This window comes from Psychrobacter sp. 219-2-C (assembly GCF_049560815.1).
GTDB lineage: Bacteria > Pseudomonadota > Gammaproteobacteria > Pseudomonadales > Moraxellaceae > Psychrobacter > Psychrobacter faecalis.
This window is the reverse complement of sequence record NZ_CP186933.1, coordinates 115,343-230,685: the sequence shown is the minus strand read 5'-3', so window position 1 is coordinate 230,685 and position 115,343 is coordinate 115,343. Positions and strand designations below refer to the sequence as shown.

General features: G+C 43.9%; 94 protein-coding genes, 3 tRNA genes and 1 other RNA gene (2 of these 98 running past the window's edge). 51 read left to right on the top strand and 47 right to left on the bottom strand.

What is annotated here, in order from left to right; translation table 11 throughout:
• Nucleotides 1–530: the 5' portion of an alpha/beta fold hydrolase gene (locus ACPEGP_RS00975; protein WP_423813655.1), read on the bottom strand. It extends 283 nt beyond the left edge of the window; 530 of the gene's 813 nt are visible here — the first part of the coding sequence; it begins with the start codon at nucleotides 528–530; its stop codon lies off the left edge, out of view.
• Nucleotides 531–858: 328 nt separating this feature from the next.
• Here ACPEGP_RS00975 and ACPEGP_RS00970 point away from each other — a divergent pair, with 328 nt between their 5' ends.
• Complete coding sequence (locus ACPEGP_RS00970) at nucleotides 859–1,656, top strand: enoyl-CoA hydratase/isomerase family protein (RefSeq protein ID WP_144297149.1); 798 nt, start codon at nucleotides 859–861, stop codon at nucleotides 1,654–1,656.
• A gap of 97 nt (nucleotides 1,657–1,753) precedes the next feature.
• Here the strand turns inward: ACPEGP_RS00970 and ACPEGP_RS00965 are convergent, their stop codons facing one another.
• The 3 genes from ACPEGP_RS00965 to acnB all read right to left on the bottom strand — a co-directional run bounded on the left by ACPEGP_RS00965 (nucleotide 1,754) and on the right by acnB (nucleotide 5,590).
• Nucleotides 1,754–2,200 carry a PACE efflux transporter gene (locus ACPEGP_RS00965; RefSeq protein WP_423813654.1) on the bottom strand — a complete coding sequence of 149 codons (447 nt, stop codon included), beginning with the start codon at nucleotides 2,198–2,200 and terminating at the stop codon, nucleotides 1,754–1,756.
• Between the two features lie 155 nt (nucleotides 2,201–2,355).
• Entirely contained in the window at nucleotides 2,356–2,799 is a 444-nt protein-coding gene (locus tag ACPEGP_RS00960) for a DUF805 domain-containing protein (protein WP_242465397.1), read from the bottom strand.
• Between the two features lie 187 nt (nucleotides 2,800–2,986).
• A complete protein-coding gene (gene acnB / locus ACPEGP_RS00955) occupies nucleotides 2,987–5,590 on the bottom strand; it encodes a bifunctional aconitate hydratase 2/2-methylisocitrate dehydratase (RefSeq protein ID WP_289047456.1) in 2,604 nt (867 codons plus the stop codon).
• 335 nt (nucleotides 5,591–5,925) lie between these two features.
• Between acnB and ACPEGP_RS00950 the strand changes: the two genes are divergently transcribed.
• Together ACPEGP_RS00950 and lipA are read left to right on the top strand one after the other, a co-directional pair.
• Nucleotides 5,926–6,321, top strand: a complete 396-nt coding sequence (locus ACPEGP_RS00950; RefSeq protein WP_201588869.1) for a carboxymuconolactone decarboxylase family protein — start codon at nucleotides 5,926–5,928, stop codon at nucleotides 6,319–6,321.
• A 196-nt stretch (nucleotides 6,322–6,517) separates the two neighbouring features.
• The gene (lipA, locus tag ACPEGP_RS00945) at nucleotides 6,518–7,561 is read left to right on the top strand and encodes a lipoyl synthase (protein WP_144297152.1); all 1,044 of its coding nucleotides are present in this window, start codon (nucleotides 6,518–6,520) and stop codon (nucleotides 7,559–7,561) included.
• A gap of 118 nt (nucleotides 7,562–7,679) precedes the next feature.
• Here the strand turns inward: lipA and ACPEGP_RS00940 are convergent, their stop codons facing one another.
• The 3 genes from ACPEGP_RS00940 to ACPEGP_RS00930 are packed head-to-tail and all read right to left on the bottom strand — an operon-like array spanning nucleotide 7,680 to nucleotide 11,272.
• Nucleotides 7,680–9,761, bottom strand: coding sequence for a TRAP transporter permease (locus ACPEGP_RS00940; RefSeq protein WP_225211592.1), 2,082 nt, complete (start codon nucleotides 9,759–9,761; stop codon nucleotides 7,680–7,682).
• Nucleotides 9,733–10,278: a DUF1850 domain-containing protein gene (locus tag ACPEGP_RS00935; protein WP_144297153.1), complete on the bottom strand. Its 546-nt coding sequence runs from the start codon at nucleotides 10,276–10,278 to the stop codon at nucleotides 9,733–9,735. Before ACPEGP_RS00935 ends, ACPEGP_RS00940 begins: the two co-directional genes overlap by 29 nt.
• Nucleotides 10,256–11,272: a TAXI family TRAP transporter solute-binding subunit gene (locus tag ACPEGP_RS00930; RefSeq protein ID WP_373681942.1), complete on the bottom strand. Its 1,017-nt coding sequence runs from the start codon at nucleotides 11,270–11,272 to the stop codon at nucleotides 10,256–10,258. The genes ACPEGP_RS00935 and ACPEGP_RS00930 overlap by 23 nt, the downstream gene beginning before the upstream one ends.
• Nucleotides 11,273–11,845: 573 nt before the next feature.
• Here ACPEGP_RS00930 and ACPEGP_RS00925 point away from each other — a divergent pair.
• A complete protein-coding gene (locus ACPEGP_RS00925) occupies nucleotides 11,846–12,232 on the top strand; it encodes a hypothetical protein (protein ID WP_200662881.1) in 387 nt (128 codons plus the stop codon).
• 318 nt (nucleotides 12,233–12,550) lie between these two features.
• Entirely contained in the window at nucleotides 12,551–14,074 is a 1,524-nt protein-coding gene (locus ACPEGP_RS00920; protein ID WP_423813653.1) for an alkaline phosphatase D family protein, read from the top strand.
• Between the two features lie 146 nt (nucleotides 14,075–14,220).
• Here the strand turns inward: ACPEGP_RS00920 and ACPEGP_RS00915 are convergent, their stop codons facing one another.
• The 3 genes from ACPEGP_RS00915 to uvrB all read right to left on the bottom strand — a co-directional run bounded on the left by ACPEGP_RS00915 (nucleotide 14,221) and on the right by uvrB (nucleotide 18,244).
• A complete protein-coding gene (locus ACPEGP_RS00915) occupies nucleotides 14,221–14,598 on the bottom strand; it encodes a hypothetical protein (RefSeq protein WP_102077848.1) in 378 nt (125 codons plus the stop codon).
• A gap of 238 nt (nucleotides 14,599–14,836) precedes the next feature.
• Nucleotides 14,837–15,907, bottom strand: a complete 1,071-nt coding sequence (locus tag ACPEGP_RS00910) for a pyridoxal phosphate-dependent aminotransferase (protein ID WP_423813652.1) — start codon at nucleotides 15,905–15,907, stop codon at nucleotides 14,837–14,839.
• Nucleotides 15,908–16,132: 225 nt separating this feature from the next.
• The gene (uvrB, locus tag ACPEGP_RS00905; protein WP_423813650.1) at nucleotides 16,133–18,244 is read right to left on the bottom strand and encodes an excinuclease ABC subunit UvrB; all 2,112 of its coding nucleotides are present in this window, start codon (nucleotides 18,242–18,244) and stop codon (nucleotides 16,133–16,135) included.
• 424 nt (nucleotides 18,245–18,668) lie between these two features.
• Here uvrB and dps point away from each other — a divergent pair, with 424 nt between their 5' ends.
• On the top strand, nucleotides 18,669–19,154 hold the full coding sequence (gene dps, locus ACPEGP_RS00900; RefSeq protein ID WP_068406213.1) for a DNA starvation/stationary phase protection protein Dps: 486 nt from the start codon (nucleotides 18,669–18,671) through the stop codon (nucleotides 19,152–19,154).
• A gap of 255 nt (nucleotides 19,155–19,409) precedes the next feature.
• Here dps and ACPEGP_RS00895 read toward each other — a convergent pair whose 3' ends face one another.
• From ACPEGP_RS00895 to ACPEGP_RS00885, 3 genes are all read right to left on the bottom strand, one after another.
• Nucleotides 19,410–20,099, bottom strand: a complete 690-nt coding sequence (locus tag ACPEGP_RS00895; RefSeq protein ID WP_423813649.1) for a DUF2059 domain-containing protein — start codon at nucleotides 20,097–20,099, stop codon at nucleotides 19,410–19,412.
• A 52-nt stretch (nucleotides 20,100–20,151) separates the two neighbouring features.
• Nucleotides 20,152–21,306: a cation diffusion facilitator family transporter gene (locus ACPEGP_RS00890; protein WP_423813648.1), complete on the bottom strand. Its 1,155-nt coding sequence runs from the start codon at nucleotides 21,304–21,306 to the stop codon at nucleotides 20,152–20,154.
• 184 nt (nucleotides 21,307–21,490) lie between these two features.
• Nucleotides 21,491–22,099, bottom strand: a complete 609-nt coding sequence (locus ACPEGP_RS00885; protein ID WP_144297161.1) for an acyl-CoA thioesterase — start codon at nucleotides 22,097–22,099, stop codon at nucleotides 21,491–21,493.
• Nucleotides 22,100–22,428: 329 nt separating this feature from the next.
• Here ACPEGP_RS00885 and ACPEGP_RS00880 point away from each other — a divergent pair.
• The 9 genes from ACPEGP_RS00880 to ACPEGP_RS00840 all read left to right on the top strand — a co-directional run bounded on the left by ACPEGP_RS00880 (nucleotide 22,429) and on the right by ACPEGP_RS00840 (nucleotide 30,355).
• A tRNA-Asn gene (locus ACPEGP_RS00880) sits at nucleotides 22,429–22,504 on the top strand.
• Nucleotides 22,505–22,884: 380 nt separating this feature from the next.
• Nucleotides 22,885–23,055, top strand: coding sequence for a hypothetical protein (locus ACPEGP_RS00875; protein WP_227671114.1), 171 nt, complete (start codon nucleotides 22,885–22,887; stop codon nucleotides 23,053–23,055).
• Nucleotides 23,056–24,636: an amidohydrolase gene (locus tag ACPEGP_RS00870; protein ID WP_423813647.1), complete on the top strand. Its 1,581-nt coding sequence runs from the start codon at nucleotides 23,056–23,058 to the stop codon at nucleotides 24,634–24,636.
• Nucleotides 24,637–24,747: 111 nt separating this feature from the next.
• Nucleotides 24,748–25,686, top strand: coding sequence for a lysophospholipase (locus ACPEGP_RS00865; protein WP_423813646.1), 939 nt, complete (start codon nucleotides 24,748–24,750; stop codon nucleotides 25,684–25,686).
• A 74-nt stretch (nucleotides 25,687–25,760) separates the two neighbouring features.
• Nucleotides 25,761–26,582: a 2,3,4,5-tetrahydropyridine-2,6-dicarboxylate N-succinyltransferase gene (gene dapD, locus ACPEGP_RS00860; RefSeq protein WP_198327893.1), complete on the top strand. Its 822-nt coding sequence runs from the start codon at nucleotides 25,761–25,763 to the stop codon at nucleotides 26,580–26,582.
• Between the two features lie 231 nt (nucleotides 26,583–26,813).
• Entirely contained in the window at nucleotides 26,814–27,554 is a 741-nt protein-coding gene (gene queE / locus ACPEGP_RS00855) for a 7-carboxy-7-deazaguanine synthase QueE (protein ID WP_423813645.1), read from the top strand.
• Between the two features lie 219 nt (nucleotides 27,555–27,773).
• The gene (locus tag ACPEGP_RS00850) at nucleotides 27,774–28,952 is read left to right on the top strand and encodes a multidrug resistance efflux transporter family protein (protein WP_423813644.1); all 1,179 of its coding nucleotides are present in this window, start codon (nucleotides 27,774–27,776) and stop codon (nucleotides 28,950–28,952) included.
• Between the two features lie 14 nt (nucleotides 28,953–28,966).
• Nucleotides 28,967–29,602, top strand: a complete 636-nt coding sequence (locus ACPEGP_RS00845) for a trimeric intracellular cation channel family protein (protein ID WP_144297166.1) — start codon at nucleotides 28,967–28,969, stop codon at nucleotides 29,600–29,602.
• Nucleotides 29,603–29,692: 90 nt separating this feature from the next.
• Nucleotides 29,693–30,355 carry a trimeric intracellular cation channel family protein gene (locus ACPEGP_RS00840; RefSeq protein WP_423813643.1) on the top strand — a complete coding sequence of 221 codons (663 nt, stop codon included), beginning with the start codon at nucleotides 29,693–29,695 and terminating at the stop codon, nucleotides 30,353–30,355.
• Nucleotides 30,356–30,373: 18 nt separating this feature from the next.
• Here ACPEGP_RS00840 and recJ read toward each other — a convergent pair whose 3' ends face one another.
• On the bottom strand, nucleotides 30,374–32,197 hold the full coding sequence (gene recJ, locus ACPEGP_RS00835; RefSeq protein WP_423813642.1) for a single-stranded-DNA-specific exonuclease RecJ: 1,824 nt from the start codon (nucleotides 32,195–32,197) through the stop codon (nucleotides 30,374–30,376).
• A 389-nt stretch (nucleotides 32,198–32,586) separates the two neighbouring features.
• Between recJ and ACPEGP_RS00830 the strand changes: the two genes are divergently transcribed.
• Nucleotides 32,587–33,102 carry a hypothetical protein gene (locus tag ACPEGP_RS00830; RefSeq protein ID WP_068408032.1) on the top strand — a complete coding sequence of 172 codons (516 nt, stop codon included), beginning with the start codon at nucleotides 32,587–32,589 and terminating at the stop codon, nucleotides 33,100–33,102.
• A 134-nt stretch (nucleotides 33,103–33,236) separates the two neighbouring features.
• Here ACPEGP_RS00830 and copM read toward each other — a convergent pair whose 3' ends face one another.
• Both copM and ACPEGP_RS00820 read right to left on the bottom strand, forming a co-directional pair.
• The gene (gene copM / locus ACPEGP_RS00825) at nucleotides 33,237–33,992 is read right to left on the bottom strand and encodes a CopM family metallochaperone (RefSeq protein WP_423813641.1); all 756 of its coding nucleotides are present in this window, start codon (nucleotides 33,990–33,992) and stop codon (nucleotides 33,237–33,239) included.
• A gap of 240 nt (nucleotides 33,993–34,232) precedes the next feature.
• Complete coding sequence (locus ACPEGP_RS00820; protein ID WP_423813640.1) at nucleotides 34,233–34,700, bottom strand: DUF305 domain-containing protein; 468 nt, start codon at nucleotides 34,698–34,700, stop codon at nucleotides 34,233–34,235.
• Nucleotides 34,701–35,085: 385 nt separating this feature from the next.
• Here ACPEGP_RS00820 and ACPEGP_RS00815 point away from each other — a divergent pair, with 385 nt between their 5' ends.
• Both ACPEGP_RS00815 and ACPEGP_RS00810 read left to right on the top strand, forming a co-directional pair.
• Entirely contained in the window at nucleotides 35,086–35,805 is a 720-nt protein-coding gene (locus ACPEGP_RS00815) for a heavy metal response regulator transcription factor (RefSeq protein ID WP_423813639.1), read from the top strand.
• Nucleotides 35,771–37,273: an ATP-binding protein gene (locus tag ACPEGP_RS00810; RefSeq protein WP_423813638.1), complete on the top strand. Its 1,503-nt coding sequence runs from the start codon at nucleotides 35,771–35,773 to the stop codon at nucleotides 37,271–37,273. Before ACPEGP_RS00815 ends, ACPEGP_RS00810 begins: the two co-directional genes overlap by 35 nt.
• Nucleotides 37,274–37,338: 65 nt before the next feature.
• On the opposite strand, the gene ACPEGP_RS00805 is transcribed toward ACPEGP_RS00810, so the two are convergent.
• The 3 genes from ACPEGP_RS00805 to ACPEGP_RS00795 all read right to left on the bottom strand — a co-directional run bounded on the left by ACPEGP_RS00805 (nucleotide 37,339) and on the right by ACPEGP_RS00795 (nucleotide 41,615).
• Complete coding sequence (locus ACPEGP_RS00805; RefSeq protein ID WP_423813637.1) at nucleotides 37,339–39,645, bottom strand: nitric-oxide reductase large subunit; 2,307 nt, start codon at nucleotides 39,643–39,645, stop codon at nucleotides 37,339–37,341.
• A 529-nt stretch (nucleotides 39,646–40,174) separates the two neighbouring features.
• The gene (locus ACPEGP_RS00800; RefSeq protein WP_423813636.1) at nucleotides 40,175–41,098 is read right to left on the bottom strand and encodes an HpcH/HpaI aldolase/citrate lyase family protein; all 924 of its coding nucleotides are present in this window, start codon (nucleotides 41,096–41,098) and stop codon (nucleotides 40,175–40,177) included.
• 109 nt (nucleotides 41,099–41,207) lie between these two features.
• Nucleotides 41,208–41,615: a DUF1971 domain-containing protein gene (locus ACPEGP_RS00795; RefSeq protein ID WP_144297173.1), complete on the bottom strand. Its 408-nt coding sequence runs from the start codon at nucleotides 41,613–41,615 to the stop codon at nucleotides 41,208–41,210.
• Nucleotides 41,616–41,936: 321 nt separating this feature from the next.
• Here ACPEGP_RS00795 and ACPEGP_RS00790 point away from each other — a divergent pair, with 321 nt between their 5' ends.
• Nucleotides 41,937–43,415, top strand: a complete 1,479-nt coding sequence (locus ACPEGP_RS00790) for an MFS transporter (RefSeq protein WP_191690535.1) — start codon at nucleotides 41,937–41,939, stop codon at nucleotides 43,413–43,415.
• Nucleotides 43,416–43,536: 121 nt separating this feature from the next.
• On the opposite strand, the gene ACPEGP_RS00785 is transcribed toward ACPEGP_RS00790, so the two are convergent.
• From ACPEGP_RS00785 to ACPEGP_RS00775, 3 genes are all read right to left on the bottom strand, one after another.
• Entirely contained in the window at nucleotides 43,537–44,796 is a 1,260-nt protein-coding gene (locus ACPEGP_RS00785; RefSeq protein ID WP_423813635.1) for a cytochrome P450, read from the bottom strand.
• Nucleotides 44,797–44,961: 165 nt separating this feature from the next.
• Nucleotides 44,962–45,621 (bottom strand): two-component system response regulator NarL, encoded by a 660-nt coding sequence (narL, locus tag ACPEGP_RS00780; protein ID WP_201588796.1) that lies wholly within the window; start codon nucleotides 45,619–45,621, stop codon nucleotides 44,962–44,964.
• A gap of 133 nt (nucleotides 45,622–45,754) precedes the next feature.
• Nucleotides 45,755–47,806, bottom strand: a complete 2,052-nt coding sequence (locus tag ACPEGP_RS00775) for a histidine kinase (RefSeq protein WP_423813634.1) — start codon at nucleotides 47,804–47,806, stop codon at nucleotides 45,755–45,757.
• Between the two features lie 288 nt (nucleotides 47,807–48,094).
• On the opposite strand from ACPEGP_RS00775, the gene ACPEGP_RS00770 reads away from it, so the two are divergent.
• The 16 genes from ACPEGP_RS00770 to modB all read left to right on the top strand — a co-directional run bounded on the left by ACPEGP_RS00770 (nucleotide 48,095) and on the right by modB (nucleotide 67,591).
• Nucleotides 48,095–49,474, top strand: coding sequence for a NarK family nitrate/nitrite MFS transporter (locus ACPEGP_RS00770; protein WP_200663285.1), 1,380 nt, complete (start codon nucleotides 48,095–48,097; stop codon nucleotides 49,472–49,474).
• A gap of 385 nt (nucleotides 49,475–49,859) precedes the next feature.
• The gene (locus ACPEGP_RS00765) at nucleotides 49,860–53,618 is read left to right on the top strand and encodes a nitrate reductase subunit alpha (RefSeq protein WP_289049750.1); all 3,759 of its coding nucleotides are present in this window, start codon (nucleotides 49,860–49,862) and stop codon (nucleotides 53,616–53,618) included.
• Between the two features lie 73 nt (nucleotides 53,619–53,691).
• A complete protein-coding gene (gene narH / locus ACPEGP_RS00760) occupies nucleotides 53,692–55,230 on the top strand; it encodes a nitrate reductase subunit beta (RefSeq protein ID WP_423813633.1) in 1,539 nt (512 codons plus the stop codon).
• A gap of 46 nt (nucleotides 55,231–55,276) precedes the next feature.
• Nucleotides 55,277–56,086 (top strand): nitrate reductase molybdenum cofactor assembly chaperone, encoded by an 810-nt coding sequence (narJ, locus tag ACPEGP_RS00755; RefSeq protein WP_068405004.1) that lies wholly within the window; start codon nucleotides 55,277–55,279, stop codon nucleotides 56,084–56,086.
• Nucleotides 56,087–56,100: 14 nt separating this feature from the next.
• Nucleotides 56,101–56,826: a respiratory nitrate reductase subunit gamma gene (narI, locus tag ACPEGP_RS00750; RefSeq protein WP_068404985.1), complete on the top strand. Its 726-nt coding sequence runs from the start codon at nucleotides 56,101–56,103 to the stop codon at nucleotides 56,824–56,826.
• A 230-nt stretch (nucleotides 56,827–57,056) separates the two neighbouring features.
• On the top strand, nucleotides 57,057–58,238 hold the full coding sequence (locus ACPEGP_RS00745; RefSeq protein WP_191690520.1) for a globin domain-containing protein: 1,182 nt from the start codon (nucleotides 57,057–57,059) through the stop codon (nucleotides 58,236–58,238).
• 422 nt (nucleotides 58,239–58,660) lie between these two features.
• A complete protein-coding gene (locus tag ACPEGP_RS00740) occupies nucleotides 58,661–59,560 on the top strand; it encodes a peptidylprolyl isomerase (protein WP_373681943.1) in 900 nt (299 codons plus the stop codon).
• 388 nt (nucleotides 59,561–59,948) lie between these two features.
• Entirely contained in the window at nucleotides 59,949–61,244 is a 1,296-nt protein-coding gene (glp, locus tag ACPEGP_RS00735) for a gephyrin-like molybdotransferase Glp (RefSeq protein WP_423813632.1), read from the top strand.
• A 272-nt stretch (nucleotides 61,245–61,516) separates the two neighbouring features.
• The gene (moaA, locus tag ACPEGP_RS00730) at nucleotides 61,517–62,620 is read left to right on the top strand and encodes a GTP 3',8-cyclase MoaA (RefSeq protein WP_423813631.1); all 1,104 of its coding nucleotides are present in this window, start codon (nucleotides 61,517–61,519) and stop codon (nucleotides 62,618–62,620) included.
• A 67-nt stretch (nucleotides 62,621–62,687) separates the two neighbouring features.
• Nucleotides 62,688–63,218 (top strand): molybdenum cofactor biosynthesis protein B, encoded by a 531-nt coding sequence (moaB, locus tag ACPEGP_RS00725; RefSeq protein ID WP_089555991.1) that lies wholly within the window; start codon nucleotides 62,688–62,690, stop codon nucleotides 63,216–63,218.
• Nucleotides 63,219–63,221: 3 nt separating this feature from the next.
• On the top strand, nucleotides 63,222–63,992 hold the full coding sequence (gene mobA, locus ACPEGP_RS00720) for a molybdenum cofactor guanylyltransferase (RefSeq protein ID WP_423813630.1): 771 nt from the start codon (nucleotides 63,222–63,224) through the stop codon (nucleotides 63,990–63,992).
• Nucleotides 63,993–64,069: 77 nt separating this feature from the next.
• Nucleotides 64,070–64,591 (top strand): cyclic pyranopterin monophosphate synthase MoaC, encoded by a 522-nt coding sequence (gene moaC / locus ACPEGP_RS00715; protein ID WP_102077824.1) that lies wholly within the window; start codon nucleotides 64,070–64,072, stop codon nucleotides 64,589–64,591.
• A 79-nt stretch (nucleotides 64,592–64,670) separates the two neighbouring features.
• Nucleotides 64,671–64,961: a MoaD/ThiS family protein gene (locus ACPEGP_RS00710; protein WP_201588773.1), complete on the top strand. Its 291-nt coding sequence runs from the start codon at nucleotides 64,671–64,673 to the stop codon at nucleotides 64,959–64,961.
• 135 nt (nucleotides 64,962–65,096) lie between these two features.
• On the top strand, nucleotides 65,097–65,588 hold the full coding sequence (locus ACPEGP_RS00705) for a molybdenum cofactor biosynthesis protein MoaE (RefSeq protein ID WP_102077822.1): 492 nt from the start codon (nucleotides 65,097–65,099) through the stop codon (nucleotides 65,586–65,588).
• A 185-nt stretch (nucleotides 65,589–65,773) separates the two neighbouring features.
• Complete coding sequence (gene modA / locus ACPEGP_RS00700; protein ID WP_423813629.1) at nucleotides 65,774–66,679, top strand: molybdate ABC transporter substrate-binding protein; 906 nt, start codon at nucleotides 65,774–65,776, stop codon at nucleotides 66,677–66,679.
• A gap of 210 nt (nucleotides 66,680–66,889) precedes the next feature.
• A complete protein-coding gene (modB, locus tag ACPEGP_RS00695; protein ID WP_423813628.1) occupies nucleotides 66,890–67,591 on the top strand; it encodes a molybdate ABC transporter permease subunit in 702 nt (233 codons plus the stop codon).
• Between the two features lie 49 nt (nucleotides 67,592–67,640).
• Here modB and ACPEGP_RS00690 read toward each other — a convergent pair whose 3' ends face one another.
• The 5 genes from ACPEGP_RS00690 to msrB form a co-directional block, all read right to left on the bottom strand.
• Nucleotides 67,641–68,657 (bottom strand): D-cysteine desulfhydrase family protein, encoded by a 1,017-nt coding sequence (locus tag ACPEGP_RS00690; RefSeq protein WP_423813627.1) that lies wholly within the window; start codon nucleotides 68,655–68,657, stop codon nucleotides 67,641–67,643.
• A 189-nt stretch (nucleotides 68,658–68,846) separates the two neighbouring features.
• Nucleotides 68,847–68,923, bottom strand: a tRNA-Asp gene (locus tag ACPEGP_RS00685).
• A gap of 51 nt (nucleotides 68,924–68,974) precedes the next feature.
• Nucleotides 68,975–69,050, bottom strand: a tRNA-Val gene (locus tag ACPEGP_RS00680).
• 296 nt (nucleotides 69,051–69,346) lie between these two features.
• Nucleotides 69,347–69,832, bottom strand: a complete 486-nt coding sequence (locus ACPEGP_RS00675; RefSeq protein ID WP_201588765.1) for a glutathione peroxidase — start codon at nucleotides 69,830–69,832, stop codon at nucleotides 69,347–69,349.
• A 131-nt stretch (nucleotides 69,833–69,963) separates the two neighbouring features.
• Nucleotides 69,964–70,386, bottom strand: a complete 423-nt coding sequence (gene msrB / locus ACPEGP_RS00670) for a peptide-methionine (R)-S-oxide reductase MsrB (RefSeq protein ID WP_144297195.1) — start codon at nucleotides 70,384–70,386, stop codon at nucleotides 69,964–69,966.
• A 424-nt stretch (nucleotides 70,387–70,810) separates the two neighbouring features.
• Here msrB and ACPEGP_RS00665 point away from each other — a divergent pair, with 424 nt between their 5' ends.
• A complete protein-coding gene (locus ACPEGP_RS00665; protein ID WP_423813626.1) occupies nucleotides 70,811–72,442 on the top strand; it encodes an aminotransferase class I/II-fold pyridoxal phosphate-dependent enzyme in 1,632 nt (543 codons plus the stop codon).
• Nucleotides 72,443–72,541: 99 nt separating this feature from the next.
• Here ACPEGP_RS00665 and ACPEGP_RS00660 read toward each other — a convergent pair whose 3' ends face one another.
• Both ACPEGP_RS00660 and ACPEGP_RS00655 read right to left on the bottom strand, forming a co-directional pair.
• A complete protein-coding gene (locus ACPEGP_RS00660; protein WP_144297197.1) occupies nucleotides 72,542–74,149 on the bottom strand; it encodes an inorganic phosphate transporter in 1,608 nt (535 codons plus the stop codon).
• Between the two features lie 652 nt (nucleotides 74,150–74,801).
• A complete protein-coding gene (locus ACPEGP_RS00655) occupies nucleotides 74,802–76,454 on the bottom strand; it encodes an ATPase (RefSeq protein WP_423813625.1) in 1,653 nt (550 codons plus the stop codon).
• A 282-nt stretch (nucleotides 76,455–76,736) separates the two neighbouring features.
• Here ACPEGP_RS00655 and ACPEGP_RS00650 point away from each other — a divergent pair, with 282 nt between their 5' ends.
• From ACPEGP_RS00650 to ACPEGP_RS00630, 5 genes are all read left to right on the top strand, one after another.
• Complete coding sequence (locus tag ACPEGP_RS00650) at nucleotides 76,737–77,447, top strand: FFLEELY motif protein (protein WP_289049769.1); 711 nt, start codon at nucleotides 76,737–76,739, stop codon at nucleotides 77,445–77,447.
• 412 nt (nucleotides 77,448–77,859) lie between these two features.
• Entirely contained in the window at nucleotides 77,860–78,708 is an 849-nt protein-coding gene (gene ubiE, locus ACPEGP_RS00645; RefSeq protein WP_373681944.1) for a bifunctional demethylmenaquinone methyltransferase/2-methoxy-6-polyprenyl-1,4-benzoquinol methylase UbiE, read from the top strand.
• 181 nt (nucleotides 78,709–78,889) lie between these two features.
• Nucleotides 78,890–79,585, top strand: coding sequence for a ubiquinone biosynthesis accessory factor UbiJ (locus tag ACPEGP_RS00640; RefSeq protein WP_286798014.1), 696 nt, complete (start codon nucleotides 78,890–78,892; stop codon nucleotides 79,583–79,585).
• A gap of 90 nt (nucleotides 79,586–79,675) precedes the next feature.
• Entirely contained in the window at nucleotides 79,676–81,334 is a 1,659-nt protein-coding gene (locus ACPEGP_RS00635) for an ABC1 kinase family protein (RefSeq protein WP_423813624.1), read from the top strand.
• A 180-nt stretch (nucleotides 81,335–81,514) separates the two neighbouring features.
• Nucleotides 81,515–82,951, top strand: coding sequence for an FAD-binding oxidoreductase (locus tag ACPEGP_RS00630; RefSeq protein WP_423813623.1), 1,437 nt, complete (start codon nucleotides 81,515–81,517; stop codon nucleotides 82,949–82,951).
• Between the two features lie 223 nt (nucleotides 82,952–83,174).
• Here the strand turns inward: ACPEGP_RS00630 and ruvB are convergent, their stop codons facing one another.
• The 5 genes from ruvB to ACPEGP_RS00605 form a co-directional block, all read right to left on the bottom strand.
• Nucleotides 83,175–84,155 carry a Holliday junction branch migration DNA helicase RuvB gene (gene ruvB, locus ACPEGP_RS00625; protein ID WP_423814223.1) on the bottom strand — a complete coding sequence of 327 codons (981 nt, stop codon included), beginning with the start codon at nucleotides 84,153–84,155 and terminating at the stop codon, nucleotides 83,175–83,177.
• Between the two features lie 197 nt (nucleotides 84,156–84,352).
• On the bottom strand, nucleotides 84,353–84,973 hold the full coding sequence (ruvA, locus tag ACPEGP_RS00620; protein WP_068404947.1) for a Holliday junction branch migration protein RuvA: 621 nt from the start codon (nucleotides 84,971–84,973) through the stop codon (nucleotides 84,353–84,355).
• A gap of 104 nt (nucleotides 84,974–85,077) precedes the next feature.
• Nucleotides 85,078–86,115 carry a class II fructose-bisphosphate aldolase gene (gene fba / locus ACPEGP_RS00615; protein ID WP_144297718.1) on the bottom strand — a complete coding sequence of 346 codons (1,038 nt, stop codon included), beginning with the start codon at nucleotides 86,113–86,115 and terminating at the stop codon, nucleotides 85,078–85,080.
• Between the two features lie 467 nt (nucleotides 86,116–86,582).
• A complete protein-coding gene (locus tag ACPEGP_RS00610; RefSeq protein WP_423813622.1) occupies nucleotides 86,583–86,990 on the bottom strand; it encodes a hypothetical protein in 408 nt (135 codons plus the stop codon).
• A gap of 287 nt (nucleotides 86,991–87,277) precedes the next feature.
• Complete coding sequence (locus tag ACPEGP_RS00605; protein WP_423813621.1) at nucleotides 87,278–88,480, bottom strand: phosphoglycerate kinase; 1,203 nt, start codon at nucleotides 88,478–88,480, stop codon at nucleotides 87,278–87,280.
• A 422-nt stretch (nucleotides 88,481–88,902) separates the two neighbouring features.
• Between ACPEGP_RS00605 and ACPEGP_RS00600 the strand changes: the two genes are divergently transcribed.
• Nucleotides 88,903–89,232, top strand: coding sequence for a TraR/DksA family transcriptional regulator (locus ACPEGP_RS00600; RefSeq protein WP_423813620.1), 330 nt, complete (start codon nucleotides 88,903–88,905; stop codon nucleotides 89,230–89,232).
• Between the two features lie 95 nt (nucleotides 89,233–89,327).
• Here the strand turns inward: ACPEGP_RS00600 and ACPEGP_RS00595 are convergent, their stop codons facing one another.
• Both ACPEGP_RS00595 and ACPEGP_RS00590 read right to left on the bottom strand, forming a co-directional pair.
• Nucleotides 89,328–89,978 (bottom strand): thiamine phosphate synthase, encoded by a 651-nt coding sequence (locus ACPEGP_RS00595; protein WP_423813619.1) that lies wholly within the window; start codon nucleotides 89,976–89,978, stop codon nucleotides 89,328–89,330.
• 110 nt (nucleotides 89,979–90,088) lie between these two features.
• On the bottom strand, nucleotides 90,089–91,180 hold the full coding sequence (locus ACPEGP_RS00590; RefSeq protein ID WP_200663230.1) for a serine hydrolase: 1,092 nt from the start codon (nucleotides 91,178–91,180) through the stop codon (nucleotides 90,089–90,091).
• A gap of 449 nt (nucleotides 91,181–91,629) precedes the next feature.
• On the opposite strand from ACPEGP_RS00590, the gene ACPEGP_RS00585 reads away from it, so the two are divergent.
• The 3 genes from ACPEGP_RS00585 to ACPEGP_RS00575 all read left to right on the top strand — a co-directional run bounded on the left by ACPEGP_RS00585 (nucleotide 91,630) and on the right by ACPEGP_RS00575 (nucleotide 95,983).
• Entirely contained in the window at nucleotides 91,630–92,265 is a 636-nt protein-coding gene (locus ACPEGP_RS00585; protein ID WP_102076814.1) for a response regulator, read from the top strand.
• A 120-nt stretch (nucleotides 92,266–92,385) separates the two neighbouring features.
• A complete protein-coding gene (locus ACPEGP_RS00580) occupies nucleotides 92,386–94,221 on the top strand; it encodes a sensor histidine kinase (protein ID WP_423813618.1) in 1,836 nt (611 codons plus the stop codon).
• Nucleotides 94,222–94,255: 34 nt separating this feature from the next.
• Nucleotides 94,256–95,983 carry a sigma 54-interacting transcriptional regulator gene (locus tag ACPEGP_RS00575; RefSeq protein WP_423813617.1) on the top strand — a complete coding sequence of 576 codons (1,728 nt, stop codon included), beginning with the start codon at nucleotides 94,256–94,258 and terminating at the stop codon, nucleotides 95,981–95,983.
• 69 nt (nucleotides 95,984–96,052) lie between these two features.
• On the opposite strand, the gene ACPEGP_RS00570 is transcribed toward ACPEGP_RS00575, so the two are convergent.
• Both ACPEGP_RS00570 and gpmI read right to left on the bottom strand, forming a co-directional pair.
• The gene (locus ACPEGP_RS00570) at nucleotides 96,053–97,528 is read right to left on the bottom strand and encodes a S41 family peptidase (protein WP_423813616.1); all 1,476 of its coding nucleotides are present in this window, start codon (nucleotides 97,526–97,528) and stop codon (nucleotides 96,053–96,055) included.
• Between the two features lie 486 nt (nucleotides 97,529–98,014).
• Complete coding sequence (gene gpmI, locus ACPEGP_RS00565; RefSeq protein WP_191692209.1) at nucleotides 98,015–99,673, bottom strand: 2,3-bisphosphoglycerate-independent phosphoglycerate mutase; 1,659 nt, start codon at nucleotides 99,671–99,673, stop codon at nucleotides 98,015–98,017.
• A 246-nt stretch (nucleotides 99,674–99,919) separates the two neighbouring features.
• On the opposite strand from gpmI, the gene ssrS reads away from it, so the two are divergent.
• Nucleotides 99,920–100,115, top strand: a non-coding RNA gene (gene ssrS, locus ACPEGP_RS00560) — 6S RNA.
• 135 nt (nucleotides 100,116–100,250) lie between these two features.
• On the opposite strand, the gene ACPEGP_RS00555 is transcribed toward ssrS, so the two are convergent.
• On the bottom strand, nucleotides 100,251–100,868 hold the full coding sequence (locus ACPEGP_RS00555) for an FxsA family protein (protein ID WP_068406667.1): 618 nt from the start codon (nucleotides 100,866–100,868) through the stop codon (nucleotides 100,251–100,253).
• Nucleotides 100,869–101,020: 152 nt separating this feature from the next.
• Here ACPEGP_RS00555 and ruvC point away from each other — a divergent pair, with 152 nt between their 5' ends.
• On the top strand, nucleotides 101,021–101,605 hold the full coding sequence (gene ruvC, locus ACPEGP_RS00550; RefSeq protein ID WP_201588736.1) for a crossover junction endodeoxyribonuclease RuvC: 585 nt from the start codon (nucleotides 101,021–101,023) through the stop codon (nucleotides 101,603–101,605).
• 148 nt (nucleotides 101,606–101,753) lie between these two features.
• Here the strand turns inward: ruvC and ACPEGP_RS00545 are convergent, their stop codons facing one another.
• From ACPEGP_RS00545 to ACPEGP_RS00530, 4 genes are all read right to left on the bottom strand, one after another.
• On the bottom strand, nucleotides 101,754–102,722 hold the full coding sequence (locus tag ACPEGP_RS00545; RefSeq protein WP_423813615.1) for an META domain-containing protein: 969 nt from the start codon (nucleotides 102,720–102,722) through the stop codon (nucleotides 101,754–101,756).
• Nucleotides 102,723–103,012: 290 nt separating this feature from the next.
• Entirely contained in the window at nucleotides 103,013–103,672 is a 660-nt protein-coding gene (locus ACPEGP_RS00540; protein ID WP_423813614.1) for a glutathione S-transferase family protein, read from the bottom strand.
• A 242-nt stretch (nucleotides 103,673–103,914) separates the two neighbouring features.
• Nucleotides 103,915–104,553 (bottom strand): peroxiredoxin, encoded by a 639-nt coding sequence (locus ACPEGP_RS00535; protein WP_102076822.1) that lies wholly within the window; start codon nucleotides 104,551–104,553, stop codon nucleotides 103,915–103,917.
• 468 nt (nucleotides 104,554–105,021) lie between these two features.
• The gene (locus tag ACPEGP_RS00530) at nucleotides 105,022–106,761 is read right to left on the bottom strand and encodes a glutamine--tRNA ligase/YqeY domain fusion protein (RefSeq protein WP_423813613.1); all 1,740 of its coding nucleotides are present in this window, start codon (nucleotides 106,759–106,761) and stop codon (nucleotides 105,022–105,024) included.
• A gap of 283 nt (nucleotides 106,762–107,044) precedes the next feature.
• On the opposite strand from ACPEGP_RS00530, the gene ACPEGP_RS00525 reads away from it, so the two are divergent.
• Together ACPEGP_RS00525 and ACPEGP_RS00520 are read left to right on the top strand one after the other, a co-directional pair.
• The gene (locus tag ACPEGP_RS00525; RefSeq protein ID WP_228706546.1) at nucleotides 107,045–107,551 is read left to right on the top strand and encodes a peptidylprolyl isomerase; all 507 of its coding nucleotides are present in this window, start codon (nucleotides 107,045–107,047) and stop codon (nucleotides 107,549–107,551) included.
• Between the two features lie 77 nt (nucleotides 107,552–107,628).
• Nucleotides 107,629–108,471 carry a UDP-2,3-diacylglucosamine diphosphatase gene (locus ACPEGP_RS00520; protein ID WP_423813612.1) on the top strand — a complete coding sequence of 281 codons (843 nt, stop codon included), beginning with the start codon at nucleotides 107,629–107,631 and terminating at the stop codon, nucleotides 108,469–108,471.
• A 150-nt stretch (nucleotides 108,472–108,621) separates the two neighbouring features.
• Here ACPEGP_RS00520 and ACPEGP_RS00515 read toward each other — a convergent pair whose 3' ends face one another.
• The 3 genes from ACPEGP_RS00515 to surE all read right to left on the bottom strand — a co-directional run bounded on the left by ACPEGP_RS00515 (nucleotide 108,622) and on the right by surE (nucleotide 111,923).
• On the bottom strand, nucleotides 108,622–109,926 hold the full coding sequence (locus tag ACPEGP_RS00515; RefSeq protein ID WP_313493705.1) for a lytic murein transglycosylase: 1,305 nt from the start codon (nucleotides 109,924–109,926) through the stop codon (nucleotides 108,622–108,624).
• A gap of 130 nt (nucleotides 109,927–110,056) precedes the next feature.
• Entirely contained in the window at nucleotides 110,057–110,860 is an 804-nt protein-coding gene (locus tag ACPEGP_RS00510; RefSeq protein WP_423813611.1) for a peptidoglycan DD-metalloendopeptidase family protein, read from the bottom strand.
• A 262-nt stretch (nucleotides 110,861–111,122) separates the two neighbouring features.
• A complete protein-coding gene (gene surE, locus ACPEGP_RS00505) occupies nucleotides 111,123–111,923 on the bottom strand; it encodes a 5'/3'-nucleotidase SurE (RefSeq protein ID WP_423813610.1) in 801 nt (266 codons plus the stop codon).
• A gap of 466 nt (nucleotides 111,924–112,389) precedes the next feature.
• Here surE and ACPEGP_RS00500 point away from each other — a divergent pair, with 466 nt between their 5' ends.
• Together ACPEGP_RS00500 and ACPEGP_RS00495 are read left to right on the top strand one after the other, a co-directional pair.
• Nucleotides 112,390–112,827 (top strand): MCR_0457 family protein, encoded by a 438-nt coding sequence (locus ACPEGP_RS00500; RefSeq protein WP_068406636.1) that lies wholly within the window; start codon nucleotides 112,390–112,392, stop codon nucleotides 112,825–112,827.
• A 538-nt stretch (nucleotides 112,828–113,365) separates the two neighbouring features.
• Nucleotides 113,366–114,532: a D-alanyl-D-alanine carboxypeptidase family protein gene (locus ACPEGP_RS00495; protein WP_423813609.1), complete on the top strand. Its 1,167-nt coding sequence runs from the start codon at nucleotides 113,366–113,368 to the stop codon at nucleotides 114,530–114,532.
• 167 nt (nucleotides 114,533–114,699) lie between these two features.
• Here the strand turns inward: ACPEGP_RS00495 and ACPEGP_RS00490 are convergent, their stop codons facing one another.
• A protein-coding gene (locus tag ACPEGP_RS00490; RefSeq protein ID WP_423813608.1) for a sensor histidine kinase crosses the window boundary here: on the bottom strand, nucleotides 114,700–115,343 show its final stretch. Its footprint extends 1,330 nt past the window's final position; the window shows 644 of its 1,974 coding nt (coding positions 1,331–1,974); its start codon lies off the right edge, out of view — the gene reads right to left on this strand; it ends in the stop codon at nucleotides 114,700–114,702.

Genomic DNA, 115,343 nt, shown 5'->3' with positions numbered 1-115,343 from the left:
AGCCACTCTCTACGGTCAGCCTTACGCGACTTATCGTTCAAAAAGCTACTGCCAAACATAATAGGCATGACTTTTTGACTGACGCGCTTCATACCCAACCAGCGAATAGCCTTCATCAATTTGCGATACTGCGGGACGTTTTTTGGGTCTTCAGGGTCTGCTGACGTTTCAAGTAAGGTCAGCGATAACAGTAGCTCCGGACGTTTGAGAGCGATACGCTGCGCGACAAAACCACCCATCGATAACCCTAAAAAATGGCATTTATCAATATCTAGCGCATCCAATAACGCTAGCGTATCTTCGGTCAGCGTCTCCATATCATAGCCTGATTTGCTAATCTCAGACTGACCTTGTCCACGAAAATCAAATGTAATACAGCGGCAGCCAGATTTAAAGTATTCCACCTGCTTATCATACATCCGCGTATTCCACAGCAGCCCATGGGCAAAGACCATCACTGGTTTTTGCTTATCATCCGGCGCGCTGTCTTCATAATAAATATCAACGTTATTCACATTTATCACTGGCATAATTACTTCCTTGTTTGTTGCTTATTGATTGCTTGTTTGGTTAACGAAATCCTTAACACTACTGATGTTTAGCATAATGCACCAAGCAAATACTTCATAGCGTTATTTTTGTACGGCAGATCGTATATATTTATTAAAACAAATATATAACAAAATAAAAAAAACTCACATATTTTTGTCCGTGCCTTTAGCGCCCACAAAACTCGCTTTTATAATCATAACAAGCTGCTATAGTAATTAGCTTGCATGACTTGTTACACCTTGTCCATTATAACGTCCATTGTTATCCGCAATGCTTATCTAGAACTTCTTACTAAGGAAACCAACCATGTCACAACCTTTGGTCGAATATCACAGCGAAAACCATATTGCCACCATTACCATGAATGACCCTAAGACGCTAAATGCCTTTAGCACACCATTAAAAGGCGCGGTTATGGATGCGCTTGACAAAGCTGATCAAGATGCCGACGTACGCGTGATCGTGCTGCAAGGATCAAACAATAATTTCTCTAGTGGCGGTCATATCGGTGAGATGTTAGAGAATGGTATGGAGTCTGAAGCACTCGTGGCAAAGCTTGATTTTATGCTCAGAGAAGTGGCAGAAGTGAGCCTAAAACTGCGTAATATTCATAAACCCATTATAGCCAAATTAGAAGGTGCCGTCGCGGGTGCTGGGATGAACTTGGCATTAACCTGTGATTTCCGTATCGCCGCTGACAATGCCAAATTCGTGCAAGCGTTTGTTAATATCGGTTTGATTCCTGATGCGGGCGGCATTTACTTACTCAATCAATTGATTGGCGCGGCGAAAACGACTGAGCTTGTGATGCTGGGTGAAAAACTCACTAGCGAAGATGTCGCGCGTCTAAACTTAGTCAATAGTGTCGTGAGCATAGATGAGCTTGACGCCAGCGTACTAGCATTGGCAACGCGCCTAAGTAATTTACCAGGCAAGGCACTGGCTTCGATGAAGCATATGATTAACGTACATGCTTTTTCAGGTTTAAATGAAGCGCTCGATATGGAAGTTGACCAACAAACTATGATGGCAAAAACCGCTGACTTTGCCGAAGGCATCACCGCCTTTATGGAAAAACGTCAGCCCGTTTATCAAGGTAAATAAAAATTTCAAACGCTATCTTCTGGACTATCAACAAAAAGGCTGTCTAATCTAATAGCAGCCTTTTTGTTGGGTCATTTAATACGATTCATCTCTGTATTTATGAAGAAGCAGAAGCGCTCTTATCGTAATGCGGTAAGGTGAATATCTTGTCAAAACCTAAGGTAAATACAAAGGTATAAACCAAGAAAAATAGCAGTAACGCCGCCTCCATCATGAAGGCTTTGATTAAACCCACGTCATACCAAATCATATAAAGTGGTAGGCAAATCAATACTAGACCGCCTTCAAATCCTATCGCATGAGCGCTTCGGATTAATAAGGTACGCTTTTTAACCTGCTTGCGCCGCTCCCACGCTTCAAAAGCAGTATTGTATAAAAAGTTCCAGATAACCGCAGCTAATGAGACCATCACCGCAACGGGTAACGACTCTGCCGCATCGCCGCCGCTAAGTTTCATCAGCACAAAGGTAGAAGCAATAATAGCGATAATCTCAAAGATGGTCACATAGACAATACGACGTTTGAGTGGGGATAAAGTAATCAACCAAGACTCCAAAACACTTAGCACTTAAGTATAAACAAAAAGTTGCTTAGTAAAGTATCGGTCCGTCCCGAGATAGAAATGAGAAAAATTGCAGAGCCACGGATTCCGCCTGCCCCTATATTATACATAAGATAATGAGAGAAACTAGTCGCAGCTTATTTTGCTGGCGGACCCCATTGATTGGTTTCGAACTTGGTATCGCTCGCTAAAAATACCAGTAAGATAATAGAGCCTATCAATGGCAAAATAGATATCAAAAACCACCATCCTGAACGGCTAGTATCATGCAATCTGCGAATAGTCACTGCTAAGCCCGGCAAGAACAAACCAAGCGCTACAACAATATAAAATAACCCTATTTCTGAATTGAAGATAATCGCATCTAAAATCATCGCTATGATGACCAATCCCATTTGCACCAATACGAAATACCAATACTCTTTACGCCGAGCACGTCCAGAGAAATTGGCATAATTCCTTAGACCTTTTTTAAACCAGTCCATAATGCCATAGTTTGCCTCAGCACTATGATTATTAACCATCCCAGAATTTGGTAAAGGTGGCGGCGTTACTTTATCAAGCATATTTTTATTTTCCATAGGATTTATTATCACTCACCTTTAACGGTAGAGTCGCCAACTAAAACATTTAATCAACGACTTTGATTATAAGCACTCAATAAAAGTTTGCAAACCATTATTCATATTTTTCAAACATGTAAAAAACCCCGTATCATCACGATACGGGGTTTGTTTTCAAAACATTAAGTAGCTTTCGAATGAAAAACTAGGTCAACTGAGCCACGTTAATTTTGTCCGCTTCTTCAGTGTAATCTTCCATACGGTCGAAGTTCATGTATTTATAAACTTCATCACCCATGCTGTTTAGCATGCCAGCGTATTGCTGGTATTCGTCGTTGGTTGGCAATTTACCAAGCACCGCCGCTACCGCTGCAAGCTCTGCAGACGCGAGATAGACGTTTGCGCCTTGACCTAAACGGTTCGGGAAGTTACGCGTAGATGTTGATACCGCCGTAGATTTCGGTGCGATACGTGCTTGGTTACCCATACATAGTGAACAACCTGGCATTTCAGTACGAGCGCCGGCTTGAGCATAGATGTTGTAATAACCTTCTTCCATCAACTGACGCGCATCCATCTTAGTCGGTGGCGCAATCCATAGACGAGTCTTGAGGCTTCCTGCTGGTACGTCTTGTAGCAGTTTACCTGCAGCACGGAAGTGACCAATGTTGGTCATGCATGAACCAATGAATACTTCATCAATGGTATCACCAGCGACGTCAGCCAATGTCTTAGCATCGTCTGGATCGTTCGGGCAGCAAAGAATTGGCTCTTTGATCTCGCTCATATCGATAGTCATATCGATGGCGTATTCTGCATCTTCGTCAGCACGCATGAGGCTTGGGTTCGCTAGCCATTCTTGCATTTGCTCAACGCGGCGGCTGATGGTACGCGCGTCACCATAACCTTCTGAAATCATCCACTTAAGCAAGGTAATGTTTGAGTTTAGATACTCAGTTACTGATTCTTCAGACAAAGTAATGGTACAACCAGCAGCACTACGCTCAGCTGACGCATCAGACAATTCAAACGCTTGCTCAGCGGTCAAGTCTTCTAGACCTTCGATCTCTAAAATACGACCGTTAAACTCGTTAATTTTACCTTTCTTATCAACGGTCAAATAACCTTCTTTGATGGCTTGATAAGGAATCGCATGGACCAAGTCACGTAGCGTGATACCAGGTTGACGCTCGCCAACGAAGCGCACACGCACAGATTCAGGCATATCAAGTGGCATCACACCAGTTGCCGCTGCGAATGCAACCAAGCCAGAACCGGCTGGGAACGAGATACCCATTGGGAAACGCGTGTGCGAGTCACCACCAGTACCAACGGTATCTGGAAGTAGCATACGGTTCAACCACGAGTGAATGATACCATCGCCCGGACGTAAGCTGACGCCGCCACGGTTCATAATAAAGTCAGGTAGTGTATGCTGAGTCTCAACGTCAACTGGCTTTGGATAAGCAGCGGTATGACAGAATGACTGCATCACTAGGTCTGCTTGGAAACCTAGGCAAGCCAAATCTTTTAGCTCATCACGAGTCATCGGACCAGTAGTATCCTGACTACCAACTGTGGTCATTTTTGGCTCACAGTACATGCCTGGACGCACGCCTTCTAGACCACACGCTTTACCAACCATTTTTTGTGCTAGAGTAAAGCCTTTACCGGTATCCGCTGGCTCTTCTGGCTTAGCAAAGACGTCTGAATGACCAAGACCCATATATTCACGAGCACGATTGGTCAAACCACGACCAACGATTAATGGAATACGGCCGCCTGCGCGCACTTCGTCAAGCAAGGTTGGCGAGTTTAGCGTAAAGGTTGACAATACTTCGTCAGAGTCGTGCTTAGTGATTTTACCTTCATACGGATAGATGTCAAATACATCGCCCATGTTTAGGTTATCAACGGCAACTTTTTCGATTGGCAAGGCGCCAGAATCTTCCATGGTGTTAAAGAAGATAGGAGCGATATTGTTACCAAGCACCAAACCGCCACCACGCTTGTTTGGTACGTTCGGAATGTCTTCGCCCATTAGCCAAAGTACCGAGTTGGTTGCAGACTTACGGCTAGAACCGGTACCGACCACGTCGCCAACATATGCAAGTGGATGACCTTTTTCTTTTAACGCTTTGATTTGCTTCATTGGACCAACAACGCCCTCTTCGTCAGCAAAGATGCCGTCGCGAGAGTTTTTGTGCATGGCTAATGAATGCAATGGAATGTCGGGGCGGCTCCACGCGTCTTGGGCTGGTGACAAGTCATCGGTGTTGGTTTCGCCAGTGACTTTAAAGGTGGTATAAGTGGTTTTCTCTGGCACTTCAGGACGGCTTAAGAACCACTCCGCGTCAGCCCAAGATTGCACCACTTCTTTAGCAATAGCATTGCCAGCTTCGGCTTTTTCGGTCACGTCATTGAACGCGTCAAATACGAGTAATGTTTTCTTTAACGCATCAGCAGCTTCTTGTGCGACTTCCGCGTCGTCTAATGCTGCAACCAATGGCTGAACGTTGTAACCACCTTGCATAGTACCTAAGATTTCAACGGCTTTTTTCTTGCTGATAAGTGGTGAAGTCGCTTCGCCTTTAACAATAGCAGCTAAAAATGCAGCTTTAACATAAGCGGCTTGGTCAACACCGGCAGGAATACGGTTTTCTAACAAGTCCATCAAGAACGCATCTTCACCCGCTGGTGGGTTTTTAAGTAGCTCTACCAATTCTGCTACCTGCTTCTCATTTAGTGGAAGTGGCACAGTCCCTAGCTCAGCACGTTCTGCGACATGTTTACGATAAGCTTCTAACACAATAGTCGTCCTCGTCGGTTGGTGACCAGTACATCACGTGAGTAGTCAGGATGACAGCCTACATCGATGTACTGCATTGAATAATTATCCGTGCAATCATAGCTCAAAACGCTCAAAATGTTAATGGCTGAGCCGTGAAAAGGCGCAGAATAACGCCATATTGGACATTTATTATAAAAATAGTGCCATAACCAATATGATTGACGCGGTTAAATAAAAACCGTGTGCCTGCTATACTCTGACAACCTCAAAACCGATCAGATATTTTTTATCAGCGAATTTTTAGATGCGACTTGATAAAACACACTTTACCAATAAATATTAAGGATAATAAGATGGACGATAATGCCAATTATCATAAGGGTCTAAAAGTTCGTACCGAAGTGATGGGCGAGCAACATGTCAAACGCTCGCTCGATTCGGCGTCCCCATTTACCCAGCCGCTGCAAGACTGGATTATCGAACATGCTTGGGGCAGCACGTGGCAAGACGACACCATATTACCGCGTAAATATCGCTCATTAATTACCATGGCTTTCTTAATTGCGCAAAAAAGCCCAAATGAGCTCAAGGGACACATCCGAGGAGCGATTAATAATGGCGCCAGTGTCGCTGAAATTCGAGAAGTACTGATGCACAGCTTGCCTTATTGCGGCGCGCCTGCCACCCAAGAAGCGTTTCGCGCAGCCATAGATGTGCTAAATGACATGGACATTGATATCAATAAATAAAACTAGGGTAAAGGTGCGCTTCATAGTAGTCTTATTAGTGATAAAACCTTATTTAGCCCTAGTAGATTTTTTGATTGTCTTAACAAGATTGCCCAAAAAACCTTGAGCCATTATCTGCTATAATAGCTGCATTCATAAAACATTCTAATAATACCAAAAACCCTTATCCTATCAAGGGTTAAGAGAACATTTGATTATGACAAACGCCGTACAAACCCACGTCCCCGCTGCCCGTGCAAAACCAAAAAAAGCCATCCAAGGCGAAAAGCTACGTGGCTACGATAAGGTCGCGCGTATCCCAATTAAAGTGATTCCGACCGTCGAGGCCAAGAAAAAGCCTGATTGGATTCGGGTTAAAATGTCGTCACCTGCGGAAGTAGCGCGTATCAAAGCCACTCTGCGTGAGCAAAAGCTTTATACCGTCTGTGAAGAAGCAGCTTGCCCGAATCTGCCGCAGTGCTTCGCTGATGGTACGGCAACCTTTATGATTATGGGTGATATCTGTACCCGTCGTTGCCCGTTTTGTGATGTCGGTCATGGTCGTCCAAATGAATTGGACAAAGACGAGCCACGCCATACCGCTGAGACCATTCAAGGTCTAGGTCTGAAATACGCAGTGATTACTTCAGTTGACCGCGATGATTTAAAAGACGGCGGTGCTGGACATTTCGTTGAAGTTCTCAATGAATCGCGCGCGCTAAGCCCAAATTGCTTGATTGAAATACTAGTGCCAGATTTCCGTGGGCGTATGGAGATTGCCTTAGATTTATTGACTGAAACCGCGCCAGATGTGTTTAACCACAATATCGAAACCGTGCCGCGTCTGTATAAAGCCTTCCGTCCAGGCTCTGACTATCAGCATTCATTAGACTTGCTCAAGCTCTATAAAGAGCGCCGTCCTGATATCGCCACTAAATGCGGTTTTATGGTTGGACTTGGTGAGACCGAAGAAGAAATTTATGCGCTGCTTGATGATTTAAAAGCCCATGACGTCGATATGATTACCATCGGTCAGTACCTGCAACCCAGTAAAGACCATGCGCCAGTTGATCGTTACGTACATCCAGACGAATTCCAGCGTTATATGGACTATGGTAAAAAGATTGGTTTCTTTAGCATTTGGGCCGGCCCAATGGTACGCTCAAGCTACTTTGCCGATCGTCAATACTATGGTGAAGATTGCCCAGCACCAATTCGTAGCAAAAAAGCGCTTGAAGCAGAAGGTAAGCTTGGCTGCTAAGTAATATTCGTCACGATACCAAAGTAGGATGACGAATCTTAAAACATATAAAGGGCGAATAGTAGATAGTTACTATTCGCCCTTTTTTTATGCTTATACACTTAATCCCTAAATAACGTCAAACATTTAGAGGTTGGACTGCTGTTTTACTGTTTTTCATATTTAACAACGCGATACCAAGGATGATGACACCGCCTATCAAACCTGTGATAAGACCCGGATAAATCAGCAGTAAAGCACCAATTGCCAAAATGATGCGCGTGATTGTATTCATACTGCCTTTAAAATACCCTTCTAACGCCGCACTAAGGCCAATCACACCAATCACAGACGTCACAACGGCCATAACAATATCGATGATTGGGGGCAATGGGAATTCTTTTGCCGTAACCGCAAGACCTGTCGGGTCAATCATCAACATTGCAGGATTATAAATAAACATAAATGGAACGATAAATCCAGCCAGTGCCAACTTTAACGACAGAAACCCTGTTTTCATAGGATCGCCACCAGAGATACCAGCGCCAGCAAAGGCTGCCAAACAGACCGGCGGAGTAATATTGGCAAATACGCCAAAATAGAACACAAACATATGCGCCGCCAAAATAGGAATATTGAATCCTGCTAATGCGGGCGCCGCCATCGTTGCCGTAATAATATATGCAGGAATCGATGGTAATCCCATTCCTAAAACCATCGACGCCAGCATGGTTAAAATCAAGGTGAGCAATAATGAGCCTGCTCCTAAAGTGACAATCGAAGAGGTCATCACCGTACCAAAGCTCGTTAAGCTGACTACCCCAATAATAATCCCTACGACCGCACAGGCCGCCATGACCGCTAACGACTGGCGCGCACCGTCTTCTAGCGCGCCCAAAATGTCCTTAAAACTCATGCGCGTCTCAGCTCGCAGCATACTGATGACAACAGTAAAGCCAATGGTATAGGCAGCGGCATACCCTACCGGTACATTCTTAATCAATAAAAAAATCAAAAACACAATGGGTAGCAGCATATGTCCGCGCGCTTTTAATACTTCTTTTACTTGCGGCAAACTCTCTTTTGCCATACCTTTTAAGTCTCGGCGGCCTGCGCGAAAATGCACCTGCGCGATGACGCCTAAATAATACAAGATAGCAGGTAACAATGCTGCCAAAGCAATAGTGCTATACGGTAGACCTGTGGTCTCGGCCATGATAAAAGCACTAGCACCCATAATTGGCGGCAATATTTGACCACCGACTGATGCACTTGCCTCTACAGCACCCGCAAAATCTTTATGATAACCAACCTTTTTCATCAATGGGATAGTAAACGCGCCGGTACTGACTACGTTTGATAAGGCAGAACCATTGATACTGCCCATAAAGCCACTTGAGATGACAGCCACTTTAGCAGGGCCGCCTTTTTTATCGCCTGCCAGCGCTAATGCCAAATCATTAAATAGCTGACCCATGCCTGAACGCGCTAAAAATGCGCCAAAGAGGATGAATAAAAAGATAAACGTAACTGAGGCACCGATGGCAACCGAATATAGGCCTTCGGTTTTGAGGAATAACTGACCAAAAATATCGCCAAAATCATAAGGACGAGTGAGTAGCCGGTCAGGCATAAAATTCATATGGCTGATAAATGGATATAACAAAAATATTGACGCCAATATCGGTAATATCCAACCAGTAATACGTCTACTGCCCTCGAGTACACAAATCACCGTGATAATAGAGAACAATACATCCGTTTGATTGGCGATGCCACCACGTGAGGTCACAATATCTTGATACTCATAGATAAGATATGCCATTCCAGATAAAGATAACACGAACCAAACCCAGTCATACCAAGCCACCCGCTTGCGGCTACTCTTCTTACTGGCTGGAAAAATCAGAAAAATCAATGCAAAACCAATACCTACATGCACAGAACGCTGTAACAATGATGGCATAGGATTAAAAGTAATATATAGATGAAAAAGTGAATATAAAATACAAATCGCAGCGATAATATATTTTACTGGCCCTTGAGTGATATGACGCGTAATTGACTCTCGGTCGTACTTTTCTAGTATTGCTTGTGTGAGGTTAGGATCAACGTCGTCATCGATATCAGTGCTATCATGAAGGCCAGGTTGCTTAGACAACTTAGCCTCATCGCTAGAGACAGTAGTCCCGCTATTGTGATCCATCACTTGAGAGTTCATGACAAAAATCCTTATTAAATCTATCTATTAGACTATACGATTTGGGCGTAATAGTTACTGCAGAATAATCAGGCACCCATTGATGAATTAAAATACGATGACCTGCATAATCAATCTCACCTTCAGTGCGCCTTGAAACAACCCAGTTAAGACTGGGGAGTCTTTCGTTGATTTGATAGCCAACATAGCCTGGTTTTCTTATTGGAGCGACATTTTCAGTAGATGGGGTTCCCGCCCCAAAAGCTTGTAGATAAGTAGTGGTTAGCAATAAACCTTGATTCTCACGAACATATTGCTCCTCCCACCATTGCTTTTCTACAGAATGAATCCAGCGCAATTGAAAATTAGGCTCAACGAAATAACATACTTTTTTATCAGATTCAGCAACATCATCGACGCGCACCTCGATGACAGACTGGCGGGTAAAAATTACCCAGAATATTAAAACCGCTAGCGCAGCAGTCACTGCTGCGCCGATTGTTAAACTTAAGCGTTTACTTAGCTGATTGCTCTTCATAGTATTTCTTAGCGCCTGGATGGATAGGAGCTACCATTCCTTCTTGAGCAGTCTCTAAGCTAATATCATTAGCTGCTTGGTGGGCATTTTTTAGGCCATCCAAGTTTTCAAACAGCGCTTTGGTCAGTTTATAGCCATCCTCTTCAGAGATGTCAGAACGAATCAACAACGCATTCATCACGGCAGTCGTTGGAATGGCGGCATCGTTACCATATGTTCCAGCAGGAATCTCGAACGTCTTAAAGTAAGGCTTGTTTTCGATAATTTGTTTAAGCTTATCTTGATTGATGGTGACCAGCTGCAATTTGATACCCTGCTCTAGCTCTAACAGTGAAGAGTTTGGTAAGCCGCTACTAAAAAACGCCGCTTCAATCTTACCCGCTTTCATCGCATCGGCTGCATCGGCAAACCCTAGATAGTCAACTTTGACATCATCATAAGTGATACCAAAACCTTCTAACAACGTCCGAGCATTGACTTCCGTTCCAGAACCTTGATCACCAACCGCAATACGCTTACCTTTTAAATCTTCGATATTTTTGATACCAGATTTTTCTGAAGCGACTATCTGAATCACATTTGGATATAGAACGGCAACTTGTTGAATATTTGTTATCGGTTCTTTAAAGTCTTCAGTACCTTCAACCGCATTAGTGACGACATCACTAAGTGCTAGCACCATGTCGACTTTACCTTGCGTGAGTAGATTGACGTTTTCTACTGACGCCCCCGTGGTTTGGGTCTTAGCATTAACGCCAAAGGTTTTGGCGTAGATTTCTGCTAAAGAGGTGCCAATAATATTATAAGGACCTGATGCGCCCCCTGTTGCGATAGTGACAAACTTGGTTTCAAGCTTATCACTCGCCGCTGAAGCAGCAGTATTGTCCGTGGTAGCGCTATCATTGGTATCAGTCGCCGTGTTGTCTGAACAGGCAACCATCGTCATACTTAAGGCAACAATTGCAGCTAGGAGAGGAGTTTTACTAAAAAACATCATTATTTTCATCCTTGATAAAATAAAGCGAATTGGATTTATAAAATATTACTTAACCATGTCACTGTAATAGTAACTAATCCGTGTTGAATTGTGAGCTTTATATACTATATTAATTTTTGAAAAGTGTAGCGTCCCATTGATACAATCAAAAGTATCCATGTAATTAAAGCATGAGGTGTCATACATTGCTATCTTGTTTTATGCGATAGCAAACATTGGCACGCATGAATCGTAGTTTATCTCTTCAAATTTGCTAAACCAAAATAATTAGACTAGCTATTGTTTCGCTACGCGGTACTAAGTTCCATATTCTTATCATCATTTAAACAGACTTTATGCACCTTGTAAACTTCTATTAACATTTCCCTTAATTGTTAAAATAACTTTGATTCTTGCCATGCGCAGCCGACGCGTGATTACTGCTTGAATAGTTAAAAGAACACTTACTGCCAATGATTATCTTTTTTACTAATACGCAGATATCTATAATTTTTCACTACTATAATTGGTCTCTATTACATATAATCGCTAATAACATCAATAGAATCGATAAACCTTAAAGGAAAACTTATGAAAAAACTATTTGCTTCGAGCATCGTTTTTGCCACATTTGTCCTAGCTGGCTGTGCCACTTCTGATATGAATACCAATGCTGGCACAGCCATCGGTTCGGCAAACGAGATTGGGATGAATATTTTTAAAGCCGCTATTGATAACCAATGCCGCAGTCAGATTGAAAAACAAAATGCTTGGCGCATTGCTAGTGTGGCGATGACGGACGCCCAAGAGGAAGAGATAAAAGGTCGAGTTTGCGGCTGCGTCAGCGAGCAAGCGCCGCAGCAAGTGACCCTCGTTGAACTTGGCAATGCGGCAATTGATGCCAACTATCGCACCCAACTGGTCACTAAAGTGGTAGCAAAAACGCTGCAAAGCTGTTATGGCAGTATCGTTAAATAAGTAGCTGAAAAATAGATGCTGGATCAGCGACTTGACTAAAGGGCTTATTTCACGAAATAAGTTGGGTTATTGATTGCACAACCCAACTTATTCATATAGATTATTTACTATTGTGAATGACAAATGGAATTTATCTTTAACCCATGTCAAGGGTGACTGATGAAAAGACGTGCATTTATAAAACTTGGTGGTCAGCTAACGGTAGCCGGCACTGTGTTGACTCAGCTCAGTGCTTGATCATCAGATGATGATGACGTCAGGCCACCAAATAACCTCGATGGTTTAGATGGTTTAGGCTATCAAGGCGCAGCACCTTTTGTGCATGGTATTGCCAGTGGTGACCCGCTCCAAGATCGGGTCATACTATGGACACGAATTACCAATGACGGTAGTATCCAAGCCGCCAGTATTCCTGTTGCTTATAGGATAGCAACAGACACAGCGCTGAAAAACATCGTTACTCAAGGTCGCGCAATAGCGACAGCGCAATCCGACTTCACCGTAAAAGTCGACCCTAAAAACCTACAACCCAATACCACTTATTATTATGCTTTTGAAGCACTAGGCTATCACTCTCCTATTGGTCGCACACGTACCATACCACAAGCAGACTTGCCAGCAAGCGAAGTTGATCGTGTGCGCTTAGCCGTGGTTTCCTGCTCAAACTATGGCTTTGGCTACTTTAATGGTTATGCCAATATCGCCAAGCAAGCCGATATCTCTGCCGTCATACATTTGGGTGATTATATCTATGAGTATCCAGAAGGCTTTTATCGTGATAACGATTTAAAAGAAGAGCGACCGCTAGAGCCAAAAAACGAGATTATCAGCTTAGAGGATTATCGTCGCCGCTACGCTTGCTACCGTACCGATGTCGATTTGCAAGAATGTCACCGTCAGCATCCGTTTATCGCTGTTTGGGACGATCACGAAATCGCAGACAATTCATGGAAAGGTGGTGCAGGTTTTCATACTGAGAGTAAAGGCAGCTATATAGAACGCAAAATGTCGGCCGTGCGCGCTTATCATGAGTGGATGCCTATCCGCGATGACAGTAGCAACGAGCTAGACAGTCAATTACGCATCTATCGACGTTTTGAGTTTGGTAAATTATTCGATTTAAACATGCTAGATACGCGCATATTTGGTCGCGAAAAGCTTGATGCCAAAGCCAGCAACGAGCCTGAACGTCAATTATTAGGTCTTGAACAAGAAAACTGGCTCTATTTAAAGATGCTCGAAGGCAAACGCCGACAAGCAACATGGCAAATACTCGGGCAACAAGTTATTTTAGCGCCATTTAAAGGCACTTTTGCCACCAATTCTGGCGATATTTGGAATGGGTATGCCAGTGCACGCACACGTTTGCTCAACTTTATCGAAGAAAATAATACCTCCAATACGGTTGTTTTAACTGGGGATTATCATGCTTCCTTTGCATTTGATATTGCAAAAAACCCTTTTGAAGCAAGTAGCTATCATCCTCTAACCGGCAAAGGTTCTTTAGCTGTAGAGTTCGTCTGTCCGGCATTGACGTCTTCGCCCTTTCCTGAAACCGCAGGTGTTGAGCTAAACCCGCATCAGAAATTTAACAATCAGACCGAACGTGGTTATATGCTCCTCGATATCACTGAGCAGGCGTTTCAATGTGAATGGTATTATACGGACACCTTAAAAAAACGAGATGATAGCGTAAAATTTGCAAAAAGCTTGCTTACTAAAACACAGACTAACCACTTGATTGACGGCAGTCAATCGCGCCCGCTTACTAACGTCGCTGCCCTATCTGATGCTAACAAATCTATGGCAGTGAAAAAGTCTGCCGTTTTAAGTGGCGCTTAGCACAATATGCTCCGCACAGTATTTTGCATACTTAAGGTAAAAAAATAGTAGCCAAAAAAAAGGGTGAATCATATGATTTACCCTTTTTTATTACTCATTTAGCTAATGGGATTTATGAAATACTGACGTACTTATGATTAGTCAATTTATAACTCATTGCTAGGCGTTGGACGAACGGGTAAAGATGCGGTCGATGGCAATATTTTACTGCGATGAAAATACTTGGACGAGCCATCAATTATCTTATTCACTTCTTTGACCAAAGCATGGATGACATCATCATAAACGCCATGATATAACTCGGTCTCAAACGCTGTAAAAGGATGCTTACGCGATGCCGAACTGACTTCTGTCACGCCCTGCTTACTATAAAAAATATCGACGCGGCCATCGCTATTTAACACACAATTCAACTCTCCGCCTTCAAGCGCCATCTCGATACGCTCAGGCATAAAAATATAATCATCCACATCCATGAGCTTTTTTTCTACTTCTCTCTTAAAAAAAGATTTGATATCAAACATACATACACCCTTTGTCTTAAAATTTTAAAAACCTTTAGCACGTCTATTCTTATGGTCTTTATGGTATGCGTCTCGCATATCTGCTTATGATAGATCATGCTTTATTAACTTATCCTATAAGGTGTACGGATACTTTTTAAGACAGAATATGTAAAACTGCGTTTGATGTTGGTAAAAAAAAGACGCCGTCTAAGCGTCCCTTCTTTTTTGGTAAATCCAATCATACGATTGTGCGTAATTACACCCAGCCTTTTTCACGAAATAACTGTAACGTCTTAATAACGACTGTCATCTCTTCGGGTGTGCCAAGTGTGATGCGGTTAAAACCTGGTATCGAAGGGAACTCGCGACCAACGGCAATACCATGTTCGAGCATACGATCGATATAGGTTTGCACGTCACCCTTGACTTCATAAAAAATAAAATTGGTTTGCGAGGGCAAATAACGCAGCCCCAGCTCATCGAGCGCTGTCTGCATCATTTTTCTTGCTTGATTGGTGGTTTGTAAGCTATGCGCCAAAAACGCCTCGTCTTCTAGCGTTGCTATTGCTGCAACCGCACCTAACATGTTGATATTATCCGTAGACATCAAAGACCCGATTTCTGCAATCATCGGTGGATTGGCAATCGCATAACCGACGCGCAAGCCTGCTAGCCCAAATAATTTTGAGAAAGTGCGCACGACAATCAAGTTATCTGATAGCCCCTCTTTTATCCATTCAACGCCGCTCACAAAACTTGGATCGGTGATATAGCCAAAGTAGGCTTCATCCACTAAGAAATAGTGGTTTTTTGGCGCATTTTTTATCCACGCTTTGAGCGTATCCGTTTCGGTAATGATAGCCGTTGGATTATTAGGGTTGCACAAATAAAAAAGACTGATACCGTCAAATTGAGCAGCCGCTTTTTGTAGGTTATCAAAGTCTAAATCATAGTCATCGCGCGTTAATGGCACTTTGACTACTGGAATACCTAAGGAGCGTGCATATAGCTCTGCACAACCGAAAGTTGGGTCTGGAATGATTAGCTGAAACCTTGTATCTGTTTTTAATGCTTTGTCATGCAGCATTTGCACCACTGCTCTGATACTCTCGATTGAGCCATTGCCCAATAAAACCTGATTTTCAGGTACGCCGTTGAGAGCCGCTACTTTGCTTAGCAGCGTAGCGCGATGTTTATCAGGATAGCGAGCAGCGCCAGATAAAGCATTAGTGATGGCTTCTTTGGCAACGTCCGACATGCCTAAAGAGTTTTCATTGAAGTCTAACTTGAGTAATTTATGACTGTTGTTATCGATATTATTATGCATGATAGGTAATCCGCCTACGTCGTCCATGAGTGATATAGCGCATGCCGCTGCTTCATATCATCTTAAGTGGCATTTGGTATAATTACAAGTTATCTAATAGCAAATTATTAGTTATTAATATACCTAGATAGAAGTACGTTTAACTTTAAATATCCCATAAAAAAAGGTGAGCTGCAGCCTATGCAACTCACCTTTCTACGTCTACATTCAGTCGGAATTAAACCATTAAATCAAATGCGCTTTTAATTCCAATACTTTATCACGCGTTTTTGCCGCTTCTTCAAATTTCAAATCTCGTGACATTTGCTGCATTTGTTTCTCAAGGCGTTTGATTTCTTTGGCCAGTAAATCAGGACTGCGCAAAATGCTGATATCGACATCAGGCAGATTGCTTTTTACAGGGATTACTTGATTGTCATTGACATCAAGGTTTTCACCCGTGTCAATTTTATCGGTAATACTACGGCGCGCACCTTTTGGCGTAATATTGTGCTCAAGGTTAAAGGCGACTTGTTTTTCGCGGCGACGGTCAGTCTCCTCTATCGCTTTTTCCATACTCGGCGTAATGCGGTCGGCGTACAAAATCGCTTTACCGTTTAAGTGACGGGCAGCACGGCCAATGGTCTGAATCAACGAGCGCTCAGAACGCAAAAAGCCCTCTTTATCAGCATCAAATATTGCCACCAATGACACCTCTGGCATGTCCAAACCTTCACGCAACAGGTTAATGCCGACCAACACATCATGGACGCCTGTCCGCAACTCATGAATGATCTGCATGCGCTCAACCGTATCGATATCTGAATGCAGATAAGCGACTTTGACATCGTATTCTTTAAGGTAACTGGTCAAATCTTCTGCCATTCGCTTAGTTAATGTGGTGATAAGCACGCGCTCATCAAGCTCACGGCGTTTGGTAATCTCCGATAGCACATCATCAACCTGCGTCAATACAGGACGAATCTCAATCTCAGGGTCAATCAGACCGGTTGGACGCACCACTTGCTCGACCACCTGCTCGCTGTGTTCAAGCTCATACTGTGCTGGCGTGGCGCTAACATAGATGGTTTTAGGCTTAATACGCTCCCATTCTTCAAACTTCATCGGGCGATTATTCATGGCACTTGGCAGACGAAAACCATAATTGACGAGGTTTTCTTTACGCGACCTATCGCCTTTATACATCGCCCCAATTTGCGAAACCGTCACGTGCGATTCATCGATAAATAGCAGCGCATCTTCTGGAATATAATCAAACAAAGTCGGCGGCGCTTCCCCTGACGGACGACCAGACAGATGCTGCGAGTAGTTTTCGATACCATTACAGTAGCCGAGCTGCTGAATCATCTCAAGATCATACTGGGTACGCTCTTTTAGACGCTGCGCTTCAACCAATTTATTATTGTCGCGAAAATACTCGAGACGCGGCTCAAGCTCGGCGCGAATGGTATGACTTGCTGCTTCCAGTTTATTGCGCGGGGTCACGTAGTGCGATTTTGGATAAATGGTAATACGCGGCACACTTCGGACGGTTTTGCCGGTTAACGGGTCAAACCAAGTGATTTTTTCCACTTCATCATCAAATAAATGCACGCGCACCGCTAGCTGCTCAGATTCCGCAGGATAAATATCTAACAGCTCACCGCGCAAGCGATAGGTACCACGGCCAAAATCTAACTCATTACGGTTATATTGCATTTCAACCAAACGTTTAATAGTAGCAGTACGATCGATTTTGTCGCCGACGACGACATGCAAGAGCATTTTTAGATAACTTTCTGGATCGCCCAAACCATAAATGCAGGAGACCGAAGCCACAATAATCGCATCACGGCGCTCAAGCAGCGCCCGCGTCGCTGATAGGCGCATTTGGTCAATATGGTCGTTGATGGCACTGTCTTTTTCGATAAAGGTATCACTCGCCGCAACATAGGCTTCCGGCTGATAATAATCGTAATAACTGACAAAATACTCAACCGCATTATTTGGAAAGAACGCTTTAAATTCGCCATAGAGCTGGGCGGCAAGGGTTTTATTGTGCGCCATAATAATTGTTGGACGTTGGCATTCAGCGATAACCTTTGCCATGGTATAAGTCTTACCAGAACCGGTCACACCGAGTAACAGCTGCTCATCCATCCCAGCATTTATACCATTAACAAGCTTGGCAATCGCTTGCGGTTGATCGCCTGCCGGCTCAAAGTCGGTGACCATCTCAAAGGCGCGGCTTGATATTTGCGTACCAGACGCATTGACACCACTGATTTCAGCTTCACCTTGCAGCTGAGTGGCCAATTGGTTTAACTGACGCGACGAGCGCGGTTCAGGCATTCGCATAATGGCTTTCTTCCTGACATTTATAAAAGGTTATAAGAGTTTAAACTTATAACAATATGGGGTCTAAATTCCAGTTTTTAAAGGATAATTACAGGTTTCATTTCCTATTTACACATATAATTAATAGTACAAATTTGCGCTACATTAATGGTAAATTTAAAATGAATACTATTTATTTAACGTCTATTATTTATAGGAAAGGCACAGAATGGCAGCTAAATTTACAAAGCTTTTCACGATTAACAAAGTCATTACACGACCACTTAATAAAGCCTAAAACCTAGGGGTTCAATCGCGCTCATAAATTGCTACTATGGGCACTGAATTAATGAACAAGCAGTATTAAGAAGCGATAAATACAAGCAACAACACGCTTAAAAATTAATCCAATAACTAATAAAAACTTAAAATAATGGAGTAAATTATGAGAGAACGTTACGCAAGTGGTATTGATGATAAAACCGCTGAAAAAATGGTTGAATTGTTAAACGCTAACTTAGCCAATCTGATTGACCTAAGTATGGACAGCAAGCAGTGCCATTGGAACTTGCAAGGTACTGGCTTTATCGGTGTGCATCAATTGTTAGATGAGACTTATGAGCGTTTGACTGAAGCGTTTGATACAGTTGCCGAACGTATCGTTATCCTTGGCGGTAAAGCCAATGGCATCTCTAAACGTGTGGTTGAAGACTCTATCCTAGAGACTTATCCAACTGATATCACAGAAGTTGATGAGCACGTACGCGAGCTGACCAATCGTTATAAAACCATTGCCGCTTCACTGCGTGAAGGTATTGATACCGCGGGCGACGCAGGCGATGAAGATACGGCAGATTTATTGACCGAAGTAAGCCGTATTGTCGATAAAGATGCTTGGTTCATCGGTGCTAATGCCCCCAAGAAAAAATAACAATGACTGAATAAATCTATAAATGGTATTCAGATAAGTATAAAAAAAGGTCACTTTTATAGTGACCTTTTTTTATCTCTAAAACCTTATATTTATAAATTGCTGTTATAGTCAAAACATCCTAAAAACGCGACGGTATGGCTGATATAAATTTTTTATAGACTCTGTCTGCGCAGGCACAGCAAGCAAGCAAGAAAAATTGATTTTAAAGACGGGTATTAAAACGGGTTAGAATTAGACTAAAAAATAATGACTTTAAAATACGCCTTTAATAATCTGCTTCATTTGCGGCAATAGCTCGCTTAATTGCGCTTCAGTCTCGCTGGTATCTTCAGGCAAGGATTGCTGTAAAAAAGCCGCGGTAATTTGTGGCTGCTTGGCAAGGATACTTTGCCCTACCGCCGTATCGTAGAATTTAATCTGGGCATCGACTTCAGCCTGCGTATAGTAAGTCTTAGCGGCACTGATATAAGCTTGCGTCAAAGTTTTTGCGTCGGCTGCATTGCCGATACCCTCAGTCATAATCTTGGCATATTGACCTAACACGCTCTGAATTTGCTCTTGTAGCTCGCGTTGGCGCTTATTTAACTGTTGGTCACTGGCGCGCTGATTACTACTTTGATTCTGGTTTTTGGTTTGCGTATTAATGGCATCGATGGCCGCTTGTTGGCCATTGACGATAGACTGAATCTGCGCGTCGATATGCATCACTTGCATCAGTTTAATGATAGACACATCAGTTGGTGCTTGATTGTTCATTTGCTGCTTGGCAATATTATTGGTGCCCTTACTAACCCTATTTGGCTCACTATGGACAATCAATTCTGCATTAGCATTGACGATAGGTGCTGATAGCAGCGTTGTCACCACCAAAGTAAGTAATGGATTGATGCTAGTAGGACGCCGACTGGTATTTTTTTTGGAAGATTTTAGGTAATTTTTCATATAAGACTCTTATTATTATAGGTGACGATTATTTATTATTTGGCAAGATTTATTAAGCACACTGCTCATCCGGTAAACGTAAAACCTCAGCATCGGGAACAGATAATGTCAAAATCGCTTCTTGAAATAATGGATTGGCACGGAATTGGTTTTCAATATCTTCAAATTTTTGCGCGATTTGCTGTTCTTGTTGATTACCGGCGATATCGACCGCTGCCACCATAAAGATTTTTTTGGGTCCGACCCACTCTAAGTGTAAATAAGAGACGCTGTCGATATCAGGATGATTTAATAGTTCTGTTAAGATATAGCAATGGGTTTTTTCTGAGACTTTATAGCCAACCAAAAAATCACGATTGCGATTGATTAAAAAGATGGCAACCATACCCAATAATATGCCAACGATAATAGAACCAAGGGCATCCCAGAACGGCTCACCCGTATAGGCATGCATGCCCATCGCTGCTGCTGCGACCACTAAACCGATAACCGCTGCCAAATCCTCAAAAAATACCCCGCGCAACGTTGGGTTTGAAGTATTCACCACATAACCTAACGCACTGACATTGATAGCCTGACCATGCTTTTTACTTTGTAAATACGCCTGTACTAACGAGAAACCTTCAAGCACAAAGGCCACTGCCAAAATAATAAAGCCAATGGTGTAATTGGTTTCTGTTTCAGGCGCATTCCACTCGGTGATACCGGTATAGATAGAAACAATCGAGCCTGCCATAAAAACGCCAAAAGCGGCAATCATCGACCATACGTATGACTCTTTACCATAGCCTAACGGGTGACTGTTATCGGCAGGTTTGACCGCTTTTTTCTCCGCCACGATGAGTAGAGTGCCATTACCTGCATCTGCCCACGAATGCGCTGATTCAGCAATCATAGAAGCAGAGCCAGTCATAAATGCCGCAACGGTTTTGGCAATGGCAATAATAACATTCGCTCCTACGGCAATGAGCACAGTAACCAGCGACGAGGATTTCTCGTCTTCCTGCTTCTTGTCCTCCTGAATGTTTTCGGGGCTTGTGACGTTAGTGAAATTGAGGTTAGGATTGATACCGTCTTTAGAATTACTAGTATCTTTGGTCAAATTGGCAATAGAACGCGCACTGCCAGCACCGCGGGTACGAACGGCTTGCGGTGCTGGCTGATCTTTGGAAGGAATGTTTGATGATTCAGTGTTTTTTGAACTCATATGAGGCTCAATAAATGGTTAATATAATGAAGTAAAACAGCCATCAAAAAAGTTAAGCCATGAGCGCTAACTATTTTTAGCTGCCTTACTTATCATTAAATTTAACCAAATAGCCGCTACTGGTCAGTAAGGTTTTCGTGAGACTTTGTTTAAGTATTGATGATTTTGCTAGGTAAAATGCGCCTTATTTGGCATTGCTATGCTGAGCAAGCTCGCCAATCATATCATTGTCGTTGCCGCTTTTATCCGTCATCTTATCAGCGCCTAGACTTTCGCCAATCATTTGATTGATGTCGCAGCTCGGGCGATGCGAGCTTTGCATGCGTAGCTCTTTACGCGCCAAGCCTGCGTCAAAACGGCACTGCTGCATGGCATTTTTAATCTCAAGGGCAGGCACAGGCGTCGGTTTACCGTTATCATCAATCGCTACCATGGTAAAATAGCAGCTATTGGTATGGCGAATCGTACGGGCGCGAACGTCCTCCGCTTCAACCCGTATGCCCACTTCCATAGACGTTCTGCCGACATAGTTGATACTAGCGGCAAAAGTAACCAATTCGCCCACATAGATAGGCTCGCGGAACATCACTTGATCGACCGATAGCGTCACCACATAGCTACCACTGTAGCGACTGGCGCAAGCATAAGCGACTTGGTCAAGCATCTTAAGCAAATCTCCACCGTGGACGTTGCCGATGAAATTGGCCATATCTGGCGTCATCAGCACCGACATGTATAACTCATGATTTAAAGGGGCGCTTTTGGCAGTAGAGCTGGTATTGTATTGCGACATAATATTCCTTGCTGTTATCGTAAAACCTGTCTATTTTAAATATCCGTTATACAGCAGGTGTTGTTAAATCGCAAATAAAGACGGTTAGAGTGAGTGTAGGAGATATTTTTTATTTATATGGCTAGGGCTATTTATGCTTACTTTAACCCTGTCTTTGCGCTAAAAACCTTGTAAATGCTTTTATCTACCACGTAAAAACGCAATCTTTCTAAAATCTGCAAAAAAAAGCTTGACGTATTTTTTATCTTTGCTAGAATACGCCCCACTTAGCAAGAACTCATTAGAGACTTTCTAAGCTCGCCGTAAGTCATAAAACCCTTACCGCTTATTCTCCAATAGCTCAGTTGGTAGAGCAACGGACTGTTAATCCGTGTGTCCCTGGTTCGAGCCCAGGTTGGAGAGCCATATTTTAGTTGTAAATCTTTTGAATCATTTTTGATTCGATTATGGCATTTGCCAAGACCCTCATCACTTTGATGGGGGTTTTTTTATGGCTGGTGTTTTATTTCATAAGCCTATAAACAGTAAAAACCTTTCTCTTTTCTTCTTCTATTACCAGTCTTGCAGTGCTTGGTTAATCCACAAAATAAAATCTACAAATAAAGTCAGCTTAGCTTTTATCATCGCCCTCAGTTATTGACTTATCGACCTTATATTAAACCTGCTATATTGTTGGCCAACGATAAAATCATAAATAGCATTGACCCTTTAAAGCTTTATCGCTACTTTGGATAAAGCTCTTAGTTATGTGAAAAAAAGTATAAAAAACTATTAGGGATAGCGCCATGACTATAGGTATTATTAGGCCGACGTTACTGAGTATTGGACTGATGAGTATGATTGGTTGTACTGCCCTGCAAACCACCGCAAAACAGCCAAATACAGAAAAAACAAGCGATTCAGCAACGGTTTATTACAATGGTAATATCATTACCATGGAAGGTGAGCAACCGTAGATGGTCGAAGCTTTAGTCACGCAGGCTGGCAAGATTGCTTATGTTGGCAATTTAAATACGGCGCAATCAAAATATAAAAATGCCGCTCAAGTGAATTTAAACAGCAAAACCTTGCTACCGGGTTTTATCGATCCGCACAGTCACTTTGATATGGTGTCAAATACCATGGGTCAGGCAAATTTAAACCCGCCGCCAGTTGGCAAGATAGATAGTATGGATAAATTACTACAAGCCTTAAAAGACTATAAAAAGGACAATAACATCGCCGATGGTGAATGGATCTATGGTTGGGGTTATGATGAGAGTCAATTAAAAGAAGGTCGTCATCCAACCAAAGCAGATATCGATAAAGTATTGCCTAATAACCCTGTATATCTGCAACATACCAGCGGTCATATGGGTGTCGCCAATAGCAAAGCCTTGGCAGCCCTGAACATTACCGCCGATACTAAAAACCCAGAAGGTGGTAATATTGCACGGGTTAAAGGTTCGAGCGAACCAAATGGTCTTGTCCAAGAAACCGCTATGTACCCATTTATGCGGCGAATGCTAGAGGTATTAGAGCCCAATCAAGCTAAGTTTTTTGAGCAAACCCAAGATTATTATGCCAAAAATGGTCTGACTACCGCCCACAACGGTTCAACAGCTCGTAATACTATTCAGTTTTTCCAAAAACAAGCCGATGCTGGCAAGCTGAAAATTGACTTAGTTGCATTAGCAGGTAGCAGTGATTTGGATGAAAACTTAGCGGACAAAGACTTTGTTTGGAAGACCTATCAAAACGGTTTTAAAGTTCAAGGAACTAAAATCATAGCCGATGGCTCGCCGCAAGGTAAAACAGCTTATTTCAGTCAACCTTATTTGACGCCAGTGCCAGACTGCAAAAAAGACTGCCGCGGTTTGCCGAGTATCAGCCAAGATGCGCTCAATGAGATGTTTGCCAAGGCTTATAAGCACGATAACCAGTTGTTTATCCATAATAATGGCGATGGCGCGACAGATATGATTATTAAAGCCCACGAATATGCGGTTAAAAAGACAGGACAAGCCGCTGATAAAGATCGCCGTACGGTGCCTATCCATGCTCAGTTTGTGCGCTCCGATCAGCTAGAAGCCTTTAAAAAATATAAGATGCTACCGTCATTTTTCACCAATCATGCCTACTTTTGGGGTGATGTGCATGTGCAAAATTTAGGCAAAAAACGCGCTGATTTTTTAAGTCCGATAGCGACAGCGGATAAAATGGGGTTAAAATACACCAACCATTCTGACGATACCGTGACGCCTGTCGACCCGTTATTTACCGTTTGGTCAGCGGTTAATCGCACCTCGCGCTCAGGCAAGATTATCGGCGCCAATGAACGCGCAACCCCTTATCAAGCGCTCAAAGCCATCACGACCAATGCCGCTTATGAGTATTATGAGGAAAATAGTAAGGGTACCTTAACTAAAGGTAAGCTCGCTGATTTGGTTATATTAGATGCCAATCTGTTAACGGTAAATGCAGATAAACTTAAAGATATTCATGTGGTCACTACCATTAAAGAAGGTAAAATAATCTATCAGCGCCCGACAAAGTAAAACTATAATGACAGCATACTAAGAAAAAATTTAATGCTTTATAGTCAAATTCATATAAGCTTGACTATAAAGTTTTTTCTGTCTCTTTTATATCAATATTAGGATTCGTTTATGAGTAACACCGAGCAAATCACCTCCTCTGACAACACCCATTATCTACACCATACTTTTTTTGACCCAAGCGATAATACCACACCGATTACTGCTACCCTATTGATTGTGCATGGGATGGCCGAGCACAGCGGTCGTTATGCAGAGCTTGCGCAGTTTTTAGCAGATAACGGTATTGCGGTCGCCACTTACGATCAGCTGGGTCATGGGCAGACGGTCAAATCAGCCAATGATTTGGGTTTTTTTGCTGAAGAACATCCGGTGCAATCGTTATTAAAAGACGTTATTATCATGGCGGACAGCTTGAAAGCGCGCCATCCTAATGTGCCGCATTTCGTTATGGGTCATTCAATGGGCTCGTTTATCGTGCGCAATGTTCTCAAACATCACGCCCAGAACTTTACTGGTGCAATTTTAATGGGTACCGCTGATGCCAATCCATTGACCAAAGTGCTATTACCCATTAATAAAGTACTGGCAAAAGTAGCGCCCAAAAAGCCAAACCCAGTTTTCGCCAATGTGATGAATAAGGTACTCAATAGTAAACTTGATAATCGTATTTCTTCTTCAGAATTTGCTTGGCTTAATGAAGACCCTCAAGCTATCGAAGCTTATGAAGCCGATCCATTGACGGGTTTTGATTTTACCAACAATGGATTTTTAACCTTGTTTAGCTTAATGGAAGCGGGTCTTAATAAAAACTGGGCAATGACCATTGCCAAAGATTTTCCGATGTTACTGGTCAGTGGCGAGAACGATCCGATCGGCGATATGGGCAAAGGTATTCGCAAAATTGCCAGCCGTTTAGAAAAACAGAACTTTAGCAATATCACGCTACAGCTCTACCCGCACATGCGCCATGAGCCGATTCATGAACAAAATAAACAGCAGGTTTATCAAGATATTGTAGACTGGATAAATAGCAATTCTGATGCTTAGTAACAAAATGCTTGATTAATTTAAACGACCACTTTTATTATCTTTTTTACCCTTCACCAACTTTAGGAATATTTATGACATTGCAACAAACCATCGAGCAAGCCTTTGAAAATCGTAACGATTATAGCCCAGCAACCATGCCACAAGACATACGCGACGCTATCAACGAAGTGCTTGAACAATTAGACAACGGTAGCTTGCGTGTTGCTGAGAAAAAAGATGGCGAATGGGTGGTCAATCAATGGGCTAAAAAAGCGGTATTATTATCATTTCGTTTAAACGATAACTATGTGCAGGCGGCGGGCGAACACGTACAGTTTTATGACAAAGTGCCGACTAAATTTGCTGACTGGACTCAAGAGCAATTTAAAGCAGCTGGCGTACGCGTAGTACCGCCAGCGGTTGCTCGTAAAGGCTCATACATCGCAGCAGGTGCCGTCTTGATGCCATCGTATGTCAACATTGGCGCTTATGTCGACCAAGGCGCGATGGTAGATACGTGGGCTACGGTTGGTTCGTGCGCCCAAATCGGTAAAAACGTGCATCTATCAGGCGGCGTTGGTATCGGCGGTGTCTTAGAGCCGCTGCAAGCCAATCCAACGATTATCGAAGACAACTGCTTTATCGGCGCGCGCTCTGAAATCGTTGAAGGCGTGATAGTAGAAGAAGGCTCAGTAATTTCTATGGGCGTGTTTATCGGGCAATCAACGCGCATTTATGACCGTGAAACGGGCGAGATTCATCGCGGCCGTGTACCAGCAGGCTCAGTCGTTGTACCCGGTAGCTTGCCATCAGAAGACGGTACGCACAGTTTGTACGCTGCTATCATCGTGAAGAAAGTCGATGCGCAAACCCGAGCCAAAACCTCGGTCAATGAGTTATTACGTTTGGCCTAGCTTTTCGGTGATTAAGCTTTAGTTATGACGTTAATTTTTTATCAAAAAAGATGCTGAGGTTGACTCCAGCATCTTTTTTAATGCCTTATGGCAGTTTAATGCAAAACTTTACGTTATAATCTTCGTCTCATTTGAATACCAACATTTTTAGAGTTAGTCAGATTATTGACGCTTTTTTCATTTAATAAATGCTTGATAGCATTATCAATCCCTAACTGTATTTGACATATTATGAGTGAGTTATCTTTACGCACCTCGGCAATTCCTGTCACTGATCCCGAAGCAGGGCTACGTTTGACCGAGATTTTTTATTCCTTGCAAGGTGAAGCGCTAACCTCAGGCTTGCCGACGATATTTGTACGCTTGACTGGCTGTCCGCTACGCTGCGTGTATTGTGATACCGAGTACGCCTTTAGTGGCGGTGAGCGGCAATCGTTAGAAGCCATTATTACTACCATCAAAAGCTATCCGTGTCAGCGTATCTGCTTGACTGGTGGCGAGCCATTAGCGCAGCCAAATGCCATTGAATTGATGCAACGTTTGTTAAATGACGGTTATGAGATTTCACTTGAAACCGCAGGCGCGCTGACGGTAAAAAATGTACCGCCTGCGGTCAGCAAAGTGATGGATCTGAAAACGCCAAGCTCAGGTGAAGTCGATAAAAACCTTTGGTCAAACCTTAACTATCTCACCCAGCACGACCAAATCAAATTTGTCATTATGAACCGCAATGATTATGAGTGGGCAAAGGCAACACTGTTTGAGCATCAACTTGATAAATTGGTCGGTACGGTTTGGTTTTCACCAATGTTTACTGTCGCAGAAGAAGTCGTTGCTAGTGAAGCATTGAGCAGCCCCGATGTGCCAGTATTGGCGCGTGAGTTAGCTGAATGGATACTGGCTGATGCCTTGCCTGTACGTTTTCAACTACAACTGCATAAGATTATTTGGGCCGATGCTAAAGGTAAATAATGGAATGAGCTTTGCGCAAATTGGGCAAATCAATAGTTCAAATAAACAAGCAACCAAAATTCCAAACTAAACATCCTCTAAATATGGTCAAGGAATTTTAGAATCGCTACAAGGCGACCGACCGCAGATAGTACATTGAGTACATCTAGGACAGGTAACACCGTAGCGGTTTAAAAGTGCTCTGACTATAGCTAACCAGCCGACTGCAAGGACGCATACATGGTTAAACTGATTTTACTGGGCTTACTGGCGGGGGCGTTCTTTAGCTCGACATTTATTTTAAATGAGCTGATGAGTAATGCTGGCGGCCATTGGTTTTGGTCAGCGAGCCTACGCTATGTCTTTATGTGGCTGATTATCAGCGCCGTTATTATCCTGCAACATGGCTTTAGGCGTATTGAAGCACTTGCGAGCATTTTTCTTCAGCACTGGCGCTTTTGGTGTCTTACCGGCAGTATTGGCTTTGGGGTATTTTATACCGGTATTTGCTATGCAGGCGACCACGTGGCAGGCTGGGTCGTGGCTGCTACCTTTATGTTTACCGTCGTAACCAGTTTGTTCGTACTATTGGCATTCGGACAAAGGTTTGATAAGAAATTTATTATTTATGCCTTTTTGGTGTTTATCGGGGTGGTATTGGTCAACGTCAGCGAAGGTTTGCGCGCCTCTGCCCTCGCCGATATTGATAGCGCACCGATGGCAGAAATGCTGCTTTACGGTGCCCTACCTGCGCTAATCGCGGCTTTTAGTTACCCAATCGGCAATCAACTGGTCTGGCAAGTCTCACACAACTCGCGCAAACACCATCCCCATAAAGATAAGGCTAAAACGCAACAAGCAAAAGAAGCAAATAAACCCAATCGCGAACAAAGTTATCACGAGAATGCTAACCAACCGCTTGTCTCAGAAGCTTTCGATTTGTCTGCTGTCATGTCTAGCACTTCGGATAACAACGCTACCTTAAAAACCCCCTCTAGCATCGAAGTCATACCCTCTTCGCCTCTACAAAACCTCATTGCCCGCATTCCAGTTATCGAGACGAGCTTATTACAAAATGCCTTTAATAAAGTCTGGCTAATGACCTTGGGTAGCTTTCCATTTTGGCTGGTTTTAGGCGCTTTTATCCAGCCTGAACCACCTGCAACCACCCAGTTATTTAATACCTTGCTAGTAGCATTACTGGCTGGAGTAGCGGCGACAAGCATATTTTTTTATGCGCGTGAGCAAGCGGTGACGTCAAGCGAAGTCGCAGGCGTTGACTCCACCCAAGCCAGCGAGGTAATCTTTGCTTTGATTGGTGGTATACTATTGTTGGATAATGCCATACCATCAGCAATGGGATTGGTCGGTATTGGGCTAATTATTCTAGGACTGATTTTATTTGCAAAAGACGGTTGAGGCTAAAATAAGTCATGATGAATCACTTTATTTTCCCCGATGTTTTGCTGTATTTATTAGATATGGTAGGCGTCATTGCTTGTGCCATTGCCGGCACTTTGCTGGCGCAGCATAAAGGCTTTGATATTGCGGGCTGTATTTTGGTTTCTATGGTCAATGCCATTGGCGGTGGTACATTGCGCGATATGGCGCTCGATCGTCATCCGCTATTTTGGATGACTGACCTCAACTATGTCATTGTCATTACTATTACCTCGCTTATTCTACAAATTTTCTTTCATCTGTATCATAAGATTGATAAAGCCCTCAAATTCTTTGACGCGATTGGGCTCGCGGCTTTTAGTGTCATTGGTTTTAAAGTGGCGTTGGCGCAAGATATATCGCCGGTTATTGCGGTTATGATGGGAGTTTGGACGGCGATTATCGGTGGTTTATTGCGTGATATTATCTGTAATGAAATACCACTGCTGCTACAGCGTGAGATTTATATCACCGCTAGTATTGCAGGATCCTTGAGCTATTTGGCGCTTGATTACTGGGGCGTTGATGCGGTTGCCAATGAATTTATGATGTTATTTATCATCTTTGCCGTGCGTATGCTGGCGCTTAAATTCGATTGGCACCTGCCCTCTATTCGTTTGGTCGATTAACTCTTCGTTTTACCGCTTAACCTCATGGGCAAAAAATACCAGTGCTTTGATATTGATGTTTTAATATAAGGGATTTAATGAGAAAAATGCATGCTCACCATCGCTTTAGATTCTGAATTGATGACTACTTTTGACCCACGTTCACTCATTTATCTGTTTGATATGATTGGGATTGTCGCTTGTAGTATTTCGGGAACGATATTGGCCAAGCATAAGAACTTTGATGTCTTTGGCTGCTTATTGGTATCGATTGTGACTGCCATCGGCGGCGGTACGGTGCGCGATGTCATTTTGGATCGTCATCCACTGTTTTGGATGGTGGATATGAGTTATTTGACGCTTATTACCATCTCATCATTGGTGATGCAGATATTCTTTCATCCCAACTCTAGGCGCGTTGATAAATTTCTCAAGCTCTCCGACACTATTGGCCTATCAGCTTTTACCTTAATCGGTATCAAGGTTGCTGATAGTATGGGCGCCAATGTGCCGGTGGCATTATTACTCGGGGTGATTACGATTATTGTCGGCGGTATCATCCGCGATATGATTTGTAATGAGATTCCGTTGGTGCTACAGCAAGAGATTTATATTAGTGCGTCTTTAACGGGCGGCATTCTTTATTTTGCCCTGCACAATCTTGGCGTAAGCGCTTGGATTGCCGATATCTCAGCAATGGCGACGATTTTTACTTTGCGGATGCTTGCCATTCGTTATGACTGGCAATTTCCAACCATTGAATGGAAATATTAAAGTATTCAAGCCTAGCAACTACTTGCTTTCCTCTACTGTCTCTTTTACCAGCGCCAAATCTTTAACCATCAACTGCAGGCTTTGTTTACCGTTCCACTCGTTAATGTCTAGCTGAAATAATACATGCACTTTTTCGGCGCGGTAATCCCAAGCACTACTATCAAAATTAAATTGGATTGCCTCAATCGGATATTGCACCTCAGGATAACGTAACGACAATTTAAGATGTTTGTCTTTTAATATCTTAAAGCTCAATACCTCAAATACGCCGTCAAATATCGGCGGCGCAAAGCCATGACCCCATATACTGGCATTCGCTAGATGCTCTGCAAAGTACAAGCTAAAGTCAGCCGCTTGCAAGGGTCCGTCGGTAAATTTCTGCTCGGCAAAGACTTCCTCATCCATCTGCGCCATCACGTCGTTAAATGCGGTCACAAAGCCATCAAAATTACGACGTTTGATGGTTAAACCTGCCGCCATGGCATGACCACCAAAGTGGCTGATTAAATCAGGGTAACGTTCGGCCACTTGCTCAATCGCATCACGAATATGCACGCCTGCGATAGAGCGCGCCGAGCCTTTGATGGCATCGTCGTCACCCGTGCGTTCTGTATCGGCTGGCGCAAAAACGATACTGGGAAGATAGTGGCTTTCTTTTAAACGACCAGCGACGATACCGATAACCCCTTGATGCCAATCGTCTTGATATAAAATAATACTGCGGTTTTGATTATCAATAGCCGACTTTTCAGTTTTAGGCTGGATAAAAGTTTCATCGCTCTCGTCAGCATTAGAATCAGTAGCAGCTAACGCTTGCACAATAATATCTGCTTGCGCGCGCATTTCACCTTCGACATGACGGCGCGTACGGTTAAGCTGTTCAAGCTCTTGCGCCAAACGCTGTGCGGTACTCCAGTCATCGGTCAATAAGCATTCGATACCGATGCGTATATTATCCATGCGCCCCGCAGCATTGATACGCGGACCTAAAACAAAACCAAAATCTTGCGCCTGTAATTGTTTTGGGTCGCGACCTGCTTGTTCCAGCAGTGCCAATATCCCAAGCGAGCAGCGACCTTGGCGAATGGCGTTCAGACCATGATGCACTAAAATACGATTGTTTTTATCAAGTACACCCACATCGGCAATCGTCCCTAGTGCGACCAAGTCCAAATACTGGCTGACTTGCACGCTAGACTTGCCTGCTTCGCGGCGCAGTTTCGCCAAGCGTCCGAGCACATAAAACGCCACGCCGACTCCAACCAAGGCTTTACTACTAAAGTTGCAATCAAGCTGATTGGGATTGACCACTGCTTCGGCGGGCGGTGTTTCTTTGGTGGTTAAGTGATGATCAGTAATAATGACAGTGATGCCATCAGCCTGCGCCCGCGCCACGCCGTCATGGCTTGAGATACCATTATCGACCGTCACAATCATGTCGGGCTTATAAGTTTTGATACCTAATTCAACAATCTCTGGCGTTAGACCATAGCCATATTTAAAACGGTCAGGGACTAAAAAATCAACCACCGCGCCCATCTTTGTCAGCGCGCGCATCATCAATGCGGTACTGGTTGCCCCATCGCAATCAAAATCACCGACGATTAATATACGCTGACCTTCGTCGATGGCGACATCTAACAAACGCACCGCTTCGGTGACGCCATGCAGCATTTCAGCAGGTAATAAACCAGATAAGCCAGTCTCTAACTCATCAGGCACAGTGATACCGCGACCGGCATAAAGCCTAGCAAGGGTAAAGGATTGGGCGGCAAGTGGTTGCAACGCGGCGGGCAACTCGTCGATGCGAGTGCAGGTATAACGGGGGGTTAAATTTAGCATGGTGCTATTCTACTGGCTTTGGCACATAGCTACAATGGGAATTTTTAGCACTATCGTCTAGGTTTGGCGATTGCCCAATTATGCCTTATGGCGTAATTTATATCACATATCATGTAGGAAAAATAAAGGCTATATATGGCGAATGTTTAAACGCTTGCTTGCCAACCTGCCCTTTATTTACAAAAACGGTGCAGAGAGCCTGCAATTTTCTGCATTTTGCTACAAAGCAATGATTGTATGGGGCTTATAAAGCCATAAAATGGTAAATATTCAAGATGAGTTATTAGAAGATGACTTATTGGAAAATTATAAGATACTCATCATTTTTGCCATGTTTGCTTTTGTTATATTAATTACTTTCTATTTTTTAAACATTTTAAGGACGCGTTATGAAAACCACCCCAACCGCTGAAAAACTGCCTAATACTATTGACCCTAATTTAGACCTAGATAAAGTCAAAAAAGACTGCGAAAAATTGGTCAAAAAACGTGCCAAGCTTTCTGCTGGTGTCGCTATTGTACCTATTCCATTTTTTGACGTGGCAGTTGATGCCAGCATGCTGACCGTCCTGCTACCTGAGATCAGTGAGCGTTTTGGACTGATTGAAGGCCGCCAGTCTGCCGTTGATTTAGAATCACGCGCTATCCATTGGCAAGCGCTAAAAGACCGTACGGTTGATTTTGCAGGACTAATGGCGACACGTGGTATCGTGAAAAAGACCGTCCAAGGTTTCGGTGGTCGTATTGCCGCCAAACAAGTGACTAAGTTCATTCCTTTAGGTGGGCAAATGGTCGCCGCGACCATGGGCTATATGATTTTCAAAAAAATCGCCACCGACCATATCAATGAATGCTATAACTTGGCAAAAGACATTCAGCAAAAGCAACATGGTAAAAATGTCTAACAGCATGCCATCATCGTTTAAAATCTAAGAAATTATCATTCGCAAAAAAACCCAGCTAAGATTCTTAGCTGGGTTTTTTAATCTAAGGAACAGACTTTTCATACTTAACAAACCTAGTATTTTATATAAAAATACTAGCCGCCATTTTTGGCGATCCAATTTTGCATTTGCTCAATTTCAGCCTGCTGCGCGTCGATAACCGCTTGCGCCAGCTCACGCATTTCGGCATCTTTGCCATATTTTAGTTCTACTTCCGCCATATCAACGGCACCCTTATGATGCGGTAACATACCACGCGCAAACGCCATATCAGGTTTAGGGTCCGCGATACCCGCCATCATCTCATCGTGCATAGCGTCCATCCCATCAGCGTAGGCTTGCTGCATGGCCTTGGTATCAGGCGTGGCTTCAGCTGCGTCAGGATGACTGGCCAGCCAGTTTTGCATTTGCTCAATCTCAGATTGCTGGGCGTCGATGATTTCTTGCGCTAGCTGACGCATCTCTTTATCCGTACCATATTTTAGCTGAATCTCCGCCATTTCAACCGCACCGACATGATGACCGAGCATCCCTTGCGCAAACGCGGCATCGGGATCGTTGTAATTCATCCCAATCATCATCGCATCGTGCATTTTTACCATCGAATCATTGTACGCTTTGTGCGTCACCGACATGTGCTCAGTATCTGTGCTCATCGCTGCCATATCATGATTGGCGTGCGGGCTGGTCGCTGTGTTGGTTGCCGTGTCAGTGACGATTGCTTCTTCTGTAGCAGGCGCAGCGTTTTCATTAGCAGCTTCTTCATTTGCAGGCTGACAAGCACTGATAAGCAAGGCAGCACTGATACTAGCAGTAAGCACCCCAATACGGGAATGGTTATTAATTTTCATGGTGTATCCCTTGTTTAAATAAGGCGTAAAAAGTGGCAAATTAAGGAAAATTTACCGAAAAAAAATAGTTAAATGACTGCGTTAAATACAGCCATTTAACTACGAGCATTTATTAAAATATTAGTTAATTTTTTAACATGGTTGTTCAATTTCTGGGCTTTTTAAGTTCTAGGGCGTTCAATTCTTAGGTTTTTTGAGCGATCAATTTACTAAATGATTAAACGACAGCACTTCTTTAATTTATTTAAGCTCTTCGATTAGCTCTTGCATTTCGCCAATTTCGCGCTCTTGCGCCTCGATGATATCATCAGCAAGCTTACGCACTCTCGGGTCGTCGATATCGGCGCGGGTACTGGTCAAAATAGCAATCGAATGGTGCGGTATCATCGCCTGCATCCAGTCAACTTGATCAACGGTCGCTTGGGATCTGACGCCCCAAAGACCAACGGCAAACATTACGATGCTCAGCCCATAAATCATAAGATTGACTTTGGTTTTTTTGTACATATGGCTCATAAACGCCAACATGATGACCGACATAGCGGCGCCCATATACAGCGCCATATAAGCTCTGGTTTCGCTAAAATAAACGTGATCCCATTGATAAGTATTAAAATACATCATGATATACATGACAATGGTCGACGTTAAAATCATCAATGAAAACCTGACATACGGGTTCATTTTTTCTTCTTCTGAATGCTGCATAAGGTAGTCTCCCGCTACGTTGTTTATATTATTTTTATTAATTTATATTACTTAGGCTATTTAAAGGCTAGCCGATTACTAAAAGGTTTTTTATTGTATTTATGAGCTTATAACCACTGCTTAGCAGACTCAACATCCGCGTATACTCGGTTTGTACTGTCTTTGTTTGCACGCATGGTTTTATAAAGCGCAAACTAACCTTGTTGATTTTTATCCAAAAATGATAGCAGTATCAGCCTGACAATGAGATGACGCTAAGATGACAATTCTGTCATCTTAGCCGTCCGGAATAGGCATAGCGCTGGCATTGCTCTATGATTGGAGGTTTGCAGTTTATATATGATGTAATCGCATAAAAATTATAAATAACGGGCATGAGTACGCTATGAAAATACTATTGGTCGAAGATGAGCTGTCACTTGGTGATTATATTAAAAAAGGTTTGAGTGAAGCGGGCTTTATCGTTGAGCACCAAACGACAGGACTTGGCGGCTATCACGCCTTGATGACTGAGGATTTCAATGTGGTCATCATGGATGTGATGTTGCCTGATGTGAGTGGTTTTGAGTTGGTACGCAATTATCGGGCGGCGGGCAAACTGACGCCAGTGCTGTTTTTGACCGCGAAAGATGATTTAAGCGACCGCGTAAAAGGCATAGAAATCGGCGGCGATGATTATCTGACCAAGCCCTTTGCCTTTGCTGAATTATTGGTCAGAATCAAAAACCTATTGCGCCGCGTCAATCAAACCGATTACGCCAATACAGTGCTACAAATTGCCGATTTAAAAATGGATATTGCCAAACGTACTGTCACGCGCGGTGAGCAGCCTATTAAGCTAACCGCTAAAGAATTTGCGCTACTACAATTTTTTCTTGAGCGCCAAGGTGAGGTGCTACCACGTTCTGTGATTGCCTCGCAAGTCTGGGATATTAATTTTGATAGCGACACCAATGTGATTGATGTGGCGATACGGCGTTTGCGGATTAAAATCGATGACGATTTCGATACCAAACTGATTCATACGGTGCGCGGCATGGGTTATCGGCTAGATATAGATGATGATGCCAATGACAGCGCTGTTATCTCTGCGGTTATTGAATAATATGACGCCGATTGCGACGGATGGTCGCTTATCTTTATTGTGGCGCACTATTCTGCTGTTAAGCTTGTGCGTCATCGTCACTCAGATATTTCTGTATGTCTGGATACAGCGCTCGGTTAATGAGCATTTTGAGCAAATGGATGCGGAGATTTTAACCCATGCGGCGTTTAATTTACGCCAGTATATGGATAGCAATAGCATAGTTGACACGAGTAACACTAAGAAAAAGCCACTTTCTCAGCAGACGCTCGCTTTACAGAACGCTAGTATCGACTATGAAGTCAAAACCGTGATTACCGATAATAACGGGCAAGTGCTTATCAGTGTGCCAACTGGTTTTATCAATCAGTCGAGTCATCATGGCGCGGTCAAAGCGTTGTGGCAAAAACATCACGAACAGCCGTTCGATCTAAAAATTAACGACCGCCATTATCGCGCTATTGTCATTCAGCAGGCCAGCCGCTTAGCACTCATCGCCCTACCCGTCGATGTTCATCATCAGTATTTGGCGCAATTTAACCGTCAGCTGATTGTTATCTTAATCGCCATTACCTTTCTTTTAGTCTCTATCGCCGCTTTTAGTGTGCATTTAGGCTTTGCACCGCTTGCGACCATTCGGCAAAAAATGAGCCGTATCAATGCCGACCAGCTCGACGATAGAATTGTGATAGCGGATATGCCCAGTGAATTGCGAGCGCTTGCAGAATCCTATAATGCAATGATGGTTAAGCTCGCGCATAACTTTGAAACGTTGTCGCGCTTCTCAGACGATATCGCCCACGAGCTGCGCACGCCGCTTGCCACCCTCAGCACCCAAACCCAAGTCATGCTCAGCAAACCGCGAGCCAGCAATGAGTATATCGAGCAGCTGCATCATCAGCATGACACCTTAGCGCAACTATCGAGCCTCATTAACAACATGCTGCTACTGGCAAAAACGCAAAAAGGCTTGATTCATTCGCAGTTTAACCGCGTAGATAGCGATTTACTGCTGACTAAGATGATGGAGTATTATGAATGGATAGCCGAAGACCGCGCTATCACCTTTAAAAAAACAGGTGACTTTAAAACCATACTTGGCGATGCAAGCCTATTGCAAAGGTTGTTTGCTAACTTAATTGCCAATGCCGTTTATTATGCCGCCAGTGATAGTATTATTCATATTAATGGCAAAATTGTTACGGATAAGGTTGCAGAAAATAGGCAGGTTTTATCTTCATCAGGCATGCTAGCCTCACACCTGCAAATCTCCTTTACTAACCGTCTAACCGCCCCGATGACGCAAGCAGAGGTGGATAAATTATCAGAGCGTTTTTATCGCCATCATAAAACTCTATCAATGCATGCAGGGTCGGGCTTAGGTTTGTCAATTGTGCATGCGATTGTCATTGCCCACAATGGTAAAATAGCTATTACGGTAAAAGACGGCTATTACTTTGAGGTCAGTATCAAACTCCTTCTTGCTTAGCCACAAAAAAGCCCTGCCATTGCAGAGCTTCTTTTGCTTTTAATTGATTTTACTATTTTTACCTTTTAATGTACGGTGTTGGTTGGTAAGTTATCTGAATTTACAGGGCTATCAGGTTGATAGTTTGCATGTGAGGGTTTGGCAAAAGCAAACTTGACGACCTGCAGTGCCACACAAACCGCACCAGTAATAAAGATCACGTCAGCAAAGGTACGAATCCAGCGCAGTGTTACTAAGAAATCTTGTTGTAAGAAGCCTTCACTACGTGCGTACCATAGACCTTCGGTCATTGACGCGTGCGCTTGGAAAATACCAATCGGTAATAAGCTAGTGACAATCATCAATACCAAGCCTGCATTTAGTGCCCAAAAACCAGTTTTGATAAGGTTTTCACTAAACACATAATCAGGACGGATATAGCGCATGACCAGTAATACAAAGCCGATTGCTAAGAAGCCATAGACCCCAAACAGTGCAGCATGCGAGTGAGTAGCCGTGGTATTTAACCCTTGTAAATAGAACAATGAGACTGGTGGGTTAATCATAAAGCCGAACACCCCTGCACCCAACATATTCCAGAACGCGACTGCAACGAAACACATGATAGGCCATTTAAGCTTATTCATCCATGGCGCTTGACGCTGCATAGACCAATGCTCATAACCTTCATAGCCTAGCACCACTAAAGGTACCACTTCTAAAGCACTAAATGACGCGCCGATTGCCATGACTGGTGTGGTTGTACCAGAGAAATATAAATGGTGGAACGTACCTGGCACACCGCCAAGCATAAATAGAGCTGCTGAAGCGATGGCAGAACCGGTGGCGATTTTTTTGTTGACCAAGCCTAAGTTGTAGAAAATAAATGCGAGTGAGACGGTGGCGAATACTTCAAAGAAGCCTTCTACCCATAAATGTACCACCCACCAGCGCCAGTATTCCATGATGGTTAAGTGGGTACGCTCGCCGTAGAACAAGCCTGCACCGTAGAATAAACCCACGCAAACGACTGATGCAAAGAAGATGGCCAATAAATTTTTATCACCGCCCTCTTTTCTTCTAAGCGCTGGTAAACAGCCACGGGTCATCAATACCAACCAGAATAAGATACCAACCCATTTTAAAATCTGCCAGAAGCGACCAAGGTCAATGAATTCATAGCCTTGATGACCAAACCAGAAGTTGTATTTTGCAGGCATAATACCGGCAATCGCAAAGTACTGACTAACAAAAGAGCCTACAACCACGAGTATTAATGCCACCCAAAGGATGTCTACGCCCAATTTCTGGTATTTGGGGTCTTTACCGCCATTGATAAGTGGCGTTAAGTACAAGCCTGCCATCAAGAAAGCAGTAGCAATCCAAAATAGTGCTGCCTGAATATGCCACGTACGTACTAAGGAGTACGGGAAGTAATCGGATACGGCGATACCATAAAACTCTTGCCCTTCAACGGTATAGTGCGCGACAAAGCCACCAATAAATACCTGAAATACGAATAGAGCAACGACTAGTACACCGTATTTTGCCAAGGCTTTTTGTGACGGTGTTAACGCCACTTTGGTTAATGGATCAGAACTTGCCGTTGCTTCTTTGACGTCTTCTTCTTTACGTAAGAACGACCAGCCCCAAATAAGAAAACCAACCCCAGCGATTAAGAACACCACACTGGCGATAGACCACATGATATTTTCAGAGGTTGGGACGTTATCAATTAAAGGCTCATGCGGCCAGTTATTGGTATATGTCGCATCAGTACCCGGACGGTTGGTAGACGCAACCCAAGTGGTCCAAAAGAAAAAGTTGGTGAGTTTTTGTCTGTCTTCAATATCTGCCAAAGTATTGTTTTTCATGGCAAAATTTTCACGCGACTTTTGCAATGAAGGCTCATTACCGTAGAGACCGATATAGTAAGGCGCGACTTTATTAATAGCGGCGATACGCGTATCTGACAGTACCACTTGATTGTTAGCATTGGTATTGCTGCCACGATATTCTTTTTTCAGTTGCGCGCTAAGTACCGCTTTTTGATCATTCGTTGCCGCGGCAAAATCATGTCCATATAACTCTTGCGCCCGGATATCTAACCACGCCACAAGCTCTCTGTGTAACCAATCTGCGGTCCAGTCAGGCGCTTGATAGGCACCATGTCCAAGTATCGAGCCAAGCTGCTGTCCTCCCGTGCGCTGCCAAGCAGATTGACCATCTAAAATATCTTCTTCTGTGATTAATGCCTTTCCGCTGCTATCAATATACTGATCAGGGATAGGAGGTGCGGTGCGATAGACTTCCACGCCGCCCCAACCTAAAAAGGTAAAGGTAATGACGAGGACGGCGATTAAGCCCCACCAATACTTTTTATATTCACCCATATCTTGCTCCTACTGGCTAGATAGATAAACTGAACGCTTAACATTCATTTTAAATGAATTTTTATAAGCGCAATTATAATTCCATAAATGATTAATACCGCTGCCTGTTACGATAAATCTATCAATCATCTGGTGAATATTAAGCCTGCTGCCTGAGTGATACTTTAGTCTTGGGATTAAGAATAAAGCACAATGAAAGCTGGGATTAAAGGCTTAAATCTTTGATGACATTAGAGTTAATGAATAGATTTTATCGCTTCATGCACTAAACCTATTTGATGTATATTTACATCTAGCATCAAATTGGAAACATTTTAACATTCATTTAATATGAATGTTAAGAGTTATTTTTGCTTATTCTTATGTTTCTTATAAACTGCGCGGTTCACTTTTATCAAATCACGAGTGAAGTCCTTCATTTATAACCAAATTTAGAGAGAAACTCGAGTGGCAAATTACTTATAGCTAATGCAAAAACATAAAAAAACCAGATAAATGAAGTTATCTGGTCTTTTATTAGGAATACTTACTAATTACTCAGACGATTTAATAGTAGCTGATGACTGCGCTCAATCACCGGCGCATCGACCATATTACCGTCTATCTTAAAGATGGCTTGCCCACTGCTTTCGTATTCTGCGACTACCCGCTGCGCAAATTCAATCTCGCTCTCAGTTGGTTGCAGGGCTTCTTTAACAATATCGACTTGCTTAGGATGGATACAAAGCATGCCTGACATGCCCATTTGCGACCATAGTTGTACGCGTTTGTGCAGACCCGCGCTGTCATTAAAGTCCACATACACGCTATCAATCGGTGCGAGCAGTTGATGGACTTTTGAGGTTAAAATAAGCTGATAGCGAATTTGATTGGCGATGATATCCGCTGATGCTGTGCCCACCTGTACCTGCAAATCGTTACATAAGTCTAAAAAGCCGTAGCTAAATGCCACCATACCACGCGCTTTTGCCATGTCGTTGGCACGGTATAAACCAATAGCATTTTCTATCACCGCAATCACCGGCAGACCCGTTTCTTGGTTAACTTTCTCTATATCTGCTGCCTGCTCCGCTTTTGCTAATAGTACGCCTGCCAGCTTAGGCAGCTGCTGACATAGCGCTAAGTCTTTGGCAAATTCAGCACTACTCGCTTGATTGATACGTAGCCAAAACGGGCGATAGCTTTGCGCCTCATGCTCAGCAGCATAGTAGGCTTTTAATGCCGCGCGAGCTTGGGCTTTGTCTGCTTGCGCAACCGCATCTTCTAAATCAACAATCACTGCATCTGCCCCGCTAGCAAAGGCTTTTTCTACCCGATCTATGCGCGTTGCTGGCACAAACAACCACGTCTTAGTATCAGCAAGTGATTTGATAACAGCTCGGTAAATTGGCGATTCGATATTGGTATCGATACTCGTATTTTTATGGGCAGATGGATTGCTAGAAGGTAACATGCTCGATTCCTAGAGGTAGATATTCATCATATAAACACTTAACGTTATTGTGCCACGACAAAAGCGCTTGTCATAGCCTAATAACGCTAGTTGGTTATAACGCTGGATATTAAGATTCCTCTGGTTTATCAAATAACTTTTCGATAGGTTTACTATGGATTTTCGAGCTGTTAAACATCGATTTATTGCCAGTATCGCCTTCTGTCCAAAAGTTGATATTAAACTGAGCATCATCGCTTAACTCTACGCGGTGCCAATATTGCGGTGGACTGACCGCAAACTGTCCGGCGTTGATAACGACTGTTTTTTCTGGCTCAGTGGCCGCTTCGTCAGCGAAACCATAAAAAGTCACCGTACCTTGCATGACGCAGATTTGGCCGTAAACGCCCTCAGCCGTATTGTGATGGGTCAATAAAGCATTGGGTACTTTATCTTTGGTGAAGAAGTGTGTCGAACGTTTGATTTTCCAATGGCTTGGAATGACGGGATTAGGATTGGTTTGGGTATCAGAACTCATGATAACTCCTTAGCTGGTTTGCTGAGTATAGATTTTTATCTCAATCTGCCTTAAAACCAATATGCAGTTAAGTGCGCAATTGAGAATAATTATCATTAATATAAAATAGCACCTTTTAAAAGCTTTTACTAGCTTTGTATGTTTTGACTATCTATAAAAATGTAACACCTTAAATGCCATCGCCGCCCCATTAACGGTCGTCCTGTCCATAAGTAGTATACAAACTACGCCTTATACTGCTTTCGCTCAATGGTGATGCTGCCCCATTATTGCTATTTTGTTTCCATTACCAGCATCAGAATTTATAATGGGGACATTATTATGCATGCCAAAGAATTACTTGAGCTTGAGCGCCGTGATATCAGGGCGCTGCACTATACGTGGATTGCTTTTTTCCTCACCTTTTATGTCTGGTTTAATATGGCGCCGCTGGCAACATCGATGCTACAGACAGAAAGCTATCTCACCCCTGACCACATCAAATTATTTTTAATCGCCAACGTCGCGCTAACGATTCCTGGGCGGGTTATCGTCGGCATGGCATTGGACCGTTTTGGTCCGCGGCGTGTGTTTTCTATCCTGATGGTCGTGATGGCGATACCAACATGGTTTTTTGCGTTTGGTAACTCGGCAACCCAGCTATTCGTCTCGCGCTTATTTATGTCGATCGTCGGAGCCGGTTTCGTCGTCGGTATTCATATGACCACTTTATGGTTTAAGCCAAAAGACATCGGTTTTGCCGAAGGTTTTTATGCTGGCTGGGGCAACTTTGGTTCGGCGGCGGCGGCGATTACCATTCCAACCGTTGCTTTGCAGTTCTTTGGCGGCGACGATGGCTGGCGCTGGGCAATTGCGCTATCAGGTTTGTTAATGGCCTTATACGGCGTGGCCTATTGGTTTTTGATTACCGATGGGCCAGAAGTTGGTACGCATAAAAAATCTCGCAAAGCGGGCGCGTTAGAAGTATCGACGTGGAAGGATTTGTGGTTATATTGCTTATTTATCATTCCTTTATACGGCGTCTTATCGCTGCTGGTGTATCGTACCCAAGCGATGGGTTTTTTAAGTGCCACTGGCGGTATTATTTGTTATAGCGTCATTATAGTGATGGTCATTTACCAAATCTATAAAGCCATTAGCGTTAACGTACCTGTGATTAAAGCCGGTATTCCAGAAGATGATAAATACCCCTTTAAATCGGTAGCGGCGCTAAACGTCAGCTATTTTGCTAACTTTGGTGCAGAACTGGCGGTGGTTTCTATGCTGCCGATGTTCTTTGCCGCAACTTGGAAACTTGATCCAACGGCGGCTGGTTTGATTGCCTCTACCTTTGCCTTTGTTAACTTATGGGCGCGGCCACTTGGCGGCTATATCTCTGACAAAATCGGTAATCGCCGTTTGGTGATGTTGGTTTATATGTTTGGTATCGGCATTGGTTTTGTGCTGATGGGCGTGCTTAATGCCGAGTGGCCGTTATTTATCGCCGTGGTGTTTACCATTTTGTGCTCGGTATTTGTACAAGGAGCCGAAGGCGCGACCTTTGGTATCATTCCCTCGATTAAACGTCGTCTGACCGGTCAGATATCAGGTATGGCAGGCGCTTATGGGAACGTGGGCGCGGTATTTTACTTATTCATTTATACCTTTGTAGAGCCCAATCAGTTCTTTTATATCATTGCAGTTGGCGCATTTGTCGCATGGATTGTGTGTTATTTCTGGTTGGCAGAGCCCGAAGACGCCTTTGGTGATGAATATAAAATGTCCTCTGTCGATCGTCAGATTGCCGCAGAACAAGGCTAATTATTCATAATAGCTTTTTACCGAAAAAAAAACCTACTTAGCAAACGTTAAGTGGGTTTTTTAATGGGGGCGATATTTATCTCAGAGTAATTTTTTCTAAAATAATTTAACCTAAAACGATTTAAGCTAGCACCACAGGCACATGACTATAACCGCCCAATGGTGGCTGCTCACGCTGTAAAGAAAAACCCGCCGCTAAGGTGATATCTGTGAAATGGGCTAATAATGCTTGAGTAGCAATTCTAAGCTGCCAAGTAGCAAGCAGGCGTCCTGGGCAAACGTGCTTGCCGATACCATAAACCACGTTAGCAGCGGCTTGCTTTTGAGGGTCGAAATCATTGTCACCAAACACCGCTTCGTCGCGATTGGCTGATGTCCAGTTTAATTGTACACGCGCGCCTTTGGGTAGCTTGTGCGCACCAATAGAGACGGGACACGTAGTGATACGGCGGTTTGAGACGAAAGGATCGTCAATTCGTAATATCTCATCGATGATAGTCTCAAGTTCGCTATCAGTAGCTTGTAACCAGACGCTTACTTGCTCAGGATGCTTGACAATATGAGCGATGATAACGCCAACACACAAAGCGATAGAGCCCAAATCGCCGCCAGTCCAATTACGCAAAATAGAAACCAGTTCGGCTTCGCTCAGCTCACGCCCATCGATGTGCTCGCGGCACAATTGAGCGGTGACGCTATTCATATCAAGGCTGTTTTTAGCGATATTATTTTTAGCGATATTGTTTCCAGCAGTGTTATTTTCAGCAGTGCTCGCTTTAAACATGCCAGCCACTTCGTCAGTATTGCGGTACGGATTTATCACCGAGCGGATAATATCATCGAAGTCTTGCGCGACTTGTGCCATTTTTACGTTGTCTTTTGAGCGAGTAGCGCTGTGATTGTCGCGCATCCACTGTAAAAGCCTTGGTTCTAATTCAGTAGGCCAGCCAAGCCACGCGCATTGGGCGCGTACCGCAAATACCGCGCCGATATCATCGACCGCATTGAGCATTTTACCTTTTGGTAGCTTACTCATCAATACTGTTGCGACCTTGTCAAAAACAGAAACATAAGGCAGTAGCGCTTCTTTACTAAGGTAGCCATCAATCAGCGCCCTAAAATGCTCGTGCTCTGCGCCGTCCATGCCATTAGGCACTTGTAAAAAACGCGATACCTGACTAGAAAAACGCTTATCATCTAAAGCCGCCGCCACCACATCAGCATGGCGTAGTAACACCCACTCCCCTGCGTCATTATTTTTTATGACATCATGCGCTTGCCGTAAGTTATCGGTCAGGGCGCGCAAATCACTGTCTTTACAAATAGTGACCTCAGCAGTCGCATGAACGGTTTTTTGATCAAATAAGTTAGATGTCATCATAAATCCTTACAGCAGGTATTCGGTTTTGTAGCGCCTCTCAATCCTCTACATGTTGAGTTTATACTGCTAGGCAGCTTTATAAACAATAACCATCATACACGCAAATCCATAAGTTTTTAATGAACAAGGAAGTAATGGATAAGGAAGTCACGCTTAAAGCTTTCTTTATTTAGATAAATGATTGACCGTCCACACCGCCGCTTCTACACGCGTGCGCAGACCCGTTTTATTGAGGATATGTTTGACATGGACTTTTACTGTCGACTCGGCAATATCCAAACTATTGGCAATCATTTTATTACTCAGCCCTTCAGCAATCATCTGAATCACTTGCAGCTCTCGGCTGGTCAAATTACTGGCGATATCTTCGATACTGGGTGTGCGCAAGGTTTGGGCAAGTATCGAGGCAAGGTTTGGACTAATGACCAGCTCGCCGCGCAGGATTTTTCTGATATCAATGATAATCAGCTCAGGCTCCATATCCTTTAACAAGTAACCATCGACGCCCAATTTCAATGCCTCTTGGACATCCTCGCCGCTATCTGAAACCGTGAATAACACGGTCTTGGTATTGATATTTCTGGCTTTGATTTCTCGTAAAGTTTCGATACCGGTCAGTACCGGCATTTTATGATCAAGTATCACCAAATCCACGTCGTTATTTTCTAAAAATGCCAATGCTTCTTGACCATTACTGGCTTCGCCAACGACTTCGACATCGTCCTCAAGGCTTAGTAATTCAGAGATACCGCGGCGTAACATCGGATGGTCATCGACCAATAGTAGGCGCGCAGGCGACATGCTGGTATAAACTTTAGTGCTCATAACATACTCACAAATTAGAAAAAATGGTACAAAAACTCTCTTACTCACAAAAACTGCTTAAAAAAACAAAAAATGGCAAAGTAAAAACAGCGAAAATGATAAATCTATTATCTAAAAGCGTAATTTTATTCGATTATAAATAAGCGTCTTGGGTATTTTTTTCATCAAAGAAGTTGGGCGCAAATCTGACCGTGATGATGGTACCCTGCGGTTGATTGTCTGTGACAATAAGCTCGCCGCCGATGTTGTGGGCGCGCTCTTTCATAATGATGAGGCCGTGGTGTTGGGTTTGATCGACACTTCCTGACATGCCAACGCCATCGTCGATGATACTCATGATGATATATTTATCGCCGTCCTCGTACGCCAATTGAATCTCTACATTTTTTGCCTTGGCGTGACGGCTGATGTTTGATAGTGCTTCTCTGGCAATCTGTATCAAATCTATCTGTTCAGTGGCGCTTAAATTGAGCGTCATAATCCGATTGTGCACGGTCATATTAAAATTGCCTTTTGAGGCAAACTCACTGGCAGCATCACGTAGTGCTTCATCAAAGTTATCATTATCAATGGTCAAGCGGAACGTCACCAACAAGTCTCTTAGCTGCTGATAAGCGGAACCCAAACCTATTTTTATCTGCTCAATGTTTTGATAAACAGGCGCTTGTACTGGCTCGCTACCCGCATTTTTTAGATGTCGCTCAAGGACGCTGACTTGGATTTTTAAATAAGATAACGACTGCGCCAAGGAATCATGCAGCTCACGGGCAATGGTTGAGCGCTCTTCAAACAAAATCAGCTGATGCTCTTGCTGTCTTTGTTTGCGCAGTGATAAGGCGGTACTGATTAAATTGGTCAGCGCCACGATGAGCTCGTCATTTTGTGCATCCAACTCGGCACTGACAAACGGGAAAATGCTGCCCGCTTCGGTCATTTGAATACGCTGTTCTGCCGTTATATTGCTATGATTATCAGCATTATCGTCGCCATCAGTGACAAAAGAGCGATTCATGACCAGCGTCGACTTTGGTCGTACGCGCAATTCCCCAAAGGTTTCTTGCTGATGGACGATAGGATAAGACTTGGTATGCTCGCCATTTTTAATGCCACAGCTTTCACAGCTCAGCTTTTTGCATAGCTCTTTCATTTTTTCGCCGTGCAGCACGATAGCATTTTTATTGGTGATATATTTATTTTGAATACACAAGGTAAATTCTAAATGCGGCAGCGCTTTGCTAAAGTCTGCAATCAAGTCATCGAGCTGATATAAGCTCACTTGGCTGGTGGTCAGCGATTTTGAAAAGTCATAAAACAGCGATAGCACTTGATTGGCTTTAACCAAATGCTGGGTTTTTATTTGTACTTCACTCTCAAGCGAGCGCTGATAGGTTTCAATCGTGCCCGCCATGTCATTAAATGAGCTGCCCAATACTTCAAATTCTCGGTAGCCCTTGATGGACACACGCGTCTGAGTCTGCCCTCGTTTGAATTGGTTATTGGCTTTAATCAATTGCTGAATGGGCAGCAGTATCGATTTTTGCAAACGGCGCATGCCGATTAATACGATAATAGCGATAAGCAGCAATGAGAGGATTTGTAAGTTTTGTTGCCATGTCTGGCGCTGCTCGTTTCGGTATTGCAGCTCACCGACGAAGTCATTGACATCTTCGATATAACGCGATGAGACGCTATAAAACCCTTGCTTATCTTGCGCCAATAACGCCGGTTTTAAATCTTGATACCACTGCTCTTTTATCTCTTTAAGCTGCTCATTGATGCGCACATGTCGATTGGCGCTCGTCAGCTGATAGACCTGTAATTCTTCGAGACGATTTTCCATATCGCGGCTGAGAATATCTATCTTTTCAGCGGTCGTTTTATTGGCAAAGTCTAATGTATCCTGTTTGGCGCTCTGCTCATTGGTTTTATCGCCTACGCTGTTTTGTCCAACATGTAAACTTGGACTAAAAGGATGGTCATCTGAAAAATCCGTCGCTATCTGAAAATTGAGACGGTAAGTTGCCATACGCACCGAACCTGCCACATTAATGGCCTCAGCATCCGACCTTGCCACCCATGCCAGCGCGCCACTTCCTAGCGTAGACATCACCGCTAAGGTGGCTATGATCAAAATAGCGCCCCAAGCATGCAGCGATAAAGACTGTCTGTGTTGTTTAGACCTCATGAATGGCATTCACCTAGCAAATTAGCGAAAACAGGGAGTAAATAACACTATTAAAATCGTTCATTTTAAAACCGTCGACATTCAAAACCATCCGTATTTAAAATAACAAATGCGCTTATTAATCATTAAAAAACCAAACTTTTGGTAATAATTCTATTACTACTATACCCCTTTTAGCCATCAGTATACCACTATGTATGAATACTCATTATCCCGATAACAAAGTACCGTGAGTTATCATTTTTTATAAATACTTATTTTTTATAAAGACAATAAGTGAGGAAGAGTATGGGCAATAAATACAACTTCAAAGGTGGTACGCTCATTACTGACTGGCGACCTGAAGTAGAAGAGTTTTGGCAAGGCGGCGGCAAAAAAGTCGCCACGCGAAATTTATGGATATCTATTCCATCTTTGCTATTGGCGTTTGCAGTATGGATGGTATGGAGTGCGGTCATCGTGCGCTTGCCAGAGATTGGCTTTGATTTTGATGGCGGACAGCTATTTTGGCTGGCTGCATTACCGGGGCTGTCAGGGGCGACGCTGCGGATTTTTTATTCTTTTATGGTACCTATTTTTGGTGGACGTCGTTGGACAGCGATATCCACCTTATCTTTATTAATACCCGCGTTATGGATGGGTTTTGCGGTACAAAACCCTGATACACCGTTTATTATATTTGCCATTATCGCCCTACTGTGCGGCTTTGGCGGTGGTAACTTTGCGTCGTCTATGTCCAATATTTCGTTCTTTTATCCAAAAGCCGAACAAGGTACAGCGCTTGGCCTAAACGCTGGTTTGGGTAATCTAGGCGTCTCTGTCATGCAGTTTGTGGTACCGATGATTATCTTAATTGGCGCTTTTGGTAGCTTGGGCGGCGATCCACAAGTATCTGACAGCGGTCGATTATTTTATCTACAAAATGCAGGCTTTATTTGGGTACCCTTTATCTTGCTATTTACGGCATTGGCTTGGTTTGGCATGAACGATATCGCCACTGCTAAAGCGTCGTTCAAAGACCAATCGGTTATCTTTAAACGCAAACATAACTGGATTATGTGTATCCTTTATATGGCGACGTTTGGCTCTTTTATTGGCTTTTCTGCTGCCTTCCCGATGTTGATTAAAAACTCCTTCCCTGCTATTGACGCACTTAAATTTGCCTTTTTAGGGCCTTTGGTTGGTGCGCTATTTCGCCCATTAGGGGGCTGGATATCTGATAAAACTAGCGGCGCAAAGGTCACGTTTTGGAACTATATCGTGATGGTACTAGCGGTACTAGCGGTGATGTACTTCTTACCTAGCGAGACCAGTGACGGCAGCTTTGTCGGCTACTTTATCTCCTTTATGGTGCTCTTTATTACCACTGGTATCGGTAACGGCTCAACCTTTACCATGATTCCGGTTATTTTTAGAACCTTTCATGACCGCCGTGAGCCTGAAAAAGCGGGTACAGAAGAGCTGTTTGTCGAGATACGTAAAGAGTCAGCAGCAGTGGTCGGCTTTACCTCAGCGGTTGCCGCTTATGGCGCTTTCTTTGTGCCAAAAATGTTCGGCTCAGGGCTGGGTATCGATGGCACCTTTATCTCCTTAATCATCTTTTATGTCCTCTGTATTGTGTTGACATGGTGGTATTACAGCCGCCCGAATGCTGAGATTCCTTGCTAAAACGGCTGTGTTATAAGTCCTTTAAAGCGACTTTTATACAAGCAAAACTAAATCTATAAAGTGCTACTTGCCCATGTAAGTAGCACTTTTTTTATTTTAAATTTTTACTGCTCATGATTGGCTTAACAATCAGCGTCACACGCCGTCACTGAGCAGCTATTTAGCCGCCATTTTCCAGTGCTTTCATTTTTAGCAGCTACTACTAAGGTGGTAGTGCTCTGCTCATGTTAGCGGATAGTAAGGGTGCTATGGCTTACTTAAAATGACGCTATTGAAATAATATTTACGGCTTAGGTGCATATCAATATCGAATCAAGTACGACGATACCAGCATGCGGCACTCAGCTTTAGATACACCATAGGCAATAAAACAGAGGATAGCGAAATGAGCCATTTACTCGACCAATTCCGTTTTTTTAAACGTAAACAGGGCGAATTTTCCGATGGGCATGGCGAGACGCGTGATGAGTCTCGTGACTGGGAAAACGTGTATCGTAGCCGTTGGCAGTATGACAAAATCGTGCGCTCAACGCATGGCGTCAACTGTACCGGTTCTTGCTCGTGGAAGATTTATGTGAAAAACGGCTTGGTGACGTGGGAAACCCAGCAAACCGACTATCCTGAAACCCGCCCTGACTTACCAAACCACGAACCACGCGGCTGCCCGCGCGGCGCAAGCTACAGCTGGTACATGTACTCAGCGAACCGTGTCAAATATCCAAAGGTACGTAAACCGCTACTAAAATTATGGCGCGAAGCCAGAGCTCAATATCCTGACCCTGTCGATGCTTGGGGCAGTATCGTTCAAGACCCTATCAAAGCTGAACAGTATAAATCTAAGCGTGGTCTTGGTGGCTTTATTCGCTCAACGTGGGCAGAGGTCAACGAAATCATCGCTGCCAGTAACGTTTATACAGCCAAAACCTTTGGGCCGGACCGTATTATTGGTTTCTCACCGATTCCTGCGATGTCGATGGTCAGTTACGCCTCTGGTAGCCGCTATTTATCGCTTATCGGCGGTGTTTGTTTGTCATTTTATGACTGGTATTGTGACTTACCTCCGTCATCACCGATGGTCTGGGGCGAGCAAACCGACGTACCAGAATCAGCCGATTGGTACAACTCTGACTATATCATCGCTTGGGGCTCAAACGTGCCGCAAACGCGGACGCCAGATGCGCATTTCTTTACCGAAGTACGTTATAAAGGCACGAAAACCGTCTCTATCACCCCTGACTATGCAGAAATCTCTAAGCTCACCGACTTATGGCTCAATCCTAAACAAGGTACCGATGCGGCAGTGGCGCAGGCGTTTTGTCATGTCATTATCAAAGAGTTTTATCTCAAACAGCCAAGCGATTACTTCTTAGACTACGCCAAACGTTATACCGATTTGCCGGTGCTTGTAATGCTAGAAGGTGAAGATGGCGCGCGCCGTGCGGGTCGTTACCTGCGTGCTTCTGACTTGGTCGATGATTTGGGTCAAGAAAACAATCCTGAATGGAAAACCATAGCTTTAAATAATGACGGCGAATTGGTCTCTCCGCTGGGCTCAATCGGCTACCGTTGGGGCGAAAAAGGCAAGTGGAATCTTGAGCAAAAAAACGGTACCACGGGCGAAGATATCGATCTGACGCTAACCTTAAAAGACAGCGCTGAAACTTGTGTCGTGGGCTTTGACTACTTCGGTCATGTGGATCATCCGCATTTTACCTCGGTACCAGGCGAGCCTATCCAGCAAAAAACAGTCCCTTGCAAAACCATTACCCTTGCCGATGGCAGCACCGCTATCGTCGCCACTGTATTTGATTTAACCGTTGCCAACCTTGGTGTTGACAATGGCGTCGGCGGCGAGCACGTCACCGATGATTATAACGATGCAAGCGTACCGGGCACGCCAGCTTGGCAAGAAGTGATTACCGGCCTTAGCCGTGAGCGCGTGATTCAAGTGGCTCGCGAGTTTGCTGAAAACGCTCATAAAACCCATGGTAAATCGATGATTATCATCGGCGCGGGTATGAACCACTGGTATCACCTCGATATGAACTATCGCGGCGTGATTAATATGCTCATGCTGTGCGGCTGTATCGGTAAATCTGGGGGCGGCTGGGCGCACTATGTTGGTCAAGAAAAACTGCGCCCACAAACTGGCTGGTTACCCCTTGCCTTTGCCCTTGATTGGCATCGTCCACCGCGTCAAATGGCCGGTACCAGCTTTTTTTATGAGCACAGCTCACAGTGGCGTCATGAGACCATCTCAGCCCATGAGATTCTCTCACCAAATGCTAATAAAAAATTCTTCCCAGAGCACATGCTGGATTACAACATCCAAGCAGAGCGCGCAGGTTGGTTGCCATCAGCGCCGCAGCTCAACCGCAACCCATTGACCATAGCCGCCGCCGCAAAAGCCAGCGGTAAAGACGTGGAAGAGTATGTGGTCGACTCATTAGAAGACGGCAGCTTACGCTTTGCTTGTGAGTCTCCAGACAACCCTGTGAACTTCCCGCGCAATATGTTTATTTGGCGCTCAAACCTCTTGGGTTCATCAGGTAAGGGTCATGAATATATGCTTCATTACTTCTTGGGCACCAGAAACGGTCTGCTTAACGAAGAAAACCCGACGGGTCATTTGCAGCCAAAAGAAGTCGATTGGGTAGAAAAAGGCCCTACTGGCAAGCTTGACTTGGTCGTAACGCTTGATTTCCGTATGTCCTCGACCTGTTTGTACTCTGATATCGTCCTACCGACCGCAACTTGGTATGAAAAAGACGACATGAATACCTCTGACATGCATCCATTTATTCATCCATTAACCGCCGCCACCGACCCTGCTTGGGAATCTAAATCGGATTGGGAGATTTATAAAGGCATTGCTAAGAGCTTCTCTGAGATATCAAAAGGCCATTTGGGCGTGGAAACCGACGTGGTTACTCTGCCTATGCAGCATGATAGCCCAGGCGAGCTTGCGCAGCCATTTGGTGGCACCGACTGGAAAACCGCTGGCGAAAAACCAGTTCCTGGTAAAAACTGCCCGATGATTAAAATCGTTGAGCGTGACTATCCCAATACCTATAAGAAATTCACCTCTATGGGTCCGGCTTTAGAAAAACTGGGCAATGGCTCAAAAGGTTTGAATTGGGACATGAAAACCGAGGTCAAACAACTGGGGGATTTAAACCACCGTGTTACTGAGCCGGGTATCTCTGAAGGTCGTCCTCGTCTAAATACCGCGGTGAATGCGTCTGAGATGATTTTGATGCTGGCTCCTGAAACCAATGGTCACGTCGCCGTTAAAGGCTGGGCAGCATTGTCTGAATTTACCGGTCGCGACCATACGCATTTGGCGAAATCCAGTGAGCATGAAAAGATTCGCTTTAAAGATATCGTTGCGCAGCCACGCAAAATCATCTCAAGCCCGACGTGGTCAGGTATTGAATCTGATGAAGTGAGCTATAACGCCGGTTATACCAACGTCCATGAGCTGATTCCTTGGCGTACGATTACCGGTCGTCAGCAATTTTATCAAGATCACCCTTGGATGCAGGCGTTTGGCGAGCAAATGCAGCAGTATCGTCCGCCTATCGACACTAAAACGACGGAGATTATCCAAAATACCAAGCCCAATGGTAATAAAGAGATTGTGCTGAACTTTTTAACACCGCACCAAAAATGGGGTATCCACAGTACCTACTCTGAAAACTTGCTCATGCTGACGCTGAGCCGCGGTGGTCCTTGTGTGTGGTTATCAGAAGTCGATGCTGCAAAAGCCGGTATCGTCGATAACGACTGGATTGAAGTCTTTAACGCTAACGGTGCCATTACCGCGCGCGCCATCGTTAGTCAGCGCGTCAAAGAAGGCATGACCATGATGTACCACGCCCAAGAAAAATTGGTCAACGTGCCAGGCTCGCAGCAAACTGGTATTCGCGGCGGTATTCACAACTCAGTGACCCGTACTATCTTAAAACCGACGCACATGATTGGCAGCTACGCGCAGCAGTCTTACGGTTTTAACTACTATGGCACTGTTGGTTGTAACCGTGACGAGTTCGTCGTGATTCGCAAAATGTCGAAAATCGACTGGTTGGAAGAAAAACCAGATGACTCGTTACCACGCCCATTGCCAACCACCCTTGATGGTTAATAGCACGTTTATACATTGCTACTGATAAGTACTTATATTAATTGCTTTTATACAAAAGCTTGGAGCACACCCCATGAAAATTCGTTCACAAGTCGGCATGGTGCTTAACCTCGATAAATGTATCGGTTGTCACACCTGCTCGGTCACCTGTAAAAACGTTTGGACCAGCCGCGAAGGTATGGAGTACGCGTGGTTCAACAACGTTGAATCAAAGCCTGGCATTGGCTATCCCAAGGAGTGGGAAAATCAAAATAAATGGAATGGCGGCTGGATACGTAATGCCAACGGTACGATAAACCCGCGTATCGGTGGTAAGTTCCGCGTGTTGGCAAATATTTTTGCCAACCCTGATTTGCCAGAGATTGATGATTATTACGAACCCTTTGATTTTGATTATCAGCATTTGCATACTGCTCCTCTCAGTAACTACTCGCCAATCGCCCGCCCGCGCTCAGCCATTACTGGCAAGCGTATGCAAAAGATTGAGTGGGGTCCGAACTGGGAGGAAATCTTAGGTTCAGAGTTTGAAAAACGCCGTAAAGATAAAAACTTTGACAATATCCAAGCCGATATTTACGGCCAGTACGAAAACACCTTTATGATGTACTTGCCGCGTCTGTGCGAGCATTGCTTGAACCCAACCTGCGTGGCGTCATGTCCAAGCGGCGCGATTTATAAGCGTGAAGAAGACGGCATTGTCTTGATTGACCAAGAAAAATGCCGCGGCTGGCGCATGTGTATCTCAGGCTGCCCGTACAAAAAGATTTACTACAACTGGAAATCGGGCAAATCTGAAAAATGTATCTTCTGTTATCCGCGTATTGAAGCTGGTCTGCCAACGGTTTGTTCTGAAACATGTGTTGGCCGTATCCGCTACTTAGGCGTCCTACTTTATGATGCCGACAAAATCGCCGAAGCCGCTAGCACCCCGAATGAGCAAGACCTTTATCAAGCACAGTTAGATGTGTTCTTAGATCCTAATGATCCTGCGGTCATCGCCCAAGCACTAAAAGATGGCGTACCGCAATCGGTGATTGATTCAGCCCAGCGCTCGCCTGTTTATAAACTGGCGATGGATTGGAAACTTGCTCTGCCATTGCATCCTGAATACCGTACGCTACCGATGGTTTGGTATGTACCGCCATTATCACCGATTCAGAACGCCGCCGAAGCCGGTAAAGTTGGTATGGATGGTCTGATTCCGGATGTTGACAGCTTACGTATTCCGCTGCGCTATCTTGCCAATATGCTAACCGCGGGCGATGAAGAGCCTGTACGTTTGGCGCTAAAACGCCTACTTGCCATGCGTAGCTACAAACGTATGCAATTGGTAGAAAAACAAGAAGTGCAAAGTATCTTGGACGATGTTGGTCTGACCAAACTGCAAGTAGAAGAGATGTATCGCTACTTGGCAATCGCGAATTACGAAGACCGTTTTGTGATTCCAACCGCGCACCGCGAAGAAGCCTTAAGTGACGCTTTTGCTGAGCGTAACGGTTGCGGCTTCACCTTTGGCGAAGGCTGTTCAGGACATTCTGACAACAGCATGTTTGGACAACGTAAAGCCAATCGCCGTGATTTCATCGATACTGTCCAAAAGTGGGAGTCATAAGATGCAAACTACTCAATTTCCTAACAGTCATTCCGTGCCTGAGCATATGACGCCCCCGACTATCGGTGCTTCGGACTTGAAGCTGCTCAAAGTATTAAGCTTGCTGATAGATTATCCAAACAATGAGCTATTTAGTGGTGATACCCTCGCCGATTGTACCGAGATTGTCGCGCGCTCGACGCTGATTAGCCCAGAAGTACGCACGCAAATCATCGACTTAATCGAAGATTTAATTGATACCGGCTGCCTTGAAGCACAAGCGCGTTATGACGGTTTGTTTGAGCGCGGTCGTTCGCTATCGCTGTGGTTGTTTGAGCACGTACACGGCGAATCGCGTGATCGCGGTCAAGCGATGGTCGATTTGATGGGTCAATATGAAGCAGCCGGCTTTGAGATTAGCGTTAAAGAATTGCCCGACTATCTGCCTTTATACCTTGAGTTTTTAGCCTATCAAGCGTCGGTGATTAATGACGATATTCAGATTCGTATGGATATTGCCGATGTCAGCCATATTATCGCCCTGCTTGCTGCCCGATTAGAGGATCGCGGCAGTATTTATCAAGGCTGCTTTAATGCGCTATTGCAAATCGCTGGCAAGCCACTTGCTATCGTTGAAGAGTATCAAGAGCAAATCAGCAAAGAGCAGCGCGATGATACTTTTGAGGCGCTAGATAAAGAATGGGAAGAGGAAGTGGTGACGTTTTTGGATGCGCAGCAAGAAGATCGCTGCCCATCACAAACAAGCACCCAAAATCTTGCGGCCAAAGCGGGGGTTCGAACCACTCCCGCGACAAATACGGTCGATGCCCCTGTACATTGGGTCGATTTTAAAACCAGCCAACCGGTTAAACAATAATAAGGAGAGATGACATGAATATTGCAGATCCGAGTGTACAGTCTGTCGCCAACCTCAATTGGCTACAAATCTTCCTTTTTGGTGTTTATCCGTATATTGCGTTGACCATTGCAATCATTGGTACTTGGGTACGTTTTGATTTATCTCAGTATTCATGGAAATCGGGCTCAACGCAGATGCTCAGAAGCAAAAACATGCGCCTTGCCAGCAACCTCTTCCACGTCGGTATTATCGTCGTGTTACTTGGGCATTTATTTGGCATGTTGACGCCGCACTTTCTTTACGACCGCTTTATTAGCGCCGGTCATAAGCAGATTTTAGCGGTGGTCGTCGGTGGTATCGCAGGGGTATTTTGTTGGTTTGGTCTGGTCATGCTGCTATGGCGGCGCTTTACCGATGAGCGTATCTCACACACCTCGACGTTCTCAGACAAGCTGGTACTGGTATTGTTATTTATTCAGCTCAATCTTGGTCTAATTTCTATCTTTACCTCAGTCAAGCATTTAGATGGTTATACCATGATGAATTTGGCCGGCTGGGCACAAGACATTACCATTTTAAGACCTTGGCAGGCAGCGGCGCGTATCGAGCAAACCGACTTGATTTATCAGCTGCATATGGCGCTCGGTATTACACTGATTGCGATATTCCCGTTCACACGGCTTATCCATATTATCAGTGCGCCAATCTGGTATTTCGGTCGCCGTTATCAGATTGTGAGAGAGAAACGTTCGCAATAGAAACGTTCCTAATAGGAATAGCCACAATAGTGATACAGCATTCAAGTTTAGATAAAGCTACGATACCATAAGATTCATTTTTAATGAATCTTATGGTAAAATATTAATTATTAGACCGCTAAACGCTCAATCCCAGCGTTTTCTAAAGCAGTTTAATGAAGGTTATTACGCTCATACACTGAGCTAACGCTTCTAAACTTATCACTGTGTAAATCACTAAAGGATCCACCATGGCGTCACCAAAAACACTAGAGATCGTAAAAGCAACTGTTCCTGTACTTGAAGAACATGGCACAGCAATTACGACCGTCTTTTATAAAAACATGTTCAACCAACATCCTGAACTCTTAGATATCTTTAACGAAACCAACCAAAAACTAGGTCGCCAGCAGACTGCACTGGCTATGACGGTTTTGGCCGCAGCAAAGCACTTGGATAAATTGGCTGTACTACTACCACAAGTCACGCAAATCAGCCATAAACACCGCGCCTTACAAATTTTGCCAGAGCACTACCCGATTGTTGGTCATCACTTAATAGGCGCTATCAAAGAAGTATTGGGCGAAGCCGCCAACGATGACATCATCGATGCGTGGACTGAAGCCTATGATGAAATTGCTGATGTCTTTATTCAGCTAGAAAAAACCATGTATGAGCAAGAAATGTGGGAAGGCTTTGCACCGTTTAAAATCACTGAAAAAGTAGAAGCCGCGACAGATATCGCCGCCTTTACCGTCGTTCCCGCAAACGACGATATCGATTTAAGCAAATTAAGCCTGAGCGCCGGTCAATACATCACGGTCAAAGCCGACCCAGAAGACAGCGACCATCTTGCTCTACGTCATTATTCTTTATACTCAGCCACGAGCGATAAAGGTATCCAATTTGCTGTTAGACGCGACAACCGTAATGAGCATTATGGCTTGGTATCAAACCACTTACATGATCACTTAGACGTTGGTGATACGATTTTATTATCTGCACCCGCTGGTGATTTTGAGCTTAACCAAGACTTAATTCAGCAAAATGATATTCCGTTGGTACTGGTGAGCGCAGGCGTTGGTGTCACTCCGATTTTGTCGATGTTAGAGGCGCAAGTCACCGCCAATCCAAAACGTCCTATCGTTTGGGTTTATGCTTGTCAGAATAAAGAGCATCATGCCTTTGATAGTAAAGTTAATGAATTACTTGCCGCCGCCGACAACGTAGAAAAGCACATTTTTTACTTTGAATCTGGGCAAATCCTAGATGAAGCATGGCTTGCTAACTTACCAAAGCCTGCTGATATTTATGTCTGTGGTTCTATGATGTTTATGGAAAGCATCATCGATGGTCTAATGGCCTTAGACCATGGCGTTGATAGCGTTCATTATGAGCCGTTTGGCCCTAAAATGAGCCTAGAGCTGGCTTAAATGATCCATTTAATAAAGTATTGAGGGTGCGAAAAATACGCTCGATACTTTGTTAAAGAAATATAAAGTCAGTGAGCAATTGCCATTAGAGTCACCTTTAAACGCTTCATTAGTGAGTAAATATTTAAAGGTGGCTCTATTTTTTTGTTTAGACCTTTATAAATAGTCTTAATACTTATGGTTTTTATAAAGCTTGTTTTAAAGCGAATTTTTATTAGCCATATTTTTTACAGTAACATGATATCGTATTTTAAAATTTCTATTACCAAAATCCTTAGTGGAGTAACGCCATGACTGTCAGTACTTATAATCCAGCCGACCATGCAAATCATCAACACGCTCATGGGCATGGCAGTCACGACCATGACCATCATAGTCATAGCCATGCTCCGACGGGTCGCGGTGATGATATCTTGCGGGTTATGCCAACCTTAAATGATTTGCAAAAACCGCATTCTGACCAAGAGTTTATCGAAAAAGCCATGGCAGAAGAGCGCAGCAACCATAAAAATCTGATTGCCTCTAGCCGTGATGAACTGCCATCGGTGACCGTCAATGGTGTGATGATAGATAGAACCGCGATTGCCCAAGAGCTGCAATACCACCCTGCCCCCAATAAAGAAGATGCGGTGTTTCTAGCGACGCAAGCCTTGGTGGTGCGTGAACTCTTGCGCCTTGCCGTTTTAGATGAGCCAAGCCTTGGCGAGACAGCATGGCTTGACGATGAAGAAAAAGCCATCTCTGACTTAATAGAAAAAAACGTGCAAGCAACGATGCCCGATATGGCAACCTGCGAGCGCTATTATAAGCAGAATATCACTGACTTTAAGACCGACCCTATTATGAATGTCCGTCATATTTTGTTGGCATGTCCGCCTGAAGACGGCGATGAACGATTAAAACTTAAAAAAACCGCTTACGAATTTATCGAACAAATCAAAGATAATGCCAACCCTGATGCCGAATTTATCCAACTGGCGCGCCAGCATTCCGCTTGCCCATCGAAAGAGCAAGGCGGCGAGCTTGGCATTATTAATAAAGGTCAGACTGTACCAGAATTTGAAGGCGCGTTATTTAAAATGGATGCAGGACTGGCGCCAAGCCCTATCGAGAGCCGTTACGGTTTTCATGTTGTCGACGTGCTAACCAAAGAGCCTGGCATTCAGATGACTTATGAGCAAGTCAGCCCTGCGATTCATAATAAGCTTAGCCAACAAGCGTTTCACCAATCCTTGTGCGATTACTTATTTACCTTAGCAAATGATGCCGATATCGAAGGTATCGAGATGTCGCTTGAACAAGAAAACATATTCCGCGGCTAAACAATCTATTTTCATTCAATTAATTTTCATATGATAAAGCCGCATTATGATAGGTAGTGATGATATAAAATAGCTCGTATGGTATAACGTATCTTGTTAGGTTATACCATCTCGATAGCTAGATGACTTTAGGGCGTGTCTTCATTTTAAAAATGGTGATAAAAATGAGATAAATTGCAGTCAAACAAGGAAAATAGCGCCGTTAATATCGGGATATTACCTAGCTATTTGATGAAGTTTGGCAAAATTTAGCCATTTTTAGCCCATTTAGATGTCCATCGATTGAATTGAAGACACGCCCTAGTCGTTGTATAAGCTAAATAGCTATCTCAGTTCAATATCAGTTCAATATCAGTTCAATATATATAAATAAAATAAGTAGGGATTTATGATTACTGTCGCAGGGCTTACCGCAAAAATAACGCAGCGTATAGAAACGTATAACAATGACGATTTTCCACTCAGCAAAAGAGACGTCGTAAGCTACGATTTATTAGACAGTCGCAATCATATCTTGGCAAAAGATATCGTCTCGCCGTTTGCTGTCCCTAGACAAAATCTGTCGGCGATGGATGGTTATGCGTTGGCACAAGGCAGTACGCTTGACGCCGAAAGCACGATTGCGATCGTCGGTGAATCGCAAGCGGGCAGTCCTTATAATGGTGACATTGTCGCAGGACAAGGGGTGCGTATCTTTACGGGTGCCGTCGTTCCTGACAGCTGTGATACGGTCATTATGCAGGAAAATACCAATTTTGCCGCTATAAAAGACCGTATTGATAAATCAAAGCCTTATGATATGACGCTTAGCAAAACTGCTAATCCTAATGACAATATCCGTAAGCAAGGCGAAGAGATTGAAGCTAGGGATGTGGTATTACAAAAGGGTAAACGCTTAAATCCTACTGATATCAGCCTATTAGCGAATTTAGGCTTTGATAAGGTCGATGTTTATCAGCCTTTAATCGTTGGTGTACTCGCAACGGGCGATGAATTGGTGGCGATTGGCAATGAGCTGACCAGCCTAGCGCAAATCTATAATTCCAACACCCCGACGCTAAAAACCTTACTCTCAAGCTTACCCGTCACTGTCCGCGATTATGGCATCATTGCTGATGATTTAGATAAAACCACCGCTGCCGTAACCCAAGCGATGCAAGACTGCGACGTCCTTATCTCTACCGCTGGCGTATCGGTTGGTGACTATGACTTTTTAACCACCGTCATTGAGCAGCTAGGGCAGATTAACCATTATAAAGTTGCCATGAAACCCGGCAAACCGTTTGTCTTTGGCGAGTTGACGCAAAATCTTACCAAGCCGGTACTATACTTTGGTTTACCCGGCAATCCCCTATCAACTGTCGTTGGCAGCTTGCAATTTGTCATTCCCGCTTTGTGGCAAATGGCAGGCGCTGCGCCCCAAGAGCGACCCATGCAGCTTAGCCTGACCGCTACCCTTAAAAACGATATCAAAAAATCAGCCGGACGGATGGACTTTCAAAGGGGCATTATGTCGCAGAATGCAGCTGGCGAGTTTGAAGTGGAAAGCTTTAGCAAGCAGCAATCGCACCGTATCAAACAGCTGAGCCACGCCAATTGCTTTATTGTCTTGGCGCAAGACTCTGGCAATATAGCCGCTGGCGAGCAAGTATTGGTTCAGCCTTTTCCTTGGTTATATAGCTAAACGCTGTGTTATTAATAAGGGCTGCACTATTAATCCTTACATAGTGACTTAATGGTTACATAGTTAATAACTCTTTATGCCATTAATCGTGAGAAACTGAGGGTTTACTGTCAAATGCTATCTACTACTTTGGTGGTAGTTTTTAGCTCACTTACGGTGAATGGTTATTTGCGCGCAATCTGTCATAATTAACTATAAATAGAATTTCCCACTCACAACCTGAGGCAACGCCTAAAAGTACACACTATACTTAATATTAATGGTAATCATCTATGAACCATCTTGCCCCCAACGCAGGCAATGTGCAATTGTACTCGCCTGCCGCTGCACCTGCTATTTTTGACGGTGACTTGTCGTCGACAACGGCTCTCTCGTCAACGTATTCTCCGGTCACGCTCTCTCAACCATTAACCGATGGTTTCGCACGACGTCTTACCTATTTGCGTTTATCGATTACTGATTTCTGTAATTTTCGCTGTGAATATTGCCTGCCAGATGGCTATCAAGGCAAACCCCCACAAAACGAACTCAGCGTCACGGAAATTGCTACCCTAATCCGCGGCTTTGCCCAAGTTGGCACCAAAAAAGTCAGGATTACCGGCGGTGAGCCCTCTATACGCCGTGACGTGGTAGACATTATTAAAACCATCAAAAACACCGAAGGCATTGAAACGGTTGCTATGACCAGTAACGGCTATAAGCTCGGTAAGCATTTGGCTGCTTGGCAAGGGGCTGGACTGAATCAAATCAATATCAGTATGGACAGCTTCGATGCCGCTACTTTTCATAAGATGACAGGCTTCGATATGTTGCCGCAGCTGTTGGCTGATATGGATACCTTACTTGCGACCACAGATATTAAGCTAAAAATAAACAGTATTTTAATGGCAGAAACCGCCTTTGAAAATCTGATGAATGCGATCGACTATGTCAAAGATAGAGCGGTCACCTATCGCTTTATCGAATTTATGCAAACCAGCGACAACAGCGATTTGTTTTTTGCCCAGCACGCACAGTCTGACATCATCACCAATTATCTAATCAAGCACGGCTGGCAAACTCATGTCCGTGGCAGCAATGACGGTCCAGCGATAGAATATAGCCATCCAGATTATAAAGGTCGTATCGGCATGATTGCTCCTTATGCTGCCCATTTTTGTGACAGCTGCAATCGTTTACGGGTTAGTAGCCAAGGTAAGGTGCATCTGTGTCTATTCGACCAAGGTAATTACGATATTCGTCCGTATCTCGAGCAAGACGATGTTGCAGGGCTTGTGAATACCCTGCACAGCTTTATGCCGATTAAACCTGAGCATCATCACCTTCACGAATCAAACAGCGGCATGATGAATAACTTGTCGATGATTGGCGGTTAGAATCAAAAATATACTAATAATCAAATTTTTCATTTTTTATCACAAGCGTATTTATTAAGGAACATTCATGAGTAAGCTGCAAGCACCCTTTACCCCGCTTAATATCGCTATTTTAACAGTTTCTGACAGTCGTACTCTTGCAGAAGATACTTCAGGGCAATATTTGGTCGATCAACTGACCGCAGCAGGGCACCAGCTGGCAGATCGTCAGCTGATTATTGATGATATTTATAAAATCAGAGCCGTTATCAGCGGTTGGATTGCCGACCCAGATGTGCACGCTATTATTACCACGGGCGGTACTGGTTTTTATATCCGCGACAGTATGCCAGAAGCGGTTGGCGTCTTGTTTGATAAATCAGTCGATGGCTTTGGCGAGATGTTTCGCTTAATCTCAAAAGACGATATCGGCATGTCGACGATTCAATCTCGCGCCGTGGCTGGTATGGCAAACGGTACGGGTATCTTCTGCCTGCCCGGTTCATCAGGTGCTTGCCGCACTGCGTGGGAAGGTATCTTACAAGAGCAGCTCGATAGCCGCACGCGTCCTTGTAACTTTGTGCCGCACTTTATGCGTACCAACCCAGGTCACGATTGATTGATGCTGCAAGTTGCAGACAGCTCAACCCAAGCAGATGAACTCAGCTGCTTAGCCGGTATCGTTATTTTAGCAGGCGGCGCCTCCAAACGTATGGGGTCGCCAAAAGCTGAGCTTATCTTGCCAACGGGTGAGCGTTTGCTTGATTATCATGTCAGACAAGCGCTTGAATTAAGCGCTGCGATGATGAGCAATCTACCTATTATGATTGCCGATAATGGACGTGGTTTTAGCGTCCATGTAGATTCGATTTACAAAGACATGCAGTCGCCAATTTTCCATATTACTGATTATCTTTCTACTAACACTCTTTCTAGTAAAAGGGTTAGTAGAAAAGATGATAAACCGATTGAAACCGGCGGCGCATTGGTAGCGATTGAGGCAGCGCTGCAATCATTAAAGCGTTTGGCAAATTCAAAGCAATTAACGAAAGAGGCAAACTGGCAACAATCTTGGCTGCTGGTCATTAGCTGTGATAGCCTGATTCCTATCAGCGATTTATGGCAAAAACTGCAACCTTATATCACGCAGGCTGACGGCAAGTCTGTCATTTGTCTAACCGATGACAGCCACTTATATCCATTGTTAGGTTTATATCGTTTAAGTATTGAGCCTGAGTTAAAGCAGTATATTGACAATGGACAGCGGCAGGTCATGAAATTTATTAAGCCGATTGTGCAGCCTGTTCCCTTTACCCAAGCATGGCAAGCGTTAACCAATTTTAATACGCCTAAAGATTTTGCCCGTGCTTGTTTGGCTTTAAACGTCTCATGAACCAAGCGACTTATGAAAAAGTTTATTGAAAAAAACCGACCGTTTAAGAGAAATTTGTTTTCTAAGAGAAATAAAGAATGAATAGTGACAATCCAAAAACCAATAATCAACCAAGCAATCAGTCTGGTTTATCGCATTTAGATAGCGACGGTGATATCACCATGGTTGATGTGAGTGGCAAGACAGCCAGTACCAGAGAAGCGTATGCAAGCGGACAAGTGGTTTTTCCTGCGGACATCTATACGCAAATCAAAGCCGCGGACGGTATGACCAAAAAAGGCAGCATTACTCAAACGGCTCATATTGCTGGTATCATGGCAGCCAAACGTACCCATGACCTCATTCCACTTTGTCACCCCCTGCCCTTGGATAAAATTAGCTTAAGCTTTGCATACGATGATGTCCACCATAGTATTACCGTCACCGCCACGGTGAAAGTCACCCATAAAACTGGAGTAGAAATGGAAGCGTTAACCGCCGTTAGCGTCGCCTGCTTGACTATTTATGATATGACCAAAGCCATCTCGCATGACATTGTGATTGATAATATCCATCTTATGAAAAAAACCGGTGGTAAATCCGACTATCAGCATAAGTAAGAATGATTTAAAAAAATAAAGTTCTGAGAAGCATACCGTTAGACAGTGAATAAGCAGTTTATAAATAAGGGAGATTGCTATGAGCACCTTAGTAGAAAGCAATACAGACTCTAAATTAGAAACCATGATGAATATTAACGTCTTATATTTTGCCAGCTTAGCCGATGAGGCCAATTGCCATGAAGAAAAAATCACGGTGCCACAGTCGACTTCATTGACCGAACTCTATGAGCAGCTGCGCCAAAAGCATCGTTTTAGCCGTCCGCAGTCGGAGCTACGCGTGGCGGTAAATGACTATTTTGCCAAGTGGACGGATGAGATTTATGACGGCGATAGCGTGGTTTTTATCACGCCAGTGGCTGGTGGTTAATTTAACATAGATTTTTATTAACCTACTTATTCATCCTTTTTTATCAATCTACTTTTTATGAGCGCCGTAACTTTACGCGATGCTTAAAAGTTAAAAATCTTGTTAAACGAACTTGCTAAATAATAGGCAGAAAAAATGACAGACAACGTACATGGGCAATCTATGAGTATCAAACGTAGCATCGATGAAGCGTACCTCATCGCTGAACGTGATGGTTTTGCGCTGTTAGATACCGATATTGACGAAAGTCGCCTTAAAAAGACGCTCGATAATGACAGCTGCGGCGCCTTTGTCTGCTTTGAAGGCCGCGTACGCAATCATAATAATGCCACGAGTGTTAATCGTCTAACCTACTATGGCTATGAAGATTTGGCCATCAATCAAGGCCGAGCCATCATTGAAGAAGCCAAAAAGCGTTTTGAGATTCTCGATGCCATTGCTATCCATCGCATTGGCGCGTTAGAGATTGGCGATGTAGCAGTTTGGGTTGGTGTGGTTTCTGCCCATCGCTATCCTGCTTTTGACGCTTGCCGCTGGATATTAGATACGATTAAAGCCGATATTCCGGTGTGGAAACAAGAATATTACCAAGATGATTCTTCAAAATGGCTGAGTAATAATGGTTAATTAACGGTTAATTAACGGTTAATTAATGACGACTCACTCAATAACATTGATGAAAAATATGTAGTCGTGATATGCATATCGTTTAGAAAATAATTAAGCCAATAACTATAAACAACTGATATATACTGCAAAATTATTAATTCTTACTGACTATTGTTCTTTTTTTAAAGTAGAGGATTTAGGTTATGCTATCAAAATCATCAAATGCTCAGCATCAACCCATTACCAATTTGTCTTATTTAAAACGGTCTAAATCGATAGCAATATTGGGCGCATCCGCGTGCTTGGCTTTGACGTTAGGCGCTTGTAGCCAAGAAAACAGCCCTAATGAAACGGCGACCGTTGCAGAAAACGCACCACAGACCACTCAACCTAGTGAAGCCATTCGTATTGCTGCCGCCGCCAATTTATCAGATGTATTGTCTGAAATCATCGAAGGCTATAAAAAAGATAAGAACCTGCCCAATCAAGAGATTGAGGTTACCTTTGCTTCTTCAGGTAAGCTATATTCGCAAATCACTGCCGGCGCACCTTACGATATTTTTTTAGCCGCCAACCAAGAGTTCCCCGCTAAATTGGTCGATGAGATGTTTAAAGGTGACAGCAGCCATACGCCGTTTACCTATACTCAAGGTCAACTCTCCATTTATAGCGCGACCAAGCCGGTTGATAGCTTGAATCAGAGTACACTGACGGAGCTATTAAAGCGTGATGACAAGACGAAAATTACTATTGCCAACCCTGAGCTTGCGCCTTATGGCGAATCTGCCAAGGCTTATTTACAAGCACAAAACCTTTACGACTCTCTAACGGCACAAAAGCGCATCATTCAGGCGGAAAATATTGGCCAAGCTTTTCAATATGCCCATACGGGTAATGTCGATTATGGTTTTGTGGCTCAGTCGCAAGTGACCGCCACCAAAGCGACGCCCGAGCAATTTTATATTTTACCAGCCGACTCTTATCCTGCTATCCTGCAGGACGGTATCGTTATTACCGATATCGCTAGCGCCGCAGATTTTACCGATTATCTGCGCTCGCCTGCTGGACAGGCTTATTTTGCTAAAGCAGGTTATTTGGCTGTTAAGTAGCTTTTTTGTAGCAATCTATCGAGAGAATAAGTACGGCTTAGGTTTGCTCAAGTGAATACTTTAGCCCTTTGATAAGCTTGCCTGCGTGAAATAAGTGAAATGTGACATAAGTGACACGTTATCAAGGCAAGCGATCTATAAATAAAGTAGCAGCATAAATAATGTCCTATCAGCGGCGCACTGGATAAAAGGTAGATAGATAATCACGCTATGATGTCCCAGTTTCTTATCTCAGACATGCTGCTGCCGGTATGGGTAAGCATCAAGCTTGCCAGCATTACCACCCTTTGCTTATTGTTGTTTGCAACGCCACTCGCCTATTGGCTTGCCAAGCCTAGCCGCGGAAATGTCGTTGGACGTATAAAAATTCTATTGATGGGCATCATTGCGATGCCCCTTGTTTTACCGCCTACCGTCATTGGTTTTTATTTATTATTACTGCTAAGCCCGAGCGTCGGTATTGGTCAATGGCTTATCGAGCATAATATCAGCCCTTTGGTTTTTACCTTTGAAGGGCTGGTAATTGGCTCTATCATCTACTCCTTACCCTTTTATATTCAGCCTGTCTATGCTCAGTTTTTGCGTATTCCCCAAAGCGTCATGGAAGTGGCAAGCTTATTAGAGCCTAGCCGTCTTAGACGTTTTATAAAAATTGTCCTACCGCAAGCGCGCATTGGCATCATTCTAGGAGGCTTAATCAGTTTTGCGCATACCATTGGCGAATTTGGCGTGGTACTGATGATAGGTGGCAGCATTTCAGGTGAGACCAAGGTTGTCTCTATTGCGATATATGAGCAAGTAGAGGCGCTAAATTATGAAGCAGCGCACCTGATGTCGGGGATTCTTATTATTATGGGGGTTATTATGGTGGCGCTGATTGCTGCTGTCAGTCGGCTTAATCAGCGCCCATAAGCACTTGTTTTATAAACCCCTAACAAGTCAAATTTCTTGTTGTAAGCAATCAAACTTCTGGCTTACGGCTTTTTTTCGCCAAATCCAAATCGTTGGCATAAGCAAATAAAGCCGGCGCACCACCAGTATGCCAGAATAAAACGCTGTCAGTTTCTTTGATTTTTCCCGTACGAATCATATCGATAAGCCCGCCCATCGCGCGACCAGTGTAAACAGGGTCGACCAATATCCCTTCTGTTTGCGCCGTTAAAGCAATCGCCTCATTTTCTAATGCGCCCACTACGCCATAGCCTTCACCAACATAATCAGAGTTAAGAATCAAATCTGACTCGGTAAACTCGTAATCTGTCTTGATTAATTTTGCCGTATTATTAACAAGCGCCAAAGTATATTGATCAAAGGCGACTTTATCGGTTTCGCCTTTATCAATATTAATACCGACGATTTGATAAGGTGAGTTAAAGATTTTGTTGCCAAGCATTAAGCCCGCTTGCGTGCCGCCAGAGCTTGAGGCAAACACGATGTGGGTCAAGGAGAAGCCCATGCTTTGACGCTGCGATTCTAGCTCTTTAAACGCCTCTACAAAGGCTAACGCCCCAAGCTCGCTTGAACCACCGTACGGCACCACGTAGACGTTTTTACCTTGGTTGGTTAATTGCTCAACGATGCGAGGAATATCCTCGCCTTTGCGATGATTGCCTGCCCAGTGGATATGGCAACCAAACAGCTTATCTAGCAAGAGATTGCCATTTGCCTGCTCCGGCTCTTCGCCGCCTAAGACTAAATGACACTCCAGTCCTAAGCTTGCCGCCGCTGCTGCTGTCTGACGGCAATGGTTTGACTGTATCGCGCCCGCAGTGATGATGGTATCGGCACCTTTGGCAAGCGCGTCACCGAGGATAAATTCAAGCTTACGGGTTTTATTGCCACCCAATGCCAGCCCCGTATTGTCATCTCTTTTCATATAGATTTTGGGACCGCCCAAGGCTGCACTCAATCGTTTCAGCTCAACCAGAGGGGTTGGAAAAAAGCCTAGCAGCTCTCTAGGTATGTGGTTATATTCCATGTTATTTTCTATCCCTACTATCAATAGCCATGTAGAAATTATCTGTTAGCACAGCATACAATAGAAATATAAGTCACGCCGCTACTATTTAAAACGAGCAGACACAAAAAAACCCCAAACAATCTAATGTTTGAGGCGAAACTTGCTTAGACTTAACAGTCTAAATTCGTTTTCTAATACTACAAAAAATGGCGCAGCGGACGGGACTCGAACCCGCGACCCCCGGCGTGACAGGCCGGTATTCTAACCAACTGAACTACCGCTGCTTAGGTCGTCTTTAGCATGTCGTCTTCTAAAAGACCCACTCGCTAAATGAGTGGTGGGTGATGACGGATTCGAACCGCCGACATTCTGCGTGTAAGGCAGACGCTCTACCAACTGAGCTAATCACCCTGAGAAGCGTTAAAAAATTGCACTGCAATTTTAGCTTCGCAAGGGAAATCCTTTAAATAGGATTTCCTGAAAGCTTTAACAATCAAAGCTGTCACCCTTTGAATAACTTTCAACAGAAGAGAACTAACTAAAGCCTCGCTCTGTGGGTGTGTATTATATAGATTTACACATGGCTGTCAAACCCTATTTGCCTTTTTCTTGCGTATTTTTTCCTAATTTAGCGGCAATTTATGCAAACCTATGTTTTTATTGGCTTTATATTTTATATAAAACCAATAATTTCTCTAGCTTATTATTTATTTGGCCGCCAATGCTTGTTCGATATCTGCTTTTAAGGCATCAGGCTTGGTGGTTGGCGCATAACGGTCAATCACTTGCCCATCGGTGCCAATTAAAAACTTAGTAAAATTCCATTTGATACCATCTGTCAGCAGCCCGCCTTTTTGGTCTTTAAGCCAATCAAAAATCGGATGGGCGTCTTTACCATTGACATCAATTTTTGCCATCATTGGAAAGCTGACGCCGTAATTTTTTTGGCAAAACGCGCCAATCTCCTCGTTAGTACCGGGGTCTTGCGCGCCAAACTGATTACAAGGAAAGCCAATCACCACCAATCCTTGCTCTTTATATTGTTGATACAGCGCCTCTAGGCCTTCAAACTGTGGCGTAAAGCCACATTTGCTGGCGGTATTGACGATTAATAATACTTTGCCTTTATAGTCAGCAAAGGCTTGCGAGGTGCCGTCCATACATTCAGCGGTAAAATCGTAAATAGTGCTCATGATTCATCCTTAAATTGATTGTTTTATTATTTTTACTATTAACATGCGTACTGATAAGAAAAAAGGAAGCACTGCGTACTTCCCTTTTATCATGCCAACTTTGGCTAAAATATTGATTATATTAATACTTATTATTCAGCTTTATCCAAATCGATAGACACTGAGTTGATACAGTAGCGCATACCGGTGGTCTCACGTGGACCATCAGGGAATACGTGTCCCAAATGCGCGCCGCAATTGCTACACGTCACTTCGGTACGGCGCATGCCAAGTGAATTGTCTTCGTGCTCATCGATAGCGCTATTATCGATACTCTGATCGAAGCTTGGCCAGCCGCAACCGGCGTCAAACTTATTGTCCGACTCAAACAAGCTGGCACCGCAGCCTTTACAGCGGTAGATACCTTTATCATTGACGTCGTTATAAACGCCAGTAAATGGGCGCTCTGTGCCCTTCTCGCGCATGACGTGATACTCATCGGCAGTGAGGCGCGCTTTCCAATCTGCGTCGGTCAATTGGCTGATTTCTTCTTTGCTTAATTGATTGTCTTGCATCTTTTATCCTTATTAAATGATTGGTTATCTCATTTGCGGTGTGTCAGTTACTGACCAATTTATCGTACGTTTTTATAAAAACGCTAGGCTTTATCTGCTGCTGATTGTCTGACTATTCAAGGTAGTGACTATAAAAGTCCTCAATCTAGCAGTGTAAAGTTTCAGGTTTAAAGAAATAACATTAGAGATAGAAAGATAAAATATAGCAAATTACGCTGCCGCCTCAATCATTAAAGTTGTAATTTTATTAAACGAGCATTTGGCTCATTTTTTCATTGCTGAAAAATCACGATAGATTGCAAGTTATTCTTGCATTAAATATCAACTTTATAAAAATTCTGTCTTTAGGCTTGCATTAATAAAGTGTATGCAATAATATCTTGCATTAGGAATAGATTATCTTTAATAAAAGGCTTAAACAACAATGGCTGATAGCGAATTTTCCCAAGCTCCTCAAAGTACGCAAGCCGAACGACTGGTACAACTGCGCCGCGATAAAGGCATGACCGCCGAGCAATTGGCGCAGGCGATGACGGCAGCAGGTGCCAAGGTGAGTCGTGGTGCGATTTCTAATTGGGAGCGCGGCACCAATGGCATCGTGTCATCGAAGCTGCCGACCCTAGCGCGTATCTTAGGCTGTAGTGAAGGCTATTTATTACGTGGCGATTTGCAAAACGACATGGATAGCGTTGCTAATTCAAATCAACCTATCAATTCTTATAATAAAACCAATAATCATAATAAAAACGAAACGCCTAGGCAGCAAAGCGTAACCCATACTTCTACCGCAAATTTACAACCCAACCCGATAAGTGGTCACTCTATGAATCCAATTAAAAAATCCGATAAATTACAAAACGTTTGCTACGACATTCGTGGTCCGCTTTTGCAAACAGCCAATAAAATGGAAGCTGAAGGTAAGCGTATTTTAAAGCTGAATATTGGCAATCCGGCGCCGTTTGGCCTTGAAGCACCGCATGAGATTTTGCGCGATGTAGCGATGAACCTGCCAGAAGCGACAGGATACTCGGACTCGCAAGGGATTTTTGCGGCACGTAAGGCGGTCTTGCAATATTATCAATCAAAAGGTCTGCTATCAGCTGTCGATGTGCGCGATGTATATTTGGGCAACGGCGTCTCTGAGCTGATTGTGATGACCATGCAAGCGCTCATGAACGATGGCGATGAGGTGCTTGTGCCAATGCCCGACTACCCGCTTTGGACAGCAGCGGCCAACTTAGCAGGCGGTACAGCGGTGCACTATCGCTGTAATGAAGACGACAATTGGCATCCTGATATCGAAGACATCAAAGCTAAGATTACGCCTAAAACCAAAGGTATTGTGGTGATCAACCCCAATAACCCAACGGGCGCACTGTATAGTGATGAGGTATTATTACAAATTATCGACGTCGCCAAAGAGCATGATTTAATCATCATGGCCGATGAGATTTATGACCGTATTCTTTATGATGATATGGTGCATACGCCGATGAGCACCTTGACCGATGACGTGCTGGTATTGTCTTATAACGGCTTATCAAAGTCGCACCGTATCGCTGGTTTCCGCGCGGGCTGGATGATGGTTTCGGGTAAAAAAGACCATGCTGCCGACTTTATTGAAGGCTTAGATATGCTGGCGTCTATGCGCCTATGCTCAAACGTCCAAGGGCAATATGCTATTCAAACGGCGATGGGCGGCTATCAAAGTATGAAAGAGCTCACTTCAAAATCAGGACGGCTATCAAAGCAGCGCGAAATGGCCGTTTCACGTCTTAATGCCATTAAAGGTATTTCTTGCACCATGCCGCAAGGGGCGTTTTATTGCTTTCCAAAGATGGACCCTGAGGTTTATCCTATCAAAGACGATATGCAGTTTATGATGGATTTATTGATAGAAGAAAACGTCTTAATGGTACAAGGGACCGGTTTTAATTGGGATGCACCTGACCACTTCCGCTTGGTGTTTTTGCCCAATCTGCATGATTTAGAAGATGCCATGGATAGATTGGACCGCTTCTTTGCCAAAAAACGTAAGCAGTTTGGTACCGAGTAATCATTCAAACTTGTATAAAAAAACGCTTATCAGCAGCTGCCGATAAGCGTTTTTTATTCTTTAATAAAACACTATAATAAAAAACAATAGAACTTTTATTTAAAAAATATTACTTAATAACAGATAGCTGATAGCCGACATCGAAGCCGCCGCAGGCAGGGTAATTACCCATGCCAAACCGATAGGCTTCATCAGCGCCCAATTGGTATCACGATTAACGATACCGATGCCAAGTACTGCACCAACCAGCGTATGCGTACTCGATACGGGCAGACCCATGGTCGATGCGCCCATGACGACGGCAGCCGCAGCCAATTCCGCTGAAAAGCCTGAAGCTGGATGCATTTTTGCTAGATTAGTACCGACGGTTTGAATAACTTCTTTACCGATAAACCAAAGGCCAACGATAAGCGCCACACCAAAGGTCAACATCACCGCAGGCGGCACGGCAGCCTCGGTCGCTATGCTATTGGTACGGATAACGTCCATAATCGCGGCAAAAGGACCGACGGCGTTGGCAATATCGTTTGAACCATGACTAAAAGCAAAGGCAGAAGCAGTAAAGACCTGCATCCAGCTAAACATAATAAACGTCGCTTTGGTCAAATCTTCTTTATGCTTACCGCGGATACTCTTGGTATAAATAAAGGTCGCAAGCCATACCAGCGCCGCTATCATACCCATGATAAAAAAGCCTTGCAGCGTCGTCATATTGCTGTTGACGTTCTTTAAGCCTTTGAACACCACCAACGAAGTCATGACCGCGCCGCCTGCGCCAGCGATGAGCGGTACCCATTGTTTAAGGGCTTTTAGGGTATCAAGGTTGCTACGTTCGTGCTCAATCTTATAAAGCTGTTTGTAATAATCGGTTTCTAAATCCTCGATGTCACAATCATCATCTTTATAGATTTCTTGATCGCGCAGCATCGCTGAGGTATACGCCAATTGCTCTGACTCGGTTAGACTTTCTAGATACTCTTTATGGTTTTGCTTGACGGTTTTTTTATCGTCTTTTAGCGTCGCAATATGCGCTTCGGTTCGATCATTATATTCAATGATTTTTTTCTTAATTTGACCATATAAAAGGTAAGAAAATACGCCGCCTAACACGGGTGAGATAACCCAAGAGATAGCAATTGTTCCAATCGTACCCCAATCGACGGTCGATAGTGCCATGTCGGTACCACCTAAAGAGATACCGAGTACAATAGAGCTACCAACGACGCCGCCAATAATGGCATGGGTGGTCGAAACAGGCAGACCTTTTTTGGTGGCAAACAACAGCCAAAATGCCGCCGCGATAAGCGCTGAGAGCATGACATAAATAAACTGATTGGGCGAAACCGATAAACCATCTAAGTCAACGATGCCGCTGCGGATGGTATCGGTAACTTCACCGCCCGCCAGCACCGCGCCCGACACTTCAAATATCGCGGCGATACCCAAAGCTTGCGGAATCGTCAATGTCCCTGCGCCCACTGAAGTACCGAAGGAGTTGGCGACGTCGTTACCGCCGATATTAAATGCCATAAAGACACCAAAAGCCGTCGCTACGATAAATAGCGTCGTCTGCTGATGCATGGTGTAATCTAGACCCCACCATAAAAAGTAAGCGGTCATCGCAATCAGTAAAATGGCAAAAAATAGATTGATTCTCATAGAACCGACTGCTTTGGTTGGTCCTGTAGAACTGCTGCTAATACCCATACGTTGATACGTCCTGCGTAAGCTGATTGAAATTATAGGTGATTGATGTCATTGCGGCGCTATTGATGGTGTCGTTTTTACCACCCAACATCATGATAGCGTGTCCGCAACGTGGTTTTGACTTACTATATTGAATTTGTTTCTCGAAATACTGGTCTGAATGTACGAATTTAAAAATAGGGTTATAAAAAGTTACTATCTACTGCGCTCTATATTGTCCTGATAGTTCTGCGTGCTTGTAAATATTTACGCGCAAGCTTGCCCACCTATCAGCGAAAAACCTAAGCCACAAAATGCCATAAAGCCGCAAGTAGTCTTGCCAAATCGTCCGATTACAGCAGCTTGCGGCTTAGGTTTTATAGTGATAGCGTCGATTATAAAAAATCTGTTGTTAATAATTAAAGCATTTATAGGATAAATACCGTCTCTGACTGTGCAGCTATTTTGCGAGCAGGCAGAAGTTATTACGCGCCTATTATATTAAATATAGACACAGATTGCATGATGATATTGCGAGATTTGTAACTTTGAATATATCACTCAAAAAAGCCGCCTATTTAGTAGAAAAATGTTGTTAGTTTTTCCTAAGACTTCAAACAAAAATAATATTAGCTTTCAAATTTATATAAAGCCTTTATCACTTATCATCCATTTATTCAATATCAGCAGTGATAGACAATGCCGCGGATAGCTGCTTAATAGCATGGTCTAATACCTCTAGGCGCGCTTGGCGTTTATCATTAGTCGCGATGATTGCCCAAGGTGCATCCTTGGTATTGGTACGTGCCAACATATCAGCTGCCGATTGCACATAATCCACCCATTTATCACGATTACGCCAATCATCATCGGTCAGTTTAAACTGTTTATGCGGCGTTTCTTCGCGCGCCTCAAAGCGTTTGAGTTGCTCCCCTTTATCAATAGCGAGCCAATATTTGATAACTATTGTGCCAGCAGCGACCAAATCTGCTTCAAAACGATTGATTTCGTCATAAGCGCGCTGCCATTCTGCGTCAGTCGCAAAGCCCTCGATACGTTCGACCAATACGCGCCCATACCACGTACGGTCAAAGATGGCGATACGACTGATACGATCGATTTGCTCATTGGGCAGTTTGGTCCAAAAACGCCATAAATAAGGATGCTGCAATTCATATAACATCGGTACGCCAATATTATAAATCTGATATTCGCGCGGATCGAGTGGCGCAACCAGTCTTTTGATCGCGCCGCCTTTGCCAGCAGCGTCCATCCCTTCAAAGGCAAAAACCACGTGCCGCCCCTGACGCGCCCGCAGCAATTTGGCAAGGTGTGCTTGCTTGTCAGCAAGCGCTTTATGATAGTCAGATTTCTCTATCTCGGTATCGTCAACATTTATCAAAGTTTTAGGGACTGCTACAGGCTCGAATTTTGCTGCTTCTTTTATATTCTGACTTTCTACTTTACTGCTTACTAGCGCCTTTTGCATCGCCTGCAATACTTCATGACAAAAATGGGTGGCAGCCTCTGATTTATCATCGCCATTGATAATAATCCAGTCATTCTGCTGGCGTAATAGCGCGGTTGCTACCTTATTAAAAGTATCGACGACCTGTTTACTTTTCCAATCGATTTGATATAAAAACTCTGGATCAGCTTCATCGTCATTTAGGCGCGCCTGCAAGGTTTCGATATCGATATGAAACCAGCATTTAAGCAGTTTGGTTTGGTTAGCAGCAAGGTCTTGTTCAAAGGCTTGTAGTTTGGTGAGTTCTTGTTTTAAATAGTTTTGCCATTGGCCAATAGGCAGGGCGTTATTTTTCAGCGTCTTATTATTCTTATCTTCACTTTTTTTCACCTTATCGTCATCATCTAAGGTCGCCATGCGCATGACGTTATAGAGTAAGTCGGCATACCAGTTGCCAAAATACACCATCACGTCGCCATGCCGCGGCAACGCTTTGGTATGCGCTTGCCATATCGGCTGATGCTCTAAGGGACAATCACCAATCGTTGCTTCAACCTTGAGTAAGCGCGGGTCGACCCACTGCCGCAGCTGGGTGACTGCGGTGCCCTTGCCCGCTTGCTCCATACCGTTGACCAGCACCAAAAGCCCAGTTGGTTTATTGGTAGTCGGCGGTGTTTGCTGCCGCGTGGCGCGTAGGGCAAACTGAGCGGTGACTAACGCCAAGCGCAATGTATCTTTGTCCATAGCAAAGATATTTAACGGATTGGGCGTCAAACGCTGCTCAACGACTTGCTTACTAAACTGGTCACTTACCGCTTCTGGCGCTTGGCTTTCAGTCGATTTATTTTTTTTGCTCATGTCCATACTCGCTTTATTGTTAGATAATTTTTATACATCTCTTATTTGTAGTTTTTATAAGCTGTCTTATTTATATAGTGAATCATAGCATTGCGTAAAACCAGTAAATAACCCTGCTATGTAACAGTTTGGCATTTGTATTCTGTGGTATTTTCTTTTAAGGTGAACAAAATCTTGCGCGTATGCTTTAATAGCTGCCCACAAAGATAAGAATTTAGTATCATTTCCACTCTTTTATTAGCAATTTTATTGCCATTTTTACTTTTTATAGGATTACCTGCCATGTCTGCGTTAGCCAATTTACAACAGCACTTAAACCGTTTTTGGGCGCTGCCACACCATAAAGATGCTGCCTTAAATACCAAGCTCAAAGAAGTGCAAGCATGGCAACAGGCACGTATTAAGCATACCCATAGCGCGCTGTTTGAACAACCAAAAAACAAACCGATGGCAGAGTATTTTTTAACCCAGCTATATGGTGGTGATGAATTTAAAGTATTGGCAGAGCAGTTAGATCGTATTCTTCCCAAAGCCAAAAAATTAGAGCGCCTTGCTAAAGAAGCTTCTTTAGAAGCGGGCAGCATGGGCATTCAAGCGTCTATCTTGGCGATTGAGTTGGATTTACATTTGGCCGAGTGGTTGGTTGCGCAAGATTTAGCAGTCAATGAAGAGAATATGCTTGCCGCTTACCGCGCAGTCGATGAGGCCAATGAGCGCCGCGTGCAGATTAACAATCTAAAAGAGGTCTGCTACCGTACCGATAAAGATTTGAATTCATTTATGCTCAAAAAAGCCTTTGGTCTCGCAAAAGGCACGGCTTATCGCCATAACTTCCAACCGCTTTACGACTTTATCGATTCAGGCTTTAAAGCGATGAAACCGCTAAAAAGTGTCAGCAGCTTTATTGAACCGTTTTGTGAGCGCGAGCTTGAGATTATTGACGAAGTTCATGACACCAATAATGGCGGTAAGCCAGCAGCGTTTGGTGTATGATAAGGTAAATAATGCCCGTGGCTAACTGACCGTTATAGTGCTTAAATAGGGTTTAAACCGTATGCAATCAGTGTTTAAACCCTATGCAAACAACGCTTAAATACGCCATCATAAAAACAAATAATAGGATAATCGTATGACTGATAACTCAAATAACAACCCTAGCCAAGCCGATCAATCCCATACTGATAACCCTACTTCTCATGGTCATCTGCAAGATAAATTGGTTAAAGATAGTATTGCTCATAATCAAAGCATCACCGCGCAAGTAAAAGCGCGTCAAAACCAAAGCGCTAGTACGACGCTGAATGCCAATGCTGCAGCCGATAGCAGCAATAATAATGACTTTACCCAAGTACAAGACTTACCAACCGGAACCCCACAAGGTCAACAAACGACTATGCCAAACACCATAAATAACAGCGCCAATCCTACTGCTGCGCACGCACAAACAGCCAAACAAACGCTTTTTAACCAACGTGATGACATCAATAATCCACATACGCCTGATACCGATGGTAATGAGCAAACGCATTTTGGCTATAAAACGGTCAATAAAGCAGAAAAACAAGCGCGCGTTGCCGATGTTTTCACCTCAGTTGCCAAAAAATACGACATTATGAATGACTTAATGTCGTTTGGTATTCATCGCTTATGGAAGCGTTATGCGATTAGCTTATCGGGTGTACGCGCCGGTCAGCAGGTGCTCGATATCGCTGGTGGTACGGGTGATTTGGCCAAAGTATTTAGCCGTGAAGTGGGTCGCAACGGCCATGTGGTATTATCAGATATCAATGCAGCGATGCTAGAAGTTGGCCGCGAACGCCTCATCAATGCCGGCTGTAATAACGTTGATTTCGTCTTAGCAAACGCTGAAACTTTAGCGCCTTTTGATGATGAAAGCTTTGATTTGGTGACTATCAGCTTTGGTCTGCGTAACGTCACAGACAAGGATGCAGCGCTAAAATCTATGTATCGCGTCCTCAAGCCAGGCGGTCGTTTATTGATTTTAGAATTCTCAAAACCTGTGTTTGAGCCATTATCTAAAGCTTATGATTTGTATTCATTTACGGCGTTGCCGATTATGGGTAAGTTGGTTGCCAATGACTCTGAGAGCTATCAATACTTAGCAGAATCAATTCGTATGCACCCTGATCAGCAAACACTTAAGCAGATGATGCAGCAAGCAGGCTTTGAGAATTGTGATTATCATAACTTGACCGCTGGTATCGTTGCAGTGCATCGCGGCTTTAAAGCTTAGTTTTAAAAAATCACAGGTTTAAAAAAGAATAGCTTTAGCGCTTTTCAAAAGCTGCTTAGATAAACACGCTTTTTATAATACAAAAACGTCTGTCGTTGAGCAGGCGTTTACATCGTTATAACAGCCAATATTGAAATATGCGCCGCGCTTATGGCGCTCAACCAAACATTGTGAGGGCCTTATGCTGACTGTGTTACTTTTGGCAGGTGCCGAAAAGTTTATTAATATCGCCATTGCCAGCGATGAGATTACCAAAGCCGGGCTAGCGCCGCTTGCGGGCAAAGTGCTGCGTCTCAATATGGGCATGCCCGAGATTAATCTAGACGTTTTATTTACCGAAGATCGTTTGCGCTTTGAGCCCGTCATGACAGAAGGCGTGTTTGAACCAAGCGGCAGTATGAATGAGCGCCAACAGGCCAGCCTAGAGCGTTCGCGACTTGGCCATAGTCGACCAGACTGTATCATTACCGTTGATAATCCTGCGCAGCTGCTGAATCTTATGCGCGGCACAGAAGGCAACTTACCGATTGCTGGTGATTACAAAGTGCTGATGCAACTTAAGCAGCTGGTTGCAGGGTTTGATCCTGATATCGCCGGCCAGCTTGAGCCGTTTATTGGAAAACCGATGGCCAGCCAACTGCATTTGCTTATCTCGCAGCTAAAAGGTAGCTGGCGTCATAATGCCAAACGCGCCTTTAACGATGTCAGCGACTGGGCCAATGACGTAGCGGGTAATGTTACTCCTGACCCGATGGAAGCCGCCGAAGTCAATGATTTAAAGCAGCAATTATTAAAGCTGCGTGCGGATATCGAACGCGAAGAAGCCAAGCTTGCCGCTATCAAAGATGAGCAAGCACGTTTAACCAATCATAGATAATAATAAATAGAGTCTATAACTGTCTAAACGTTCATCACACATAGGCATAGACTCTGCCCTATTTTCGACTTTTTAGAGTAACCCTATCTCATGCTACTATCCCATCGCGCCCGCTTGCTTGAACTTTGGCGTATTGCCGCCGCTTATCGCATTGATACCCATTTGTCTGTCGAAGAAGCGCCGCAGCTACAACCGTTAGCGCGTTTAATTCGCTTGCATCCGGCGGCTTGGGGTAAAAAACATCAGCCTAATGCCATCAAGTATGCGCTTGAAGATATGGGTACACTGTTTTTAAAACTGGGACAACTGCTCTCGACGCGCCGCGATTTGGTACCGCCTGAGATTATCGAGCAATTAGTGCAACTGCAAGATAAGGTCAAGCCTTTCGACTCTGATGTTGCCATTGCCCAAATCCAAGACCCAAAACACGGTTTAGGTCAATCTATCACAGCGCTATTTGCCCGCTTTGACGTTAAACCATTAGCAGCAGCTTCTATCGCCCAAGTGCATACGGCCGCATTGCATGATGGTCGTGAGGTAGTAGTGAAAGTGGTTCGCCCTGATATTCGCACCACCATCGTGGCAGACTTTGAGCTACTGCGTGAGCTTGCTAATTGGGCATCGGCGCGTATCGAAGCGGCGCGGGCGATTCACATTGTTGATATTGTCGAAGATTATCGCCAAGTGATGCTTAATGAATTAGATTTAACCTTAGAGGCAGACAATACCACGCAGATGCGCAATAACTTCTTAGGTTCAGCACTGATGTATGTGCCTGAAGTCTATGACGCTGCCAAAAACGTCATGGTCATGGAGCGTATTCAAGGCGTTCCTATCTCACAAGTTGAGGTGTTTGATAAGCTTGGTTATGACCGTGCGACACTGGCAGAAAAAGGCTTAACGATATTTTTTACCCAAGTATTTCGCGATAACTTTTTTCATGCCGATATGCATCCGGGTAATGTCTTTGTAGAAACGCCGCCGGTTAAAATACTCACGACAGATATGACAGCGGTCAATTTGGGTCATGAGCCACGCTATATCGGGCTTGATTGTGCCATTATGGGTACGCTATCAAAAGACGATCAGCTTATCGTCGCGCGTATGCTGTTGGCGGTGATGAATAATAACTTTACGGCGATGGTTGATATCGTCAGCCGTGCTGGGTGGATACCGCCCAATACCGATAAGCATGCGCTCATGCGCGATATGAAACGCACTGTCGGTCCGATGCTGCAAAAATCCATTAACGATATCGATTTTGCTGGTGTGTTGATGCAGATTTTAGATATTGCTCGACGCCACCATATGAGTATCCCGCCACAACTCATGCTGCTACTGAAAACCTTGGTGCATGTCGAGGGACTTGGTCGCGACTTATACCCTGAGCTTGATATTTGGTCACTTGCTAAGCCCATTTTAAGTGGCTGGATTAAAGAGCAACTCGATCCGATGCGTAATTTACAACATCTGCGTCAGCAGTTGCCAGAGATTTTATTATCAACGACTGATATTCCTAAGCTACTAGATCAAGGATTGCAAAGTCTTGCTTCACAAGGCTCGCGCCAAGACAGTCAGCTACGAGAAATCCAGCAAATTCGCGCCGATATGTTAAACGACCGTCGCCGAGATTGGTTAGCACTATCAGGTTTTGCGGTGTTTATTGCTATCGCCACCCAAGTTGGTTGGTTTGCGCCTATTTTTTACCTATTGGCTATCATCGTCGTTATTTGGCGGGTTTTAGCTTAGGTTATTAATTTTTAACGAAAAAATATCCGTTAATCATTATCAAAAAATCGCACTTGAATAAGCTCTAATGCATTTTAATTGCCCTCTAACGACAATTAAAATGTATTAGAGCTTAACTTTTTATCTTATTTAGCATGTCGTTTACCCAGTAAATATACGTCTTATATGGAGAATTTACCTATGTCGACCATATCATCTATATCGCCTTCCAAATCTCATGATTTAATTAAATCAGACCATAGTGACGCTATTGCCGCTTTGCAAACACGCTTTGGCAAACAACTTAGCACCAATACCACTGTACGTGAACAGCATGGTCATACCATGACCTGGCTTACTAACCAGCCACCCGACGCGGTATTGACCGTTCAGGATAAACACGAAGTCGCTGCAGCGGTTGAGATTTGCAATCAGTATCAGATGCCAGTCATTGCCTTTGGTATTGGCTCATCTTTAGAGGGCCAATTGAACGCTCCCTATGGCGGGCTATGTATCGATATGCATGCCATGGATGCGATATTACAGGTTAACAATGAAGACCTGACCGTTACCGTACAACCTGGGGTCACACGTGAGCAGCTCAATCATTATTTACGCGATACTGGCTTGTTTTTTCCTATAGACCCCGGTGCCAATGCCAGTATCGGCGGCATGGTCGCGACCCGTGCTTCAGGCACCAATGCCGTCCGTTATGGCACCATGAAAGATGTGGTACTTGCCCTTGAATTGGTGACCGCCAGCGGAGACATTGTGCGCACCGGCACACGTGCCAAAAAATCTGCCGCCGGTTATGACTTGACGCGCTTAATGGTAGGCTCAGAAGGTACGCTTGGTATTGTCACCGAGGTTACGCTTAAACTATTTGGTATTAGCGAGTGTATTGGTAGCGGTATCTGCCATTTCCCAACGATTGAGGATGCTTGTCAGGCAGTGATGTTGACTATTCAAATGTGCTTGCCAATTGCCCGTATCGAGCTGCTCGACGCCATGCAAATCAAAGCGTGTAACCAATATGCCAATTTGAATTTAACAGAAACGCCTACGCTATTTGTAGAATTTCATGGCACAGAAGCCAGCGTCGCCGAGCAAGCGCAAATCTTTACCGACATCATCGAAGAGTTCGGCGGTACAGATTTTGCTTGGGATACCAACGAAGCCGAGCGTAAACGTCTGTGGCAAGCGCGCCATAACGCCTATCACGCTAGCTCTGCCCTACGACCTGAAGCCAGCGCTCTATCGACTGATGCCTGCGTGCCCATTTCACGCTTGGCAGAATGTGTCAGCGCTACGGCAAAAGACATCGAAGCATCGGGTATGATTGGACCTATCGTCGGTCACGTCGGCGATGGTAATTTTCATGTTCTTTTATTGGTCGATACCAACAACCCTGAAGAAGTCGCTACCGCTGACGGTATTATCAGCCGCCTTGCCTCGCGTGCGATTGAGATGGAAGGTACTTGTACCGGTGAGCACGGTATTGGACAAGGTAAGCAAAAATATATGGAGCAAGAGCATGGTAATGCCTTATTGCTGATGCAAGCGATTAAATCTGCCCTTGACCCTAAAAACATTTTAAATCCTGGGAAAATATGGCCTGAAGCCTTACCTAAAGCTTAATTTTAAAAAAACTGCAGTATGAAAAAGCGTTTACCTTTAATTGTGTGATTAAAGGTAAACGCTTTTATAGTTTTAATATAGTTCATTCATTTTGAAGTAAATGCGTGACTGCAGATATCAATTTTTTGAAGCCTCTAGCGTGCACAGCAAAAAGCAAGCGAGGACAATTGATACCCGCACCGTGCAATTAAAGACACGCTTCGTGCGTTTTGAACTGACTATCCTACAACATCTGGTCAATCGCCATTTGTGTCAATACCCGACCACGCGCCGTACGCAGCACATAACCTTGCTGTATTAAATATGGCTCAATCACATCTTCAAGCGTACCGCGATCTTCGGCCATTGCTGCTGCTATTGCTTCAACGCCTGCTGGGCCACCATCAAAACGCTCGTGTAATATCTCTATATAGCGTCTGTCCAAATGATCAAGCCCGCGTCTATCTACGGCAAGCATATCAAGCGCACTACCCGCTATCGCGCCATTGATACTGCCATCTCCTCTAACTTGCGCATAATCGCGAACACGGCGTAATAGACGATTGGCAATCCTTGGCGTCCCACGCGAACGGCGCGCAATCTCTACCGCGCCATCTTCACTCATCGGTACCCGCATCAAACGCGCCGCACGGCTAACAATTGTTGTCAAATCAGCAATATTATAAAACTCTAAACGCTGCACAATCCCAAAACGATCTCGCAGTGGTGAGGTCAGTAGTCCAGCGCGTGTGGTTGCTGCCACCAAAGTAAACGGCGGTAAATCCAGCTTGATAGAACGTGCCGCCGGACCTTCGCCAATCATAATATCGAGCTGAAAATCTTCCATTGCTGGATAAAGAATTTCTTCAATGACCGGACTTAGACGATGAATCTCATCGATAAAGAGCACATCGCCCGCTTCTAAATTGGTCAGCATGGCGGCCAAATCACCAGCACGCTCAAGTACAGGTCCTGAGGTAGAACGCAGATTGCCACCCATTTCACGAGCGATGATATTAGCAAGTGTGGTTTTACCAAGCCCCGGCGGACCAAAAATCAAAGTATGATCTAATGCCTCGTCGCGACCACGTGCCGCGCCAATAAACACTTCCATCTGTTCACGCACCACCGGCTGACCGATATATTCAGCCAATAATGCCGGTCGAATATTAGAGTCAGGCGCGTCACCTGCCCTTTCTAACGGATTAATCAAACGATCTTGCATCATAGGTTTTATCATTTTATTAAAATCATTATTTTTAAAAGACTAAATCATAAACAGCATAACCAAACGCTGCGCATAAGTCATGCAAAACATCATAAAGCAGGTAGTCAATAAAACACAGCCCAAAACGAAAATAAGCGACAATCAATGTCGCTTATCTGTTTAAAATTTAACATAATTACTTATAGTTTAAATAATTAAAAGCCAGAGAGCTGTTGCAGAGTGGCTTTTAACAAGCTTTGCGTATCGGCAAAGGTATCGCCGTTACTTTTCGCTGCTTTAATTGCTTGCTGCGCTTCTCGTTCTTTATAACCCAAGCTAATCAGCGCGCCCTCGACCTCAGCGATGATACTGCCTTCAGCAGACATAGGCGCAGGTTGAAGCGCAAATTCTAAACTACTATTATCAACCTCGATATTTTTCAGCTTATCTTTTAGCTCAATCAATAAACGCTGTGCGGTCTTTTTACCGATACCGGGAATACGCGTTAATGCCGTCTCAGACTCTTGCTCGACGTGCATTTTTAGCTCAGCCGCTGACATCGCGGACAGCATCGCCAGCGCCATTTTTGCCCCAACGCCATTGATTTTAATCAATTGGCGAAAAACATCGCGCTCTTTACGATCGATAAAACCAAAAAGCAGCTGCGCATCTTCACGCACGTGAAAATGCGTCCAAATGCTCGCCTGCTCATTAAGACGCAACTGACAAAATGACGGCAGCGGCAGCTCTATATCGTAGCCTACGCCAGAGGCAGTCATGACACAGGCAGTCGGCGCCATCAAATATTGCACCTGCCCCGTAATCAACCCAATCATTATCCACCACCTTTTATAAGATTTGACTATAAAAACTGCTTATAGCATTTGCGCTAAAAATAAGCGGCTGTTATGGCTCAATGAGCATGCTTTGCTAACCACGCTTATTTATAAAAATCGACCATACCTTCAAGGCTGATTGGACGAATTTTATGCGCCTGACCCGCTGAACCAAAGGCTTCAAAACGATTGGTACAGATATCTGACATCGCCACCATAGAGGCTTTGAAATACTTACGTGGATCAAATTCGCTTGGGTTTTCTGCCAAGAATTTACGGATCGCGCCCGTTGATGCCAAACGTAAATCGGTATCGATATTGACTTTACGGACGCCATGTTTGATCGCTTCAACGATTTGCTCAACCGGCACACCATAAGTTTCCCCGATATCACCGCCGTTTTCATTAATGACTTTGAGCCATTCTTGCGGCACTGACGACGAACCATGCATGACCAAATGGGTATTCGGGATACGCGCATGAATCTCTTTGACGCGCTCAATCGATAAGATGTCGCCTGTCGGTGGACGGGTAAATTTATACGCGCCATGACTGGTGCCAATAGCAATCGCTAGCGCATCGACATTGGTGTCTTTGACAAACTGCTCGGCTTCATCAGCGCTGGTCAATAGCTGCTCGTGATCCAATACGCCTTCTGCACCTGAGCCGTCTTCTTCGCCTGCCATGCCAGTCTCAAGGCTACCTAAGCAACCAATTTCACCTTCGACAGACACGCCGCACGCGTGGGCCATTTTCACCACTTCGCGGGTCACGCTGGCATTATAATCATAATCCATTGGCGTTTTTCCGTCTTCACCGAGCGAGCCGTCCATCATCACCGATGAAAAACCAAGCTGAATTGAGCGCTGGCAAATCGCAGGTGACATACCATGGTCTTGATGCATCACCACCGGAATATGCGGCCATTCTTCAATCGCAGCAATAATTAGATGACGTAAAAATGCTGACCCTGCATAACTACGCGCGCCCGCACTGGCTTGCACGATAACAGGTGAATCACAAGCGTCGGCCGCCATCATAATGGCACGCATCTGCTCTAAGTTATTGACGTTAAAGGCAGGGACACCATAGCTGTGCTCAGCGGCATGATCCAAAAGTTGACGTAAAGATATTAAGGCCATAAAACGCTCTCTGATTAGATTTTAAAATAAATACTTATAACGATTTGGTGATTACAAGTGTTCCATCCTCGCTGCAAGGTAGGTAAATCGACAAGCAGCACTATAGAACAGTTGGGAAAATGCAGGATTTTTACTAGCAATTATCACGCGCAGATTATAGCAAATTTTGCCCACGCTTCGTAGCGGTTGAGCGACTATTTATTAGGCTCACATTATTAAGCTCGATTAAGATTGCGGTTTTATTGAGCATACCGACTGTATTGAGGTTACAGCTTTGGTTTAATTGTTGAATGATGCTATTGCATACTTTACTTTTAGCAATGCATAAAACGCAAAAAGCCTTGGTCATCACCAAAGCTTTTTAGTATTTCGAGGCTTATAAAACCGCTATTGATTATAGCGCTATGCATGCAAGTCAATTATTAAAATCAAATAACTTGAATGAATCATAACTGCTTAGCAATCAATTAGTACTGTTGTTCTGCTTCTACTGCGTTTTCACTGGCTTTCTCTTCAACAGCAGAGGCACCATCAGCAACCACGCCAGCAGTAGCGGAAACGGCTTCATTTGCGCCAACTACAACTGCTTCACCAGTATTTTCTATCGCGTCAGTCGCAGCAGCACCGGCTGTTTCAGCGCCTTCGGCAACTTCTGCGCCGGCGTTTTGGGCAGCAACTTCAGCGTCAGCAGCAGCAACTTCAGCGTCAGCAGCAGCGGCTTCGGTTTCAGCAGTAGCAACTTCTGTGTTAGCAGCAGCATCATCACCCGCAGACTCAGCAGCAGCTTCCGTTTTATCTTGTGTTTCTTGGCTACATGCAGTAATTGCAAAGGTACCAGCAAGGACACTAGCAAGTAACAAATGACGTTTTAACATAATAAACCTCTCGTAAATAAAGCATGCCAAATACATGATTTTCGCTATTTTATAGAGTACAAATTGGGCATGCAATCATAATTTTCAGTATGGAAACAAATAATTACTACTTAATAATAAGCTGTGACCTTTCACGCTCACTTTTATCCTGCAGCTCTCATATAGACAGGCCAATCAGCAATAAAACCAAACACGGTGGTCACTTTATTATTTTTATAGCCTACCCCAGATGCTCATAATAAGTTGTACGTCTAATGTTACTTAATTGATAAATGACGATAGAACGATTACTCGGTGATTTGTAAGGCGGCAACCGCAGGTAATACTTTACCTTCTACAAATTCTAAGAACGCGCCGCCGCCCGTTGACATATAGCTGACCTCATCAGCCACTTGATATTTATCAATTGCCGCTAAAGTGTCACCGCCGCCCGCAATCGAGAACCCTTGGCTGTCTTTAACCGCGTTTGCCACAATTTGCGTACCTTGTCCAAAAGCATCGACTTCAAATACGCCGACCGGTCCATTCCATAAAATGGTTTTTGCCTTGATGATAGCAGCCGCTAATTGCTCGGCACTCTCTGGCGCGATGTCTAAAATCATGTCATTATCGCCGATGGTATCGACCGACTTGATAGTCGACGCCGCTTTTTGTAATGAGCCGTTAAAGTCCGCAAAATCAATCTCATTTTTATCGGCCACGACCACATACTCTGGCAATAAAATCTCAGTCTTACTCATAATATCACGAGCGGTATCGACCAGTTCCACCTCATATAATGATGCTCCAACGCTATGACCTTGCGCTGCCAAAAAAGTATTGGCAATACCGCCGCCAACGATAATTTGCGAGCAGACTTCAGCTAAGCTATGCAGTACTTCAAGCTTGGTCGAGACTTTTGAGCCACCAACGATTGCCAGCATCGGTTGGGCTGGCGTTTCAAGCGCAATACTTAAGGCATCAAGCTCAGCGGCCAATAAAGGTCCAGCGCAAGCGACTTTGCCCGCTTGATGCATGGCTTGAGTTACGCCTTCGGTTGACGCTTGCGCGCGGTGCGCCGTGCCAAAAGCGTCCATGACAAACACATCGCACAAATCCGCATATTTTTGCGCCAACGCTGTGTCGTTTTTCTTCTCGCCGTTATTAAAGCGCACGTTTTCTAACAGCACGACTTCGCCTGCCTTGATTGCCACGCCTGCCGTTAGATAGTCTTTATTTAAGCTGACTGGCGCAGCTAGCTTATCGCTTAAATAATCAGCAACTGGCGCAAGCGAATAGATGGCCTCAGGACTGCCTTCTGTCGGACGACCAAGGTGTGAGCAAACAATCACCGCCGCGCCTTTTTCTAACGCCATTTTGATGGTAGGCAAACTGGCTTGCAGGCGCGCATCGCTTGCGACTTTGCCATCTTTGATAGGCACATTTAAGTCTTCACGAATCAATACCACCTTATCCGCTAAGCTCAGCTCACTCATACGCAAAAAATTCATTACCTGCTCCTATGCATCATCTATGGTTAATCTACAATATGGCTGTTTGCTAACTGCAAAACGTTTTTACGAAATAGTCATCTTAAAACGTATATTATGGGTCATTCTCGCACTTGGTGTTATAGAACTGTCCAAGCAAGAATTGCAGCGGTGTATTCTAGCAGTTTTTAGTCTTCTCTTATAAAGAACTGCGATAAATTTTGCGCTATAGATTATCAATCCATATAACTGCCAAATTTCAATAGTAATCACACGCACTAAAAACAGTAACATTTCGTGGTGGCACTTCATCATTAGGCTGTTTATGATAAAGGCGTGTTTATGATAAGCACCGTTGGCTCTAAAAAAGCAGCTTATTATAAAACCTATGATGATAATGAATAATAAACCTAACAATAAAAACAATTTCTCAGGAGAAAATTATGATTATTGATATTGAAACTGCCAAACAAGACCTGCTAAACCTAAAGGAAGAATATGAAACTCGCATTGATAAAATCGAAGACCATATTCAAAACCCGCAAGACGACCTCAATGAACATTGGGAAGATCAGGCCATCTCATACCGTCAAAACGACATGCGCGCAAGCTTGATGGATGAAGCGCGTCAAAGCCTTATCTACGTCGAAAACGCGCTAAGCCGTATTGAAAACGGTACTTACGGTGAATGTGAAGTGTGCGGCAAACAAATTGAAGCGCAACGCTTAAAAGCACTGCCATATGCTACGTTGTGTATGGAACATGCAGAATAATTTTTAATGGCTATTTTAAATAAATGTCACTTAAAATAATGTTACTTGAAATAAATGTTAGCTTTAAAGATTAAAGAATTGATATAACTTTCTAATTAAGCAGGCGTTTGCCATCTGCTAAGCGCCTGCTGCCATTGCTGACAACGCGCGGCAATTTTCTCTACAGGCAAATCCATAATATCGCCAACGACCGCCACATAGGTAATTGGCAAACCCGCCAGCTCGGTTATATTTTCCGCCGTCAACCCCCCTATCACGCAGATATCAATCCCCTGTTGACAACCTTCAATAAGTTGCTGGCGAGATATCACATTGGCATTAGGTTTGGTGTTTGAGGCAAAAACTGCGCCCATTGCGGCATAGCTTGCGCCGTCTTCTTTTGCTTGTTTGATCAGCGCTACATCGCCGTGACAGGTTCGCCCAATAATTTCACTTGGTGCTAGGGCAATTTTGGCATTATTTATCTCACCATCTTGTTGACCTAAATGCACCCCGATGCCAAGTTCTTTGGCAAGTACAATGTCATCGTTCATCACAGTATCGACATTATAGGCTCTAGCTAAGCTGACTATCTGCCGCGCTTCTTCATAGAGTTCTGCTTTGCCATTTGCTGATTGTAAGGTTTTTTTACGGCGAATTTGCAATAATGCTACCAGCCCTGTTGCTAATGCTGCTTCTAGTTTTGCATATAACACTGTAAATTCATCATCATTGGTAAGTAAATATAATTTGGGAGCGGGTGTCATAGCCGATGCTTGGAACATATAATTTTTCCTCAAATGGGCTCAAATTTGACCCAATAAAAAGGCTGTTATATCGCATAACAGCCTTTTACATCAATATTAAAATAGCACGCTTATACGGTACGGCGAGTCGCCAAACTGTTTAAGATATTTTTAGCATCACCCCAACGCGTCGCTGAACTGTTTGCGCCCAAAATCACGATAATCGCTGGACGATTATTAACGCGGGTTTCCATCACCACGCAGCGCCCTGCTTCATTGATAAAGCCAGTTTTTGAGATACCGATTGGATAGCTACCATCACGCACTAAGCTGCTGGTATTGTTAGCTTTATAGGTACGGTTGCCGCTTGAGTAGTTAGAGACATAAAAGTCATAGCTTTTGGTGGTCGAAAAACGACGAATAACATCGTAGTTGCCAGCTGCACGTACCATTTTAACGAGATCATTTGATGAAGCGACGTTACGCTTATCAAGACCCGTTGGGTCACCGAAGTAAGCGGTGGTCATGCCCAAGTCTTGAGCTTTACGGTTCATAGCGCGCATAAAGGCACTATAACCACCTGGATAGTTACGCGCTAGGCTTTTTGCGGCTGGGTTTTCTGACTTCATCAATGCCATGAGTAGCATCTCAGCACGGTTCAAACGGTCACCTGACTTAAGGTTTGAGCTGGCGCGTTTTGGACCGACGAAATCTTCTGGATCAAGGGTAATCTCTTCACGCATGTCAAGACCGGCGTCTAGCACCACCATCGCTGTCATAATCTTAGTAATACTTGCCATCGGACGGGCAATATCAGCAGCTTTTTCGTAGATAGATTCGCCGGTTTCAGCATCGATGACCACAACACTGCGCGAATCGGTACTGATCGGAATCATACTACCGCTGTTAAAACCACCACGATAGGCGGTGTTATAGCTGTTGGTATTATTGAAGCTATTATTGCTGCTACCAAAACTGTGTGCATTAGTAATATTGGTGGCGCCGTAGCCATTGTCTACTTTTTTAATCGCCGAGCTATTACTGCTGTTGTACATGATTTTACGCGCTTCAGATAAGCTATCGGCACCGCCCCAGCTCACACGCGCACTAGACTCAGAGCCAGAACTACCATTAATGGTAAGCGCCGCTTGTGCAACACTGCCCAAACTCAATGAAATCAGAGCAGCGATTAATTGCTGTTTGGTTAATGGTAGTTGCTTCATTATGCCTCCTGCAGCCGCGCTGCCATTAGTTAGAAAATTAGTTACATACTAACTAACACCAACAACGTACGTAGCGTTTGTGGTTGTGTTTGTAGATACTCGCATAGAGTTTTTGTATTTTTAGTGTATCATGGTTTGCATTTAAGTTTAATCTACTAAATCAATTAGATGTCGTTTTTTGACCACATTCAAATTTTACTACATTTAGTTTATATTGTAGCAATATTAATTAACAATGGCGCAATATAGCATTACATTTAAGCTTATAAGGGCACAATTGCAAAGTTCATATAAAAGTATGCTGCTTAATATAAGGGAATTTGTGAGTTTACATATTTTAGTCAATAAATTTATAGCAGCTGACATTTATAATAAGACGGTAAAATCATTTAGATAGTTTAAGTTTAACAGTGCACCCTTTATTCTGACCAATAGAAAAGAGTATAACTATGATTCGAGTACTAGTAGTAGATGATCATGATTTGGTGCGAATGGGCATTAGCCGCATGTTGGCAGATAGTGCCGATATAGAAGTCGTCGGCGAAGCGGATAGTGGCGATATGGCAATTAAATTGGCAAAACAGCTGCGTCCGGATGTGATATTGCTCGATGTCAATATGCCCAATATTGGCGGCCTCGAAGCCACCAAACGCCTCATCCAGCTTGATATGGGCTTTAAGATTTTGGCCGTGAGTAGCATGTCAGCGCAGCCTTATCCGTCAATGCTTATTAAAGCGGGTGTCAATGGTTATATTACCAAAGGGACGCCGCTTGACGAGATGATACGCGCGGTGAAAAAAGTCTATCAGGGCGGGCGTTACTTTAGCCAAGACGTCGCTGAGCAATTGGCGGATGTTTTGTTATCTGATAATGCCAGCTCACCTTTTGACTTATTAAGTGACCGAGAAAAACAGGTCGCCATGATGGTGGTGAATTGCCAAAGCCCGCAGCAAATCGCCGACCAGTTATTTGTCAGTGTCAAAACCATCAATACTTATCGTTACCGCATTTATGAAAAAGTCGGTGTCGATAGCGATGTAAAGCTGACCCATTTGGCCATTCGCCATGGGCTTATCCAACCGTAAGTCGCTATGCGCATGCATTTTAGGCGTCTTTTCTTTTATGACGATTAATTTTTAAAGCCTATAGAAATACCGAAACCCTTAACGCCTATGAAATCTTTAAAGTCTGCGCCGTCGAAACCTATGAATTCTATTAGTAGAGTTATAGCCGCTATTACGGATTATTTTCAGCGCGATGACACCTTACCTTTGCCGCAGCTGCGCAGGTTGGGTTTGATTTATAGCAGCTATCGCTTTGTCGTCAGCCTATTTTCTATGCTGATGGTGTATATCACAGCGCGCGCTAGCGATGGTTCATCATTACCAAGTTTTTTGCAGCAAACCGCGCTCAGTTTTTATGTCCTTTTAAGCTTAATTTTATTGGGTTTATTTTATGTGGTGACCAAGCATCCACGGCAACAGCTGGCGTTTGGTTTAGCGGTAGACGTCATTATTTTAAGCTTACTGCTCTATACCGCTGGCGCGCCTGATTTGCAGTTGACCATGCTGTATATGGTGGTGGTTGCCGCCAGCTTTATGCTGCTTCATAGCTCGCAAGCGCTGATTATTACTTTACTGGCGATTATTTTCGTTATCTATCAGCAGTTTTTTTATGCGATTGCCAATAGCATGAATTTGGCAAATTTAGGCGATGCGCTCCTGATGTCAGCCAGCTTTTTGGCAGTCGGCGGTTTGAGTTGGTCAATCTCGCAGCGCTTGGTACAAGTTGAGAAAGTAGCGGCCCGCCACGCCAAAGAAGTCGAACGCTTAAACGTTATCAATCAAGAAGTCATCACCCAAATGGCCAACGGTGTCATCGTCATCGATTGTGAACAAGTGGTTTTAGCCAACCTTTCGGCTTATCAATTACTGAGTATTCCAAATACTACGGCAATGGATGCAGAGTATGTTGAGACAAATGCTGCGCTAAGTAGCTCGCCAAACAGCTTGTTAAACAATTCTTTAAACAGCCATGCGAACAACTCTTCAAATAATATTAAAAATCATATTGCAAACAAACCACTCGCCGACTTTCAGCAGCAGCTTCGCGCGCAACATCTACAGTTATTTGAAGCTTGCTTATCGATAGAGACGGGACAATCTCGCAGTTTTATTTATGAGTTGCCAGCTACTGCCAATGCCTCTGTCTTTGGTAAGCTTCGCGTTGAAATTATCCCGCTAAAAAATGACAGTAACCTTGTCATTTTAGAAGATTTACGCCGCGAACAAGCCAGCGCCCAACAGTTAAAACTGGCCTCACTAGGGCAACTGACCGCCAGTATTGCTCATGAAATAAGAAATCCTTTAGCCGCTATTTCGCAAGCCAGTCAACTACTGATAGAAGATATTGAAGAAAGTCAGGCCATAGAGAGTGCAAGCGCAAATGATGCGTTGGCTGGCAATCATGAGCTTTATAAAATGATATTCACGCAAACAAAGCGCGTTAATCGTATTATTGAAGATGTCTTAAAGCTGTCACGCCAGCAAACCGCCAAGCAGCAATTAATTGCCCTTGCCGACTGGATACCAGAATTTTTGGCAAACTATTTTCAAGGTCATGATGTTTTTTTACACAGCCATGCGCAGCCGTCCATCTCATTTGACCCGCATCAATTAGAGCAAATTTTTATCAATTTAATTAACAATGGCTTACGTCATAGCAGTTATGCTCACCCTCATGCCGTTGTGGAAATCGAGATTTATTGTGCCGATAACGATGTTATAATTGATGTATTGGACGATGGCACAGGTGTAAGCACGGCAGACTTAACCCACCTGTTCAATCCATTTTTTACCACTGATAAGGCGGGTACGGGTTTAGGCTTGTATTTATCGCAAGCATTTTGTGAAGCCAACCATGCGCGCCTACTTTATATTCCAGAACACAAAAAGACTTGTTTTCGTTTGATTGCGCCTGCTATTGACAACGCGGCCATTGATAATGAAGCAGTTGAAAACTTAGATAAAACCTATTTTTAATGCCTTGCAATATTTTAAGACAATGAGATGATGTATGACCACAACCGCGCTAGTCGTTGATGATGAAGTAGATTTATGCCGCTTGATGCAAATTACCTTAACCAAGATGGGCATCAAAAGCGATGTGGCTTATACCTTATCGCAAGCCAAAACCTATTGGCAAGCAAACGACTATGATTTTTGTTTGACCGACTTAAAACTCCCTGATGGGTCAGGCTTAGAGTTGGTTAAACATATTAGCAGCAGTTCAAGTACGCCCATTGCCGTGATTACCGCGCATGGCAGTATGGATTTGGCGATTGAAGCGTTAAAGCTGGGCGCTTTTGATTTTGTTAATAAGCCGCTTGAGCTGCCGCGCCTGCGACAATTGGTCGAAAATGCACTCAAGGTTATTCATCAAGATAACGCCGCAAAGTCAACGCCTGAGCGCTCACCTGAGCAGCAAATGCTCGATAGCCGTCTCATTGGCGACTCAGCTGTCATGCACCCGCTAAAAAGTACCATTTTAAAATTAGCACGCTCACAAGCGCCAGTTTTTTTATCGGGGGCATCGGGCACTGGTAAAGAAGTGGTTGCGCGCTTAATCCATGACTTAAGTCCGCGCCGTGATGGCAGCTTTGTACCAGTCAACTGCGGCGCGATTCCATCAGAACTGATGGAGTCAGAATTTTTTGGTCATAAAAAAGGCAGCTTTACTGGCGCTGTCGTCGATAAGCAAGGACTGTTTCAACAGGCTAATGGCGGCACGCTATTTTTAGATGAGGTCGCCGATCTGCCACTAGCGATGCAGGTCAAATTACTGCGCGCCATTCAAGAAAAAACCGTGCGCGCAATCGGCGATACCAAAGAAGTGCCAGTTGATATTCGTATCCTATCAGCGACGCATAAAGATTTAAATCAGCTGGTACAAGCAGGTAGCTTTCGCCAAGATTTATATTACCGCATCAATGTCATTGAGATTAAACTACCGACGCTTAACGCAAGACGTGATGATATACCGGTATTGGCCAAGCACTTTTTGACCCTGATTGCCGATGAATGGCAATTGGAGTCGCCGCCAACACTGACCCATGCTGCGTGCGCGCGTCTACAACATCACGACTTTGCTGGGAACGTACGCGAATTACGTAATATCCTTGAACGCGCGATAACCTTAGCGGAGACATCCACTATTGATGCCAGTCATTTGGGCTTGGCTGATTTCAACAACCAACAACTAGAGAACGCGCAAGAAGCTATTGCAGAAGTAGAGCAAAATAACAACGCTGACAAAGCGACCCTTTCGAGCAATGCTATTTTAGATAAAAGTGAAAGCTTAGAAGCGCAATCTATAAAAGATAATGCGGAAAAAAATAACGTAGAAGGTGCAGAAAAAGACAGCGCACAACAAGCAAAAGCTACTATATCTCCTTATCGCACCATTACGCAGCACTATCCTTCAATGAATGCGCACGCTGCAGCCAGTCCTACAGCACAACCTGATAAAACAGCAGCCAGCGCTATGTCAGAACCATTAAGCAATGAAGCAGAAAATTCAGAAAATTTAAGACCACCCGTAAATCAAGAAAATATTAGCACCGGTCAATTACCTGCCCAAGGCTTAGAGCATTATTTGCAAGAGCAGGAAAGGCAGCTGATTATTACCGCCCTTAAACAGACAAACTGGAATAAGACCCAAGCTGCTGAATTGTTGGGCACCACTTTCCGCTCGTTACGCTATCGTATGTCAAAGCTTGGAATTGCTGAAAACCAGTCTGAATAATATATAAGCGCTAACCATAAGACGATAATTAAATCAGTTCGAAAAGTCTCAGTTTAAATGCTAACGAAATTAGGGCTTGGCTTTAACAGTCGGCTTTTCAGTCACATGCTCGATGATTGTATTGTTTTGAGTCACTTTATTTTTAACAACTTTAGTATTAGTGTCATCTTGATTAGGAACGTTTGCTGCTTGAGATTTTCGTACAAAGCGAACACCCGACGGCAGGGCTTTTTGCCTGAGTAAATCAAGCGCCTGTTGCTCCCACGTACTTTCATTTCCTGTTAAAGTCACATCAGGCGCTACCCCAACCCCATCTATTTTTTTACCTGAAGCGGTCATGTAATGAGCAACCGTCAGCTTCACCGCTTGCTCGTCATTCAGCGGTATCACGGACTGCACCGAACCTTTACCATAGCTGACCTCGCCTAAAATAGTCGCGCGTTTTTGCGCTTGCAAACTACTGGCTAAGACCTCAGCCGCTGAAGCAGAATAACGATTTTGCAACACCACAACTGGCATGGCATCTAATAACGCTGCACCTTGCGTCGATAGTGTGCGGGATTCGCTTTGACGACCTTTGACTTGTACCACATCGGTATTGGTCATAAATAAACTGGCAACGCTTACCGCTGACGCCAATACACCGCCTGGGTTGTCACGCATGTCTAATAAAACGCCCTTAACAGGCGCATCCAAATCAATTAACCCTTGTAACAGCTTTTCACGGCTATTGTTTTGAAAGGCGGGTAATCTAACAATAGCCATCCCATCTACCAGCCGCGTTTCAATAACTTGTGGATGGTTGTGATTACGCTGTAAAGTCGTGGTATGTTTACGGCGGCCTGCTTTTGATGTCACGACATCTACTTGGGTACCTGCAATGCCCGTGAGCAATTGCTCAATGTCATTACTTTCTTCGTCTTCACCAAGTTTAAACTCGTCCACTTGGTGCAAATAATCACCAACGGCAATACCTTTTTTATCGGCAGGCGAGCCATCAACCACCTCAGTAATCACCCAATAGCCTACTTTGGGTTGATACTGCACCTTGATACCGATATCGCCGACGTCGCCTTCAGTAAAAGCACGCAGATTCTCATAAGCTTCTGCATCCAAAAACTCAGCGTGGCTATCAAGCTTGGTCAACATACCGCTCATGGCGTTGCTAAATAACTCTTCGTCATTGACTGTATCCACATATTCGCGTCGTACCAAATCAACGACGGCCACAAAGGTTTTGAGCGTTTCAGGCGAAATGGCCTTTAACGATACTTGCGCAACTTCAGCGGGAATATCGGTATTTATCACGTCTGACTCGTCATTTAGCGCGCTTTCATCAGCGACAGCATCTATCGAGTCATCGACTTGATCGGCAGATTCGAGCATATCAGCGATATCTGATAAATCGTCGGCGCTATTAGCTTGCTCGTCATTATTTAAGGATACATCGTCGTCGTTAAGTCCAATCAATTGCAAGCTTGCCGTGGTATTTTCGCCAGTATTATTGATTTTACCGTTATTGTTGGTAGCAGCTTGTGCTGGCATATTGACCACACCTAGCCCTACTACACTGCTTATAAGAGCGGGTTTTAATAGCTGAGAGCCGATTGATTTGACATTAAAAGACTTCATTTTAAAAGATTTAGAAGCAATAGATTTAGAAGCAATAGGCAATGGCATGATGATATTTCTCAAGCTTTTAGACCGCAATAAGAATAAATGGCGAATTGGACGCATAATAAATTACTCAAAAAAAGGATTTGGTTATTATTTTTATAACTTTCAGATTATATGGATATTTATGATTATAAAGTTATTCATGAACGATGTCGTCTAAAATAACACTGCGCCTCTACCTAAGACTAGGACAGTATTGCAAGTAACTTAAACAATATGTATCAAGCAAAATGCGGCGAAGCGTAGAAAAAATGCAAAAAAAGGGAAAGACACTCAATATCTTTCCCTTTTTATAAAACTCAATAGCTTTAGCAGTAGTAATAGACTGCTAAATAACCCTATTAAATGTCTAGTTTATGTAGCCGAAAGCAGTAAGTTTTTACCGGTCATCTCATCTGGCTGCTCGATATCCATTAATGCCAAAATCGTAGGCGCAATATCACTAAGCTTGCCGCCGCTACGTACTTTTACGGCTTTCTCACCAATATAAATCAGTGGCACCAGCTCAGTGGTATGCTGTGTATGCACCTGACCACTTTCGTAGTCTTGCATCTGCTCACAGTTGCCATGGTCAGCGGTGATCAGCATGTCGCCACCCGCAGCGCGTACCGCTTCTTCTAAGCGACCAATGCACACATCCAACGCCTCTACCGCTTTGACAGCGGCTTCAAAGACACCTGTATGCCCGACCATATCGCCGTTGGCATAATTAACCACCAACACATCATATTTACCCGACTCGATAGCAGCGACCAACTCATCGGTCACTTCAGGCGCGCTCATTTCTGGCTGTAAATCATAAGTAGCAACATCAGGCGATGGCACTAAAATCCGCGTCTCGCCTTCATATTCATCTTCGCGGCCGCCGCTAAAGAAAAAGGTCACGTGCGCATATTTTTCAGTTTCAGCGATACGTAGCTGGGTCTTACCTTTATCTTGTAAATACTCGCCAAGCGTGTTGGTCAAAGACGCTGGATAATAGGCAATACTGGTTTTTGGATTGTCCGCTAGCACGTCAGAGTATTTGGTCAACATCACAAAAGCGGCAAGCTTTGGTTGCTTATGACGGGCAAAACCAGAAAACTCATGATCTGGTAGCACAAAGGCTTGCGCAAGCTCACGGGCACGGTCAGCGCGGAAGTTCATAAAGATAAGCGCATCATTGTCATCGACCGTATAAGGCACTTCGTCACGACCAATCACCACCGTTGGATTGATAAACTCATCAGTTTCGCGTGCTTTATACGCCGCTTGTATGGCGCCATCGGCACGTGTTGCTAAGCGGTCGGCTTTACCTTCGGTGATAAGCTCATAGGCTTTTTGCACACGGTCCCAGCGATTGTCACGATCCATTGCATAATAGCGCCCAATAATACTGGCAATTTGCACGCGGCCACCTTCGTAATGGTCATTGAGCTTAGCAATATGATCGCGTAAGCGGTTGATGTACTTATCAGCAGATTTTGGCGGGGTATCGCGGCCGTCTAAAAAACAATGCACAAAGACATTTTTAGCACCGTGTACCAATGCCGAATGACACATAGCTTCGATATGGTCTTGATGCGAGTGCACGCCGCCATCAGACAACAATCCCATAATATGCACATTACCACCGAGCTTATTTGCCGCTTTCACCGCATTAACCAGTGCTTCGTTTTTATAGAACTCACGATTGGCGACTTCGTTTGAGATACGAGTGGAGTCTTGATAAAGCACGCGGCCGGCGCCCAAATTCATATGGCCAACCTCTGAGTTACCAAACTGACCATCTGGCAGACCGACATCTTCCCCTGAAGCCGATATCAATCCATGCGGATATTGTTGGTAGATCTTATCCAAATTTGGCATATGGGCGGCAGCAATCGCATTATCCTTATCGTCTTCACGATGCCCAAAACCATCTAATATCATTAAGACATGGGGCACTTTTTTATTTTGCTCGCTATCTTGCTTATTATTGAGCTGAGCCTGACTATCGTCGATAATTTCTGCTTGTTGCTGGTTATGGGTCATGGATTACCGCTCCTCAAGTGAATGAACGCCTAGAATGCTATCTTAGGATGTTTACAGTCCTCTATATTAACACATATCTCGAAATAGCTGAAAAATCGCCCTTTTAAGCCATATTTAAGCCCTTAAAAATTCTGTCATTTCATGGTAGATAAAGTAAATACTCAACATCATTCATGCTGCTCATTAACCCTACGTAGCAATCTGTAAATCGTACTTGCAATCACTCAAGTCATTGGTTAAGATAATTATATTCTGAAGTGTTGGCTAGTAGATGTTTATTCCCTGAGCCGATAATGCTTTACCAGGATGTGGTACCTATTGCCTCATTGTGTATGCCTGCACCGCTTGCGGTGTCTCAGGAAACCTGCAGAGGCAGTGACGCATCCGCCCTGAACTTCACGGTTCATGGGTCACCATCTTACGGCGGCACTTCGGTTGTTTTATTCAGTTATTCACTATTTTATTTATAAATATTATCTTTTATAAAAAATAGTTTTAACACTCAAAAAGCCCCTTTTATTAATGATAAAAGGGGCTTTTTTATGTCGGCAAGAATATCTATTTAATAATAAATTGATTATTCGTCATTGGCAGATTTGGTAATTTTCTTCACATCTTTAGGGATGTTTTTAGCCGTCCCATCGACAGTAGTATGTTGTTTAAACACATTGCCAAACGGATTTTGTTGCTGTTGACCAAATGGATTTTGATTGTTCATACCACCAGCACCGCCAAATGGATTCTGACCGCCCATGCCGCCTGCGCCACCAAACGGGTTTTGTCCACCCATCTGTTTTGCCATCATCTCCATCATTTTTTGCTGATTGTTCATAACGTAATTATTAGCAAAGTCTTTGAGCTTTTTTTGCACTGGCGGCAATATCACCAGTAAGGCTAATAAATCACTGAGCACACCTGGAATCAGCAGCAACAGACCCGCCGCTGCTACAGCGACACTTTTAATCATGGTTGATTCTTGTGGACGCATCGCAGGGTTCATCATACCGCCCGCTTTCATCTGCTGCGCCATTGGATTGAGTGCTGCCATCCCTTTACGTATAAGAGAGATACCGATAACGGCGGCGATAATAAACCACATAAATACCCACCAACCGCTCATAAACTGCGCAAGTAAATACCAAAGCAGCATCTCGATAATAAACCAAACGATGGCAATACCAACTATCTGACCCATAAAGTGTCGTCCTATAAGATAAAATCTAAAAATTAAGCGCCATGCAAATTAATATGGCTAACATATGATGTATATGGGGATTGATTGCTATACTATCAAACTTACGGCTGATTTTTAAGCCATAAAACAAAATGTAAGTAATACGGAATACTATGGCAATTATTATCGGGATTGACCCGGGTTCGCGCATGACTGGTTATGGCATTATCCAACAAACGGGCGACAAACTTACGTATATAGACGCAGGCACCATTCGCACAGATACCAAAGAGATGCCTGAGCGCCTAAAGCGTATTTTTAATGGCTTAACGCGTATCACCCAGCATCATTTAAAATATGGCGACGAGCCAATTTATACCGCTATCGAGCAAGTTTTTATGGCAGAAAACCCAGACTCAGCGTTGAAGCTCGGGCAAGCACGTGGTGCGGCGATTGCCGCTATGGTCGCTCTTGATTTAGAAGTATCGGAATATACTGCTCGCCAAATTAAGCAAGCGGTTTGCGGCTATGGTGCGGCGGCAAAAGAGCAAGTACAAGAGATGGTCTGCCGCATTTTGGCGTTAGAAGTTGTACCCCAGCAAGATGCCGCTGATGGGCTTGCCTGCGCCATTTGTCATGCGCATTCAAGCCATTCAATGAACAAACTGATATTAAACAGCGCCATGCGTGGTCGCGGTGCTTCGAAGAAAAAAGGCCGCTGGCGTTTGACCGAAGAAGACTTAGGCAATTTGCGTTAATATAAAAACAGATATTCATAGAATAAAGCAAACGCCCATAAAAAAACACGCGTGCAAACGGCGCGTGTTTCTTGTTTAAATTATCTCTTCTATTTGAGTCATCGTTTAAAATAATAAAAATGACCAACAGACCTACTTTAACAAAGCATTACTCGACCACGCTACTCTCAATCACTGCATCGAGTACATAGGCATATTCTTGCGCTTCTTCATTCTCATTAGCGTCTAACTCATAGCGCTGGAGACGTAGTACTTCATCGTGCATACCATCGGGCTGGTAGCCATCGATTTCGCCGTTAAAGGCTGTCCACTCACCTTCACTAACCTTGATACCTTGGTCATCATAAATAATGGGTTTTACTTGTAAGCACAACTCTGAGCTCTTATCAGCGCAGGCTACTTTCTTAGCATTAACCGCCCAAAATACCGTTTCACCTTTACTGTTATATTTGGCTTGTGAGGTTAACTTACCTACCCAAACTAGCGTCGCCGCGTCGCTTGTGATTTGCGTTAAGACAGGTTGATGACTTTCAGCCGTTGCGCTCTCAGCACGACCGTTTTCGACATTGGCGTCTAATACTAAGGTCAATTGATTCTCACCTTGCATTAGCTCATTCAATTGGTTTTCAGCCTTATCAAGCTCACCGCACGACATTTTGGTGCTCATACCGTCTTCGATGGTCAACGTCTGACCTTGAAGCTGATATCCTGCGCTCATGGTATTGCAGCCGACACTATAGTTTAGGCTATTCTCACCTTGGTATTGGCTAAAGCTCAAGCGCACTTGGTCTTTGATATCGAGCAATGTATTTAGTGGCTGTGCACCTTTATCGCTTGCAGACATCAGTGTCCAGCGATAACGGGTAAGATTGGCTATCATTTGTTCTTCAGTGCTCATCTCAGCCGCCTTGGACTCATCATTTTCTAGCGTAGCAGCATTACCATCGACTTCGTTAGCATTTTCTGTCTGTACATCATTATCGCTTGGTACTGAGGATTCTTGGCAGGCAGTTAATGTCAGACTTACCGCTAGAATGCTAGGCAATACAGCAAATCTAGCCAAAGACTTTATAAAAGATGATTCCGTAAAATATTGGGTGTCAAAAGATGAGGTCATAACAGTCATACCTTGTGAGTAAACCTTTTCGATATTCCGCTTTTTAACATACGAAGTTTTTACCTTACAAATTGCAATTGTATCTGTTTTTGTAAAGTGTTCATAATTTGACCACTATAGCGCCGATGTCATCTATTATTGTTACAAAGTGTTTAATTTTATAGATTGATAGTAACTGTTTTCGATAGTTTTTCTAATTTTGTCATTAAAAAAAGCCTTAACTGGCTAATATGGTGGTTAGCGCATTAAGGCTTTTGGCTATGTAAAGCTCGGTTTATAAGGCGACCTTATCATTCATCACAAGCAGGTTTGGCTTTTGCCATATTTTTAATACTAAAGCGCTCATGCATCATTTGATAAAAACGCGCCAAATTTTCGCCCTGCTCGTTTGGATTAACTTTCAGCGCTTTACCAAAATCTAGACCCAAATAAAGCACGATATCGGCAAAACTTAACTGATCACCGACCAAATATTCATGACCGTTTAAGGCATTTTCAAAATAAGGTAGGGCTTTTATCGCGCGGGCAATAGAGGGCGCGACAAACTCAGGTACTTGCTCGACACGCTGCGCTTTGGACGGATGGCTATGCTGAAACGCCAGCATAAAGTTGTATAGCACCTCAAACTCGGCAATACGGCGCATCGAGCATACTTGCGCCCGCTGTACGACGTCATTACCCATCACCGAGCGCTCGCCATAAACACGGTCGAGATACTCGCATACCGCCTGCGAGTCATTCAGCACCGTACCATCATCCAAGGTTAATACCGGCACCGTCTGCATGGGATTGATTTTGGTAAATTCCTCGGACATCTGCTCATTGGTAGCAAAGTCGATATCGACCACATCAAGATCATCCATATCATCGACATCGATACCTTTTGACGCTAATAAAATAAGCGCTTTACGTGGATTTGGGGCGGTACGGGTAAGGTATAGTTTTTTCATGGCAAACTCCTTGTAAGACGGTTTTAAAGCGACTCAGCGCCCTTTGGTTTTATTATGATTATTGCATTATCGTTCATGGATAAAATTATGAATATCATGTGTAGATATTTCAGCCTGTTATTATCATAACAAAACCTTATGAAATATGCTGTTTTAATAAAAATCTGAGAAAGTAAAAGCCCTATAACATGACGTCATAGGGCTTATTAACTTAAAACAACTGCTTGGACTAGCTGCTCAACTTATTTGTTAGGCGCAGGCGTGGTACGGAGATAAGGTTTAATTTCGGTATGGCCTTTTGGATAATTGGCGGGAATATCTTCATTTTTCACGCTTGGTGGAATGATAACGTCATCGCCTTCTTTCCAATCAACTGGCGTTGCGACGTTATACTCATCAGACAATTGCATCGCATCGATAACTCGGACGATTTCATCGAAGTTACGACCACAGCTAGCTGGATAAGTCAGGGTTAAGCGTACTTTTTTGTTTGGATCAATGATAAACACACTTCGAACTGTCGCGGTATTGTCGGCATTTGGATGAATCATGTCATAAAGATCCGCCACTTTGCGATCTGAGTCCGCAATGATAGGAAAGTTAACGGCGGTACCTTGGGTTTCTTCGATATCTTTGGCCCAGCCTTTATGATCATCTAAACCGTCAACTGATAAGGCAATTGCTTTTACATTGCGCTTTTGAAACTCGCCGCCTAATGCCGCCGTACGCCCAAGCTCAGTGGTACAGACTGGCGTGTAATCAGCAGGATGCGAAAATAATACTACCCAGCTATCCCCTGCCCAATCATAAAAGTTGATATCACCTTCTGTGGTGCTTGCGTCAAAGTTTGGGGCGGTATCACCTAAACGTAAATTTGCCATGCTTTATTCCTTATTTATATGAGTGATGAGCGTTAGTATTTGTTCACCCCTAAAGGTATCCATCGCTCTATTGTTATAAATGTACTTAGTTATAAATGTACTTAGTTATAAATGTACTTAGTTATAAATATTCCTAGTTATAAATGTACCTAGCTATCAACGTACTTGGTCAATACTACACAATAACTCAAAGTACGTCAGCAAGAATTCTCTTCTATCTTAGCAAACTGGTTATGAATGTCTTGTGATGGATTGTAATGCGCTTATGCCATTTATTACTAAGCGCATAAGTTTGCATTTAAAATATTCACCAAATTACTATTCTGAATCCTTCAAGAAAATCCATACTCGTAAAAAAGCCCATCTCTAGCGTACTAGAAATGGGCGATTTTGCAAACTACTATTGTTCAGTAATGATGATGTTTAAAGGCAGCTGTAATAGATCAACCTTAAAATTATAATTAGTAATTAAGCCGGTTTATAGCTGTCACGTAAGCTCACGATTTGATTAAATACAGGCTTGTCGCTCATATGGTCTTCACTATCAGCAATAAAGTAGCCCTCACGCTCGAACTGAAAACGCGTACCAGCATCGCTATTTGCCAATGATGGCTCAACTACGGCATCGAGCTCAATCAACGAGTTAGGATTTAGCGCTTGATGAACGTCGGCGACGCTACTTGGGTCTTCAGCGCTAAATAGCTGCTCATACATGCGTACCGTCGCTGGGACGCCTTGGCTTGCTGAGACCCAATGAATCACGCCTTTAACCTTACGGCCTTCAGGGTTGTTACCCAAAGTCGCAGGGTCAATCGTGGCTTTTAGCTCAACCACGTTACCTGCGTCATCTAGCACATGCTCAGTCACTGCCAACACATAAGTGTTACGCAGACGGATTTCTGGCTTTTCTGGAGATAAACGCTTATAGCCTGCTGGCGGCTCAATCTCGTAATCGCCTTGGTCAATATAAAGGGTTTCGGTAAACGGAATTTCACGCTCGCCCATATCGACATTTGGATGATTTGGCTGGGTTAACCATAAAGTCTGAGCGTCTTCATCCCAGCGCGCATTGACGCTATCAGCTTTTTGCGATTCCCAACTGCTAACCGCATCGCTAAAGTTAGTAATCGTCACTTTTAAAGGTTTGAGAACCGCCATACCGCGCGCGGTCGTCGTCTCTAATGACTGACGAATACTAAATTCTAATAGACGAAAATCAACGACGCTGTCTACCTTAGTCACGCCGACGCGTTCACTAAAATCGCGTAAACCTTCAGGCGTATAACCGCGGCGGCGCATACCTGCAATCGTCGGCATACGTGGATCATCCCAACCGCTAACGATACCTTCGTCAACCAACTGCTTTAATTTGCGTTTACTGGTCAAGGTATGGTCGACGTTTAGACGACTAAACTCGTACTGGTGCGGCGGCACATCAAAGCCAATTTTTTCAACTACCCAATCATAAAACGGGCGATGGTCTTCAAATTCCAGTGTACATAAAGAATGGGTAATGCCTTCGAGTGCATCAGAGAGCGGATGGGCAAAATCATACATCGGATAAATACACCATTTATCACCGGTTTGATGATGCGCTTGGTGCATAACACGATAGATAACAGGGTCGCGCATATTCATATTTGGGCTTGCCATGTCAATCTTGGCGCGCAGCACGGCTTTGCCTTCGGCAAACTTGCCTTCTTTCATATCATTAAAGAGCTTTAAGTTTTCTTCAACACTGGCATCACGCTGCGGCGACGGCGTGCCTGCTTCATTAAATGAGCCACGATTATCGCGAATTTGCTCAGGCGATTGCAAGTCCACATAAGCATCACCCTGCTCAATCAACTGTACGGCCCATGCGTACAACTGGTCAAAGTAGCCTGACGCATGGTGCGCCTCGCCTGCCCACTCAAAGCCAAGCCATTTCACATCATTTTCAATATTATCAATATAGTCTTGCTTCTCTGCGGTTGGGTTGGTGTCATCAAAGCGTAAGTTACAAACGCCGCCAAACTCATCGGCGATACCAAAGTTTAAGCAGATAGATTTGACATGACCTAAGTGCAAATAGCCGTTTGGCTCAGGCGGAAAGCGCGTCACGATTTGCGGGTATTTTTGCGCTTTGACATCATCGCGAATGATATTACGAATAAAGTCATTTTTTTGTTCGTCTTTTTGTACATTGTTGCTTGAGTGCTCACTCATTACTCATTGCTCCTAGCGCAAGGTTTCAGCCTTTAACACGTGTCATTACGCTTTATAAAAGGTTCAAAATAAGAAAATTTAAAATAATCAATCAAAAATCGCTGATAAAAGATAACGTTGCATTATTCTATCAGCTTTTGCAAAGGCATTAACAGCCTGATACATGACAGACGACAAAAAAGCCGTTAGACTAGCCATAACTTTTTAGTCAGCAAATTTTTAACCACCACTTAACAGCGTTATTTTAGACGCTATAATCAAAAAGGAATATCACATGGTAGACATGCCACCAGTAGTAGAACTTGACACCAATATGGGTGCGATCGTTATCGAACTCAATGAAGAAAAAGCACCAAAAACGGTCGAAAACTTTTTAAACTATGTTAAATCTGGTCATTATGACGGGACGATTTTCCATCGCATCATTGACGGCTTTATGATTCAAGGCGGCGGTATGGACGCTGAAATGAATGAAAAAGCAACCAATGCACCCGTTGAAAACGAAGCGGACAATGGCTTGAAAAATGACAAAGGTACGATTGCGATGGCCCGTACGCAAGACCCACATTCAGCAACCAGCCAGTTTTTTATTAACGTAAAAGACAACGATTTTCTAAACCATTCTGGCAAAAACATGCAGGGTTGGGGCTACACCGTATTTGGTAAAGTCACTAGCGGCATGGATGTTATCGACAAAATGCGCGGTGTACCAACCGGCCGTTTTGGCATGCATGCTGATGTGCCAAACGAGCCTGTAGTCATCAACTCTGCGACTATCATTACGCAGTAATCGTTTTTTATAAACGGTATAAGATAAGCGGTTTGTCATTAATAGCCGCTTATCTTACCTTATGAGGATAAAGATACATGCAAAGCTTTAATCATTTAATCACGACCCGCCCTCATGAGGTGCGGCAAGTTTTGATTAGCGATTTGCATTTATCGCCAGAAGAGCCTGCCTTAGTGCAGGCTTTTTTGGCCCTGCTCGATGATTGCCTTGCCCTACCTCAGCTTAAACGCTTATTTATCTTAGGCGATTGGTTTGAGGTTTGGATTGGCGATGACGCTTATTTGACTTTGTCAGAAGACGCGCGCCAAATCCATTGGCTCACGCCGCTTATCGTTAAACTAAAAAAACTACGGATAGCTGGCTGTGAGATATTGGTCATGCATGGCAACCGTGACTTCCTCTTAGGTCAGCCCTTTTGTAGCTTATTTGGCGGTGAGCTGATTTATGAGCCGTATTATTTAACCGTCGGACAGCAGAGCTATCGCTTAGAGCACGGCGATGCCTTATGTACCGATGATAAAAAATATCAGTTTTTTCGCAAAATGATGCGTAACCGTTTGACCCAATGGTATTTACTCAATAAATCGCTGACAAAGCGCTTAGCGATTGCCGATAAATTACGGCAAAAAAGTCAGCAGAATAACGCCAATAAAGCCGCTTATATCATGGACGTCAATGAAGATGCAGTAATACAAGCCATAGCAAACAGCGATGCGTTATTACATGGTCATACCCATCGCCCAGCCATTCATCAGGCGGCGACAGATAAAAAGCGCTACGTGCTTGGTGATTGGCGCTTGCTTGATAAAGAATCACGCCAGCCAAAAGTCAGTGCGGTGATTGGGGCGGTAACGGCACATAAAAATTCAGATGATAATAATGCTGAGTTTGAGTTGGTTGAGTTTAAGATGACTGTCTAGACTCTATCTAAACTACTGCTACAATTTTTATAAAACTGTACGAACAAAAAAACTCCGCTTAGCACGGAGTTTTTTTATTTATGAGAGTTAATTATTTTTAAACCATCGTTGTAAATAACGATTATCTAAAAACAGCGACTTCACTCTGTCTCACCATCCTGCCAATGAAGATGCTGTGCGTTGAGTAATAAAGCCGTCTGGCGTTTGACCATTGTCTGCTTGCCAGCGCTGGAATGCCTTACGCGTATTGGTACCGACAATGCCATCAGCGCCTTTGGTATCATAACCCATGCTGGTTAAACGCTGCTGCAAATTACGCACTTGCGCTGTCGATAACGGACGCTCATAGCGCGGCCATGATTTTTGTAAGCCGCTCTGACCTGCCAGCGCTTTACCCAATAAGCTCACACCGAGCGCATAGTTTGATGAGTTGTTGTAAACCTTGATGACATCAAAATTTGGGCTAAGTAATAGGACGGGACCATCTTTACCAGCAGGTAGCCATAGCTCCATTTGCGTATTGGCATCTAAGTAAACATCAGCGATGGTATCCACGCCCATCGCCGCCCATCTGGCTGCAGGTTGCTTGGTACCAACCGTTGAATAATCAAACGACGCAGGTACAGTCGCTTCATAAAATGGCGCAAGGCCTCGCACCCAGCCTGAATTACTTAGGTAATTGGCAGTAGAGGCCAGAGCATCGCTCGTTGCCCATGGGTTACGATGACCGTTACCATCACCATCAACGCCGTGTTTCAGCCAGGTATCAGGGATAAACTGCGTCTGCCCCATACCGCCTGCCCAAGAGCCATCGAGCTGTGACCATGAGACATCGCCGCGCTGCAATAGCGTCGCTAGTGACAATAACTGGGTTTCAGCAAATTCTTGGCGACGGCCATCATAAGCAAGGCTGGCAAGCGAGCTTGGAATACTGCTATTGCCCGTTACCACACCGTATGACGACTCCATCCCCCAAATCGCGGCAATGATTTCTGCATTGACGCCATATTGCGACTCTAACTGTGATAAAAAGGCGCGTTGCTCGGCAAACTTACGCTTACCTGTGCTGACACGGCCATCTGATACGGCAGAATCGACATATTCCCAAGGCATTTTAGAAAACTCTGGCTGCCCTGAATCAAGCGAGATAACTTGCTGATTTAAATAAGCCATGTCCATCAAACGACGCACGGTTGAAGCATCATGACCCGCTGCAATGGCGCGCATCGAAAAATCAGACTTCCAATCGGAAAAACTGTTATAGCTTGGTTTAGTAACCGGCTGCGGCTTGACGACTGGTACAGGCGTTGGCTTTACCTGAATGGTTTGGGTTTGGGTAATTTGCACATTACCTTGGCGTACAGGGGTACTCGGCTTTTGCATTGCCTGCTGGCTGGTACAGCCGACCATGACTAACGCGGGAAACAAGGCAAGATATTGTTTGTTTAATAACATAAATTTCTCAAATATGAATAAGTAAAGCAACTGATAGCTAATAATTAATAGCGAGCAAGCAATAACAATTAACAACAACCACTAAAAAACTGCAGCAAATTTAACGTTTTAAAATCTAACGTCTTAAAATTTAACGTCCAAGCACCGCACGTGGGTCGATAGGGTTACCATTTAGGCGTACTTGGAATTCTAAACCGACTTGGTTGGTCTCGCCGCTGCTACCCATATTTGCAATACGCTGTCCGCGCTGTACCGCTTCACCTTCTTTTACCAGCAAGGCACTGTTGTGCGCATAGGCAGTAATGTAGTTATCGCTATGGCGAATCATAATTAGATTGCCATACTCAGGCAGGCCGTTACCTGAATAGAGTACCGTACCCGATTGGCTGGCAAGCACTGGATCACCGACATTACCGGCAAACCACATACCCATATTACCGGCAGCAGCATCAAAGTTACGAATCACTTGGTTGCGACTTGGATACTCATAACCAGACGTTGCGTTGGCAGTCACTTCATAGACGGGCGCTTGCGAATAGTTCGGAGTATTGTTCACAGGCGGTGTATAACTCGGCTGTGGCCGTGTTTGAGCAGGGGCATTATAGCGACTGTTATTATTGGCGTTTACTGGCTCGCCTTGCCATAATTTGAGCCATTGACCACTATAAATCGTATATTTGCTATCTAAACCATTGATCGCACCGATTTGGCGATAATTGAGACGATAGCGGGCGGCGATTTGACTGACAGTGTCGCCACGCTGCACACGATAATAATTGGGCACGCCTTGTCCATTGGTGATAATCTTCGGACCCTGATTAGCGCCTTGATAAGTAGGCTTGGTGGCACAGCCGACCATCGTCACGGTCGCTGCCGTCAATGTTCCCATCAAGGCTAGGGTTGCTAAGCGTGATCCAGCAATAAGCTTCTTCATACAAGATTTCCTATTCTTTATGTTACTCACAAACTCCTTGTGTTACTCACAAGCATTTTGCTAACGGTTATAACGTTTAATGTCCTAAACACCATGACTATTCATTTAATAATAAGTCATTCAATAATAAGTCATTCGACAATCAATGACTTTTAGCGATTTTAAGCCCTAGCAAATTTAGTACTAATAAATTTAAGCACGGGCAAATATCATCATAAACTTAGATAAATCAGTCAATTTACAGCACTAATTACAGGGCTAATTACAGTACTAAGGCTGAGAGTGACGCAAGGGTTTCGGTTGGCGTATGATGCAGGCGCACAGGTGATAGACTAATATACCCTGCTGCCACCGCTTGATCATCCATCATCTGTATTTCTGCTGATTCAATACTTGCGTCGTCTGTTAATAATTCCCGTTGGCGTTTACGTAACGATAGCCAGTAGGCATCGCGTCCGCGTGGATCGACCACATGATGGACGGGACGTGCAATCTGACTGTGGCTCAGCGCCGTTATTTTTCGACCTTTAATCGCAGCTACGCTTTTGACATCAGGAATATTAACGTTTAATACATGATAGGGCAAATTTTTGCAAGCCTCCAATATCGGTGTATCGGTCATGAGTTTGACAATCTCATTGGCCGCCATTTGATAATGACTGGCCTGCTGCGGTTCGTCATTTTTTGTGCCGCCACCTACCAAAGAGGTTGCGATCGCTGGTATGCCAAAAAGCTGGGCGGTCAAAGCCGCGCCAAAGGTACCCGAAAATAAAACGTCCTGACCAAGATTGGCACCGGAATTGATGCCAGTAATCACCCAGTCAAAATCGCTATGACGATAGAGTTCATGTAACGCCAAATAAACGCAGTCAGCGGGTGAACCATTGACTGCTATAAAACCCGAATCTAACTTATGGGTATATAACGGCGTTGAGATGCTCAAAGCGCTGGCGCAGCCGCTTTGCTCATTACTTGGTGCGACCACCACCACTTCTGCGATGGTCGACAATGCCTGATAAAGCGCCAATAGCCCTGGCGCATGCACCCCATCATCGTTACTCATTAAAATTTTCATTTTTGCCCAATTCAGCTTAATATCGTCATTAATGACCGTTTGTCAGGTTCTCTACTTTTTTATCGTAAAACCGCTATAATTATGCCTGCCAAAACTAGGAGAGGCATTACAGCGTTTCAGATTTTGGGCGATTATACCCTACTCGCCTCGCGAGGCGAACCCAGACTTTAAGTCAGTTCAACTTACTATTTGATTTTATTCATAATTTTAATAGTAGCAGTAAGCATCTTTTGCAAAAGGCAATACGTTGGGGTTACAGTAGGCAACAAGGGACAACACGATCAATTGATACTTTTATGTTGAGGTAACTTAGGGCGATATAATGCTGATATGTTGCTGTAAAGGCGGCTTAGCTCACAATATATCTACACATAAATCAATATTTTATGTGACTTTTATTTTTTTACCCATTAACATAGCACCATCAAACAAAGATAAGCGAGTGTAATACTGAATGAAAAATCAATCGATATTATCTATAGCTTCTGTGATAGCAAAGACCGCCTCAAAAGTTGGTCTTGCAGGACTGATAACGTCTATTGCTATGCTGTCTCAAGCGACCCAAGCTGCGTCCAATGCGTCGACTACCATTCCAGTAGATTTATCGGGCATTAATATCACTAAGCATGAAATTGCGGTGATGCATGTGTTATCAGAGATTTGCCCGCCGATGTTAACTGGCAAACAAAAACAGCGCTTTTATAAATCTTATAACGTGCAGCTGCATGAATTGATGCCATCGTTAGAGGATCCAAAAGCGGCTATTCAATACTTGTCTACGCAGCAAGATTACCGTCAAATTCTGCAAGGTATTCGTAGTTGGACCATGGGCTTCTCAAAACAAGAGAACAAAGCCTTGTGCGAAGATTTGGCCAATGCTGAATATCATTAATCCGTTTCGATAGAAAAGTAAATCCGCTAAAACCTAGCATCTGGTCAATGTAAATAAATACCTTTACTATTAACGACAATAAAATCTGGTTATTATGACGTGATAGATGCTAGGCAAAAACCTTTGATAATTAGCTTTTAATAAGTGTTCTTATACATTTAAAATAAGCGTTTAAATTAAGCGTTTAAATTAAGCTCATACTGGGTTTATTAAATATTGAATTTATATAGATAAATCAGCTTGCTGTATCGTCCGCTCATAGCAGACGTTGCAGCAAGTTTTTTTATGGATATTAAAAAAGTTGCTATAAATCCAATTTCTAATCGTGAGTAATTTTATTTTATTTATCATTTCCCCATCGAGCGGCATTTTGCTAAGATAAGGCGTTAATTTTATGTCCATCGCTCAGTCGCCAAGGCTTTCAGCAAAAATCTGTTCTGACGCTTAAATTTAAAGCGTTTATGTTAGATTAACTTGAGATTTAGCCTGCGCTAGCAGCGATAGATACATTTGGTTTTATGATGCGGTGTAACAATCTATGACAGTAAAGCATGTGAAAAAACAGCTGGTACAGCTGGTAGTGGGCGTTAGTGTTTCTATGAGTGCAATGATGGCGGGCGCAGCCATTCAGCCTCCTGAAATGGACAATACCGCCTATGTATTAATGGACTATAACACGGGTGAGATACTGGCGCAGAAAAACGCCAATCAACCATTGCCGCCAGCATCTTTGACAAAGATGATGACCAGCTACATGATTGAACAGCGCTTAGCATCAGGTGATCTTAAAGAAGACGAGCAAGTACTGATGAGTGCCAATGCTTGGTGCCGCGGTAGTAGCAGTGAGTCGTGCATGTATGTACCAGTCAATAAAAGCGCCAGCGTGATCGATATGCTACGCGGTATCATCATTCAATCAGGTAACGATGCTTCAAAAGCGATGGCGGAACACATCGCTGGTAGCGAAGCTTCGTTTGCGACCTTGATGAATGAAGAAGCCGAAAAAATCGGCATGAAAAATACCCATTTTGTCAATGCCACAGGTATGCCCGATGAAGGCCACGAAGCATCAGCTTTAGACTTAGCAAAACTTTCGCGTGCTATTATCAAAAACAGTGGCGACTATTATGGTCTTTATTCGGAAAAAGAGTTTACCTATAACGGTATCACGCAGGGTAACCGTAACGCCCTACTTGCGACCGACCCGACGGTTGATGGCTTAAAAACAGGTCATACTGACGCCGCAGGCTATTGCTTAGCAGCGTCAAGTAAGCGTGACGATATGCGCCTTATCTCTGTCATTATGGGCACAAAAAGTCAACAAGCGCGCGCCGATCAGTCACGTGAGTTGCTAAACTGGGGCTTTGGCCACTTTACCACCGTCACTAAAGCGCCGGCTGGCCAATTCGTCAGTAAAGTACCGGTTTGGTTTGGCGAAGCAAAAGAAGTGGAGTTGACAACCGGTGACAGTTTGCAGATTTTGACCAGCAAAACCCAAAAGAATAAAATCACCACCGTGGTCGATATTCCTGAAAGCTTAGAAGCTCCTATCAAAAAAGGTCAAGAAATTGGTAAAATGATGGCGGTAATTGATGGTAAAGCAGTTGCCTCAGTTCCTGTCGTTGCTACGAGCGATATCGAACAATCAGGATTTATGAGCCGTATTTGGCAACGTTTTACGCGCTGGGCACAAAACTTGTTTTAAAGAATTGTTTTAAGTACTTGTCTTGAATCTTTAGCTTAACAATTTGTTTTAAAAGCCATTTGATATTAGATAACAGTGATTAGCGAGCTTAATATAAAAAAGACGCCTTTGATGGGCGTCTTTTTATTGGTCTTTTTTTATCTTTAGCTTCATGAATACCGTCATATTTAAGACCAAACCAGCCAGCTTTTTAGCAAATTACTCAGCGCTTTGTCTTCATAGTTCGCTACCTGACAGTAATCAACTCCAGCAGCTTTTAATCCGTGCTCAAAACTATCCAAATGTAGCGCCTGCTGCTGCGAATACCAATACACCAACAAAGCACGATGATTGGTCTCAGAAGCACGAATACGCCGTGCTAAGGCTTCAGCGCTACTTGGTAATACGTTTTCAGCAAACATCACCATATCGAAATTTTTATCAGCTATTTCATCAATAACCAGCTGTTCATGTTGATAGCAGGTGACACGTGCCCCTAGTCGCTGTAACTCCTCTAGCAAAGCGCTGCTATCTTGATAGTAGTAATACATCACGTCGAGTCCAGACAGCAGATACTGCTGGCGCGATTGGCGCTGATTGGACAGCTGCATAGTAACAATAAACTCTGTCCCTACCCCTAGCGTACTATTTACCTCGACACTAGCACCCATCAGCTGCGCCATTTGCTTAACGACCGGCAAGCCTATACCTGTGCCTTCATACTGACGGGTCTGCGATGAATCTACCTGAAAGAACGGATTGAAAATATCTTCTATAAAGCTGCTATCAATACCGATACCGCTATCTTTTATCCGTATCTGCCAGCGGTTGC

Bases quoted from the DNA above. Each gene is read 5' to 3' on its own strand.
- recJ (WP_423813642.1), bottom strand. From the start codon at position 32,197: ATGCTAAATTTAACCCCCCGTTATACCTGCACTCGCATCGACGAGTTG.
- ACPEGP_RS00515 (WP_313493705.1), bottom strand. From the start codon at position 109,926: ATGTTATTAAACAAACAATATCTTGCCTTGTTTCCCGCGTTAGTCATG.
- ACPEGP_RS00770 (WP_200663285.1), top strand. From the start codon at position 48,095: ATGGGCAATAAATACAACTTCAAAGGTGGTACGCTCATTACTGACTGG.
- narJ (WP_068405004.1), top strand. From the start codon at position 55,277: ATGACGCCCCCGACTATCGGTGCTTCGGACTTGAAGCTGCTCAAAGTA.
- ACPEGP_RS00800 (WP_423813636.1), bottom strand. From the start codon at position 41,098: ATGTTACCTTCTAGCAATCCATCTGCCCATAAAAATACGAGTATCGAT.
- ACPEGP_RS00795 (WP_144297173.1), bottom strand. From the start codon at position 41,615: ATGAGTTCTGATACCCAAACCAATCCTAATCCCGTCATTCCAAGCCAT.
- ACPEGP_RS00960 (WP_242465397.1), bottom strand. From the start codon at position 2,799: ATGGAAAATAAAAATATGCTTGATAAAGTAACGCCGCCACCTTTACCA.
- surE (WP_423813610.1), bottom strand. From the start codon at position 111,923: ATGAGTAACGATGATGGGGTGCATGCGCCAGGGCTATTGGCGCTTTAT.
- queE (WP_423813645.1), top strand. From the start codon at position 26,814: ATGAGTGAGTTATCTTTACGCACCTCGGCAATTCCTGTCACTGATCCC.
- dps (WP_068406213.1), top strand. From the start codon at position 18,669: ATGAGAGAACGTTACGCAAGTGGTATTGATGATAAAACCGCTGAAAAA.
- ACPEGP_RS00775 (WP_423813634.1), bottom strand. From the start codon at position 47,806: ATGAGGTCTAAACAACACAGACAGTCTTTATCGCTGCATGCTTGGGGC.
- ACPEGP_RS00885 (WP_144297161.1), bottom strand. From the start codon at position 22,099: ATGTCGCAATACAATACCAGCTCTACTGCCAAAAGCGCCCCTTTAAAT.
- ACPEGP_RS00590 (WP_200663230.1), bottom strand. From the start codon at position 91,180: ATGAAGCAACTACCATTAACCAAACAGCAATTAATCGCTGCTCTGATT.
- ACPEGP_RS00910 (WP_423813652.1), bottom strand. From the start codon at position 15,907: ATGCATAATAATATCGATAACAACAGTCATAAATTACTCAAGTTAGAC.
- ACPEGP_RS00925 (WP_200662881.1), top strand. From the start codon at position 11,846: ATGAAAAAACTATTTGCTTCGAGCATCGTTTTTGCCACATTTGTCCTA.
- uvrB (WP_423813650.1), bottom strand. From the start codon at position 18,244: ATGCGAATGCCTGAACCGCGCTCGTCGCGTCAGTTAAACCAATTGGCC.
- ACPEGP_RS00820 (WP_423813640.1), bottom strand. From the start codon at position 34,700: ATGCAGCATTCAGAAGAAGAAAAAATGAACCCGTATGTCAGGTTTTCA.
- ACPEGP_RS00530 (WP_423813613.1), bottom strand. From the start codon at position 106,761: ATGAGTGAGCACTCAAGCAACAATGTACAAAAAGACGAACAAAAAAAT.
- ACPEGP_RS00675 (WP_201588765.1), bottom strand. From the start codon at position 69,832: ATGAGCACTATTTACGATTTTACCGCTGAATGTATGGACGGCACCTCG.
- ACPEGP_RS00740 (WP_373681943.1), top strand. From the start codon at position 58,661: ATGCCAACCTTAAATGATTTGCAAAAACCGCATTCTGACCAAGAGTTT.
- ACPEGP_RS00570 (WP_423813616.1), bottom strand. From the start codon at position 97,528: ATGCCAGCACAAGCTGCTACCAACAATAACGGTAAAATCAATAATACT.
- copM (WP_423813641.1), bottom strand. From the start codon at position 33,992: ATGAAAATTAATAACCATTCCCGTATTGGGGTGCTTACTGCTAGTATC.
- ACPEGP_RS00875 (WP_227671114.1), top strand. From the start codon at position 22,885: ATGACTATAGGTATTATTAGGCCGACGTTACTGAGTATTGGACTGATG.
- ACPEGP_RS00950 (WP_201588869.1), top strand. From the start codon at position 5,926: ATGGACGATAATGCCAATTATCATAAGGGTCTAAAAGTTCGTACCGAA.
- modB (WP_423813628.1), top strand. From the start codon at position 66,890: ATGATGTCCCAGTTTCTTATCTCAGACATGCTGCTGCCGGTATGGGTA.
- ACPEGP_RS00605 (WP_423813621.1), bottom strand. From the start codon at position 88,480: ATGAATTTTTTGCGTATGAGTGAGCTGAGCTTAGCGGATAAGGTGGTA.
- ACPEGP_RS00840 (WP_423813643.1), top strand. From the start codon at position 29,693: ATGCTCACCATCGCTTTAGATTCTGAATTGATGACTACTTTTGACCCA.
- lipA (WP_144297152.1), top strand. From the start codon at position 6,518: ATGACAAACGCCGTACAAACCCACGTCCCCGCTGCCCGTGCAAAACCA.
- ACPEGP_RS00655 (WP_423813625.1), bottom strand. From the start codon at position 76,454: ATGAGCAAAAAAAATAAATCGACTGAAAGCCAAGCGCCAGAAGCGGTA.
- ACPEGP_RS00520 (WP_423813612.1), top strand. From the start codon at position 107,629: ATGCAAAGCTTTAATCATTTAATCACGACCCGCCCTCATGAGGTGCGG.
- narL (WP_201588796.1), bottom strand. From the start codon at position 45,621: ATGAGCACTAAAGTTTATACCAGCATGTCGCCTGCGCGCCTACTATTG.
- ACPEGP_RS00940 (WP_225211592.1), bottom strand. From the start codon at position 9,761: ATGAACTCTCAAGTGATGGATCACAATAGCGGGACTACTGTCTCTAGC.
- ACPEGP_RS00705 (WP_102077822.1), top strand. From the start codon at position 65,097: ATGACAGACAACGTACATGGGCAATCTATGAGTATCAAACGTAGCATC.
- ACPEGP_RS00895 (WP_423813649.1), bottom strand. From the start codon at position 20,099: ATGAAAAATTACCTAAAATCTTCCAAAAAAAATACCAGTCGGCGTCCT.
- ACPEGP_RS00580 (WP_423813618.1), top strand. From the start codon at position 92,386: ATGAATTCTATTAGTAGAGTTATAGCCGCTATTACGGATTATTTTCAG.
- ACPEGP_RS00575 (WP_423813617.1), top strand. From the start codon at position 94,256: ATGACCACAACCGCGCTAGTCGTTGATGATGAAGTAGATTTATGCCGC.
- ACPEGP_RS00585 (WP_102076814.1), top strand. From the start codon at position 91,630: ATGATTCGAGTACTAGTAGTAGATGATCATGATTTGGTGCGAATGGGC.
- ACPEGP_RS00630 (WP_423813623.1), top strand. From the start codon at position 81,515: ATGTCGACCATATCATCTATATCGCCTTCCAAATCTCATGATTTAATT.
- ACPEGP_RS00555 (WP_068406667.1), bottom strand. From the start codon at position 100,868: ATGGGTCAGATAGTTGGTATTGCCATCGTTTGGTTTATTATCGAGATG.
- ACPEGP_RS00845 (WP_144297166.1), top strand. From the start codon at position 28,967: ATGATGAATCACTTTATTTTCCCCGATGTTTTGCTGTATTTATTAGAT.
- ACPEGP_RS00915 (WP_102077848.1), bottom strand. From the start codon at position 14,598: ATGTTTGATATCAAATCTTTTTTTAAGAGAGAAGTAGAAAAAAAGCTC.
- ACPEGP_RS00830 (WP_068408032.1), top strand. From the start codon at position 32,587: ATGAAAACCACCCCAACCGCTGAAAAACTGCCTAATACTATTGACCCT.
- fba (WP_144297718.1), bottom strand. From the start codon at position 86,115: ATGGCCTTAATATCTTTACGTCAACTTTTGGATCATGCCGCTGAGCAC.
- ACPEGP_RS00870 (WP_423813647.1), top strand. From the start codon at position 23,056: ATGGTCGAAGCTTTAGTCACGCAGGCTGGCAAGATTGCTTATGTTGGC.
- ACPEGP_RS00890 (WP_423813648.1), bottom strand. From the start codon at position 21,306: ATGAGTTCAAAAAACACTGAATCATCAAACATTCCTTCCAAAGATCAG.
- ACPEGP_RS00510 (WP_423813611.1), bottom strand. From the start codon at position 110,860: ATGAAGAAGCTTATTGCTGGATCACGCTTAGCAACCCTAGCCTTGATG.
- ACPEGP_RS00665 (WP_423813626.1), top strand. From the start codon at position 70,811: ATGGCTGATAGCGAATTTTCCCAAGCTCCTCAAAGTACGCAAGCCGAA.
- narI (WP_068404985.1), top strand. From the start codon at position 56,101: ATGAATATTGCAGATCCGAGTGTACAGTCTGTCGCCAACCTCAATTGG.
- ACPEGP_RS00805 (WP_423813637.1), bottom strand. From the start codon at position 39,645: ATGGGTGAATATAAAAAGTATTGGTGGGGCTTAATCGCCGTCCTCGTC.
- ACPEGP_RS00495 (WP_423813609.1), top strand. From the start codon at position 113,366: ATGACAGTAAAGCATGTGAAAAAACAGCTGGTACAGCTGGTAGTGGGC.
- ruvB (WP_423814223.1), bottom strand. From the start codon at position 84,155: ATGCAAGATCGTTTGATTAATCCGTTAGAAAGGGCAGGTGACGCGCCT.
- ACPEGP_RS00815 (WP_423813639.1), top strand. From the start codon at position 35,086: ATGAAAATACTATTGGTCGAAGATGAGCTGTCACTTGGTGATTATATT.
- ACPEGP_RS00810 (WP_423813638.1), top strand. From the start codon at position 35,771: ATGACAGCGCTGTTATCTCTGCGGTTATTGAATAATATGACGCCGATT.
- gpmI (WP_191692209.1), bottom strand. From the start codon at position 99,673: ATGACCCATAACCAGCAACAAGCAGAAATTATCGACGATAGTCAGGCT.
- ACPEGP_RS00610 (WP_423813622.1), bottom strand. From the start codon at position 86,990: ATGTTAAAACGTCATTTGTTACTTGCTAGTGTCCTTGCTGGTACCTTT.
- ACPEGP_RS00650 (WP_289049769.1), top strand. From the start codon at position 76,737: ATGTCTGCGTTAGCCAATTTACAACAGCACTTAAACCGTTTTTGGGCG.
- ACPEGP_RS00865 (WP_423813646.1), top strand. From the start codon at position 24,748: ATGAGTAACACCGAGCAAATCACCTCCTCTGACAACACCCATTATCTA.
- ACPEGP_RS00710 (WP_201588773.1), top strand. From the start codon at position 64,671: ATGAGCACCTTAGTAGAAAGCAATACAGACTCTAAATTAGAAACCATG.
- dapD (WP_198327893.1), top strand. From the start codon at position 25,761: ATGACATTGCAACAAACCATCGAGCAAGCCTTTGAAAATCGTAACGAT.
- narH (WP_423813633.1), top strand. From the start codon at position 53,692: ATGAAAATTCGTTCACAAGTCGGCATGGTGCTTAACCTCGATAAATGT.
- msrB (WP_144297195.1), bottom strand. From the start codon at position 70,386: ATGCAAGACAATCAATTAAGCAAAGAAGAAATCAGCCAATTGACCGAC.
- ruvA (WP_068404947.1), bottom strand. From the start codon at position 84,973: ATGATTGGGTTGATTACGGGGCAGGTGCAATATTTGATGGCGCCGACT.
- modA (WP_423813629.1), top strand. From the start codon at position 65,774: ATGCTATCAAAATCATCAAATGCTCAGCATCAACCCATTACCAATTTG.
- ACPEGP_RS00765 (WP_289049750.1), top strand. From the start codon at position 49,860: ATGAGCCATTTACTCGACCAATTCCGTTTTTTTAAACGTAAACAGGGC.
- ACPEGP_RS00525 (WP_228706546.1), top strand. From the start codon at position 107,045: ATGCCACCAGTAGTAGAACTTGACACCAATATGGGTGCGATCGTTATC.
- ACPEGP_RS00660 (WP_144297197.1), bottom strand. From the start codon at position 74,149: ATGGGTATTAGCAGCAGTTCTACAGGACCAACCAAAGCAGTCGGTTCT.
- ACPEGP_RS00935 (WP_144297153.1), bottom strand. From the start codon at position 10,278: ATGAAGAGCAATCAGCTAAGTAAACGCTTAAGTTTAACAATCGGCGCA.
- ACPEGP_RS00970 (WP_144297149.1), top strand. From the start codon at position 859: ATGTCACAACCTTTGGTCGAATATCACAGCGAAAACCATATTGCCACC.
- glp (WP_423813632.1), top strand. From the start codon at position 59,949: ATGATTACTGTCGCAGGGCTTACCGCAAAAATAACGCAGCGTATAGAA.
- ruvC (WP_201588736.1), top strand. From the start codon at position 101,021: ATGGCAATTATTATCGGGATTGACCCGGGTTCGCGCATGACTGGTTAT.
- moaB (WP_089555991.1), top strand. From the start codon at position 62,688: ATGAGTAAGCTGCAAGCACCCTTTACCCCGCTTAATATCGCTATTTTA.
- ACPEGP_RS00790 (WP_191690535.1), top strand. From the start codon at position 41,937: ATGCATGCCAAAGAATTACTTGAGCTTGAGCGCCGTGATATCAGGGCG.
- ACPEGP_RS00640 (WP_286798014.1), top strand. From the start codon at position 78,890: ATGCTGACTGTGTTACTTTTGGCAGGTGCCGAAAAGTTTATTAATATC.
- ACPEGP_RS00690 (WP_423813627.1), bottom strand. From the start codon at position 68,657: ATGGAATATAACCACATACCTAGAGAGCTGCTAGGCTTTTTTCCAACC.
- ACPEGP_RS00930 (WP_373681942.1), bottom strand. From the start codon at position 11,272: ATGTTTTTTAGTAAAACTCCTCTCCTAGCTGCAATTGTTGCCTTAAGT.
- ACPEGP_RS00635 (WP_423813624.1), top strand. From the start codon at position 79,676: ATGCTACTATCCCATCGCGCCCGCTTGCTTGAACTTTGGCGTATTGCC.
- ACPEGP_RS00500 (WP_068406636.1), top strand. From the start codon at position 112,390: ATGAAAAATCAATCGATATTATCTATAGCTTCTGTGATAGCAAAGACC.
- ACPEGP_RS00850 (WP_423813644.1), top strand. From the start codon at position 27,774: ATGGTTAAACTGATTTTACTGGGCTTACTGGCGGGGGCGTTCTTTAGC.
- ACPEGP_RS00595 (WP_423813619.1), bottom strand. From the start codon at position 89,978: ATGACACCCGCTCCCAAATTATATTTACTTACCAATGATGATGAATTT.
- ACPEGP_RS00785 (WP_423813635.1), bottom strand. From the start codon at position 44,796: ATGATGACATCTAACTTATTTGATCAAAAAACCGTTCATGCGACTGCT.
- ACPEGP_RS00535 (WP_102076822.1), bottom strand. From the start codon at position 104,553: ATGGCAAATTTACGTTTAGGTGATACCGCCCCAAACTTTGACGCAAGC.
- moaC (WP_102077824.1), top strand. From the start codon at position 64,070: ATGAATAGTGACAATCCAAAAACCAATAATCAACCAAGCAATCAGTCT.
- mobA (WP_423813630.1), top strand. From the start codon at position 63,222: ATGCTGCAAGTTGCAGACAGCTCAACCCAAGCAGATGAACTCAGCTGC.
- ACPEGP_RS00545 (WP_423813615.1), bottom strand. From the start codon at position 102,722: ATGACCTCATCTTTTGACACCCAATATTTTACGGAATCATCTTTTATA.
- ACPEGP_RS00745 (WP_191690520.1), top strand. From the start codon at position 57,057: ATGGCGTCACCAAAAACACTAGAGATCGTAAAAGCAACTGTTCCTGTA.
- ACPEGP_RS00540 (WP_423813614.1), bottom strand. From the start codon at position 103,672: ATGAAAAAACTATACCTTACCCGTACCGCCCCAAATCCACGTAAAGCG.
- moaA (WP_423813631.1), top strand. From the start codon at position 61,517: ATGAACCATCTTGCCCCCAACGCAGGCAATGTGCAATTGTACTCGCCT.
- ACPEGP_RS00600 (WP_423813620.1), top strand. From the start codon at position 88,903: ATGATTATTGATATTGAAACTGCCAAACAAGACCTGCTAAACCTAAAG.